The organism is uncultured Tateyamaria sp. (genome assembly GCF_947503045.1).
Classification (GTDB): Bacteria; Pseudomonadota; Alphaproteobacteria; order Rhodobacterales; family Rhodobacteraceae; genus Tateyamaria.
This window is the reverse complement of sequence record NZ_CANNCF010000004.1, coordinates 56,157-169,189: the sequence shown is the minus strand read 5'-3', so window position 1 is coordinate 169,189 and position 113,033 is coordinate 56,157. Positions and strand designations below refer to the sequence as shown.

General features: G+C 61.9%; 109 protein-coding genes and 1 pseudogene (2 of these 110 cut by a window edge). 59 read left to right on the top strand and 51 right to left on the bottom strand.

Going from position 1 to position 113,033, the window contains the following annotated elements; genetic code table 11:
- Positions 1-1,234, top strand: partial view of a 30S ribosomal protein S6--L-glutamate ligase gene (gene rimK, locus Q1A89_RS17060; RefSeq protein ID WP_299731071.1) — the 3' portion only. Its footprint begins 143 nt before the window's first position; only the last 1,234 of its 1,377 coding nucleotides appear in the window; the start codon falls outside the window, past its left edge; its stop codon occupies positions 1,232-1,234.
- Here the strand turns inward: rimK and Q1A89_RS17055 are convergent.
- On the bottom strand, positions 1,231-2,613 hold the full coding sequence (locus Q1A89_RS17055) for a DUF3179 domain-containing (seleno)protein (protein WP_299731068.1): 1,383 nt from the start codon (positions 2,611-2,613) through the stop codon (positions 1,231-1,233). The genes rimK and Q1A89_RS17055 overlap by 4 nt on opposite strands.
- 256 nt (positions 2,614-2,869) lie before the next feature.
- On the opposite strand from Q1A89_RS17055, the gene Q1A89_RS17050 reads away from it, so the two are divergent.
- The gene (locus Q1A89_RS17050; protein ID WP_299731066.1) at positions 2,870-3,232 is read left to right on the top strand and encodes an SUF system Fe-S cluster assembly protein; all 363 of its coding nucleotides are present in this window, start codon (positions 2,870-2,872) and stop codon (positions 3,230-3,232) included.
- A gap of 72 nt (positions 3,233-3,304) precedes the next feature.
- On the opposite strand, the gene Q1A89_RS17045 is transcribed toward Q1A89_RS17050, so the two are convergent.
- A complete protein-coding gene (locus Q1A89_RS17045; RefSeq protein ID WP_299731063.1) occupies positions 3,305-3,499 on the bottom strand; it encodes a hypothetical protein in 195 nt (64 codons plus the stop codon).
- Positions 3,500-3,534: 35 nt separating this feature from the next.
- On the opposite strand from Q1A89_RS17045, the gene Q1A89_RS17040 reads away from it, so the two are divergent.
- The 4 genes from Q1A89_RS17040 (at position 3,535) to tpiA (ending at position 5,996) form a co-directional block, all read left to right on the top strand.
- Positions 3,535-4,404, top strand: coding sequence for a LysR family transcriptional regulator (locus tag Q1A89_RS17040; protein WP_299731060.1), 870 nt, complete (start codon positions 3,535-3,537; stop codon positions 4,402-4,404).
- 16 nt (positions 4,405-4,420) lie between these two features.
- Positions 4,421-4,798: an iron-sulfur cluster assembly accessory protein gene (locus tag Q1A89_RS17035; protein ID WP_299731057.1), complete on the top strand. Its 378-nt coding sequence runs from the start codon at positions 4,421-4,423 to the stop codon at positions 4,796-4,798.
- Position 4,799: 1 nt separating this feature from the next.
- Complete coding sequence (locus tag Q1A89_RS17030) at positions 4,800-5,123, top strand: TfoX/Sxy family protein (RefSeq protein WP_299731054.1); 324 nt, start codon at positions 4,800-4,802, stop codon at positions 5,121-5,123.
- 126 nt (positions 5,124-5,249) lie between these two features.
- Positions 5,250-5,996: a triose-phosphate isomerase gene (tpiA, locus tag Q1A89_RS17025; protein ID WP_299731051.1), complete on the top strand. Its 747-nt coding sequence runs from the start codon at positions 5,250-5,252 to the stop codon at positions 5,994-5,996.
- 93 nt (positions 5,997-6,089) lie between these two features.
- Here the strand turns inward: tpiA and Q1A89_RS17020 are convergent, their stop codons facing one another.
- From Q1A89_RS17020 to Q1A89_RS17000, 5 genes are all read right to left on the bottom strand, one after another.
- A complete protein-coding gene (locus tag Q1A89_RS17020; protein ID WP_299731048.1) occupies positions 6,090-7,466 on the bottom strand; it encodes a TRAP transporter large permease in 1,377 nt (458 codons plus the stop codon).
- A gap of 3 nt (positions 7,467-7,469) precedes the next feature.
- Complete coding sequence (locus Q1A89_RS17015) at positions 7,470-8,150, bottom strand: TRAP transporter small permease (RefSeq protein WP_299731045.1); 681 nt, start codon at positions 8,148-8,150, stop codon at positions 7,470-7,472.
- Between the two features lie 93 nt (positions 8,151-8,243).
- Positions 8,244-9,245 carry a DctP family TRAP transporter solute-binding subunit gene (locus tag Q1A89_RS17010; RefSeq protein WP_299731042.1) on the bottom strand — a complete coding sequence of 334 codons (1,002 nt, stop codon included), beginning with the start codon at positions 9,243-9,245 and terminating at the stop codon, positions 8,244-8,246.
- A gap of 248 nt (positions 9,246-9,493) precedes the next feature.
- Positions 9,494-10,723: a sigma-54 dependent transcriptional regulator gene (locus Q1A89_RS17005; protein ID WP_299731039.1), complete on the bottom strand. Its 1,230-nt coding sequence runs from the start codon at positions 10,721-10,723 to the stop codon at positions 9,494-9,496.
- Positions 10,720-12,453 (bottom strand): ATP-binding protein, encoded by a 1,734-nt coding sequence (locus tag Q1A89_RS17000; RefSeq protein WP_299731036.1) that lies wholly within the window; start codon positions 12,451-12,453, stop codon positions 10,720-10,722. The genes Q1A89_RS17005 and Q1A89_RS17000 overlap by 4 nt, the downstream gene beginning before the upstream one ends.
- 65 nt (positions 12,454-12,518) lie before the next feature.
- On the opposite strand from Q1A89_RS17000, the gene Q1A89_RS16995 reads away from it, so the two are divergent.
- On the top strand, positions 12,519-13,694 hold the full coding sequence (locus Q1A89_RS16995; RefSeq protein ID WP_299731033.1) for a cytochrome P450: 1,176 nt from the start codon (positions 12,519-12,521) through the stop codon (positions 13,692-13,694).
- 223 nt (positions 13,695-13,917) lie between these two features.
- On the opposite strand, the gene Q1A89_RS16990 is transcribed toward Q1A89_RS16995, so the two are convergent.
- Positions 13,918-14,385, bottom strand: a complete 468-nt coding sequence (locus tag Q1A89_RS16990; RefSeq protein WP_299731030.1) for an Lrp/AsnC family transcriptional regulator — start codon at positions 14,383-14,385, stop codon at positions 13,918-13,920.
- A 143-nt stretch (positions 14,386-14,528) separates the two neighbouring features.
- On the opposite strand from Q1A89_RS16990, the gene cysG reads away from it, so the two are divergent.
- The 6 genes from cysG to Q1A89_RS16960 all read left to right on the top strand — a co-directional run bounded on the left by cysG (position 14,529) and on the right by Q1A89_RS16960 (position 20,079).
- Positions 14,529-15,935: a siroheme synthase CysG gene (gene cysG / locus Q1A89_RS16985; RefSeq protein ID WP_299731954.1), complete on the top strand. Its 1,407-nt coding sequence runs from the start codon at positions 14,529-14,531 to the stop codon at positions 15,933-15,935.
- 1 nt (position 15,936) lies between these two features.
- Positions 15,937-16,260 (top strand): DUF2849 domain-containing protein, encoded by a 324-nt coding sequence (locus Q1A89_RS16980; RefSeq protein ID WP_299731027.1) that lies wholly within the window; start codon positions 15,937-15,939, stop codon positions 16,258-16,260.
- Positions 16,260-17,924: a nitrite/sulfite reductase gene (locus tag Q1A89_RS16975; protein WP_299731024.1), complete on the top strand. Its 1,665-nt coding sequence runs from the start codon at positions 16,260-16,262 to the stop codon at positions 17,922-17,924. The genes Q1A89_RS16980 and Q1A89_RS16975 overlap by 1 nt, the downstream gene beginning before the upstream one ends.
- A 65-nt stretch (positions 17,925-17,989) precedes the next feature.
- Positions 17,990-18,688, top strand: coding sequence for a phosphoadenylyl-sulfate reductase (locus Q1A89_RS16970; RefSeq protein WP_299731951.1), 699 nt, complete (start codon positions 17,990-17,992; stop codon positions 18,686-18,688).
- Positions 18,685-19,095, top strand: a complete 411-nt coding sequence (locus tag Q1A89_RS16965; RefSeq protein WP_299731021.1) for a DUF934 domain-containing protein — start codon at positions 18,685-18,687, stop codon at positions 19,093-19,095. The genes Q1A89_RS16970 and Q1A89_RS16965 overlap by 4 nt, the downstream gene beginning before the upstream one ends.
- 132 nt (positions 19,096-19,227) lie before the next feature.
- Entirely contained in the window at positions 19,228-20,079 is an 852-nt protein-coding gene (locus Q1A89_RS16960) for a ferredoxin--NADP reductase (protein ID WP_299731018.1), read from the top strand.
- A gap of 28 nt (positions 20,080-20,107) precedes the next feature.
- On the opposite strand, the gene Q1A89_RS16955 is transcribed toward Q1A89_RS16960, so the two are convergent.
- Complete coding sequence (locus Q1A89_RS16955; protein WP_299731016.1) at positions 20,108-20,959, bottom strand: TauD/TfdA family dioxygenase; 852 nt, start codon at positions 20,957-20,959, stop codon at positions 20,108-20,110.
- Between the two features lie 118 nt (positions 20,960-21,077).
- Positions 21,078-22,091 carry a translation initiation factor 3 gene (locus tag Q1A89_RS16950; protein WP_299731014.1) on the bottom strand — a complete coding sequence of 338 codons (1,014 nt, stop codon included), beginning with the start codon at positions 22,089-22,091 and terminating at the stop codon, positions 21,078-21,080.
- A gap of 206 nt (positions 22,092-22,297) precedes the next feature.
- Between Q1A89_RS16950 and infC the strand changes: the two genes are divergently transcribed.
- Positions 22,298-22,849 (top strand): translation initiation factor IF-3, encoded by a 552-nt coding sequence (gene infC / locus Q1A89_RS16945; RefSeq protein ID WP_366524510.1) that lies wholly within the window; start codon positions 22,298-22,300, stop codon positions 22,847-22,849.
- A gap of 66 nt (positions 22,850-22,915) precedes the next feature.
- On the opposite strand, the gene Q1A89_RS16940 is transcribed toward infC, so the two are convergent.
- From Q1A89_RS16940 to Q1A89_RS16915, 6 genes are all read right to left on the bottom strand, one after another.
- A complete protein-coding gene (locus Q1A89_RS16940; protein ID WP_299731010.1) occupies positions 22,916-24,808 on the bottom strand; it encodes an OmpA family protein in 1,893 nt (630 codons plus the stop codon).
- 134 nt (positions 24,809-24,942) lie between these two features.
- A complete protein-coding gene (locus Q1A89_RS16935) occupies positions 24,943-25,734 on the bottom strand; it encodes a xanthine dehydrogenase family protein subunit M (RefSeq protein WP_299731007.1) in 792 nt (263 codons plus the stop codon).
- A gap of 94 nt (positions 25,735-25,828) precedes the next feature.
- Complete coding sequence (locus tag Q1A89_RS16930; protein WP_299731004.1) at positions 25,829-28,189, bottom strand: xanthine dehydrogenase family protein molybdopterin-binding subunit; 2,361 nt, start codon at positions 28,187-28,189, stop codon at positions 25,829-25,831.
- Positions 28,190-28,276: 87 nt separating this feature from the next.
- Complete coding sequence (locus Q1A89_RS16925) at positions 28,277-28,762, bottom strand: (2Fe-2S)-binding protein (protein ID WP_299731001.1); 486 nt, start codon at positions 28,760-28,762, stop codon at positions 28,277-28,279.
- A gap of 121 nt (positions 28,763-28,883) precedes the next feature.
- On the bottom strand, positions 28,884-29,903 hold the full coding sequence (locus Q1A89_RS16920; RefSeq protein ID WP_299730998.1) for a molybdopterin biosynthesis protein: 1,020 nt from the start codon (positions 29,901-29,903) through the stop codon (positions 28,884-28,886).
- Positions 29,900-30,868, bottom strand: coding sequence for an XdhC family protein (locus Q1A89_RS16915; RefSeq protein WP_299730995.1), 969 nt, complete (start codon positions 30,866-30,868; stop codon positions 29,900-29,902). Before Q1A89_RS16915 ends, Q1A89_RS16920 begins: the two co-directional genes overlap by 4 nt.
- Positions 30,869-31,194: 326 nt before the next feature.
- Here Q1A89_RS16915 and Q1A89_RS16910 point away from each other — a divergent pair, with 326 nt between their 5' ends.
- The 3 genes from Q1A89_RS16910 to grxD are packed head-to-tail and all read left to right on the top strand — an operon-like array spanning position 31,195 to position 32,109.
- Positions 31,195-31,434, top strand: a complete 240-nt coding sequence (locus Q1A89_RS16910; protein ID WP_299730992.1) for a BolA/IbaG family iron-sulfur metabolism protein — start codon at positions 31,195-31,197, stop codon at positions 31,432-31,434.
- A complete protein-coding gene (locus tag Q1A89_RS16905; RefSeq protein ID WP_299730990.1) occupies positions 31,434-31,745 on the top strand; it encodes a hypothetical protein in 312 nt (103 codons plus the stop codon). The genes Q1A89_RS16910 and Q1A89_RS16905 overlap by 1 nt, the downstream gene beginning before the upstream one ends.
- Before the next feature lies 1 nt (position 31,746).
- Positions 31,747-32,109, top strand: a complete 363-nt coding sequence (gene grxD, locus Q1A89_RS16900) for a Grx4 family monothiol glutaredoxin (protein ID WP_299730988.1) — start codon at positions 31,747-31,749, stop codon at positions 32,107-32,109.
- A gap of 67 nt (positions 32,110-32,176) precedes the next feature.
- Here grxD and Q1A89_RS16895 read toward each other — a convergent pair whose 3' ends face one another.
- The 3 genes from Q1A89_RS16895 to Q1A89_RS16885 are packed head-to-tail and all read right to left on the bottom strand — an operon-like array spanning position 32,177 to position 33,480.
- A complete protein-coding gene (locus Q1A89_RS16895; protein WP_299730986.1) occupies positions 32,177-32,602 on the bottom strand; it encodes a GNAT family N-acetyltransferase in 426 nt (141 codons plus the stop codon).
- 1 nt (position 32,603) lies between these two features.
- Positions 32,604-32,996 (bottom strand): cell division protein ZapA, encoded by a 393-nt coding sequence (locus Q1A89_RS16890; protein ID WP_299730984.1) that lies wholly within the window; start codon positions 32,994-32,996, stop codon positions 32,604-32,606.
- On the bottom strand, positions 32,989-33,480 hold the full coding sequence (locus tag Q1A89_RS16885; RefSeq protein ID WP_299730981.1) for a hypothetical protein: 492 nt from the start codon (positions 33,478-33,480) through the stop codon (positions 32,989-32,991). The genes Q1A89_RS16890 and Q1A89_RS16885 overlap by 8 nt, the downstream gene beginning before the upstream one ends.
- Positions 33,481-33,760: 280 nt before the next feature.
- Between Q1A89_RS16885 and tkt the strand changes: the two genes are divergently transcribed.
- On the top strand, positions 33,761-35,776 hold the full coding sequence (tkt, locus tag Q1A89_RS16880; protein WP_299730978.1) for a transketolase: 2,016 nt from the start codon (positions 33,761-33,763) through the stop codon (positions 35,774-35,776).
- Positions 35,777-35,963: 187 nt separating this feature from the next.
- Here tkt and Q1A89_RS16875 read toward each other — a convergent pair whose 3' ends face one another.
- Entirely contained in the window at positions 35,964-36,920 is a 957-nt protein-coding gene (locus tag Q1A89_RS16875) for a DUF808 domain-containing protein (protein WP_299730976.1), read from the bottom strand.
- Positions 36,921-37,125: 205 nt separating this feature from the next.
- On the opposite strand from Q1A89_RS16875, the gene gap (Q1A89_RS16870) reads away from it, so the two are divergent.
- The 4 genes from gap (Q1A89_RS16870) to Q1A89_RS16855 all read left to right on the top strand — a co-directional run bounded on the left by gap (Q1A89_RS16870) (position 37,126) and on the right by Q1A89_RS16855 (position 41,694).
- On the top strand, positions 37,126-38,157 hold the full coding sequence (gap, locus tag Q1A89_RS16870; RefSeq protein WP_299730973.1) for a type I glyceraldehyde-3-phosphate dehydrogenase: 1,032 nt from the start codon (positions 37,126-37,128) through the stop codon (positions 38,155-38,157).
- 64 nt (positions 38,158-38,221) lie between these two features.
- Positions 38,222-38,365, top strand: coding sequence for a hypothetical protein (locus Q1A89_RS16865; RefSeq protein ID WP_299730971.1), 144 nt, complete (start codon positions 38,222-38,224; stop codon positions 38,363-38,365).
- 122 nt (positions 38,366-38,487) lie between these two features.
- The gene (gene gap, locus Q1A89_RS16860) at positions 38,488-39,492 is read left to right on the top strand and encodes a type I glyceraldehyde-3-phosphate dehydrogenase (RefSeq protein ID WP_299730968.1); all 1,005 of its coding nucleotides are present in this window, start codon (positions 38,488-38,490) and stop codon (positions 39,490-39,492) included.
- Positions 39,493-40,674: 1,182 nt separating this feature from the next.
- Complete coding sequence (locus tag Q1A89_RS16855) at positions 40,675-41,694, top strand: GSU2403 family nucleotidyltransferase fold protein (RefSeq protein WP_299730965.1); 1,020 nt, start codon at positions 40,675-40,677, stop codon at positions 41,692-41,694.
- Here the strand turns inward: Q1A89_RS16855 and coaD are convergent.
- The 3 genes from coaD to Q1A89_RS16840 all read right to left on the bottom strand — a co-directional run bounded on the left by coaD (position 41,691) and on the right by Q1A89_RS16840 (position 43,852).
- Positions 41,691-42,191, bottom strand: coding sequence for a pantetheine-phosphate adenylyltransferase (coaD, locus tag Q1A89_RS16850; RefSeq protein WP_299730963.1), 501 nt, complete (start codon positions 42,189-42,191; stop codon positions 41,691-41,693). The two genes, Q1A89_RS16855 and coaD, sit on opposite strands and share 4 nt — an antisense overlap.
- A gap of 94 nt (positions 42,192-42,285) precedes the next feature.
- Positions 42,286-42,720: a CBS domain-containing protein gene (locus Q1A89_RS16845; RefSeq protein ID WP_299730961.1), complete on the bottom strand. Its 435-nt coding sequence runs from the start codon at positions 42,718-42,720 to the stop codon at positions 42,286-42,288.
- Between the two features lie 208 nt (positions 42,721-42,928).
- Positions 42,929-43,852, bottom strand: coding sequence for a LysR family transcriptional regulator (locus Q1A89_RS16840; RefSeq protein ID WP_299730958.1), 924 nt, complete (start codon positions 43,850-43,852; stop codon positions 42,929-42,931).
- Positions 43,853-44,057: 205 nt separating this feature from the next.
- Between Q1A89_RS16840 and Q1A89_RS16835 the strand changes: the two genes are divergently transcribed.
- A complete protein-coding gene (locus Q1A89_RS16835) occupies positions 44,058-45,557 on the top strand; it encodes a CoA-acylating methylmalonate-semialdehyde dehydrogenase (RefSeq protein ID WP_299730955.1) in 1,500 nt (499 codons plus the stop codon).
- Between the two features lie 77 nt (positions 45,558-45,634).
- On the opposite strand, the gene Q1A89_RS16830 is transcribed toward Q1A89_RS16835, so the two are convergent.
- Entirely contained in the window at positions 45,635-46,195 is a 561-nt protein-coding gene (locus Q1A89_RS16830) for a VPLPA-CTERM sorting domain-containing protein (RefSeq protein WP_299730952.1), read from the bottom strand.
- Positions 46,196-46,562: 367 nt separating this feature from the next.
- On the opposite strand from Q1A89_RS16830, the gene Q1A89_RS16825 reads away from it, so the two are divergent.
- The 5 genes and pseudogenes from Q1A89_RS16825 to Q1A89_RS16810 all read left to right on the top strand — a co-directional run bounded on the left by Q1A89_RS16825 (position 46,563) and on the right by Q1A89_RS16810 (position 51,281).
- The gene (locus Q1A89_RS16825) at positions 46,563-47,705 is read left to right on the top strand and encodes an acyl-CoA dehydrogenase family protein (RefSeq protein ID WP_299730949.1); all 1,143 of its coding nucleotides are present in this window, start codon (positions 46,563-46,565) and stop codon (positions 47,703-47,705) included.
- The gene (locus tag Q1A89_RS16820) at positions 47,702-48,052 is read left to right on the top strand and encodes a RidA family protein (RefSeq protein WP_299730945.1); all 351 of its coding nucleotides are present in this window, start codon (positions 47,702-47,704) and stop codon (positions 48,050-48,052) included. The genes Q1A89_RS16825 and Q1A89_RS16820 overlap by 4 nt, the downstream gene beginning before the upstream one ends.
- Positions 48,049-49,047, top strand: a pseudogene (locus Q1A89_RS23530) (enoyl-CoA hydratase/isomerase family protein); the annotation flags it as partial. The gene Q1A89_RS16820 and the pseudogene Q1A89_RS23530, both read left to right, overlap by 4 nt.
- A gap of 42 nt (positions 49,048-49,089) precedes the next feature.
- Entirely contained in the window at positions 49,090-49,962 is an 873-nt protein-coding gene (mmsB, locus tag Q1A89_RS23525) for a 3-hydroxyisobutyrate dehydrogenase (RefSeq protein WP_366524509.1), read from the top strand.
- Between the two features lie 80 nt (positions 49,963-50,042).
- Positions 50,043-51,281, top strand: a complete 1,239-nt coding sequence (locus Q1A89_RS16810; RefSeq protein ID WP_299730939.1) for an EAL domain-containing protein — start codon at positions 50,043-50,045, stop codon at positions 51,279-51,281.
- A gap of 16 nt (positions 51,282-51,297) precedes the next feature.
- On the opposite strand, the gene uvrA is transcribed toward Q1A89_RS16810, so the two are convergent.
- The 7 genes from uvrA to Q1A89_RS16775 form a co-directional block, all read right to left on the bottom strand.
- Complete coding sequence (gene uvrA / locus Q1A89_RS16805) at positions 51,298-54,180, bottom strand: excinuclease ABC subunit UvrA (RefSeq protein WP_299731948.1); 2,883 nt, start codon at positions 54,178-54,180, stop codon at positions 51,298-51,300.
- A 103-nt stretch (positions 54,181-54,283) separates the two neighbouring features.
- Complete coding sequence (locus tag Q1A89_RS16800; RefSeq protein ID WP_299730936.1) at positions 54,284-55,438, bottom strand: MFS transporter; 1,155 nt, start codon at positions 55,436-55,438, stop codon at positions 54,284-54,286.
- A gap of 44 nt (positions 55,439-55,482) precedes the next feature.
- Entirely contained in the window at positions 55,483-56,880 is a 1,398-nt protein-coding gene (gene lpdA / locus Q1A89_RS16795) for a dihydrolipoyl dehydrogenase (RefSeq protein WP_299730933.1), read from the bottom strand.
- Positions 56,881-57,003: 123 nt separating this feature from the next.
- Positions 57,004-57,585, bottom strand: coding sequence for a DUF924 family protein (locus Q1A89_RS16790; RefSeq protein ID WP_299730930.1), 582 nt, complete (start codon positions 57,583-57,585; stop codon positions 57,004-57,006).
- Between the two features lie 81 nt (positions 57,586-57,666).
- On the bottom strand, positions 57,667-58,935 hold the full coding sequence (locus tag Q1A89_RS16785) for an MFS transporter (RefSeq protein ID WP_299730927.1): 1,269 nt from the start codon (positions 58,933-58,935) through the stop codon (positions 57,667-57,669).
- A 74-nt stretch (positions 58,936-59,009) separates the two neighbouring features.
- A complete protein-coding gene (gene queA / locus Q1A89_RS16780) occupies positions 59,010-60,086 on the bottom strand; it encodes a tRNA preQ1(34) S-adenosylmethionine ribosyltransferase-isomerase QueA (protein ID WP_299730924.1) in 1,077 nt (358 codons plus the stop codon).
- A gap of 22 nt (positions 60,087-60,108) precedes the next feature.
- The gene (locus Q1A89_RS16775; protein WP_299730921.1) at positions 60,109-63,519 is read right to left on the bottom strand and encodes a DUF3971 domain-containing protein; all 3,411 of its coding nucleotides are present in this window, start codon (positions 63,517-63,519) and stop codon (positions 60,109-60,111) included.
- A gap of 73 nt (positions 63,520-63,592) precedes the next feature.
- Here Q1A89_RS16775 and Q1A89_RS16770 point away from each other — a divergent pair, with 73 nt between their 5' ends.
- From Q1A89_RS16770 to Q1A89_RS16755, 4 genes are all read left to right on the top strand, one after another.
- Positions 63,593-64,054 (top strand): peroxiredoxin, encoded by a 462-nt coding sequence (locus Q1A89_RS16770; protein WP_299731945.1) that lies wholly within the window; start codon positions 63,593-63,595, stop codon positions 64,052-64,054.
- Positions 64,054-64,863 carry a ferritin-like domain-containing protein gene (locus tag Q1A89_RS16765; protein WP_299730918.1) on the top strand — a complete coding sequence of 270 codons (810 nt, stop codon included), beginning with the start codon at positions 64,054-64,056 and terminating at the stop codon, positions 64,861-64,863. Before Q1A89_RS16770 ends, Q1A89_RS16765 begins: the two co-directional genes overlap by 1 nt.
- A gap of 174 nt (positions 64,864-65,037) precedes the next feature.
- Entirely contained in the window at positions 65,038-66,369 is a 1,332-nt protein-coding gene (locus tag Q1A89_RS16760; protein ID WP_299730916.1) for a M23 family metallopeptidase, read from the top strand.
- Positions 66,359-66,868, top strand: a complete 510-nt coding sequence (locus Q1A89_RS16755) for a polymer-forming cytoskeletal protein (protein ID WP_299730913.1) — start codon at positions 66,359-66,361, stop codon at positions 66,866-66,868. The genes Q1A89_RS16760 and Q1A89_RS16755 overlap by 11 nt, the downstream gene beginning before the upstream one ends.
- A gap of 81 nt (positions 66,869-66,949) precedes the next feature.
- Here the strand turns inward: Q1A89_RS16755 and Q1A89_RS16750 are convergent, their stop codons facing one another.
- Positions 66,950-67,501, bottom strand: coding sequence for a peptidylprolyl isomerase (locus tag Q1A89_RS16750; RefSeq protein ID WP_299731943.1), 552 nt, complete (start codon positions 67,499-67,501; stop codon positions 66,950-66,952).
- Entirely contained in the window at positions 67,494-68,003 is a 510-nt protein-coding gene (locus tag Q1A89_RS16745) for a peptidylprolyl isomerase (protein WP_299730910.1), read from the bottom strand. Before Q1A89_RS16745 ends, Q1A89_RS16750 begins: the two co-directional genes overlap by 8 nt.
- A gap of 128 nt (positions 68,004-68,131) precedes the next feature.
- Between Q1A89_RS16745 and Q1A89_RS16740 the strand changes: the two genes are divergently transcribed.
- The 6 genes from Q1A89_RS16740 to Q1A89_RS16715 all read left to right on the top strand — a co-directional run bounded on the left by Q1A89_RS16740 (position 68,132) and on the right by Q1A89_RS16715 (position 74,392).
- Positions 68,132-69,319 carry a phosphoglycerate kinase gene (locus Q1A89_RS16740; protein ID WP_299730908.1) on the top strand — a complete coding sequence of 396 codons (1,188 nt, stop codon included), beginning with the start codon at positions 68,132-68,134 and terminating at the stop codon, positions 69,317-69,319.
- Between the two features lie 71 nt (positions 69,320-69,390).
- Positions 69,391-70,167, top strand: coding sequence for an SDR family oxidoreductase (locus Q1A89_RS16735; RefSeq protein ID WP_299730906.1), 777 nt, complete (start codon positions 69,391-69,393; stop codon positions 70,165-70,167).
- 89 nt (positions 70,168-70,256) lie between these two features.
- Positions 70,257-70,556, top strand: a complete 300-nt coding sequence (locus tag Q1A89_RS16730; protein WP_299730904.1) for a septum formation initiator family protein — start codon at positions 70,257-70,259, stop codon at positions 70,554-70,556.
- Positions 70,557-70,681: 125 nt separating this feature from the next.
- Positions 70,682-71,710 (top strand): pyruvate dehydrogenase (acetyl-transferring) E1 component subunit alpha, encoded by a 1,029-nt coding sequence (gene pdhA / locus Q1A89_RS16725; protein ID WP_299730901.1) that lies wholly within the window; start codon positions 70,682-70,684, stop codon positions 71,708-71,710.
- Between the two features lie 14 nt (positions 71,711-71,724).
- The gene (locus Q1A89_RS16720; RefSeq protein WP_299730898.1) at positions 71,725-73,092 is read left to right on the top strand and encodes a pyruvate dehydrogenase complex E1 component subunit beta; all 1,368 of its coding nucleotides are present in this window, start codon (positions 71,725-71,727) and stop codon (positions 73,090-73,092) included.
- Positions 73,093-73,102: 10 nt separating this feature from the next.
- Positions 73,103-74,392 (top strand): pyruvate dehydrogenase complex dihydrolipoamide acetyltransferase, encoded by a 1,290-nt coding sequence (locus Q1A89_RS16715; protein ID WP_299730895.1) that lies wholly within the window; start codon positions 73,103-73,105, stop codon positions 74,390-74,392.
- 77 nt (positions 74,393-74,469) lie between these two features.
- Here Q1A89_RS16715 and cysE read toward each other — a convergent pair whose 3' ends face one another.
- The 12 genes from cysE to fabD form a co-directional block, all read right to left on the bottom strand.
- Positions 74,470-75,279: a serine O-acetyltransferase gene (cysE, locus tag Q1A89_RS16710; protein ID WP_299730893.1), complete on the bottom strand. Its 810-nt coding sequence runs from the start codon at positions 75,277-75,279 to the stop codon at positions 74,470-74,472.
- An 85-nt stretch (positions 75,280-75,364) separates the two neighbouring features.
- The gene (locus Q1A89_RS16705) at positions 75,365-75,652 is read right to left on the bottom strand and encodes a hypothetical protein (protein WP_299730891.1); all 288 of its coding nucleotides are present in this window, start codon (positions 75,650-75,652) and stop codon (positions 75,365-75,367) included.
- The gene (locus Q1A89_RS16700) at positions 75,652-77,979 is read right to left on the bottom strand and encodes a glycoside hydrolase TIM-barrel-like domain-containing protein (protein ID WP_299730889.1); all 2,328 of its coding nucleotides are present in this window, start codon (positions 77,977-77,979) and stop codon (positions 75,652-75,654) included. The genes Q1A89_RS16705 and Q1A89_RS16700 overlap by 1 nt, the downstream gene beginning before the upstream one ends.
- Positions 77,980-78,031: 52 nt before the next feature.
- Positions 78,032-78,376, bottom strand: coding sequence for a hypothetical protein (locus tag Q1A89_RS16695; protein ID WP_299730886.1), 345 nt, complete (start codon positions 78,374-78,376; stop codon positions 78,032-78,034).
- 320 nt (positions 78,377-78,696) lie between these two features.
- Positions 78,697-79,863: an endolytic transglycosylase MltG gene (gene mltG / locus Q1A89_RS16690; protein WP_299730883.1), complete on the bottom strand. Its 1,167-nt coding sequence runs from the start codon at positions 79,861-79,863 to the stop codon at positions 78,697-78,699.
- A complete protein-coding gene (gene fabF, locus Q1A89_RS16685; protein ID WP_299730881.1) occupies positions 79,863-81,122 on the bottom strand; it encodes a beta-ketoacyl-ACP synthase II in 1,260 nt (419 codons plus the stop codon). Before fabF ends, mltG begins: the two co-directional genes overlap by 1 nt.
- Positions 81,123-81,448: 326 nt before the next feature.
- Entirely contained in the window at positions 81,449-81,985 is a 537-nt protein-coding gene (locus Q1A89_RS16680) for a GNAT family N-acetyltransferase (protein ID WP_299730880.1), read from the bottom strand.
- Positions 81,986-82,146: 161 nt separating this feature from the next.
- Entirely contained in the window at positions 82,147-82,380 is a 234-nt protein-coding gene (locus tag Q1A89_RS16675; RefSeq protein ID WP_299549352.1) for an acyl carrier protein, read from the bottom strand.
- A 198-nt stretch (positions 82,381-82,578) separates the two neighbouring features.
- Positions 82,579-83,316 (bottom strand): 3-oxoacyl-[acyl-carrier-protein] reductase, encoded by a 738-nt coding sequence (gene fabG, locus Q1A89_RS16670; RefSeq protein ID WP_299730877.1) that lies wholly within the window; start codon positions 83,314-83,316, stop codon positions 82,579-82,581.
- 63 nt (positions 83,317-83,379) lie between these two features.
- Entirely contained in the window at positions 83,380-83,784 is a 405-nt protein-coding gene (locus Q1A89_RS16665) for a hypothetical protein (protein ID WP_299730874.1), read from the bottom strand.
- A gap of 27 nt (positions 83,785-83,811) precedes the next feature.
- Positions 83,812-84,255: a hypothetical protein gene (locus Q1A89_RS16660; protein WP_299730872.1), complete on the bottom strand. Its 444-nt coding sequence runs from the start codon at positions 84,253-84,255 to the stop codon at positions 83,812-83,814.
- On the bottom strand, positions 84,248-85,180 hold the full coding sequence (fabD, locus tag Q1A89_RS16655; protein ID WP_299730869.1) for an ACP S-malonyltransferase: 933 nt from the start codon (positions 85,178-85,180) through the stop codon (positions 84,248-84,250). Before fabD ends, Q1A89_RS16660 begins: the two co-directional genes overlap by 8 nt.
- Before the next feature lie 174 nt (positions 85,181-85,354).
- On the opposite strand from fabD, the gene Q1A89_RS16650 reads away from it, so the two are divergent.
- On the top strand, positions 85,355-86,560 hold the full coding sequence (locus tag Q1A89_RS16650) for a cytochrome b/b6 domain-containing protein (protein ID WP_299730866.1): 1,206 nt from the start codon (positions 85,355-85,357) through the stop codon (positions 86,558-86,560).
- Positions 86,561-86,745: 185 nt separating this feature from the next.
- Here Q1A89_RS16650 and Q1A89_RS16645 read toward each other — a convergent pair whose 3' ends face one another.
- Positions 86,746-87,336 (bottom strand): YceI family protein, encoded by a 591-nt coding sequence (locus tag Q1A89_RS16645; protein WP_299730863.1) that lies wholly within the window; start codon positions 87,334-87,336, stop codon positions 86,746-86,748.
- Positions 87,337-87,474: 138 nt separating this feature from the next.
- Positions 87,475-87,960: a hypothetical protein gene (locus Q1A89_RS16640; protein ID WP_299730860.1), complete on the bottom strand. Its 486-nt coding sequence runs from the start codon at positions 87,958-87,960 to the stop codon at positions 87,475-87,477.
- Between the two features lie 297 nt (positions 87,961-88,257).
- On the opposite strand from Q1A89_RS16640, the gene rpsF reads away from it, so the two are divergent.
- The 3 genes from rpsF to rplI are packed head-to-tail and all read left to right on the top strand — an operon-like array spanning position 88,258 to position 89,522.
- Positions 88,258-88,620: a 30S ribosomal protein S6 gene (gene rpsF / locus Q1A89_RS16635; RefSeq protein ID WP_299730858.1), complete on the top strand. Its 363-nt coding sequence runs from the start codon at positions 88,258-88,260 to the stop codon at positions 88,618-88,620.
- 18 nt (positions 88,621-88,638) lie between these two features.
- Entirely contained in the window at positions 88,639-88,866 is a 228-nt protein-coding gene (gene rpsR / locus Q1A89_RS16630; protein WP_025061827.1) for a 30S ribosomal protein S18, read from the top strand.
- 11 nt (positions 88,867-88,877) lie between these two features.
- Positions 88,878-89,522: a 50S ribosomal protein L9 gene (rplI, locus tag Q1A89_RS16625; protein WP_299730854.1), complete on the top strand. Its 645-nt coding sequence runs from the start codon at positions 88,878-88,880 to the stop codon at positions 89,520-89,522.
- Between the two features lie 119 nt (positions 89,523-89,641).
- Here rplI and Q1A89_RS16620 read toward each other — a convergent pair whose 3' ends face one another.
- Positions 89,642-90,241 (bottom strand): hypothetical protein, encoded by a 600-nt coding sequence (locus Q1A89_RS16620; RefSeq protein ID WP_299730851.1) that lies wholly within the window; start codon positions 90,239-90,241, stop codon positions 89,642-89,644.
- A gap of 282 nt (positions 90,242-90,523) precedes the next feature.
- Here Q1A89_RS16620 and Q1A89_RS16615 point away from each other — a divergent pair, with 282 nt between their 5' ends.
- Complete coding sequence (locus Q1A89_RS16615) at positions 90,524-91,075, top strand: DUF4329 domain-containing protein (RefSeq protein WP_299730848.1); 552 nt, start codon at positions 90,524-90,526, stop codon at positions 91,073-91,075.
- 3 nt (positions 91,076-91,078) lie between these two features.
- On the opposite strand, the gene Q1A89_RS16610 is transcribed toward Q1A89_RS16615, so the two are convergent.
- Positions 91,079-91,954 carry a lysophospholipid acyltransferase family protein gene (locus tag Q1A89_RS16610; protein ID WP_299730845.1) on the bottom strand — a complete coding sequence of 292 codons (876 nt, stop codon included), beginning with the start codon at positions 91,952-91,954 and terminating at the stop codon, positions 91,079-91,081.
- 301 nt (positions 91,955-92,255) lie between these two features.
- On the opposite strand from Q1A89_RS16610, the gene Q1A89_RS16605 reads away from it, so the two are divergent.
- Entirely contained in the window at positions 92,256-93,530 is a 1,275-nt protein-coding gene (locus Q1A89_RS16605) for an NADH:flavin oxidoreductase/NADH oxidase family protein (RefSeq protein WP_299730842.1), read from the top strand.
- Positions 93,531-93,549: 19 nt separating this feature from the next.
- Here the strand turns inward: Q1A89_RS16605 and Q1A89_RS16600 are convergent, their stop codons facing one another.
- On the bottom strand, positions 93,550-94,629 hold the full coding sequence (locus tag Q1A89_RS16600) for an SMP-30/gluconolactonase/LRE family protein (protein ID WP_299730838.1): 1,080 nt from the start codon (positions 94,627-94,629) through the stop codon (positions 93,550-93,552).
- 209 nt (positions 94,630-94,838) lie between these two features.
- On the opposite strand from Q1A89_RS16600, the gene Q1A89_RS16595 reads away from it, so the two are divergent.
- The 10 genes from Q1A89_RS16595 to Q1A89_RS16550 all read left to right on the top strand — a co-directional run bounded on the left by Q1A89_RS16595 (position 94,839) and on the right by Q1A89_RS16550 (position 104,854).
- Entirely contained in the window at positions 94,839-95,954 is a 1,116-nt protein-coding gene (locus Q1A89_RS16595; protein WP_299730834.1) for an MHYT domain-containing protein, read from the top strand.
- Positions 95,955-96,089: 135 nt separating this feature from the next.
- A complete protein-coding gene (locus Q1A89_RS16590) occupies positions 96,090-96,944 on the top strand; it encodes a xanthine dehydrogenase family protein subunit M (protein WP_299730832.1) in 855 nt (284 codons plus the stop codon).
- Between the two features lie 11 nt (positions 96,945-96,955).
- Positions 96,956-97,450, top strand: a complete 495-nt coding sequence (locus Q1A89_RS16585; RefSeq protein WP_299730830.1) for a (2Fe-2S)-binding protein — start codon at positions 96,956-96,958, stop codon at positions 97,448-97,450.
- Entirely contained in the window at positions 97,447-99,876 is a 2,430-nt protein-coding gene (locus Q1A89_RS16580) for an aerobic carbon-monoxide dehydrogenase large subunit (RefSeq protein WP_299730828.1), read from the top strand. Before Q1A89_RS16585 ends, Q1A89_RS16580 begins: the two co-directional genes overlap by 4 nt.
- Positions 99,877-99,929: 53 nt before the next feature.
- Entirely contained in the window at positions 99,930-100,805 is an 876-nt protein-coding gene (locus tag Q1A89_RS16575; protein ID WP_299730825.1) for a MoxR family ATPase, read from the top strand.
- The gene (locus tag Q1A89_RS16570; protein WP_299730822.1) at positions 100,802-101,983 is read left to right on the top strand and encodes a VWA domain-containing protein; all 1,182 of its coding nucleotides are present in this window, start codon (positions 100,802-100,804) and stop codon (positions 101,981-101,983) included. The genes Q1A89_RS16575 and Q1A89_RS16570 overlap by 4 nt, the downstream gene beginning before the upstream one ends.
- Positions 101,980-102,765: an XdhC family protein gene (locus Q1A89_RS16565; RefSeq protein WP_299730819.1), complete on the top strand. Its 786-nt coding sequence runs from the start codon at positions 101,980-101,982 to the stop codon at positions 102,763-102,765. Before Q1A89_RS16570 ends, Q1A89_RS16565 begins: the two co-directional genes overlap by 4 nt.
- Complete coding sequence (locus Q1A89_RS16560) at positions 102,758-103,357, top strand: nucleotidyltransferase family protein (protein WP_299730816.1); 600 nt, start codon at positions 102,758-102,760, stop codon at positions 103,355-103,357. Before Q1A89_RS16565 ends, Q1A89_RS16560 begins: the two co-directional genes overlap by 8 nt.
- Positions 103,358-103,461: 104 nt before the next feature.
- Positions 103,462-103,914: a carbon monoxide dehydrogenase subunit G gene (locus Q1A89_RS16555; RefSeq protein ID WP_299730813.1), complete on the top strand. Its 453-nt coding sequence runs from the start codon at positions 103,462-103,464 to the stop codon at positions 103,912-103,914.
- The gene (locus Q1A89_RS16550; RefSeq protein WP_299730810.1) at positions 103,907-104,854 is read left to right on the top strand and encodes an XdhC family protein; all 948 of its coding nucleotides are present in this window, start codon (positions 103,907-103,909) and stop codon (positions 104,852-104,854) included. The genes Q1A89_RS16555 and Q1A89_RS16550 overlap by 8 nt, the downstream gene beginning before the upstream one ends.
- 230 nt (positions 104,855-105,084) lie before the next feature.
- Here the strand turns inward: Q1A89_RS16550 and tig are convergent, their stop codons facing one another.
- On the bottom strand, positions 105,085-106,419 hold the full coding sequence (gene tig, locus Q1A89_RS16545; RefSeq protein ID WP_299730807.1) for a trigger factor: 1,335 nt from the start codon (positions 106,417-106,419) through the stop codon (positions 105,085-105,087).
- Between the two features lie 313 nt (positions 106,420-106,732).
- On the opposite strand from tig, the gene Q1A89_RS16540 reads away from it, so the two are divergent.
- The 5 genes from Q1A89_RS16540 to Q1A89_RS16520 all read left to right on the top strand — a co-directional run.
- The gene (locus tag Q1A89_RS16540; RefSeq protein WP_299730804.1) at positions 106,733-108,286 is read left to right on the top strand and encodes an ATP-binding protein; all 1,554 of its coding nucleotides are present in this window, start codon (positions 106,733-106,735) and stop codon (positions 108,284-108,286) included.
- A complete protein-coding gene (locus Q1A89_RS16535; RefSeq protein ID WP_299730801.1) occupies positions 108,279-108,668 on the top strand; it encodes a response regulator in 390 nt (129 codons plus the stop codon). Before Q1A89_RS16540 ends, Q1A89_RS16535 begins: the two co-directional genes overlap by 8 nt.
- 125 nt (positions 108,669-108,793) lie before the next feature.
- Positions 108,794-112,018 carry a chemotaxis protein CheB gene (locus Q1A89_RS16530; protein WP_299730798.1) on the top strand — a complete coding sequence of 1,075 codons (3,225 nt, stop codon included), beginning with the start codon at positions 108,794-108,796 and terminating at the stop codon, positions 112,016-112,018.
- 89 nt (positions 112,019-112,107) lie between these two features.
- Complete coding sequence (locus tag Q1A89_RS16525; RefSeq protein WP_299730795.1) at positions 112,108-112,920, top strand: HAMP domain-containing sensor histidine kinase; 813 nt, start codon at positions 112,108-112,110, stop codon at positions 112,918-112,920.
- A gap of 108 nt (positions 112,921-113,028) precedes the next feature.
- Positions 113,029-113,033: the start of a response regulator gene (locus Q1A89_RS16520; RefSeq protein WP_299730792.1), read on the top strand. It continues 382 nt past the right edge of the window; only the first 5 of its 387 coding nucleotides appear in the window; its start codon is at positions 113,029-113,031; its stop codon lies off the right edge, out of view.

Below are 113,033 nucleotides of genomic sequence, written 5' to 3'. Positions count from 1 at the left end.
GCCCAAGGTGCGCTTTAACGTGCATCCCATTGCCGGGAAAAACCATGTGTCGATCACTTGTTCGGCCCCCATTCTGGACCGCCGCGAGGTGACCTCGTCCAACGGCGAATCCGAGTTGCGTTATGTGATTGAAACGCAGTTGGACGTGGCCGGACAGCTATGGCCCATTGAGGTGACGCTGACCAACCGCTCCTCCATGACCTCGCGGATGTTGCTGGGCCGTCAGGCGCTGGCCGATCACATCACCATCACCGCCAGTGAAAAGCGGCTGCAGCCCGAGTTGGGCTATGAGGTCTATCATTCGGCCGCCATGCGCAAGGCCGCCCCCAAGCGCAGTCTGCGCATTGCCGTCCTCAGCCGCGAGGACAACTATTCCACCCGCCGTCTGGTCGAGGTCGGCGAGGCGCGCGGCCACACGGTCGAGGTGATCAACACCACCCGCTGTTACATGGCGATCAACGCCATGGCCCCCGAGGTCCACTATGACGGCAAGCGCCTGCCGCGCTATGACGCGGTGATCCCGCGCATCGGGGCGTCCGTCACCTCTTATGGCACCGCGATCATCCGCCAGTTCGAAACCATCGGCACCTATTGCGTGAACGGCAGCGCAGGCATCACCGCCAGCCGGGACAAGCTGCATGCGCACCAGATATTGGCGGGCAAGAAGATCGGCATGCCCACCACCGCCTTTGCCGCGAGCCCGCATGACACCGCCAACATCCTTGGGCTGGTCGGCTCAGCCCCGGTGATCGTGAAGCTGCTGGAAAGCACGCAAGGCAAGGGTGTGGTGCTGGCCGAGACCAAGAAGGCCGCCGAATCCGTCATCGACGCCTTTCGAGGCCTGCGCGCCAATTTTCTGGTGCAGGATTTTGTCAAAGAGGCCGCGGGCGAGGACATTCGCTGTCTTGTGGTGGATGGCAAGGTGGTCGCTGCGATGAAGCGGACCGGGGCGGAGGGCGATTTCCGCTCGAACCTGCATCGCGGGGGCTCGGCCAAGTCGGTGCGCATCACCAAGGAAGAGCGCGAGACCGCCGTGCGCGCCGCCCGTGCCTTTGGTCTGGGCAAGTCGGGCGTGGATCTGCTGCGCTCGGAAAACGGGCCCAAGGTACTTGAGGTTAACTCCTCGCCCGGGTTTGAGGGGATCGAAAAGGCCACGGGCAAGGACATTGTCGGGCTGGTCTATGACATGGTCGAGGCGCGTGTGCGTCCGCGCCCCGTGCGCAAGCGGACCTAGGGCATCCAGAGCAGCGTGTCGGGGTGGAACTGCGACCACGCGAACCAGAAGGCCTGATGGCTGCCCAGATCGCTGCCGTCCACGCCAACGGCCCGGATGCCGCCTGCGTCGAGTTCCAGTCTGACGTTCTCCACCGCCACTTCGGCCCCGTCGCGCAGGGCGGCCAGTGCCGTGCTGCGCTGAAAGGCGACCGGCGTGCCCGAGGCGGTGATGGCGCCAATGACGTCCTCATGCACGGACAGGCGCGGGTCCACATCGCCCACCGGAAAGATCGGCCCGTTTGCGTCCCGCCCGTTGCGGAAATCAAAATCCCGCCCCAGCGCGTAACGTTCCAGGAGCACGGTGGTTTCAGGGTGCTCTTTTTTCCATGTGCCCCAGTCGGTGGTGATCACGGTGGCCTGTTCCAGCTTGATCCCCTTTTCGGCCAACGGGCCGGTCACGGCGTGACCCAAGAAGGTGTCAAAGACCGAATAGGTCACTTGATCATACATCACCTTGTTGGACCGGATCAGCAGGCCGGAGGTGCGCAAAATGGGGCGTTCGACCCCTTCGGGCAGACCGTCGGTGAAATAGGCCTGCGCCGCCCCGCAAAGCGTGCAGTAGGGAATGCCAAGGTCGCGCCCGCCAAGGGTGTCGTTGACCATCTCGCGCACTTCCATGATCTGGCGGGGATAGGCGCGGTATGCGCCGTTCACCTCGACGCCAAAGACGATGTCGTCATCGTCGAGCCACGTCGCCTCTTCGGCGCTGCTGACCTCGGGGTTGTCGGCAGCCGGGATGCAGTTGCACACGTCGTCCGTCGTGTCATAGGGCCGGTCGTCGATCAGCACGCCGCCCCAGGACACCATGCGCCAGTCGATGTCGCCTTCGACAAAGATACGCTCCCAGCCGGGCACAAAATTGGTGAAAATCGCGCGCTTGGAGGTGAGGTAATCGGGATAGGCCGGGATGTCCCATGCGATCAGGTGGTCGGTGATGATGCCCCAGCGCTGCGGGCCGTCATATTCGATCTGCAACAACTGGGCGGCGGCCGATGCCAGGGCGTCGTCAAAGGAGGTGCGCCAGGTAAAGCGCATCATGTCGCTGATGATCCAACCCAGCCGCGGATCACCGGACTCGGCAATCTCGGTCAGGGCAAGCTGCTGGTCGCGGCCCCAGATCGACTGTTCCAGACTGTCCTCGAACACCACCTGCACCGCATAGCGCAGCGTGTCGGGCAGCGGGCCGTCGGGGACAGAAGGTGGCTGTCCGTATTCTGCCGTTACGTAATCGGGCAAGGTCGTAGCTTGGGCATGGGCCGGGTCGCCCGCAGATATGGGCAGGGACAGGATCGCGGCCCCCATCAGGGTACGGATCAGGGACGGGAACAATCTGGTCATCAAAGCAGCCTTTCAAATAGCGACAGCGCGCAGACCTGCCCCACCTTGGGGGCCATTTGCGCCTGCACGCGCACCGTTGCATTCTGCGCGCCAGCATGTCGCCAAAGCAGGCCGTGCCACAAATCAATTTCCAATGAACCTTTGGTGATCAGCCGGGCATGTCCATTGCCCCTTTCGCAGGCTTTGCGCGCCGCACCCCTTTACGCGCGCGACCCATTTCCCTATCTAAACAGTCAGGAACCGCGCGAGGCCCGAGATGAACCAACCCAATGACCGCCTTGAAGGCACGCCGCTGATTGCGCCGTCTTCGACCGATCACCCGCTGCACGAGGCGATTGTCGAGGCGTGTCGCTCGGTCTATGACCCTGAGATTCCGGTGAATATCTACGAACTTGGCCTCATCTACACCATTGATATCAATGAGGAAAACGAGGTCAAAATCGTGATGTCCCTCACCGCGCCGGGCTGCCCGGTGGCTGGTGAAATGCCCGGATGGGTGGCGGATGCGGTTGAGCCGCTGCCGGGCGTCAAACATGTCGATGTCGACCTGACCTGGGAACCGCCCTGGGGAATGGAGATGATGTCAGACGAGGCGCGCCTCGAACTGGGGTTCATGTAAATTTCGACAGACCGGGCGCGATGCCAACAAAACAGGGCCCCCACATCCGTGGGAGGCCCTTTTTTCATGCCCTCACAGGCGGCGCAAAACCCACATCAACATCCGCCGCCGCCGTTGTTTGCGTTTGCGGATTTGGTCTGCGTCTTGCATTTTTGCAAACAGCATTTGTTCCTGCGCATAGATGCTGTTCATTTCCAGTGATTTATATGGGTGTTTCATAACATTTCCTTTCACGCTGTCCCCAATCTGACAGAGACCGCGCGCCATTGTCAGACCCCAAGACCGCAGCTATGCTTTCATTTATGAAAATCACCGATTGGACAGATTTCGGATTGTTCGCGGCTGTGGCCCGCTCAGGCTCCCTTGCCGGGGCGGCGCGCGAAAGCGGGCTGAGCCAGGCGACCCTGTCGCGGCGCATGACCGCGCTGGAACAACGCACGGGACGGCGGTTGTTTGTGCACGGGTCAAGTGGTTATACCCCGACCGCCGAAGGGCGCGCCCTGCTGGACCGCGCCAAGAAAATGGAAGCCGCCGCCCGTGACATCGCCCACTGGTCCGCCGCACAGTCCGGCCCACCCCGCGTGCGGGTGTCTGCCGGGACATGGACCTCTGAGCGGCTGGCGCGCACGTTGACTGACTACTGGTCGCCCGACGCGCCCTGGATGCCGGAATTTGTCAGCTGTAACCGCGATCTGGATATCGAGCGGCGCGAGGTCGATATCGGCGTGCGCAATCGCCGTCCCACCCATCCCTGGCTGGCCGGTCGGCGCACCGGCACAGTCGAACACGCCGCCTACGCGGTCGCTGACAGCGTCACTGGCTGGATCGGGCCCAGCGATGACACCGCCACCCTGCCGTCCGAGGCCTGGACCGTGGCCCATCACGGGGATGATATGGTCGCGGTATCAAACGAACCCACCATCCGCCTCGCCCTTGCCCGCAGCGGTGTGGGCCGGGTGGTTTTGCCAACCTTTGCAGGGGATTGCGTGCCGGACCTCATCCGGGTCAGCGACGTGATTGATGCCCTTACCTCCGAAGAATGGCTGGTCTGCCATCAGGACACCCGGCACGACCCGGCGATCCGCGCCGCCCTTGATGCCCTCGCCCTTGGCCTGCGTCACCCGCGCCCCTTGCGCGCGACCGACCCAGACCTTACCTTGGGCGCAGGATAACAACAGGCCACATTCCATGTTCTCGATCCCCGGCAAACAGGCCGTCAGCATCACCGACCGCGCCGCCGCGCATATCTTTCGCCTGATGGAGAAAGAGGGCCATTCCGGCCTGCGCATCGGCGTGAAAAAGGGCGGCTGTGCGGGCATGGAATACACGATGGAATATGTCGACGCTCCCGACCCCAATGACGAGGTGGTCGAACAGGACGGCGCGCGCATCCTGATCGCGCCGATGGCGCAGATGTTTCTGTTTGGCACCGAGATCGATTATGAAACCTCGCTGCTGGAATCCGGGTTCAAGTTCAACAACCCCAATGTGTCTGACGCCTGTGGCTGTGGTGAATCCATCAGCTTCAAGGATGTCGAGGCCCTCAGCGCCGAGCGCAACGCCTGACATGGCCCTTTCGGCGGAAGAAATCGCCTTTGCCGTCGATCTGTTTTCCGATGTTGGCCCCGTCACCACCCGCAAGATGTTTGGCGGTCTGGGCCTCTATCTGGACGGCGCCATCTTTGCGGTGATGATGAGCGACGGGCGCATCATGCTTAAAGGTCAGGGCGAGATGCAGGCGCGTTTTGACGCCATGGGGATGGAGCGCTGGACCTATCAGCGCGACGGCAAGCCGCCCGCCTCGATGCCCTACTGGGCGCTGCCCGACAGCGCGCTGGATGATGCAAGCGAGGCGGTTGATCTGGCCCGCGCGGCGATTTCCCATTTGTGAGGTTGGTCGCGGTTGCATGGGTGCCGTCCCTGACCCCATCGACCATCAGCCGCGTAACGCAGCCCTAGCGCAGGTACAGCCGCAATGCTAAGCCGCGCGGGACGTTTGAAAAATGGGAGCGGACAGATGCGGCGATCACTGGCAGCGGGCAACTGGAAAATGAACGGCAATGCCGAACTGATGGAGGAACTCTCCACTCTCGCCGCGGCTCAGCCCGACGCAGGTCCCGACATCCTGATCTGCCCCCCCGCCACGCTGTTGTCCCAGGCGGTGGAGGTCACCCAAAACAGCCCCGTCCGCATCGGCGGTCAGGATTGCCACGCCGCACCCAAGGGCGCGCATACAGGCGACATCTCGGCCCAGATGGTCAAGGACACCGGGGCCAGTGCCGTGATCGTGGGCCACTCGGAACGACGCGCGGACCATCACGAGGCAGACAGCGATATCCGCGCCAAGGTCGAGGCCGCCTGGGCTGCAGACCTGTTGGCGATCCTGTGCATCGGCGAAAGCGAGGATGAGCGCATGGGCCCCGACACACTCGACATCATCGCCGCCCAATTGGACGCCTCCATGCCCGATGGGGCAACAGGCGAGACGCTGGTGATTGCCTATGAACCGATCTGGGCCATCGGCACGGGCCGCGTGCCGACGCTCGAACAGATCATCGAAACCCACGACATGATCCGCGACCGGCTTGTGGCCCGCTTCGGCGCCGAGGGCGACAAGATCCGCATCCTCTATGGCGGTTCGGTCAAACCCACCAATGCCGCCGAAATCTTCACCGCCCAAAACGTAGACGGCGCGCTGGTCGGCGGTGCCTCCCTCAAGGCGGCAGACTTCCAACCCATCATCGACGCCCTGGCCAAAGCCTAGATCACACCTTCACTTGGCCCGAAAAACTCCGGGGGGTGAGGCCGCAAGGCCGAGGGGGGCAGCGCCCCCCTTCCCCGCCCGCCGCAGGCGAAATCACCTCACAATGATCTCCGGCCCCATCATCAGCGTCGGCAACCACGTTGAGATGATCGGGATATAGGTCACCATGATCAGGAAGACGAAGAGCACGGCGGTGAACGGCAGCGCTGCGCGCACCACCGACATCATCGGCATGTTGGCGACCCCCGAGGTCACAAACAGGTTCAGACCCACCGGCGGCGTGATCATCCCAATCTCCATGTTCACCACCATGATGATGCCCAGATGGATCGGATCGATCCCCAACTCGATGGCGATGGGGAACACAAGGGGTGCTACGATGACCAGCAGGCCCGACGGCTCCATGAACTGCCCGCCAATCAGCAGAATGACGTTCACAATGATCAGGAAGGTGATCGGGCCAAAGCCCACATCGGTCATGATGCCCACGATCTTCTGCGGGATCTGCTCATCCGTCAGCACGTGTTTCAGGATCAGCGCGTTGGCGATGATGAACATCAGGGTCACGGTCAGCTTGCCCGCATCAAACAGCGCGTTCTTGGTGTCGCGGTGGAAAAACGCGGTCACCAGCGCCCAGGGTTTGGTAAACAGCGAATGGTTCGCTTCACCGTCCGGCGTCTTGAGCGGACCCATGTCGCGATAGACAAAGACCGAGATCAGGAACGCATAGACCGCCGCCACCGCCGCCGCTTCGGTCGGGGTAAAGATGCCGCCATAGATGCCGCCCAGAATGATTACGATCAGGAACAGACCGCCCGAGGCCGCAAGCCCCGATTTCCAGACTTCGCCCCAGCCAAGCCAGTCGCCCTTGGGCAGATTGCGCACGCGGGCGATGATGTAGATTGTGATCATCAGCATGGTGCCCGCAAGCAGGCCCGGGATCACACCGGCCAGGAACATCCGCCCCACGGACACGTCCGTGGCCGAGGCATAGACCACCATCACAATCGACGGCGGGATCAGGATACCAAGGGTCCCTGCGTTGGCGATGACCCCTGCCGCGAAATCCTTGGTATAGCCGACCTGCCGCATGCCCGCGATCACGATGGAGCCGATGGCCACAACCGTGGCCGGACTGGACCCCGACAGGGCCGCAAACATCATACAGGCCACAACGCCCGCGATGGCGAGCCCACCCGGATAATGCCCGACAAGCGCGATCGAAAAGCGGATGATCCGCCGCGCCACCCCGCCCGTCGACATGAAGGTCGAGGCCAGAATAAAGAACGGGATCGCAAGCAGCGTGTAGTGTCCGGCCATCGCCTGAAACAGGGTCTGTGCGATCGAGGCCAGCGACGTGTCGCTGAGCACCAGCAGGAACAGGATCGACGACATGCCTAGCGAGACGGCAATCGGCACACCGATCAGCATCAGCCCAATGACGAGGGCGAAAAGAATTGCAACTTCCATGGTTTATGCGCCTTCGTTCATGTGTTTGACGGCCTCGACCTCGTCTTCGGCCTCGTGGCTGACGATCATGCTGGTTGCCTCGCCCTTGAAGATGCGGATGGCGGCCTGAATGACCCGGAAGAGCAACAGAGCCATGCCAAATGGCAACGCGGCGTAAGGGATGAAGCGGGGCATTTTCTCGTACGCCTCACCCTCGTTCATGATCGGCTCGATCCAGCGCAACGACTCGAGCATCGGCACTTCAAGCACCTCGTACCAGGCCTGATCACGGGTCGGCGTAAAGCCGGTGGGGAACCAGCGCCCCGAGGTCACATCAAAGCCCGCAAAAGGCGCCCAGTAATCCCAAGCCCCTTTCATCAGAAGCATCGCATAAAAGACAAAGATCGCCGCCGCCACCAACGCAATGATGCGACGCACGGGCGGGGAAAACAGGTTGATGACCGCGTCCACACCCAGATGTGCCGTCACCTTGACCGCATAGGAGGCGCCGAACAGCACGAGCCAGGCAAAGAGAAAGCTCACCGCCTCAAGCCCCCATGTAAGGCCTGTCTTGTAGCCATAACGCAGCACGACATTGATGAAGGTCAGGATCGTCATCGAGGCGAGGATCAGCGCGATGGCCGTTTCCTCGATCTCGTTCACGATGCGGCCAAGGGCCGTTTTGGGCTGATAATGTGATGACATGGGGCTCCCCTCCCATAGTGCCGCGCGGGTTGGCGGCACGCGGACCCGGCCCCCGCAACAGGGGCCGGGCATTGGTTCAGATCACGCCGTGATCTAAAAACCGGCGTTGATCGCCTGGGCTGCGTCGATGTTGTCCTGGCCGACATCGTCCACGAATTGCGACCAGACAGGTTTCATCGCATCGACCCAGATCTGGCGGGTGTCGGCGTCCAGCGCGCGCACTTCGCCGCCTGCTTCGATGATCGAGGCTTTGGCCGCTTCGTTCACGTTGGAGGATTCCGCGTTACGTGCAACGGTGACTTCCTCAAGAATTGTGGCCAGTTGGTCACGCACGGCTGGATCAAGGCTGTCCCACCAGTCAGTGGAGGTCACAACCATATAGTCGATGATGCCGTGGTTGGTCTCTGTGATGCCGTCCTGCACCTCAAAGAACTTTTGGCCCCAGATGTTGGACCATGTGTTTTCCTGACCGTCCACAACGCCGGTTTGCAGCGCGCCGTAAACTTCGGAGAAGGCCATCGGCTGTGGGCTGACGCCGATCGCTTCCATCTGCGCCTTGATCACGTCAGAGGGCTGCACGCGGAACTTGAGGCCAGCGGCATCCGTGGGCAGGTTCAGCGGCTTGTTGGCCGACATCTGCTTCATCCCATTGTGCCAGAATTCGAGGCCCAGCAGACCGCGACGGGTCATCGACGCTTTCATCGCCTCGCCGGATTCCGATTTCTGGAACGCATCGACCGCTGCGATGTTCTTGAACATGAAAGGCAGATCGAAGATGCGGAACACTTTGGTGAACTGCTCGAACTTGGACAGGGACGGTGCGGCCATCTGCACGTCGCCCTGCAGCAGCGCCTCAAGGACCTGGTCATCGTTATAAAGCGTCGACTGCGGGAACACTTCCATGCAGGCGGTGCCGTTCATCTCGTCGTTCACACGCTGTTGCAGCAGTGAGGCGGCGATGCCCTTGGGGTGTTTGTCGGTGTTGGTCACGTGGCTGAACTTGATGACGATTTCGCCATCGTCGCAAGCGGCGGCAACAGCGCCCGCGCTTACAGTCAGGGCCAATGCCGTTGCGGCAGCGGTCATGAGTTTCATTAGGGTCTCCTCCCAGAGATTATGGTTGGCAGTTCCGCGCCGCACATGATCTGCGCGGCGTCACGGTCATTTGATCAAGTTTTGGACGGGATGCAAAACGCGCAATTTTAACCAAGAGTTGTGGATCATGGTATTGTTGTTTTACAGTGCGTTACAGATTATTCTTGATGTGTTTTGGATTAAACTCGACACGGGATGAGCGAAATTTCGCACGGCCTTTCGCACCCATGTGCGGAAATCCGCACAGTTTAGCGCCGATAGTCTTCAGCCCGAATCCCGTGCCGCGCGAGCTTGTCGTAAAACGTCTTGCGCGGCAGTTTGAGCGCCTGTGCCGCCGCACTGGCATGGCCGTTCTGCCGCCCCAGTGCCGCAATCAGGAGCGAGCGTTCCACCCGCGCCATCTGATCCGCCAGCCCCATGTCCGCAGCCTTGGCGCTGTCTTCGGGCATGCCCAGCACAAAGCGCATCGCCGCACTCATCAGCGAACGCGCATTTCCGGGCCAGTCCTGCGCCATCAGGCCCGCCATGTGATCCGGACCGATTTCGGGCGGCTGAAGCCCGGCCTGCTCGGCGGCTTGCGCCACGTAGTGACGAAACAGCACCGGAATATCCTCGGGCCGTTCGCTGAGTGAGGGAATGCGCACCGGCATCACCTCGAGCCGGTAGTAGAGATCGCCGTTCAGCGCGCCCTCTTCCACTGCGGCACGCAGATCGCGCGTGCTGCCCGCCAGCAACCGGGTGGCACGCCCGGTTTCGAGCACTTCCAGCAGGGTCAACTGGCTGGCAGCCGGCAATTGCGAGACCTCGTCGAGGAACAGGCTGCCCCCAGCTGCGGCCTCAAGCGCCTCGCCCAGGCCTTCGGGCCCCAGATCGGCGGCGGCGCGTTTCACAAAGGGTGCCTTGGAGCGCAATGAGCTGAGGTGGATCACCTCGGCCACCTTGGAGATGCCGGTGCCGGGCGCGCCGGTGATCAGCACTTCGGTTTCGAGCGTAGCGACCCGGCGCACGCGCGCGCGCAGGCTCTCGGCCTGTTCGGATTGACCAAAGAGCATCCGCGCCGCCGGATCGCCGCTTTCCACCAGATCGCGCAGGCGGCGGTTTTCCAGCACCAGCGCGCGGGTCTTGAGCGCGCGTTCAAGAACGGCCAGCAAGTCACGGGGCGCGCAGGGTTTTTCCAGAAACCCAAAGGCCCCGTCGCGCATCGCCTGCACGGCCATCGGAATGTCGCCCTCGCCTGTGAGCAGGATCACCGGCAGGTCCTCGTCCACGCGGCGGGCATGGGCGAGCAGGTGAAAGCCGTCGCGCCCGGGCATACGGATGTCGGACAGGATCACGCCGTCAAATTGCGCGGTGATGTGATCCTTGGCCACCACGAACGACCCTGCGGTGACAGGATCGAGGTCGGCCAGCTCCAGCGTCTGCGCCAGTGCTTCGCGCACCGCCGCGTCGTCATCCACGACCAGAACCCGCGCGCTCATGCTGCCGCCTCTTGTGTCCACGGGGTGAGGGCCACGACAAATTCCGCGCCCACATCGCCGTTGCGGCCCTGAATGTCGCCGCCAAAGCTTTGCACGATGCCATACGAGATCGACAGGCCCAGCCCCATCCCTTCGGAAGCGCCGACCTCTTTGGTGGAGTAAAACGGATCAAAGATCTGGTCGGGCGCCGCAATGCCCGGCCCTGTGTCGCTGATCGTAACGACGGGGCCGTCAAACGTAATGGTCAGCACGCGCGCCTCGCCCCCCGCCATGGCGTCGACCGCGTTGCTGATCAGGTTTACAAACACCTGGCCCAGCCGCACTTCACCCCCGGACACCCAGATGGGCGTGTCCGGGGGGGCAAAGTCCAGCGTCACATCCTCGCGCCGCATCCGGGGAGTGGTGAGTTCCACCGCACTTTGCAGCACATCGACCAGATCGACGCGCACCGCTGGTTCGCTTTCCTGTCGGGCAAAGGCACGCAGGTTCTTGATGATGCGCCCCATACGCCGCGCCATGTCCGAAATCCGGCCCAGATTGTCGCGGGCGCGCGCCGGTTTGTCCCGTTCAAGGAAGGAAACGGCGTTTTCGGCAAAGGTCTGGATCGCCATCAGCGGCTGGTTCAACTCGTGCGCCAGCCCGGCACTCATCTGCCCCAGCGCGCTCAGCTTGCCTGCGCGCACCAGATCGGCCTGCGCCTGTTTGAGGGCGGTCTGGGCTTCTTCGCGCTCGATCGCCTCGTGGCGCAATTCGGTGTTGGAGGCCAGCAGCGCCGCGGTGCGTTCGGCCACCCGTGCCTCAAGCTGGGCATTGGCCTCGCTGAGCGTGCGCCGCCGCTCGGTCGCGAGAAACAAGAGCGCCCCGAAGGCAAGGCACAGCCCCGCCACCGCCGCTGCCTGCAAGGTCGCCAAACGGCGCGCCGGGGCCACATCCACAAGTGCTTCGCCAAACATGCCGATCACCGGCAAGGGGCGGACCAGATGCAGCGCGTTTTGCGGCAGATACGGCCCCCAGCCCATTTGCCAGACCTCGTGCCGGCCCAGCATATAGCTGTCAAAGGGCAGCGCAGGCCCGTCGCGCGGCATGAGGCCCGGCGCGTCCTCGGGGCGTTCCCAGAACACGATTTCGGAACGGTTGGTGATGAACACCTGATCTGCCGCGTTGGTGAAAAACACCGCCGGGTTCGAGCCGACCCAATCGAGTTCAATGGCTGCAAGGTCGGCGGTGACGACGACGGCCCCCAACACTTTGGAATTGCTGTCAAACACCGGGGCCGCATAGGCAAAGATGCGATCCCCGTCCGGGGTCTGCCCGTTGCCCCAACCCAGCGCGCCCTGTGCGGCGCGGCGCACCAGCGGGCCAATCTCGATTCCCGCCTGTTCGGGGCTGGCCCGGACCAGCACTGCGCCTGCGGCATCGGTCAGCAGAATATCCTCGGCGGCGGATTTGTCGGCGATCTCAAGCAGCAGCGCCTCGACATCCCCGACGGGCGTGCCCGCCAGCATCGCCCCGACCTGCGGGTGATCGGCCACCAGCACCGCCAATTCGCGGTACCGCTGCAACTGCCCCGTCAGCCGGTCGCTGGCCAGTGCCAGATCCGACCGCCCCTGCCGCGCCAGTTGGTCCAGCGCCTGAAAGTAGCCATAGCGCCAGACGCCTGCCGCTGCGGCCGCGACAATTGCGACAAAACCCAGCACTACGACGGTGCGTCTGAGATAGCCATCCACCATGGATCGCACTCTATGCCTGCGCCTCCCCCCTTGCCAAGCAGATGCGCGCCTGAGACATCTACTCTATGCTGATCCAGTCGCCCCATGACCCCGCCTTCGTTCAGGACCCTTATGGCGTCTATGACCGCGCCCGCCGCGACGGGCCGGTGCTGTTCTGGCAAGAGTACGGGATGCTCGCGGCCTTTGATCACGCCACGGTCCACGCGCTGCTGCGCGACAAGCGGCTGGGCCGGGCGGTGCCAGAGGCACAGCGAAAGCCGGTGCCTGATCACCTGACGGCTTTCAGCGCGGTGGAGCGGCATTCGCTGCTGGAGTTGGAACCACCTGAACACACCCGTCTGCGCCGCCTTGTGCTGCATGCCTTTACTTCGCGCCGGATCGCGGGGCTTGCGCCTGATATCCACGCGATCTGCGCCGATCTGCTGGCTGATCTTTCGACAGGTGAATTCGACCTGATCCCGAGCTTTTGCCAGCTTGTTCCCGTGCGCGTCATCACGCGCCTGCTGGGCGTGCCCGAAGAGATGGGGCCGGACCTCTTGCGCTGGTCCTCGGCGATGGTGGCGATGTATCAAGCTGGTCGCGACCGGGCGGTGGAAGAGGCGGCAAACAGGGCCGCAAGTGAATTCACCGCCTTTCTGCATGGCTATATCGAAGAGCGTCGTTCAGACCCGCGCGATGATCTGATCAGCGAGTTGATCGCCGCGCAGGACGGCGCGCAACGGCTCAGTGCAGACGAGATGATCGGCACCATCATTCTGCTGCTCAATGCCGGGCACGAGGCGACGGTGCACAGCCTTGGCAATGCGGTGAAATGCGTGATCGAAACGGGCACGACAGATGCGCTCGGGCCTGCACAAATCGACGGCACGGTCGAGGAATTGCTGCGCTTTACCCCGCCCCTGCACATGTTCACGCGCTATGCTTATGCGCGGGTCGAGGTCGGCGGCCATGTACTGGAGCCGGGGGACGAGATTGCGCTGATGCTGGGGGCGGCGGGTCGCGACGGGGCGGTGTTTGAAGACCCGCACCAATTTGATCCCAACCGCAAGAAACCCGCGCATCTGGCCTTTGGCGGGGGTTTGCATTTTTGCGTCGGCGCGCCGCTTGCCCGTCTGGAAATGCAGATCGCCCTGCCTGCACTTTTTGCCCGTGCGCCGGGCTTGCGGATCACGAAAACCCCCGCGTTTTCAGACAGCTACCACTTCCACAAACTCGACCAACTGATGGTGTTACAGACGTGAGTCGGGACCGGGTCAAGGATGGCCAAAGGCCACCGCCGCAGGCGGCTTGTCCTTGACGCGGGCGCGACTCGCCTCACCCTTGATCAGGTCTGTCTAAGACGCAAAGCGCCTCAGACGACCTCTCAGCAAAACATCCTCAACACATCATCGCGCGCAACGCCCGCAGCAAAGCGTCGCGGCGCAGATTTCAGACCAAAACAACGCGCGGTAGCGCACAATCAGGTCACGTCTCCAGCGGGAGCATCGTGGTGGATTTGATCTCTTCCATCGACAAAAGGGCAGTCACATTGAACACCCGTACTTCTGAAATCAGAGCCTGATAAAACGCATCATAGGCGCGCGCATTCTTGACCCGCACTTTGAGGATATAATCGATTTCACCGGCCAGCCGGTGCGCCTCCTGCACTTCGGCGCGGTCGCGCAAGGCTTTGAGGAACCTGGCCTGCCAATCGGCCTCGTGCTCCGAGGTGCGGATGAGGACAAAGAAACAGGCTTCGAACCCCAACGCGTCGGCATCCAGAAACACGGTCTGCTGGCCAATGATTCCGGCATCTTTCATCTTGCGAATGCGATTCCACACGGGCGTCTTGGACGACCCCACAGCCTTGGCAATTTCGTCCAGCGACTGGCTGGCATCACGCTGCATCTCGGCCAGAATTTTGCGATCCACCTCATCTATGCGAACGGCCATCCCATTCCCTCCTGTTTTGCTGAACGGGTGTTCCACCTTTGCACAAAGATAGAACAATCATCCTTATCTACCGCGCTCAGTGGCAACAAACCAGAACAATGTTCTATATTGGGAACAAGAAACAGCCACCCGAGGGCAAGGACATGAACCACTTTCCGATCTTTCTGAACACCGCCGGGCGGCGGATTGTGCTGTCGGGTGGCGGCGATGCGGCCCTGGCCAAGCTGCGCCTGTTGCTGAAGACCACCGCCAACCTCACCGTGTTCGCCCCCGCCCCCGCACCTGAAATCGAAAGCTGGGCCGAGGCTGGCAAGCTGACCCTGGTCCGCCGCGCGATGGAGCCGGGGGATGCGATGTGCGCTGCCCTGTTCTATGCCGCCGACGAGGACGACATTGAAGACAAGCGCACCGCCGCCATCGCCCATGCGGACGGCGCGCTGGTCAATATCGTCGACAACCTTGCCGACAGCCAGTTCATCACACCCGCCATCGTGGATCGTGACCCGGTCACCATCGCCATCGGCACCGAAGGGGCCGCGCCCGTTCTGGCCCGCGCCATCAAGGCCGACCTTGAAGAAAAACTCGCACCGTCGCTGGGCACGCTCGCTGCCATCGGCAAAGCCTTCCGTAAGGCCGCAGACGCCCTGCCCTTTGGCCGCGCGCGCCGTGATTTCTGGCGGGATTATTATTTTAACGCTGGCCCCAAGGCGATCACCGAGGGCGTCGAGGCGGTGCAACCCGCATTGGACGCGCTGCTGGCCGATCACCTGATGAAAGACGCCCGCAAGGGCCACGTCGCCTTTGTCGGCGCAGGTCCGGGCGATCCCGAACTGTTGACCCTCAAGGCCCGCAAGGCGCTCGATGAGGCGGATGTGGTGATCTATGACCGGCTGATCTCCCCCGAAATCCTCGAACTGGCCCGCCGCGAGGCCACCATGATCGATGTGGGCAAAGAGGCCTTTGGCCCCTCCACCCCCCAGGAGGTCATCAATGATCTGATTGTGGAGCACGGGGCAAAGGGCGCGCAGGTCGTGCGCCTGAAATCCGGCGATGCCACCGTCTTTGGCCGTCTGGACGAAGAAATCGATGCGGTGACCGAAGCGGCCCTCGACTGGCACATCGTGCCCGGTATCACCTCGGCCTCTGCCGCTGTTGCCTCGATCGGCCAGTCGCTGACCAAACGCGGTCGCAACACATCCGTGCGTTTCCTGACGGGGCACGACATGAAGGGCTTCGCCGCCCATGACTGGGCGAGCCTCGCCAAGGAAGGCGAAGTTGCCGCCATCTACATGGGCAAGAAATCTGCCCGTTTCATTCAAGGGCGTCTGTTGATGCACGGCATTGATCCGGCCACCCCCGTCACCGTGATCGAAAACGCATCCCGCGCCGATCAGCGGGTGCTGTCCACCACCGTGGCCGAGATGGAACCGACAATCACCGATGCAGGCCTCAGCGGCCCGGCCCTCACCTTCATCGGGCTCGCCCCGCGCAATGCGTTTGCCGCCCTTCCCGACCTTTCCATCCCGCAACATGCGCAGGAGGCCCGTTAAAATGCCCAAAGCTTTTACCCCCAAGGTCGTCACCGCCAATCACCTTCTCGCGGGCGACGTGATCTATCAGACCGCCACCGGCTGGACCCGCGAACTGCGCGAGGCCGAAGTGCTGACCGACGAGGCCGATGCTGACCTGCGCCTGATCGAGGCGAGCCAGCAGGTGGACGACGTTGTTGGCGCGTATCTGGCAGATGTCGCCGTCGTAGACGGCCTGCCCACCCCCACCCATTTCCGCGAAACCTTTCGCGCAACCGGACCTTCCAACTATGCCCTTGGCAAGCAAGTGGACCTTGCGACAGGCAACTATGAGGACGCGAACTGATGTACAGCTATTCCGAATTCGACACCGCCTTTCTGGCGTCCCGCAACGCCCAGTTCCGTGCCCAGGTCGAACGCCGCATCTCGGGTGCGCTGACCGAGGACGAGTTCAAGCCCCTGCGCCTGATGAACGGCCTCTATCTGCAGCTGCACGCCTATATGCTGCGGGTTGCGATCCCCTATGGCACGCTGAACTCTGCCAAGATGCGCAAGCTCGCCGATCTGGCCGAGCGCTGGGACAAGGGCTATGGCCACTTCACTACGCGTCAGAACATCCAGTACAACTGGCCTGAGTTGAAAGACGTGCCTGACATGCTGGACGCGCTGGCCGAGGTTAGCATGCACGCCATCCAGACATCTGGCAACACGATCCGCAACGTGACCGCAGACCACTTTGCCGGGGCCGCGGCGGATGAAATCGCCGATCCGCGTCCCGTGGCCGAGCTGCTGCGTCAGTGGTCGACCGACCACCCTGAATTCCAGTTCATGCCGCGCAAGTTCAAGATCGCCATCACCGGCTCGCCCAATGACCGTGCCGTGACCAAGGCCCACGATATCGGGCTGCGGATGCTGGAACGTGACGGGCAGCGTGGCTTTGAGGTCATCGTTGGTGGCGGTCTGGGCCGTACCCCGATGATCGGCAAGGTCATCAACGACTTCCTGCCCGAAGCCGACCTGCTGCCTTACCTTGAGGCCATCGTATCGGTCTGGAACCAGATCGGGCGCCGCGACAACAAGTACAAGGCGCGCATCAAGATCACCGTGCACGAGCATGGTATCGACGAAATCCGTCGTCTGGTCGAAGAGCGGTTCGAGCAGACCCGCAAGACCTTCTCGGGCGTGGATCAGCAGATGCTGCGCGAGATCGAAGCGCATTTTGCCGCCCCCGATTTTCGCGAGGGTGACACCAGCGCCTATGACAATGCACGCCAGCATTACCCTGCCTTCCGCAGTTGGTCTGACACCAACCTGACCAAGCACAAGCACCCCGACCACGCGATTGTCACCATCAGCCTCAAGGCCCATGGTGCGACGCCCGGGGATGCCTCGGCCGCACAAATGCGTCTGATCGCCGGACTGGCCGAACGTTATGGCTATGATGAAATCCGCATCAGCCACGAGCAGAACGTGATCCTGCCCCATGTGCACAAGGCCGACCTGCCCTCGATCTATTCCGCGCTGCAGGCCGAAGGGTTGGGCACCGCCAACGTGGGCCTGATCAGCGATATCATCGCCTGCCCCGGCATGGACTATTGCGCGCTGGCCACGGCCCGTTCGATCCCGATTGCACAGGAAATCGCCACCGCCTTTGACGATCTCAAGCGCGAGCATGATATCGGCCAGCTCAAGATCAAGATCTCGGGCTGCATCAACGCCTGTGGTCACCACCATGTGGGCCATATCGGGATCCTGGGTCTCGACCGGGCTGGTGTGGAGAACTACCAGATCACGCTGGGCGGCGATCACACCGAGACGGCCGCTGTCGGCGACCGGGTTGGCCCCGGCTTCTCCGCGGACGAGATCGTGCCAGCGGTCGAGCGGATCGTGGACACCTACCTTGATCTGCGCATCAGTGCGGACGAGGCGTTCATCGACACCTACAAGCGCACCGGCATGGCGCCGTTCAAAGCCGCGCTCTACCCCGAAGCCAAGGTGGCAGCAGAGTAAGCCCCATGGTTCACTTGGCCAATAAAACTCTGCCCGCTGGGCCCGCCCGCCCCGAGGCCGACGTGATGGTCGGCGCGCTCAACGCGCGTCTGACCCATCACGGCGCCACGGACGTGCTGCGCGCCGCTTTCGAGGCCGTGCCGGACATTGCGCTGGTGTCCAGTTTTGGCGCGGAATCGGTGGTGCTGCTGCACCTTGCGGCGATGGTGAAACGGGATGTCCCCGTGATCTTTATCGACACCGAGATGCTGTTTGCCGAGACGCTGGTCTACCAGCAAGAGGTGGCCGAACGGCTGCGGTTGAGCAATCTGACGATCATCCGCGCTGAGGATCTGGCGCAGCGTGATCCGGGCAATGTCCTGCACAAGTCCGACACGGATGCGTGCTGTGCTTTGCGCAAGACGCGCCCCTTGCAGACCGCCCTTGCCCCCTATTCAGGCTGGATCACCGGGCGCAAACGCTACCAGTCCGGCAGCCGCGCGGCCCTCGAATTCTTCGAGGTCGAGGTCGGCACAGGTCGGATCAAGGTCAACCCGCTGGCCCGCTGGGCGCCAGAGGACATCACTGAATACATGGACGAAAACCGCCTGCCGCGCCATCCGCTGGTGGCACAGGGCTATCCCTCCATCGGTTGCGCGCCCTGCACCTCGCCGGTGGCACCGGGCGAAGACCCCCGCGCCGGGCGCTGGCGTCAACAGGACAAAGACGAATGTGGCATCCATTTTGTGAACGGCAAGATGGTGCGCGTAGGAGCAGAGACATGACAATTATCGTGACAGATCAGGGCTTTGGCCCGGACACTTGGGATCGCGGCTACACCCCTCTGGGCGAAGCGGCCAATGACGCGGTGGCGCTGGATGTGCCCAGCGATGCCGATCCCGACACCATCCCGCTGAATGCGGATATCATCCGTGTGGATTTCCCCAGCTTTGCGGACGGGCGTGGATTCACCATTGCGCGCATGTTGCGTTTGCGTGGATTTCAGGGGCGTCTGCGCGCGCAGGGCCACGTGATCTCTGATCAATATGCGATGGCGCGCCGGTCCGGCTTTGACGAGGTCGAAATCAGCCAGTCCCTCGCCGCCCGCCAGCCCGAGGATCAATGGAAATTCCGCGCCGATTGGCAGGACCATGACTATCAGGCGCGTCTGCGGGGGGCCTCGAACCACTAGGCGCTGCGGCAAACCCACACCGCCATTCTCATGACATGGATCAAGGCACGCGACGATGCGCCGCCTTATCCCTCACCCAAAAATCACCTTCTAAATGGAGCAGTGCAGGTGTAAACCCGCGCTGACACTGACATGACCGAGCAAACACCCGTGAACCAAGCGACCGCCCAAAAGGCCATCCCGACCCTGCCCGACGCCCAGACCGTGACGGAGGTGCAGCACTATACCGACCGTCTGTTCTCCTTCCGTGTGACGCGCCCCGCGTCTTTGCGCTTTCGCTCGGGCGAGTTTGTGATGATCGGACTGATGGGTGATCCGCACCCTGAAACCGGCAAGGTCAAACCGCTGCTGCGCGCCTATTCCATCGCCTCACCGTCCTGGGATGAAGAGCTGGAGTTTTACTCGATCAAGGTGCCCGACGGTCCGCTGACCTCGCGCCTGCAGCATATCAAACCGGGGGATGAGATCATCCTGCGCCCCAAACCCGTGGGCACGCTGGTCCATGACGCCCTTCTGCCCGGAAAACGGCTGTGGTTCTTTGCCACCGGCACCGGCTTTGCCCCCTTTGCGAGCCTTCTGCGCGAGCCGCAGACCTATGAGGATTACGACGAGATCATCATCACCCATACCTGCCGCGAAGTGGGCGAGCTGACCTATGGCCGCGACCTGATCGAGAGCCTCAAGCATGACGAATTGCTGAACGAGGTGATCGGCGAAGGGTTCTGGAAAAAGATCAAATACTACCCCACCACCACCCGTGAAGAGAGCCCCAAGATGGGCCGCATCACCGACCTGATGAAATCGGGCGAGGCCTTTGCCGATCTCGGGGTCGCGCCGCTGAACCCGGAAACGGATCGCGCGATGATCTGCGGCAACCTCGCCTTCAACCTCGAACTGAAAGACATGTTCGAAGAGTATGGGCTGGAAGAAGGCGCCAATTCCAAACCGGCCCATTACGTGGTCGAAAAGGCGTTTCTCGATTAAACCCGGTTGGGCGGAGGACACCTCCGCCTTACTTGCCACCCCGTAGGACGGAGATGTCCTCCGCCCAGGGCGCAAGCGTTGACCCTGCCACCGTGATGCGATGCATCAGACGCGCATGCCCGGCATAGTCGGCGGTGGCATAGTGCTGCACCAACCTGTTGTCCCAGAGCACAACCATGCCCGGCCGCCACGCAACCCGGCAGGTCAGGATCGGTTGCGTACAGACTGCATAGAGATGCGCAAGCAACGGCGCGCTGTCGGCCACGCTCCACCCATCGAAATGCGTGGTGAAATCACCGTTCACATAAAGCGCTGCCGCCCCCGTTACCGGGTGGCGGATGACCACTGGTTGGCGCACGCCCCCATGATAGGCGTCCGGGTCCTGGTTCATCTCAAGCGCGCTGCCCGCAAAGCTGGCATCGGAATGCCACGCCCACATCGCCCCCAGCATCTCGCGCAGACCGGGTGAAAGCACCTGCAGGGCCGCCGACTGCGAGGCGAAATGCGTGTCCCCGCCAAAGGGCGGCAATTCCCGCGCGGACAGGATCGAAATGGCCGCAGGTTCGGCATCATAGGAATGATCGGTGTGCCAGGTGCCCCCGATCACAACGCCCTGATCGGGTTTGGTGCGGACCTCGGCGATGTGGGGATGGTCGGGAACAGGGGTGAAAAACCGGTTGATCACGATGTCACCAAGGGCGCGCGCAAGGTGCGTGTGGGCCTCGGGTGTCAGGTGCTGATCCGGCAGGCAGATCACGCCATGCTCGAACAAAGCGCCCGTGACGACATCCAGCGTCTGCGCATCAAGCTCTTGCAGGCTGCCGCCGCTCAGGCGCGCGCCGCAATGCCCCGCCAATTTGGTGAGCGTCCAGTTCTGCATCCTCTGCCCCCGCGATTGGTGCCTCAAAAACCGTGGCATGGCGCCCATCGTTGCGGCAACAAAAAACCGCGCCCTCACGTGGGGGGCGCGGTCCAAATTGTCAGCAGTGCGATTGGGATCAGAGACCCATCGCCGCTTTCACTTGGTCGAGCAGCTGTGAGAGCAATTCAGGGTTGTCTTTTGCCTGCTCGATGCCGGTTTTCAGCGTCGTCTTGGTCACAACGTCAAGGTCCGAGCCGTCGATCATCTCGGTCACCTTGTCGAGGTCAAAGCCGTCCACGCTCAGCAGATCCTGCACGTTTGCGCCATCTGCTGTGGCCGTCTCGGTGCCCGCTGTGGCCGTGTCTGCGGCCTCATCGACGGCCTCTGCAGTTGCCTCAGTTGCGGTCTCGGTGGTGCTGTCCACGGCGTCCGCAGTGGCGTCAGCCGCTTCGGTTGTCGCCTCGGCCGCTTCGGTTGCAGTCTCGGTTGTTGCTTCAGCCGCTTCGGTTGTGGCTTCGGTTGTCGCTTCGGCGGCTTCGGTTGTGGCTTCGGCGGCGTCCGTTGCCGTTTCTGTGGCGGCCTCAGCGGCGTCAGTGGCTGCTTCGGTTGTCGCATCGACCGCGTCGGTGGCCGCCTCTGTTGTGGCCTCTGCGGCGTCTGTTGCGGTGTCGGTGGCCGCATCAACCGCGTCCGAGGCCGCTTCGGTGGCTGCGTCCGCCGTGTCCGAGGCCGTGTCCGTCACCGCCTCAACCGCGTCGCTTGCTGCATCGGCAGCTTCGCTCGCTGTTTCGGTGGCTGATTCTACCAGCGATTGCGCTGAGTCTGTTGCACTGTCCACGGCATCGCCAACGGCGTCTGTGGCTGCTTCGGCAGCGTCTGTTGCGGCCTCTGCGGTCGCTTCGGCAGCGTCTGTGACAGCTTCCACAGCCTCTTCGGCGACGTCGCTTGCGGCCTCGACGGCTTCACTCACAGCGCCTTCGGTGGCTTCAACGGCCTCGCCGGCTGCTTCACTGGCGCTTTCCAGTGCTTCGGGTGCGTTGACGGCATCTGCCGCTTCGGTGATCGCTTCTTGTGGTGTCTGGCCGGAATAGAGCAGATATGCGCCCCCGGCGACGACGACTGCCACGACAATCCAGATGATATTTTTCATATCTTTTCCTCTTTTTGACGGCTGCACACAAAACGCATGCGCCCGGTCCTTGGTTCCGGGGTTTCAGATGCGCGCCGAAAAGGAAAGGTTCAAGGGGGAAAATGTCGGATATCGGCGCAGGATGGCTTATTTCGTGGGTTGAAGATTGGCCGGTGTGCGGCTACCTTCTGGCCTCGAAATTCTGCAATAATCCAAGGACAACTATCATCGCTCGCAGACCACACAACGCGCCGCCGCAACGCGATACCGGCCCCCGCGTCAACGACAAGATCCGCGCCCACGAAATCCGCCTGATTGGCGCAGACGGCGAAAATGCCGGTGTCGTCAGCCCCGAACGGGCCATGGAAATGGCCGAAGAAGCGGGCCTTGATCTGGTCGAAATCTCTCCGAACGCCACACCGCCCGTGTGCAAAATCATGGATTTCGGCAAATTCAAATACGAGACCCAAAAGCGCGAGGCCGAGGCCCGCAAAAAGCAAAAGATTATCGAGATCAAAGAGGTCAAATTCCGCCCGAACACCGACACCAATGACTATGACGTCAAGATGCGCAACGTGTTCAAGTTTCTGGAAAACGGCGACAAGGTAAAGATCACCCTGCGCTTTCGTGGCCGCGAGATGGCGCACCAGAACCTGGGTCGCGAATTACTGGAACGGGTCGCCGAAGACACCAAGGAACATGGCAAGGTCGAGAACTTTCCCAAGATGGAAGGCCGCCAGATGGTCATGCTGATCGGCCCGCTGCCCAACAAGAGCTGACCCTGCGCGACAGATGTTGCAAAAGAGCGCATTTTCATGCGCTCTTTTTTGTTGTGCGGTGGATGTTTAGCGCAGCAGTGGTGTGATGTTGCGCACCACGGCCCGGCGGTTGGCCTGTTCGGCGGCTTGGGTCTGCACTTTCAGCACAGCCTCGCCATAGCCTTGCGTGATCAGGTTTTCAGGCGGGACATCGAAATACTCGGTCAGCGCCAACGCCACCGTTTCCGCGCGCCGATCCGACAGGGACAGATTGTAGGCGTCCTGCCCGACTGCGTCCGTGTGCCCTTCGATCAGGAACACGGCCTCGGGCGTGTCATCGATCACCCCTGTGATTGCGCGCCCCAGCGCCACCAGTTCCTCGGCCTGGCTGGGGTCGATCGCGGCAGAGCCGCTGGCAAAGGTCACCGCATCCAATTCGATCGCGGGTGCCAGTTCACGCACCGACCGCAAGCCACGGATCTGGGCGAGGGAAAAGTTCCGCCCGATATCCGTCCGCGCCCCTTGTTGCAGGGCGATGCGCAGTGCCAGTTCGTCATCGACATTGACCTGTGGCTGCACCGGCGCGGGGTCAGGCAGCACGGCCAGCTCCACGGGATCAAAGCGTTCGGTGTCGTCGATCAGCACCACTTCGGACCCATCCGGGCGCAACACAAGCCGCTGGATCACACGCCCGTCGGGGGCTGCTATGGTCACCACGCGGTTGCCATTGGGCCGCGTGACGATGGTGCGGGTCGAGCCGTCGTTGAACGTCTCGGTGCGCACATCTGCCCCGGGGCGGCGCATCAATTCGTTGTCGTTCTTGAGCACGCGCAGGCCATCGTCGCCCTGCACCACAACCCGGTCGCCGCTGTTGGACACAACCTTGTCCCCGTTCTTGAGGATTGATCCGACAACCACGGCGCCAATCCCGATGAGCAGGGCCTTTTCGAACTTGCTGAGCCCATCATCTTCGGGCGCCGCTTGAGCCGCAGGGGCTGCAAATTCCTCGTCGCTGGCGCGGCTGGTGTCTTCGGTCACCGCCTCGGTTTCGACCTGGGTCGCCTCGGCTTCGGCATTGACGGCTGCGGATTCGGCAGCCTCGGTCTGCTGTTCCTCGGCCCGCGCGGCCTGCAGTTCTTCGTCGACCGGCGCGGCCTCTTCAGGCGCTTCGCTGACCTCCTGGGAGGGTGCGGTTTCGCCTTGTTCGGCCTCTGCGGTCGCGTCCGCATCGGTCTCAGTGGCTGCGGGCTGCTCGGTCTCTGCAGCGGTTTCGGTTTCCTCTGCAACAGGTTGTTCGGTTTCGGCGGTTGTTTCAGCCTCCTCTGCGGCGGGTTGCTCGGTCTCGGCAGTGGCTTCGGTCTCTTCTGCCGCCGGTTGCTCGGTCTCGGCAGTGGCTTCGGCCTCTTCGACAACAGGTTGTTCGGCTTCCGCCTCCGCTTCCTCCGTCGCAACGGTCTCGGCTTCTGCCGCAGCTTCTGCTTCTGCTTGCTCTTCAGCAACGCGCGCAGCTTCCGCCTCGGCCTGCTCGGCAGCAAGGCGTTCCGCTTCTGCGGCTTCCGCCTCGGCCTGTTCTGCGGCCAGACGTTCCGCTTCAGCAGCCTCAGCCTCCGCTTGCTCAGCCGCCAAACGTTCCGCCTCCGCAGCCTCAGCCGCCAAACGTTCCGCCTCTGCGGCCTCCGCCTCCGCCTGCTCGGCGGCCAGACGCTCAGCCTCTGCTGCTTCCGCCTCGGCCTGCTCAGCGGCAAGGCGCGCCGCCTCTTCCGCCGCCGCGGCCTCTGCCTCTTCGGCGGCCAAGCGTTCTGCTTCCGCTGCCGCAGCCGCCTCTTCTTCCAGCTTCTTCTTCAGCAGCGCCTCTTCGGTTTCGGCGCTCACCTCGGCGTCCTCGGCAGCGGCATCTGCCTGCTGGGCAAACCCGCCCTGGGGCAAGGCCAGCGCCGCACTCAGCGCAAGAATAGCTGTGTTGTTCAAAAAGCGGTTCATGATCAGGGTCCTCCAACCGATGATACGGTGAGCCTCAAACGCGCACCGTCCACGATCGTTCCATGTAAGCACACCATGCAGAAAAAAAGCCCCGCTGATCGGCGGGGCTTTTCCGGAATGGACTTGGATCGGCGCTATCCCGCCGCTGTCACCGCGCGCTTGGTCATCACCGCGCACAGATGGGCGCGATAGGCGCCGGTGCCATGCAGGTCCGAGATCATGTCATCCCCGCTCAAGGACAGCCCATCAAGGGCGCTGGCCGAGAAATTGGTGCTCAGCGCCGCTTCGGCCTCGGCCCAGCGGAACACGCCGTCATTGCTGGCACCCGTGATCGCCACGCGCACACCGCCGCCGTATTTGGCCACAAACACCCCGACCAGCGCGAAACGCGAGGCGGGTTGCACGAATTTCTGGTAATTCGCCGCCTCGGGCACAGGAAAGCGGACCTCGGTGATAATCTCACCCTCATCCAGAGCAGTGGTGAACATGCCCTGGAAATAATCGTCCGCCGCAATCTCGCGCGCGTTGGTCTTGATGATGGCGCCAGAGGCGAGTGCCGCCGCCGGGTAACAGGCCGAAGGGTCGTTGTTGGCCAAAGAGCCCCCAATCGTACCGCGATTCCGGACAGCCGGATCACCAATATGGGCGGCGGTGGCGGCAAGTGCGGGGTAGTCGCCCGCCTCAGCGGCCACCGTGGCATGGGTGGTCGCCCCACCAATACAGACCGATCCGTCCTCGCCCTTGCACACACCTTTCATCTCGTCGATGCCCGCAAGGCTGACCAGCTTTTCCGGACTCGCAAGGCGCTGTTTCAGTGTCGGGATCAGCGTCTGACCACCGCCCAGGGGCTGGCTTTCGCTGCTGTCCGACAATTCCTTGACCGCATCCGCGATACGGGCCGGTTTCACGACGTCAAAATTATACATCTTCTCTTCCTTTCCGGCCGATGTGAAGGCTCTGCTTCACTTGGCCAAATAAACTCCGGGGTCCGGGGCAGCGCCCCGGTCCTTTGATCTCAACCTACTGCATGGCCGCCCAGACGCGGTCGGGTGACAGGGGCATGTCCACATGGGTCACGTCCTTGCCCGCCGATTGCAGTGCATCCACAACGGCATTGACCACGGCAGGTGGCGATCCGATGGCACCTGCCTCGCCGCAGCCCTTCACCCCAAGGGGGTTGTGCGTACAGGGCGTGCCGTCCTCATGATCGACCTGGAACATCGGCAGATCATCGGCGCGGGGCATTGCATAGTCCATGTAGGACGCGCTCAGCAGCTGGCCGTCCGCATCATAGGCACAGTTCTCCAGCAGCGCCTGCCCGATGCCCTGGGCGAGGCCACCATGGACCTGACCTGTCACGATCATCGGGTTGATGATGTTGCCAAAGTCATCCGCCGCACAGAACCGCTCGATGCTGACCTTGCCGGTGTCGGGATCCACCTCAACCTCGCAGGCATAGGCGCCCGAAGGGTAGGTAAAGTTGGCCGGATCATAAAACGCGGTCTCTTCCAGCCCCGGCTCGATATCCTCAAGCGGGTAGTTGTGCGGCACGTAGGCGGCCAGCGTCACATCTCCCCAGGCCACGGACTTGTCCGTGCCCGCGACCGAAAACGCGCCGTCCTTCAGCTCGATATCGGCCTCGGAGGCCTCAAGCAGGTGGGACGCGATTTTCTTGGCCTTGGCGATGATCTTTTCGGTGGCCCGCACCATGGCAGAGCCCCCAACCGCGATCGAGCGCGAGCCATAGGTGCCCATGCCCATCGGCACTTTGGACGTATCACCATGCACGATCTCGACCATGTTGGCGTCGATCCCGATCATTTCGGACACGACCTGAGCAAAGGACGTCTCGTGCCCCTGCCCGTGTGAGTGTGAGCCGGTCATGACAACCAGACCGCCGGTCGCATTGACCCGCACAGTAGCGGATTCATAGAGCCCCGCACGTGCGCCCAACTGACCTACAAGGTTGCTTGGCGCGATGCCGCAGGCCTCGATATAGCAGTTCACACCCAGCCCGCGCAGCTTGCCGTTCTTTTCACTTTCGGCACGGCGCGCGGCGAACCCGGCGAAATCGCCCATCGATTCGAGCTTGTCCATCGTGGCGTGGTAATCCCCGGTGTCATATTCGACCGCCACAGGCGTAGCGTAGGGGAATTCCGTGATGAAATTCTGGCGGCGCAGCGCGATGGGATCGACCCCCAACTCGCGCGCGGCCTTGTCCACGACCCGCTCCAACTGGAACGTTGCCTCGGGCCGGCCTGCCCCGCGATAGGCATCGACCGGCACGGTGTTGGTGAACACCGCCTTCACGTTCACATAGATCAGCGGCGTCTTGTAATTGCCGGCCATCAGCGTGCCGTGCAGCCAAGTGGGCACGGACGGCGCAAAGGTCGACAGATACGCGCCCATATTGGCGTAGGTGTCGGTGCGCAGCGCGGTAAAGTTGTTGTCTGCATCCAGTGCCAGTTCGATCTTGGTCACGTGATCGCGGCCATGGGCGTCCGACATGAACGCCTCGGTCCGGGACGAGGTCCACTTGACGGGCCGGTTGCAGGCCTTGGCGGCAAAGGTGCAAAACGCCTCTTCCTGATAGTGGAAGATCTTGGTGCCGAAGCCGCCGCCCACGTCCGGGGCCACAACCCGCAGCTTGTGCTCCGGAATGCCAAGGACAAAGGCGCCCATCAGCAGGCGGATCACATGTGGGTTTTGCGAAGTGGTATAAAGCGTGTGCTCATCCGTGCCACGGGCGTATTCACCCACAGCCACGCGGGGTTCCATCGGGTTGGCGACAAGGCGGTTGTTGACGAGTTCGAGCGTGGTGACATGCGCGGCCTCTTCAAAGGCCTTGTTCACCGCGTCCTTGTTTTCTTCAACAAAGCCCCAGTCATAGCACAGGTTTGAGGTCAGATCGTCATGGACCTTGGGCGCGCCGTCCTTCACGGCATCTTTCATGTCGATGACGGCGGGCAGTTCAGCGATATCGACCACAATGGCCTCGGCCGCATCACGGGCCTGTTCCAGCGTGTCGGCCACCACGGCAGCAATCGGCTCACCCACATGGCGGACCTTTTGGTGGGCCAGAATCGGGTGACGGGGTTCCTGCATGACCTCGCCGTGCCGGTCGGTGACCTGCCAGCCGCAGGGCATACCGCCCACGGCCTCGAAATCCGCGCCGGTAAAGATGCGCACGACGCCGTCCATGGCCTCGGCCGCAGAGGTGTCCACGCTGTTCAGCGTCCCGTGGGCCACGTCCGAGCGCAGAAAGAACACATGCGCCTGCCCGTGAATGTTGATGTCATCCGTATAGTTGCCGACCCCTGTCAGAAACCGTACGTCCTCGCGCCGTTTTGTGCTGGCGCCGATGCCTCCGTCTTTTGGCATGTCATTCCTCCCTGATATGGTGGCGGATTGAAATCCGCCTTACGGCCTTTTGTGTAAGGCGGATGTCAATCCGCCCGACCCGGCCTCTTATTCTGCGGCAATCGCCCCGACATCCTGACCGGATGCGGCCATGATCGCCTTGACGATGTTGTGATAGCCCGTGCAGCGGCAGATATTGCCCTCAAGATAGTCACGCACCTCGGCCTCGGATGGCTTTGGATTGTCCTTGAGAAGGGCCGCTGCCGACATCACCATGCCGGGCGTACAAAACCCGCATTGCAGCCCGTGATGGTCCTGAAAGGCCTGCTGGATCACATTCAGCGTTCCGTCCGCATTGGCCTGACCTTCGATCGTGGCGACATCGGCCCCGTCGGCTTCGGCGGCCAGCATGGTGCAGGATTTCACCGCCACACCGTCCACATGTACGACGCATGCCCCGCACTGCGACGTGTCGCACCCGACATGGGTTCCGGTCAATTTAAGCTGATCACGCAGAAAAGAGGACAACAGCGTGCGCCCCTCCACTTCGCCAGACGCAGCTTTTCCGTTCACGGTCATCGAGACCTGTGCCATGGCAACCTCCCTTTTGGCATTCTTGTTTGGCGCGAGTTAAGCACGTGGACCGGGCGTTGAGAACCGAAATTTTCGACCCCGCGGTCAAATCGCAAGATCGTGCAAGGTGTTATGGTGCGTCTTAGGTGGCACGTGGCCGGGGCCGGGTCGGGATTTCCTTGAGCAATCCGCCCACCCCCATGGCCGAAATATCGTCCTGTCCCAGCGGCACACCGCAGATCAGCCGTTCAAGCACCCAATCCGCCCCGTTGAGCGCAGGTGAGCGCGCACAGCCCGGCAGGCCGATGACCGGCTTGTCCCCGAGATGGCCGAAAAACAGCAAATTACCCGGATCGACAGGCATGCCAAAGGCGGTGACCTGCCCGCCTGCGGCCCGCAACCCTTCGGGTGCCACATCATGCGAATCCGAAGTGGCCGAAGCGGTCAGAATAAGGATGACCTCGCCCGGCGCCTGCGCAATCGCGGCACTGAGGGCCGCGATATCGTGCCTCACGACCACGCGGTCCGACAGCATCATGCCAAAGCGGTGCAGCCGCCCGAATGTCGCCTCGCGCCCCTTTTTCGAAGGGGTTTCGCGGCTGACCTGCGTTTCGATCAGCGTGGCGGAGGCATAGACTGGCGGGCGGACTTTCAGCGCTTGCGCTGCGCGCGCGCAGGCCTCCGTCAAGACCACCTGTGACACGCCATAAGAGATGATCTTGATCGTCGCGATCATCCCATCCGCATCCGTCCGGTGCCAGCCGGGCACCGTGGCCAGAGTGATCATCGGATCAACCGCGTTGAGGGCGGCAACGGCGGCAGCGTCCACCTCGACCACGCCTGCGCAGGTGGCATGCAGGTTCACACGGCCCGCCCCGGCCCCTGAGATGCGGATGTTCTGCGCCTCTGCATCCGTGACAATTGCCGCCGCCAGCGCCGCTGCTGCCGCGTTTTCCTCGACATCGCCTGCCTCAAGGCGGGCCACCGTCAGCTCGGTTGGCGCATCCCAGGCCACGATGTCCTCGATCATCTCCTGGCTCAGCACTGTTCCTTTGGCGATGCGGTAAGGCAGCTGGTTTTCGTGCGGACGCGCGGCGGCCTGCATCGAATGGGCCAGCACCGCGCCCACCGCCTCTTGCACCGGCACAGGGCCAAAGATCATTGCGGCCTCCGCAAGGCCTGCACCATTTGGGCCAGGATCGACACGGCGATCTCAGGCGGGCTGGCGGCCCCGATGTCCAACCCCACAGGTCCGCGAATGCGCGCGATCTGTTCGGGGGTGAACCCCGCCTCTTCCAACCGCGCGACCCGTTTGGCATGAGTGCGGGGCGAGCCAAGCGCGCCAATATAGAACGCCTCGGAATTCAGCGCGATATGCAGGGCCGGATCGTCCAGTTTCGGGTCATGGGTCAGCAGCACAAGGGCCGTGCGCGCATCAAGGCCAACCTCGGCCAGCGCCTCGTCAGGCCAGTCATCCAATAGGGTCTCGCCCGGAAAGCGCGCCTCGGATCCAAACGCGCCACGCGGGTCGATGATGATCGGATCATAGCCCGCAATCCGCGCCATAGGCACAAGAGCCTGCGCGATATGCACGGCCCCCACGATGGCCAGCCGCAAGGGCGGGTTGTGGACGGCGACAAAGGTGCGCCCGTCCTCCTCAACCCCGGTGCGGTCGCTGGCAAAGCGGGCAGCGTGGCCGATCCGGTCCAGCCGTCGCTCCCAGCTTTGCAGATCGACCACGTAAGCGGCGCGTTGGCGTGCTGCGCGGGCGGCGACCAATTCTTCGAGCAGATCAACCGGCATGGCCGTGCCCACGGGTTCCACGAGCACCTTGATCGTTCCGCCACAGGCGAGCCCGACGGCAAAGGCGTCGCCGTCGCTGACCCCGTATTCCAGCAAGCGGGGCGCGCCATCCTCCAGCGCCTCCATCGCTTCGACCACCACCGCGCCCTCGACACAGCCGCCTGACACCGAGCCCATCATGTCGCCATTGCCCGACACGACCATTTGCGCGCCCGCACGGCGCGGCGCGCTGCCCCATGTCTGAACCACCGTGGCGATGGCCGCGCCCTGCCCGGCGGTGTGCCATTCCAATGCCTGTTCCGGTGCCGTTTCCACAGACGTCATGTGCGTGCCTTTCACTTTGCTGGTTCGGAGCCACCTTCGCTTGCCCACGTCCGGGCAGAACAACACATGGCGGCCAAGAAAAATCGACGAGGGCCCCCGGCAGGGGGATACGGCTATTTTACTTGGGGGCCATGGGGTGGTTTGTCAGTCACGTGGTCAATCTAGGGTGGGTCTGAACCTGCTGGTTTGGTGAGCCTGAAACGTAATCCCAGGACAAAGCAAGGCACAACCCCAGCCTGCGCACAGTCAAGTTGCATCTGCAAACGCTTGCACCCCTGCCCCTGCCGCCCTAAATCTGGATCAACTGACCAGTGAAAGAGACGCCCATGCCGATGCAAGCCCAGGAAATCGAGGATTTGATCCGCGAAAGCTTTCCCAGCGCGCAGATCACGATCACCGACCTTGCAGGGGACGGGAACCACTATTCCGCCGAAGTCATCGACGCCTCGTTCGCGGGCATGAACCGGGTGCAACAGCACCGGGCAGTCACCAAGGCGCTCAAGGGCAAGATGGATGGCAGTCACGGCGAGTTGCACGCGCTGGCCCTGACCACGAAAGCGCCCTGATGAGCCTCCTGTCCCTCCTCTCTGCCCCCTTCCGGCGCGGCCCGCGCCGACCGCTGGCCGCGCGCCAACCGGGACGGGACGAGATGGGACAGATCCGCGATGTGCCCCTGGGCATGGAGGCCACCGACCTTGATCTGGTCGATCAGGTCAACCGCCGCAACGACGCGCTGGAACGCACCAGCACCGTGGCCGGCCAGAAACGTCAGACCGGCAGCTTTGCCGCCGCCGCCAGCACCCGGGTCGCACCAATGCCCGAAGATGAAACCTATGCCGCGCGCTATCACCGCGCCTATATCGAGAAAGACAACTGACATGAGCGACGCCAACGCACGCATTGCCGAGACCATCAAAGCCAATGACGTGGTGCTTTTCATGAAAGGCACCAAATCCATGCCCCAATGTGGCTTTTCCAGCCGCGTGGCCGGTGTGCTGAACTATATGGGCGTCGAATTCGAGGACGTGAATGTGCTGGCGGATGAAGACATCCGGTCCGGGATCAAGGAATTCTCGGACTGGCCCACCATCCCCCAGCTTTACGTCAAGGGCGAGTTCGTGGGCGGCTGTGACATCATCACCGAGATGACCCTGTCGGGCGAGTTGGACACGCTCTTTGCCGAAAATGGTGTGACGTTCGACAAGGACGCCGCCGACAAGATCCGCGAAGCCAACGGCTGAGGCCGGGCACAATCAATCATGTCGCAAGGCGCGCTTTGGCGCGCCTTTCCTTTGGATCAGCGCGTAGTCACGAGCGGCGGATGACCATGCCGTGCTTGTCGCTGTCATCAAAGCCGACCTTGCGATAAAACCCCTGCGCGCCGCGCGCCTGCCCGGTTAGCAGCATGACCTTGTAGGCATCTGCGGCCCAGGCGATATCGATCAGCCACGTCAACACGTCCCGTCCAACCCCCTGCCCCTGAAACCTGCGGGCGGTGACCACGTTTTCGATCAGGCCATAGGGTTGCCCGCCATATGTCATGTTTGGCATGAGGTGCAGCGTGGCCATGCCCGCAAGGGATGGTCCGATGAACGCACCGCACACGGTAGTTCCGGGATGGGACAGCACTTTTGAAAACTGTTCCGGCTGCGCCACCCGACCGCTGCGCGTCAGTTCGAGATAAAGCGCGCAGGCGGCGTCGGCATCGCCCACACCAAGCGGGCGCAGGTCCATCTCAGGCCGTCTTTTCCTCGACATCCGCGGCCAATGCTTCGGCGCGCGCAGCAAGTTCAGCGAGCGTTTCGGTGACGGACTGAGGCACAACGGGCACTTCGATCCGCTCAGGTTCGGGCGCGCCCATGGTACGCAGCCCTTCCAGCTCGGCGTCACGCTCGGCCAATGCCGCCTCGACTTCGCGCATGCGGTCCTCGACGCTGGCGGTCTTGTCGGCCAGCAGCAGACCCGCCATCAGCAGCATCCGCGCTTCGGGCATGCGGCCAGTCTGATCAGCCAGCACTTGGGCTTCGTCATCCAGCATCTTGGCGGCGGCATGCAGATAGCTTTCCTCGCCGTCCTGACAGGCCACGGCAAAGTCGCGCCCGCCGATGGAAATGGTCACCTCAGGCATCCTCGTTCTCCTCGCCCTGCACGTCGATCTGGTCCAGCAAGGGCGCCAGCGCCCCGATGATGCTGGAGGCTTCGGCCACGTCTGCCGCGCGGGCCGCGCGCAGGCCCTCAAGCTCGGCCAGCATCGCCTTGTTGATCAGATGAGGCTCGCCCACCCCTTCTTCGTTGGCGTTGCGCAGGGCTGCATTGGACTGGCGCAACTGGTCATTGGCCTTGCGCAAGCGCTGCAATTCAAGGTCCATCGCCGCCACACGGGTCTGTACGGCCTCCGAGGCCGCCTTGGCCTCGGCCAAAGCCGCATCCTGGCGGTCAGCCATTTTGCGCACGCGTTCCTGCAACTGCGCATTGGCGATCTTTTCGTCGTCAAGTTCGGCCTGCAATGCCGTGGTGTCTGCCCCTTGGGCGCTACCAAGGCTGCCCATGCCCGCGGCAATCCGGTCCATGGCTGCGGTCAGCCGCTGCTGTAATGCGTCAATCTCGCTCATCGCGATGCCTGTCTCCCTTTCGTCCCGGATTTGCGGGTCCGGGCGTCTGCCTTGTCCCGGCGCGGGCGAATCGCTGCACCATCCGGTTGAAGACCAGTTTATCCAATGCTTTTTGGAAATGCGCCCCCCCTTTGTGATCAACCACTTGCAGGTCGGCATTGATGTGTCACATGCACCGGGCCCCCGGATCGCCCACCCCACAAGGTGTCAGAGCGCCTTGATCTTTGCCTCTTGCCTGATATGCAGCGCAAAACCTCATGATCCAAAGGATATCGCACTCGTGGACCTGACTGCCCTTCGCACCGCTCATCCCGACCATTGGTCCAAGGCCACCGCCATCCGTGCCCTCACGCTTGATGCGGTTGCTGCGGCGAATTCCGGCCACTCCGGCATGCCCATGGGGATGGCCGATGTCGCCACAGTGCTGTTCGAAAAGCACCTCAAGTTCGATGCTTCTGCCCCGAACTGGCCGGACCGCGACCGGTTCATCCTGTCTGCGGGTCATGGATCGATGCTGCTTTATTCGCTGCTGCACCTGACGGGCTATGCCGACATGACCCTCGAGCAGGTCAAGAATTTCCGCCAATGGGGTGCGATCACGGCAGGTCATCCGGAATACGGCCACGCCGCCGGGATCGAGACCACCACCGGCCCTCTGGGTCAGGGCATCGCCAATTCGGTTGGCTTTGCGATGGCCGAGGAATCCCTGCGCGCCCATTACGGCAAAAAGCTGGTGGATCACTATACATACGTCATCGCAGGCGACGGTTGCCTGATGGAAGGCGTGAGCCAGGAGGCGATCACGCTGGCGGGCCGCTACCGTCTGGGCAAGCTGATCGTGTTCTGGGACAACAACAACATCACCATCGACGGCCCCGTGACCCTTTCGGACACCACCGACCAGCCCCAGCGCTTCAAATCCGCAGGCTGGGCGGTGATCGAGATCGACGGCCACGACCCCGAGGCCATCGATGCCGCCATCACCAAGGCCAAGAAACAGAACAAGCCCACCATGATCGCCTGCAAGACCCACATCGCGCTGGGTCACGCCGCACAAGACACCTCAAAAGGGCACGGCGCACTGACGGATGCCGACCAGATGGCCGCCGCCAAGGCCGCCTATGGCTGGACCACAGGCCCCTTTGATGTGCCCAATGACGTCAAATCCGCATGGGAAGCCATCGGTGCACGCGGCGGCGATGAGCGGTCTGCATGGGAAGAGCGTTTTGCCTCCGTCTCGGGGCGCAAACAGGCTGAATTCAACCGGATCATGGCCCGCGAAGTGCCCAAGAAACTGTCGGCCACCGTCAAGGCGTTCAAGAAACAGATGGCCGAAAGCGCACCCAAGCTGGCGACCCGCGCGGCATCGGAAAAGGCGCTTGAGGTGCTGAACCCGGTGCTGAGCGAGACCATCGGCGGCTCCGCCGACCTCACAGGGTCCAACAACACCAAGACCGCTGATCTGGGCGTGTTCGACGCGGACAGCCGCGATGGGCGCTATGTCTATTGGGGCGTGCGGGAACACGGGATGGCGGCGGCCATGAACGGCATGGTGCTGCATGGCGGCATCCGCGCCTATGGCGGCACATTCATGTGTTTCACTGACTATGCCCGCCCCGCCATGCGTCTGGCGGCCCTGATGAAAATCCCGACCGTGTTCGTGATGACCCACGACTCCATCGGGCTGGGCGAAGACGGCCCGACCCACCAACCGGTCGAACATCTGGCGATCAGCCGGGCCACCCCCAACACCCATGTGTTCCGCCCCGCCGACGCTGTGGAAACCGCCGAAAGCTGGGAACTGGCGCTGTCCTCGACTGCCACGCCCAGCGTGCTGTCCCTGACCCGTCAGGGCCTGCCGACCGTGCGCACCGAGCACAAGCTGAAGAACATGACCGCCCAAGGCGCCTATGTATTGGCTGAGGCGGAAGGCAAACGGCAGGTGATCCTGATCGCGAGCGGGTCAGAAGTGTCCGTCGCCATGGATGCCCGCGCGGCTTTGCAAGGCGCCGGGATCGGCTGCCGCGTGGTATCGATGCCCTGCATGGAACTGTTCGCCGCCCAGGACGAAGCCTATCGCCGTAAGGTCCTGCCCGCAGGCCCTGTCCGCATCGGGATCGAGGCGGCGGTGCGGCAAGGCTGGGATCAATGGTTGCTGGGCGAGCGTGGTTCGGCGAAGAAGGCGGATTTTGTCGGCATGGACGACTTTGGCGCCTCTGCCCCTGCCGGCGTGCTGTTCGAGAAATACGGGATCACGGCCGCGAACGTGGTCGAAAAGGCCAAAGCGCTGATCTGACGATTGGTAACAACGGTGATTGAGAACAGACCCCTGCACCTTGCGGGGGTCTTTTTTGATTTTGGGCATTGGTTCCGTGGGAAATGATCGGTTTATACGCAAATCGACATTGCTGCGCCGACCCCTCACCAGTCCGTGGGATGACGATCACATGCTGGTTTCCGGGGCGCTTAGTGGATCAAGGGTATCACGCCGCCTTGGGCACAACCGCCCGCCAGATCGGCGTGATCACCTTTTCCCCCACGGGGATCAAAAGGAAACCGACGGCAAGGCCCAGCACCCCGTCGATGCCCGCCTTGACCGCCCATTCGATCAGGCCTGACCCGGCGCCGACGGCCTTGCCAATGCCGTAGATGATATCTTCGGGTGCGTGCCAACCCATCTCGGCCAGACCATGAATGATGATTGACCCGCCAACCCACAGCATCGCGGCGGTGCCCACGATGGTCAGCATCTTCATGAAACCGGGCATCACCTTGACGATGCCCCGCCCCAGCGCGCGGGTGGGGGCCAGACGGCCACCCGAGGCCAGCGCAAGACCCACATCATCCGCCTTCACAATCAGCGCGACCGAACCATAGACCGCCACCGTGATCATCACGGCGACAGCCGCCAAAGTCGCGGCCTCGAACCAAAAGTTGCTTTCGGGAATGGCGGCCAGCGAAATGGTCATGATCTCGGCGGACAGGATAAAGTCGGTCTTGATCGCGCCTGCTGCCTTTTGTTCCTCAAGGTGGGCGGGGTCCTGTTCTTCGGTCTCCTTGCCCGCGTAATCCTCGTGGCCATGGCCCCAGCCCAGCACATGGGCGACCTTTTCCGCGCCCTCAAAACACAAATACGCCCCGCCCAGCATGAGCAGCGGCGGAATGGCCCAGGGTGCGAAATTGGCAAGCAACAGGCCCACAGGCAGCAGGAACACCAGCTTGTTCTTGAGCGAGCCCTTGGTGATGCGCCAGATGATCGGCAACTCGCGCTCAGCTGCAAAACCCTGCACATATTTCGGCGTCACGGCGGCGTCGTCGATCACGGCGCCTGCGGCCTTGGCTCCGGCCTTGGCCGCCTGCCCGATCACATCATCGACGCTGGCTGCCGCCACTTTGGCGATTCCCGCAACGTCATCCAACAGCGCAAGCAAACCACTCATCCAGAACCACTCCTGCGTTAAAGTCTTAAGTTAGCGCATAACATGCACCAATCGTTCCGTACACTGTTAGCGCCAACCGCATACCTGTGCATACGTTTATCGCTAACATACTGTTTTGTGACCCTTTTTATCCTTCTCATGGTCACGCATCGCGGCTAACACAAGCGCGGGTGAGATGAAGTAGTGATGCAAGGGACGCAGTAAAATGACGATCAAGGTTGGTATCAACGGATTTGGCCGGATCGGTCGCTGCACCCTGTCCCACATCGCGACATCGCTGCGCAACGACATCGACGTGGTGGCGATCAACGCCACCGGCCCGCTGGAAACCTCGGCGCACCTCATGCGCTATGACAGCATCCACGGACGCTTTCCCGGCACGATCACGGTGTCCAACGATGCCAATTTCGATGGCAACCGCACCGGGCCCGCAATGGACCTCGGGCGTGGTCCGATCCGCATGATGTCGACCTATGACATGAACGAACTCGACTGGAGCGGCGTCGACGTGGTGCTGGAATGCACGGGCAAGTTCAATGACGGCCACAAGGCCAAAGTCCATATGGAGCGTGGTGCCCGCAAGGTTCTGCTGTCGGCCCCCGGCAAGAATGTCGACAAGACGGTGGTGTTTGGTGTGAACCACAACGAGATGGCCGCCAATGACCGGATGATTTCGAACGGGTCATGCACCACAAACTGTCTGGCCCCGCTGGCCAAGGTGCTGGACGACGCCTTCGGGATCGAGAGCGGCATCATGACCACGATCCACAGCTATACCGGCGATCAGCCGACGCTGGACCGCCGCCACGACGACCTGTACCGCGCGCGCGCGGCGGCCATGGCGATGATCCCGACTTCGACCGGGGCGGCCAAGGCGCTGGGTGAGGTGTTGCCCAATCTTGCAGGCAAGCTGGACGGGACCGCGATGCGGGTCCCCACCCCGAATGTCAGCGCGGTTGATCTGACCTTTACCGCGGGGCGCGATGTGAGTGCCGACGAGGTCAACGCCGCTGTCGCCGAGGCCGCCAATGGCGCGATGGGCCGTGTGCTGGCCTATGACGGCGAACAAAAGGTGTCGGTCGATTTCAACCACACCGAACATTCGTCGATCTTTGCGCCGGACCAGACCAAGGTTGTGGGCAAGCGGCTGGTGCGGGTGCTGGCGTGGTATGACAACGAATGGGCGTTTTCGGCCCGGATGGCCGATGTGGCCGTCGCCATGGGACGGCTTGGCTGATCTCTTGCGTGGGCCGCGCGGGGCTGGCACAAGGCACGCAACACGTTCCAACATCCCGGACCCCATGACCAATCGCGGCGCCGTCATCCTTGCCCTGCTGATCCTCGTCGCCATCGGCGTCGATGTCGTGATCTATGGGTCCGAACACCTGGTGTTTCTGGGCAAGAAGTTCACCGACATGCTCGAATGGATGGCATTCTGGCGCTGATGTGACTGCCCTGCCCGGTTGACAATCCGGGGCATTTGCTTTTGTTAGCGGTAACGACGCTTGCCCCCTTGGGCGCGGGCATTTCAGACTGAACCGACACCAATCAGCAGAATGGAAAGACCATGGCCATCAAAGTTGCAATCAATGGATTTGGCCGCATCGGCCGCAATGTGCTGCGTGCGATCGTGGAAAGCGGGCGCACCGATATCGAAGTGGTCGCGATCAATGACCTCGGGCCCGTCGAGACCAACGCACACCTTCTGCAATACGATTCCGTGCACGGACGCTTTCCCGTGCAGGTCAAAACCGGTGCGGACAGCATTGATGTGGGCAATGGCCCGATCAAGGTAAGCGCCGAGCGTAACCCAGCCGACCTGCCGTGGAGCCATGTGGACATCGTGCTGGAATGCACCGGCATCTTCACCTCGAAAGAGGCCTGCCAGGCGCATCTGGAAAACGGATCGAGCCGCGTGCTGATCTCGGCCCCCGGCAAGGACGCCGACAAAACCATCGTTTACGGCGTGAACCACGACCAGTTGTCGGGGGACGACATCGTTGTCTCCAACGCGTCCTGCACCACCAACTGTCTGGCCCCGGTCGCCCATGTGCTGAACAGCGAAATCGGCATCATCAAAGGCTTCATGACCACGATCCACAGCTATACCGGCGACCAGCCCACGCTGGATACGATGCACAAGGACCTCTACCGCGCCCGTGCGGCGGCCCTGTCGATGATCCCGACCTCGACCGGTGCGGCCAAGGCCGTGGGTCTGGTGCTGCCGGAACTGGCGGGCAAGCTGGACGGTGTGGCCATCCGCGTGCCGACGCCCAACGTCTCTGTGGTTGATCTGACCTTTGAGGCGGCGCGGCCCACAAGCATCGAAGAGATCAACGACGCGATCAAATCGGCCGCCAATGCGGGCCCGCTCAAAGGTGTGCTCGGCTTTACCGACGCGCCGCTGGTCAGCTCGGATTTCAACCATGACCCGCACTCTTCCATCTTTGCCACCGATCAGACCAAGGTGATGGAGGGCACGATGTGCCGCATCCTGACCTGGTATGACAACGAATGGGGCTTTTCCAACCGCATGGGCGATACTGCCGTGGCGATGGGGAAATTCCTGTAAATTTCCGACCTGAAACCGGGTTTCAAGTGCGTCTCAGCGAGGCGCCCTTTTTCACGTGTCCCACGCAAGGGACAGTTTCGCGTTCCAACGATTTCAAGGGCTTGCAGAGGCGCGTTAAGCATTTGTTCAGAAATGCCGTCCGGCGCGTCCCGGCGGAACGATGTGTTTTTGGACCAAGTAAGGCCGCATCCTGACCTGGCGCGGGTTCAGACTGCAAAATTCCTTGCGTGAGGATATTTCCAGCGGCGACCGCTTTGGAACGTCGCGCCGCTTTGTCTCGATGCAGTGGTTTTTACTCATATGATCGTCTGGATATGCAAAACGCAGCCACTCATATCCCGGATCGGCGCGGCACCGGACTCAATTCCACTGAGCCGGACGGAACGGACTTTCGCTGCGGCTGCCCTAGTGGCAGGTTCGGTCGGCATGGTTAACTGTGCTCAACAGCTCAGTTCTACCTGCCATGCTGGGAATGGACGCCTCACATTTGGGCGAAGATTGCTCAACTCGAATGGCTTAAGGTCTCCGAGAAAGGCCCATTCCCCGGGCACTATGTTTGCCGAGCAACCCGTAACTTGCTGCGCTGCCCTTTCCACGTCACTTCCGGTATAGCTTCCCCTCTGAGTTGGGATGCCAACGAGCGCGGATTGACCATCGCCTTCCACTAGAACTCGAAAGGAAAGCCCGTCCACATCAGATATTTGTGGGGTGGCTCGGCTTGTAGTCGTAGCCTCAGCAACCGGCGCAGCACTCGTTTTTTCTGGGGCCGCCGTATCATCGCATGATGCTAATAATAAAAGCGGGAGGGCGACCAAAAACAGTCTTTTCATATAAGTTCCTAAAGTCTCAGTTCAAAAAGTCGCGGTCCACGTCTCATGTGAACCCATCGTGGCGCAATCAAACTATAGCCACAGCGCGCGACTTAGGAAGCGTTCCTTGAGACAATTCGACTTAGTAATCTAGGAAAGTGGACATTCGCTCACACCGCAGCATCAAGAAGTTTGGGCTCAAAGCCGCCCTTTGCCAAAACCTGCAAGAAGATCGGCTAGGCCGGTACTTCTGAATTGAAACCGATTCCGTGGCACTTTTCTCCGGGCGGATGACCAAGTCGCGCGTGATGTGCAGCACCAAATCCTTTGCTGCACACTTGCGTAATGTGCAGCAAACTATTATTTGATGCACATGAGCATCCAATCCCATTCCCGCGCCGCACAAGTCGCCTATCAGGATCTGCTGCGCCTGCATCAGGACGAACGTGCCTCGGCGCTGATCGGCAGCCTTGAGGCGCGCAAGCGAAATGGGCGCACCTATCTCTATGACAAATTCCGCCTCGGCACCGAAATGAAAAGCCGGTATCTGGGCGAAGACACCCCCGAGTTGCGCGACCGCCTTGACCGGGCCGCCGACCTCAAGGCCGACAGCGAGGCGCGGCGCAAGACCATGGGCCGCCTCGCCCGCACCCTGCGCGCCGAAGGGTTCATCGCTGTCGACCGCGACACCGGATCCATGCTGTCCGCCTTTGCGCGCGCGGGCATGTTCCGGCTGGGCGGCACCATGATCGGCACCGCGGCTTACGCCCTTTATCAGGGCGAATTGGGGGTGCGGTTTGACGCGGACGAACTGGCCCGGACCGAGGATATCGACTTTGCCAGTTTCGAACGGCTCGCCGTCGCGCTGGATGACCGGATCGAGGAAGACCCAAATGACATCCTCAGCGCGCTGAAATTCGACCCCGTGCCGGGGGTGTTTGACCGTCAGGTCTGGAAATGGCGGCAAAGTTCCGGCGCCGGCATGGTCGAATTCCTGACACCCGCATTTGGCGATGAAACCGTCAAACCACTGCCCAGCCTTGGGGTCAGCGCGCAGGGGCTCAACTATCTCAACTACCTGATTTCCGAGCCTATTCATGCGGTTGTGCTCTATCGTTCGGGCATATTGGTGCAGGTGCCGCGCCCCGAGAAATACGCCGTTCACAAGCTGATTGTTGCGGATCGGCGGCGCGAGGGGCCCAACCAGGCCAAGGCGCGCAAGGACCGCGCGCAGGCCGCCTTTTTGATCAAAGTGCTGGCCGAGGACCGCCCCGACGATCTGGCCGAAGCCTACGAGACCGCCCGCGCGCAAGGGCCGCGCTGGCGCCATCGGATCGACGCCAGCCTCGCCCGGATGCCCGACACGGCGGCACAGCTGGAAACGCTTGGTTAGGCCTGTTTGGCAAAGCGCTGGCGCATCGCATCATTGACCAGCGGAGTCACGAATTTGCTGACATCGCCGCCAAGACGGGCGATTTCCTTGACCAGTTTGGAGGCTATCGCCTGATGTTCGGCCTCGGCCATCAGAAACACCGTCTCGATGCTGTCATCCAGCTTGCGGTTCATGCCAACCATCTGGAATTCATACTCGAAATCGGCCACGGCCCGCAGGCCGCGCACGATGATCTGGGCACCCACATCGCGGGCACAGTCGATCAGCAGGTTGTCAAAGGGATGGGCGACGATTTCGGTGCCGGTCTGGTCGCTCAGCTTGGCGCATTCGGCCTCGATCATGGCCACGCGCTCTTCCAGCGAAAACAGCGGCCCCTTGTCGCGGTTGATGGCGACACCGATCACCAGACGGTCCACCATGGGGCTTGCGCGTCGGATGATATCCATATGTCCCAGCGTGATGGGGTCGAACGTGCCGGGATAGAGGCCGATGCGCATGGGGCGCTCCTGCGGAAGAGGTATTGCGCTTGAACCCTACAAAGCGGGCCGTGAATTGCAAGCCGGTGAATGACGGTGCCGGAACACGGGCCCGTCAGTGGCCCATGATCATGCCTTCCAGCGCGTTTTTCTCCATGGCCAGTTCGGTCAGCCGCGCCTTGACCACATCGCCAAGGGTGATCAGGCCGACCAGTTGGTTGCCCTCAAGCACCGGCATGTGACGGAAGCGCCCATCGGTCATCATCTGCAGCACCGCGTCGGCCTTGTCCTCGCGGGTGCAGGTCACAAGCTTGGCCGTCATGTACTGTTCCACCGGGTCCTGCAGGATCGCCCCGCCCCGCTGCGCCAGCACACGCACGACGTCGCGTTCGGACAGGATGCCGTCCGCCGTGTGCCCGTCGCCCGAGACGACAACCGTCCCGATCTTGCGCTCCGCCAGGATCTTGACCGCCTCACTGACCTTGGTGCCGGGAGATACCGTGACAACCGCATCATCTGATTTGGATTTGAGAATTTGGTGCACAAGCATGCGGGCCTCCCTGGATTGTGAAGATCGTTTATGCAGCGTCAGGTCGCGAAGGGCACTCTGTCAAGCCATCAGGGCGTTTTGGGGCAACAATCTGTGATTGAATTCCGAGCAGGAATGGGGTTGTGGTTGGGGGGGGTGCATATATTTCTGACCTTAGGTTCGCGCTGTAGACTGCTGATTTTAAATCGCTATTGCCGATTTCACAGAATCAAACGGCACTCTTTTCCAGCCGCGCTACCTCTGCCTTCACGCCTTGCACCAGAAGCTCGGCAAATCGGCTCATCCTTGCCTGTCCCGGCTCGGCTGCGGGGCGGATCAGGAAGAAACTGCGCCTGAGCGAGAAGTGTTCCGTCAGAACGCGGCGCATGTCCGGGGCCGCCTCGAGCGCGAAATCATGCACCACGCCGACCCCGCCACCTTGGCGCAACAGGTTCAGTTGGACCGAGACCGAGTTGGACGCCAACGCCACCCGCGCCACGCCCGCACCGGCCAGATAGTCCAGCTCGCGGTCAAAGATCATGTCGGGGATGTAGCCAACGATCCGGTGCGCGGCGAGATCGGCCAGTGTGTTGATCGGCGCGGCCGATTCGAGATAGCGCGTGCTTGCCGCGAAATGCAGTTTGTAATCGGTGATCCGCTGCACTGTCAGCCGCCCTGCCGTGGGCGCGCTGACGCCAATGGCCAGGTCCGCCTCGCGCCGCGACAGGTTGAAGACGCGGGGCAAGGCGACGATCTGGATGTCGAGGTCGGGATGCGCCTCGGACAGTTGGGCACAGACCTGCGGCAGCAAATAGTTCGCACAGCCATCCGGTGCGCCCACCCGGATCTGGCCGCTGAGCGAGGCCGCACCCGCCCGATGCGCGGCCCCACCCTGCCCGGCCAACGTGTCGGTGGCGGCATGCAGCATCGCGCCCGCAGCCTCGGCCTGTTCCAGTAGCCGCTGACCCGCTTCGGTCAGCGCATAGCCTTGCGGAGACTTGGCGAACAGCGCCACCGCGAGTGTCCGCTCCAATCGCGCAATACGTCGCCCCAAAGTTGCCGCATCCAGTCGCACCACCTTGCTGGCCGCCGTCAGCGTCTCGGCCCGCGCGACGGCCAGAAACAGTCGAATGTCGTCCCAATCTGTATGCATATACAGCCTTTTCAGTCTCTTACCAAAGTTTGCAAATAGACCTGCACGTATTTGCAAACTGCCTCATCATGCAAAAATGCAAAATGATTTTGGCCAGTTGCCCCTTTTACCGCGCATTTTGCAAGACTATCCTGCCCACAATCCGGAGCTTGTGATGCGCTCCACCCACCCCAGATCCGCGTGACCCAGCGCAGAGGAGCAAGCCATGCAAGAACTGACCCACTATATCAACGGCGCCCATATCAAAGGCACATCCGGGCGTTTTGCCGATGTGATGAACCCGGCCACGGGTGAGGTTCAGGCCAAGGTGCCGCTGGCCTCAACGGACGAAGTCGCGCAAGCGGTCGAACTTGCCGCCAAGGCGCAGCCCGCGTGGGCCGCCGTCAACCCGCAGCGCCGCGCGCGGGTGATGATGAAATTCGTGGACTTGTTGAACCGCGACATGGACAAGCTGGCCGAGGCCCTGTCCCGCGAGCACGGCAAGACCCTTCCGGATGCCGCTGGCGACGTGCAGCGCGGGCTGGAAGTGGTCGAATATTGCATCGGCGCGCCGCACCTGTTGAAAGGCGAATATACCGACAGCGCGGGCCCCGGCATCGACATGTATTCCATGCGTCAGGCCCTTGGGGTCACCGCCGGGATCACGCCGTTCAACTTCCCCGCCATGATCCCGATGTGGATGTTTGCCCCGGCCATCGCCTGCGGCAACGCCTTTATCCTCAAACCCTCAGAACGTGATCCATCCGTGCCCCTGATGCTGGCGGAACTGATGGAAGAGGCGGGCCTGCCCAAGGGCATCCTGCAGGTGGTGAACGGCGACAAGGAAGCAGTGGACGCGATCCTGCACAATGACGTTGTGCAATCCATCGGCTTTGTCGGCTCGACCCCGATTGCGGAATACATCTACGCCACGGGCTGTGCGAACGGCAAACGTGTGCAATGCTTTGGCGGTGCCAAGAACCACATGATCGTCATGCCCGACGCGGATATGGATCAAGCCGCGGACGCGCTGATTGGTGCGGGATATGGTGCGGCGGGTGAACGCTGCATGGCGATTTCCGTGGCCGTCCCTGTCGGGGACGAGACTGCAGACCGCCTGATCGAGAAACTGGTGCCCCGCATCGAAAAGCTGAAGGTGGGCCCCTACACCGCTGGCAATGACGTCGACTATGGCCCCGTGGTCACGGCCGCCGCCAAGGCCAATATCGAGCGGCTGGTGCAGTCCGGGATCGATCAGGGCGCGAAACTGGTTGTGGATGGGCGCAACTTTAATCTGCAGGGCTATGAGGACGGTTATTTCATTGGCCCGCACCTTTTTGATCACGCCACCAAGGACATGGATATCTACAAACAGGAAATCTTTGGCCCCGTTCTGACCACCGTGCGTGCGCAAAGCTATGAAGAGGCGACCGGCCTGGCCATGGATCATGAATATGGCAACGGCACCGCGATCTTTACCCGTGACGGTGATGCGGCGCGCGACTTTGCCAACCGCGTCAATGTCGGCATGGTGGGCATCAACGTGCCAATCCCGGTGCCGCTGGCCTATCACACCTTTGGCGGCTGGAAGAAATCGGTGTTTGGCGATCTGAACCAGCATGGGCCGGATGCGTTTAAATTCTACACCCGGACCAAAACCGTGACGGCGCGCTGGCCCTCGGGCATCAAGGAAGGTGGCGAGTTCTCTATTCCGGTCATGGAATAAGGGCGCAGGGCCAGAACACAAAAAGGGGCGCGGTCTGGCTGGACCGCGCCCCTACTGATTGCACAAATCGACCCGGTTCAGGTGGTTTTGGCCTTCCGCCGACGGATAACACTCATCCCGCCAAAGGCGCCAAGCAGCAACCAACCCGCAGCAGGCAACGGCACGGGCGTGGCGTCGAGCACACCAAAATATGACACGTGGCTGATGCCTTTCACCTTGGTTCCGTTCTCGATGATGTTCATGTTTGCAAAGTCGTTGTCATACCACAGGCTCGACACATCGCCATCGACCAACAACACCGCAGTCAACGTATGGCCGGGGCTGACGATATTGCCGCCTGCAGAAACAGGCTCCCCGCCACTGAACGACGCGTTTGTGAAGTTGAAGTCCAATTCGAGCCCGATTCCGGCATCGGACGAGCTCGTGCCGAGTGCGATATTCCCGGCGTCGACGCGACCAAGCGTGATCAGGTTCATCACGCCAAGCGCGGCCATGACCTGCGCCAGTTCGTTGGCTTCGGTCGCGGGGGTCACTTTGGGCAGGTCATGAATGACCGCAGCACGTGCGGTTCCACCGGTCAGGACCATGCTCGCTGCGAGCACGGTGGTAATTGCAAAGGTTTTTATCAACGTCATCATTTGTAAATCCACTCTTTATGCGCAGAACAGGCCGACCCAAAAAAATTGAGCCCCCCGGGAGTCCACTGAAATGCTGTGGCATCGGGCGACAGGCGGCGACGCGACATATTTTTAGCAGACATATCCACAACGAAACACAAAAACCGCACAATCCTGCCGCAATTCCCGCAGGGGTCGAAAATTTTACGGTGATTGCTTCCAATCAAGGCAACTTGGCGAAATTGTTCACTGGTCTTTCTACCAATGGTGGCACGCTGCCGTAGATCCAAGCGAATCGCCTGCGGCCAAACGGGCGCTGGCACCCACAGATATGGGTGTTTCTTTCCGAACCGAACGTGCCATATTCCACCCAAAGTCGGGAGGATGCATGGATTTCGCGCTGACAGAAGAACAGGTGTCGATTTTCGACATGGCCCACGCCTTTGGCGCAGACCAGATCGCCCCCCATGCCCGCGCCTGGGAGGCGGCTGGCACCATCCCCAAAGAGTTGTGGCCCGAGGTTGGTGCGCTTGGCTTTGCCTCTCTTTACGTCTCCGAAGAGGCCGGGGGCGCGGGGTTGACCCGGTTGGATGCGACGCTGGTCTTTGAGGCCCTCAGCATGGCCTGCCCGTCCGTTGCCGCCTTTTTGTCGATCCACAACATGTGCGCCAAGATGATCGACACCTTCGCCAGCGACGATCTCAAGACCCGCGTGATGCCGCGCGTGCTGAGCATGGAGACGGTGCTGAGCTATTGTCTGACCGAACCCGGCTCAGGCTCGGACGCTGCGGCCCTGCGCACCCGCGCCGAGCGCACCAACGAGGGATACGTGCTGAACGGCACAAAGGCGTTCATCTCGGGTGGCGGTTATTCCGATGCCTATGTCTGCATGGTGCGCACGGGCGAGGACGGGCCCAAGGGCGTGTCCACTGTCTATGTCGAGGACGGCACGGAGGGGCTGAGCTTTGGCGCATTGGAAGAAAAGATGGGCTGGCGCAGTCAACCCACGGCGCAGGTCCAATTCGACAATTGCAACATTTCGGCCGCCAATCTGATCGGAGAAGAGGGTCAAGGTTTCAAATATGCGATGATGGGGCTGGATGGAGGACGTCTGAACATTGCCGCCTGTTCGCTTGGGGCTGCACAGACGGCCCTGAAGTCCACCCTCGCTTATATGGGTGAACGAAAGGCGTTCGGCCAACCCATTGACCAGTTCCAGGGGCTGCAATGGCGCCTTGCGGATATGGAGATCGAATTGCAGGCCGCGCGCACCTTTTTGCGCCAGGCGGCGTGGAAGCTGGACCAGGGCAGCCCGGATGCCACCAAGTTCTGCGCAATGGCCAAGAAATTCGTGACCGAGACGGGCAGCAAGGTCGTGGATCAGTGCCTGCAACTGCATGGCGGCTACGGCTACCTCTCCGATTACGGCATCGAAAAACTGGTGCGCGATCTGCGTGTGCATCAGATTCTCGAAGGCACAAACGAGATCATGCGCGTGATCGTGGCGCGTGACATGTTGAAGAACCGATGAGCGACATCACTCGGCTCGACATTGGCACGCGAATGAGCCAGGCCGTGGTCCATGGCAACACCGTCTATCTGGCCGGGCAATGCGGCACTGCCTTTGCCCCCATTGCGGATCAGACCCGCGAGGCGTTGCACCGGATCGAGGATCTGTTGAACCGCGCAGGCTCTGACAAGACACGGCTTTTGACGTTCACAATCTGGCTCGCCGATATTGCGGATTATGACACGGTGAATGCCATCTGGGATGCATGGATATCACCGGGCACCGCCCCTGCCCGCGCCTGTTGCCAAGCGCCATTGGGCGGTGAAGGATACGGCATCGAAATCATTTGCACGGCGGCCCAGTCATGAGCGACATCTCCATCCGCATCACCGGGCGCGCGGGCCGGATCACCTTGCAGCGCCCGCAAGCGCTCAACGCGATGACCTACGAGATGTGCACGGCCATCGAGCGCGCCTTTGATGCGTGGCGCAACGATCCGAATGTCGATGTGGTGGTGTTCGACGCCGAAGGGGATCGCGCCTTTTGCTCCGGCGGGGACATTGCCGAACTTTATGCCACCGGCATGGCGGGCGACTTTGCCTATGGCCAGAAATTCTGGGCCGATGAATATCGCCTGAACCACAAGATTTTCCAGTTCCCCAAGCCTGTGGTCAGTTTCCTGCAAGGCTTCACCATGGGCGGCGGGGTCGGCATCGGCTGTCACGGCTCGCACCGGGTGGTGGGTGACACGTCCCAGATCGCCATGCCCGAATGTGGCATTGGCTTGCTGCCGGATGTGGGCGGCTCGCTGATGCTCGCCCTCGCGCCCGGGCGTATGGGCGAATATCTGGGCACCACAGCGGCGCGGATGAATGCGGGCGATGCGATTTTCGCTGGCTTTGCAGACCTCTACATCCCAGAGGCGCAATGGTCTGCCCTGATCGCGCAACTTGAAGCAACCGGCGACCCCAGCCACCTTGAGGCCGCAGCCACACCCCCGGCCCCCGGCCCGATCTCTGTCCAGATGGGCGATATCGACCGCCACTTTCACGGCGCCTCTTTGGGCGATGTCCTGACCACCTTGCGCGGCGAAGACAGCGATTTCGCCCGCACCACCCTCAAGTTGATGGGCCGCAACAGTCCCCTGTCCATGGCCTGCACCATCGAGGCGCTGACCCGTCTGCGCGGGCCCAGCCTGACGCTGGAAAAGGCGCTTGATCTTGAGTACCGCTTTACCGCGCGGGCGATGGAGCATGGCGATTTCCTCGAAGGCATTCGCGCCGCCATCATCGACAAGGACCGCGCCCCGCAATGGCAGTTCGCCGATGGCAAAGTGCCCGCCACCGCCGTCAGCAAGATGTTGATGCCGCTTGGAAAAATGGCACTGAAATTGGGAGGAACGGGGATGAAGATCGGATTTGTGGGACTGGGCAATATGGGTGCGCCGATGGCGGCCAATCTGGTCAAGGCGGGCCATGAGGTGACGGGGTTCGACATCGCCAACGTCCCGCCCGAAGGGGTGCACACCGCCGCATCGGCGACGCAAGCCGCCGAAGGCGCCGACATCGTGATCACCATGCTGCCCAATGGCGCGATCCTGCGCGCCGTCGCGGACGAAGTCATCCCGGCCATGGGTGCTGGCACAACGCTTATCGACTGCTCAACCGTTGATGTGGACAGCGCGCGTGCCGTCGCCGCCCAGGCCGACGCGGCAGGCATTCTGTGCGTCGACGCGCCCGTTTCGGGTGGCATCGGCGGGGCCGCTGCGGGCACGCTGACCTTCATGGCGGGCGGAAATGCAGCAGCCTTTGCCAAGGCTGAACCACTGTTCGAGATCATGGGCCAAAAGGCGGTACATTGCGGCGATGCGGGCGCCGGGCAGGCCGCCAAGATTTGCAACAACATGATCCTTGGCGCGACGATGATTGCCACCTGCGAGGCCTTTGCGCTGGCCGACAAACTGGGGCTCGAGCGGCAAAAGATGTTCGATGTGGTCAGCACGTCTTCGGGCTTTAGCTGGTCCATGAATACCTACTGCCCAGCCCCCGGGATAGGCCCCGAAAGCCCGGCGGACAATGACTACAAACCGGGCTTTGCGGCCGAATTAATGCTGAAAGACCTAGGACTTAGCCAGCAAGCGGCCGAAACAGTCGATGCCGACACGCCGATGGGCGCGCGCGCGCTTGAACTGTACCGGACCTTTGTCGAAGACGAGGGCGGAAAAGGGCGCGATTTCAGCGCCATGCTGCCCCGCTTTGCGGCGCGGTCGCGCAGCTAAAAGCACTTCTTTAACGCCTCTGGCCGATCCTGCACCCCGCACATATGATTCGGGGAATGCAGATGCCACCATCACGGCCCATGGAAGATGCACATTTGCTGGCTGCCGCGCAAAAGGTTGCGTTGGTTGCGGACGAAACCATTGATGCATCCTTGCGTTTCGTGCGCGAACATCTGGGCATGGAAATCGCCTATCTGTCCGAATTTGTTGAGGATGATCTGGTGTTCCGCGCTGTCGACGCCCCCGGCTTTGAGGCGGTTGTGAGCGCGGGCGACAAGATGCCGCTCGAGGCCGCCTATTGCCGCCACATCCTCGAAGGGCGGCTGCCCGAACTGATCCAGGACACCAGCGCAGAGCCGCTGTGCCAGACCATCGACGTGACCCACGCGATCCCGATCAAAAGCCATGTGAGCATCCCGATCCTGCGCGCAGACGGAACACCCTATGGCATGTTCTGCTGCCTCAGCCGCCAAAGCCGCGCAGATCTGAACCTGCGTGATCTTGATGTGATGCGCGCCTTTGCGGCGATCTCGGGCGAGCAGGTCAATAACCGCCTGACACAGCACCACACCTCAATGACATTGCGCAACCAGACGCTGTCGATGATCGAGGACAAGGACTTCGACATCGTCTACCAGCCGATCATGGATGCGCGCACCCGCAAACCCAAGGGATTTGAATCGCTGTGCCGCTTTCGCTCTGATCCCTACCGCCCACCAAATGTGTGGATCGACGAGGCGCGGCAGGCGGGTCTGCAACAGGAACTCGAAGTCTGCCTGATAGAAGCAGCGCTCAAGGCGCTCGATCACCTGCCGGACAACGTCTATGTCTCGGTCAACTCCTCCCCCGATACGGTGGCGTCCGGCGCGCTTGCCGACGTACTGATGCCCTGGCCTGCCGAACGCATTGTGCTGGAGGTCACCGAACATTCGATGGTCGCCGACTACGACAAGCTGTTGAAAGAACTGGATGTCTTGCGCTTTCGCGGCGTGCGGCTGGCGATTGACGATGCGGGCGCTGGATATGCGGGCCTGCAGCACATCGTGCGCCTGCATCCCGACATTATCAAACTCGATATCTCACTCACCGCGCAGATCGACACCAGCGTGGTGCGCCGTTCGCTGGGCGCCGCACTTGTCAGCTTTGCCCGCGAAATAGGCGCCGACATCGTGGCCGAAGGAATCGAAACCGGCGAGGAACTGGACACATTGACGGGCCTCGGTGTGCCGCTGGCGCAAGGCTATTTCCTTGGCCGTCCCAGCGATCTGGAAACAGCCGTCAATTGGTTTGCGGAAGAAGACGGTCAGGCCAGCGCCTGAAACGCCGGCCCACGCCTTATTCCGCCGCCACTTTTCGCGCTGACAACATCGATTTGAGGTAGTGGCCTGTATGGCTTTCCTCAACTTCGGCGACCGCCTCGGGTGTGCCGGTGGCCACTACACGGCCCCCGCCATCGCCACCCTCGGGACCAATATCGATGATCCAGTCAGCGGTTTTGACCACATCAAGGTTGTGCTCAATGACAATCACCGAATTGCCCTGGTCGACCAGTTCATGCAGCACTTCCAACAGCTTGCGCACATCCTCAAAATGCAGGCCGGTTGTCGGCTCGTCCAGAATATAAAGCGTGCGACCGGTGGAGCGTTTGGAGAGCTCTTTTGACAGCTTGACCCGCTGCGCCTCGCCCCCCGACAGGGTCGTGGCCTGCTGGCCGACCTTGATATAGCCAAGGCCCACCCGCATCAGCGCGTCCATCTTTTCCCGGATCGTCGGCACCGCCTGAAAGAAACCCTGCGCATCCTCGACGGTCATGTTCAGCACATCCGCGATGGACTTGCCCTTGAACTTGATCTCGAGCGTTTCGCGGTTGTAGCGCGCGCCTTTGCAGGTTTCGCATTCCACGTAGACGTCCGGCAGAAAGTGCATCTCGATCTTGATGACACCGTCGCCCTGACACGCCTCGCAGCGCCCGCCCTTGACGTTGAACGAAAAACGCCCGGGTTTGTACCCGCGCGCCTTGGATTCGGGCAGCCCGGCAAACCAGTCGCGGATCGGGGTGAAGGCGCCCGTATATGTCGCAGGGTTGCTGCGTGGCGTGCGCCCGATGGGGCGCTGATCGATGTCGATGACCTTGTCCAGATGTTCGAGCCCCTTGATGGTTTCACAGGGCGCCGGGGTCTGGCGCGCGCCGTTGAGGCGCATCGAGGCGGTCTTGAACAGCGTCTCAATCGTGAGCGTCGATTTGCCCCCGCCCGACACGCCCGTCACGCAGACAAATTTGCCCAGCGGGAAATCCGCCGTGACGTTTTGCAGGTTGTTCCCGGTGGCCTTGACCACCGTCACCTTCTTGTTGCCCTTCTTGCCCTTGCGCCGTGTGGCGGGCACCGGAATTTCGCGCTTGCCGGACAGGTAGTCCCCGGTGATCGAGCCGCTGGCGATGACTTGAGCCGGGGTGCCGTGGGCCACAACTTCGCCGCCATGCACGCCTGCGCCGGGGCCGATGTCGAACACGTAATCTGCTTCTCGGATCGCTTCTTCGTCATGTTCGACGACGATCACAGTATTGCCCTGATCACGCAGGTTCTTGAGTGTGCCGAGCAGCCGATCATTGTCGCGCTGGTGCAAACCGATGGAGGGTTCGTCCAGCACATAGAGAACGCCCGTCAATCCGGAGCCGATTTGCGAAGCCAGACGGATGCGCTGGCTTTCGCCACCACTTAATGTACCACTTGAACGTGACAGCGTAAGATATTCCAATCCAACATTATTCAGAAACCCAAGACGTTCACGAATCTCCTTGAGGATCGCCCGCGCAATCTCGTTTTTCTGCACCGTCAGATGTTCGGGCACAGCCGAGCACCAGTCGAACGCCTCGCGGATCGACATCTGCACCACCTGACCTGCATGCAGCAGATGATCCGGATCACCCGCCGGGCCGATCTTGACCGCGAGCGCCTCGGGGCGCAGGCGATAGCCCTCGCATGCACCGCAGGGACGGTTGTTCTGATAGCGCTCGAATTCTTCGCGGATCCAGTTCGAATCCGTCTCGCGATAGCGGCGTTCCATGTTGGGGATCACACCCTCGAACACGCGGGTCACCTGATAGACGCGGCCGCCCTCGTCATAGCGAAACGGAATTTCTTCCTCACCCGAGCCATAGAGAAACACCTGCTGCACAAAGGCGGGCAGGTCTTTCCACTTGGTCTGCTGGTCGAATTCGTAATGTTTCGCAATGGCTTCGATGGTCTGCAGGAAATAGGGTGACTTGCCCTTGCGCCACGGGGCCAGCGCCCCGTCATAGATTTTGAGGTTCTGATCCGGCACGACAAGGCGCTCGTCAAAGAACAGCTCTTGCCCCAGCCCGTCACAGGTTGGACAGGCCCCGAAGGGCGCGTTGAAGGAGAACAGCCGCGGCTCGATCTCTGGGATTGTGAAGCCACTGACCGGACAGGCGAATTTTTCCGAGAACGTCATCCGCTCGGCGTCACCCTCCGCCGGAGCCGTCTCAAGAACGGCGATCCCGTCGGCAAGGTCCAGAGCGGTGCGCAACGAGTCCGCCAACCGCGTTTCCAGCCCCTCGCGCACCACGATGCGGTCCACCACCACGTCGATGTCATGGCGAAATTTCTTGTCGAGTGTGGGTGGTTCATCGAGTTCGTAGAAGGTGCCGTCGACCTTGACCCGCTGGAAGCCTTGTTTGCGCAGCTCTATGAATTCCTTGCGGTATTCACCCTTGCGGTCGCGGATGATCGGGGCGAGCAGATAGGCGCGTGTGCCCTCTTCCAGCGCCATGATCCGGTCCACCATGTCCTGCACCTGCTGCGCCTCGATGGGCTTGCCCGTCTCGGGGGAGTAAGGCGTGCCGACCCGCGCGAACAGCAGCCGCATGTAGTCGTAGATCTCGGTAACCGTGCCAACGGTCGAGCGGGGGTTTTTCGACGTTGTCTTTTGCTCGATCGAAATGGCGGGTGACAGGCCGGTGATGTGATCCACATCAGGTTTCTGCATCATGTCGAGGAACTGGCGGGCATAGGCCGACAGGGATTCGACATAGCGGCGCTGTCCCTCTGCATAGATCGTATCGAAGGCCAGCGACGACTTGCCCGACCCGGAAAGCCCAGTGATCACAACCAGTTGGTCGCGCGGAATATCCACGTCGATGGATTTGAGGTTATGCTCGCGCGCGCCGCGCACCTCGATGTTCTTTTGCTCGGCCATGATCAGCCCCCCGATTAACACTTTGTACATAGGCCAGCAGCGCGGCAGCGCCAATGGAAAAATGAGAACATGGCGTGAACATGCGCGTTACTGACACGCGATGTCAGTGGCGCCGCCGCGCCGCCATCCACGCATGCACGCCAAAGCCGGTTGAGAGCACCAGAATGGACGTCCAGATCAGCCCGGGATAGCCCGCAACTCCCAGAATCGCGAGCAGCGCGGGCGTGCCCAGCGTGTTGCCCAGATTGCCGGTTTGCGCCAGAGCGCCGTAGGATTGGGATTGAGTAGCGGCGGTCTGATTCAACTGCGGGATTGCGGCAAACGTCGCCCCCTGCACCAGCCCCAGCGCACCCGCCAGCGCAAGGCAGGCCGCCGGAAAGCCCGGCATCGCCAGCAGCCAGAACAGCGATGCGACACAGGCGGCAAAACCGATCTGGACCAGCGCAACCGCGCTGATCAACCGCAGCGCCGCCACCCCCAGCGTCATGGACACCGCGATGGACACAAGCGGCATCGCCCCCATCACCCAGGCCCGCCAGTCCGGCGCAATATAGGGCGGCAGCACGGTCAGGATGGCGAGAAAGCAAAAGGTGTAAAACAGCCAACCTGCCCCCGGAGCCGCAATGGTGGGCGAGCGGTAGATGGTGACGTGATCGCGCAGGATGCCGCGCAGTGACAACCGGCCTTCGGATGGCAGTTCGAGCGGGCGCAGGAACAGTGTCAGCACCACGGCAAAGACGGCCATCCAGATGCCATGCGCGATGAACAGCGCAGGCAGCCCGCCCGCCTCGACCAGGGGCAGGCCAAGGGCGACAAGCACGGTAAAAGCGACGCCGAAAAACGTGCTCCACAAGGTGAGGGTAAAGCCACGGTGCCGGTCCGTGCTGAGTTGCGAGATGAGCGTCGGGGCGGCGACGACGATGGCCAGATGCGACATCCCCTCGATCACGCGGCTGGCCAGCATCAGCGGCAGCGCAGGCAAGAGCGCCTGAAACAGCGACACCCCCGCCCCGGCCCACAGCGCCCAAAGCATCGCGCGCCGATAACGGATGCGCGCGACCACCAGCCCGGCGACAACGCCGAGGATGATGCCGACAAAACCAACAAGCGAGACGATGAACCCAAGGGCCGTGCCCGCGTCCGGGTACACGTCGCCCAATTGGTCAAAGATCACGCTGATCTTGGCATATTGACCGGCCGCGCCAAGGCCCGCGCCCCAGAGGACAAAAACGAGGGGGAAGTTGGTGCGCTCGGACATATGCCCCCGCTACGCCGGAACGGCGGGGGCTGCAAGCGCGGGACCTACATGTGGATGACGCGGTCGTAGGCGTCGAGCACGGATTCGTGCATCATCTCGCTCAGCGTCGGGTGCGGGAAGACGGTGTGCATCAGGTCTTCTTCGGTGGTTTCGAGCGCCTGGCCCACCACATAGCCCTGGATCAATTCGGTGACTTCGGCCCCGATCATGTGGGCGCCCAAAAGCTCGCCGGTTTTGGCGTCGAACACGGTTTTAATCAGTCCCTCGGGCTCGCCCAAAGCGATGGCCTTGCCATTGCCGATAAAGGGGAACTTGCCGACCTTGACGGAATATCCGGCCTCTTTCGCCTTGGCCTCGGACAGGCCAACGGAGGCGACCTGCGGGTGACAATAGGTGCAGCCTGCAATGGAGTTGGGTTTGATCGGGTGGACGTCATTCTTGCCCGCGATCAACTCGGCCACCATGACCCCCTCGTGCGAGGCCTTGTGGGCCAGCCACGGTGCGCCCGCGATATCGCCGATGGCATAGACCCCGTCGACACCGGTGCGGCAATATTCGTCCGTGATCACGTGGGTGCGGTCGATCTTGACGCCAAGCGCCTCCAGCCCCAGCCCCTCGACATTGCCGACGATGCCGACCGCGGAAATCACCGTGTCAAAGTCGTGCTTTTCGACCTTGCCGCCCACTTCGATATGGGCGGTGACCTTGCCCTTGGCGCGGTCAAGCTGCTTGACCATCGCCTTTTGCATGATCTTCATGCCCTGCTTTTCGAATGACTTCTTGGCGAAGGCCGAGATCTCTTCATCCTCGACGGGCAGTACGCGGTCCATGACTTCGACGACGGTGGTGTCAGCCCCCAGCGTGTTGTAAAAGCTGGCAAATTCGATGCCGATGGCGCCAGACCCGATGACCAGCAGCTTTTTCGGCATGCGTTTCGGGGTCAACGCCGCCTTGTAGGTCCAGACCAGATCGCCGTCCGCCTCAAGCCCCGGCAGTTCGCGGGCGCGCGCGCCGGTGGCGAGGATGATGTGCTTGGCTGTAACCTCTTCGGTGCCCTTCTCGGTTTTGACGGACACGCGGCCCTTGGCGGGGATGGTCCCCTCACCCATGATCACCGTCACCTTGTTCTTCTTCAGCAGATGGCCGATGCCGCTCGACAATTGCCCGGCCACCTGACGCGAGCGTTTGACCACGGCGTCGAGATCATAGCCGACATTGTCCGCCTTCAGGCCAAATTCCTTGGCGCGGTGCATGAGGTGAAAGACTTCGGAAGAGCGCAGCATCGCCTTGGTCGGAATACAGCCCCAGTTGAGGCAGATGCCGCCAAGGTGCTCACGTTCCACAACGCAGGTGCTCAGACCCAGCTGGGCTGCACGAATGGCCGCCACATAGCCACCGGGGCCCGATCCAACCACCACCACGTCAAAGGATTTCGCTGCCATATCACTGTCCTCGCCAAGCTCGTGTCAGAATTAGTTTACCGTTAAACCAATTCGGGCGCGACCTCAACGCGACATTGCGCGACACATCGACATGGACGGCTGCGCACGATCGCGCAGCCTTGATCAGGCGGCTGCGGAGGGCTGAAATCGGCGCAGCATCGCGCCGTATCCGCCACTCTCGAGAAAGGCCAGTTCCGCCGATGTGCTCTTGCGCCCGAGCACTTCGTTGCGGAAGGGAAAGCGGCCAAACTGGCGGATGATCTCGCGATGTGCGCGCGCGTGCAGCAAGCCATCGGCATCCGTTCTCATCCGTTCGCTGATCAGCCGCACGGCGCGGTCCTGATCGCTCAGGTTTTCGGAATGCTCAAGCGGCATGTAAAAGAACTGGCGGGCGGGGGCGTCAATACGCATGTCCCATTCCTTGTCGATCGCCATTTTTGCGGCGGCCCGCGCCGCGCAATCGGTCGAAAAGGCCTTGGCATCACCCCGGAACATGTTGCGCGAAAACTGATCCGTCAGAATGACATAGGCCAACACGCCGCTTGGATAGGTCAGCCAAAGCGCATATTGCCCTTCGGTCGCCCCCTGCCATGCCTGTCCAAAACGCTTGCGTATGGTGTCGTCCAACGCATCATCCAGTGCGTACCACTGTTCCGGACCGCACTCATCCAACCAAAATCCCAACACATCGTCCGGACCTACCATGGTATTCACTCCTGTTCCCATGCCCCGTATTTTGAATCGTTACACAATTGTTAAGTACGCACCCAATCACGAAATACAACATTATGCAGTCTTATCGCCGTCATCTCCGGCCTGTTCCGTGCTGATGGCGTATTCTTGGGCAATTTCCATGGAATAGGGTGTCGCATAGCCCTGCCCGATGGCCACGTAAACGCCCGTATCCTCGACCGTCCGCGCACCGCGCCGGATCGAGCGGTATCCGGCATATCCGGCCAGTATGATGAACAGCACAGCCGTGAACATGTAAAAGGCAGACGGCCCCGCACGCTCCATCCACGCGCCCACGATCAGCGGGCCAAAGACCGCACCCAGCCCGTTGATAAAGATCATGCCCCCCGAGGCCGCGGCCATGTCCTCGTGTTCGAGAAAGTCATTGGTATGCGCAATCAGCAGTGAATAAAGCGGATTTGACATGCCCCCGACCACAAAGGCGGTGGCCAGCAGCATGTTGAAATTCGGGCCAAAAAGGTATCCCACCAGCGATCCCACAGCACCGATCGCCGACACGATGATGATCAGCACGCGCCGGTCCATACGGTCCGAAATCCAGCCGATCGGGTATTGCAACAGAACCGAGCCGACAAAGAACGTCGCCACGAAGGTCGAGATTTGCGCCACGCTCAGCCCCACCTGCGCCCCGTAGACCGCCGACATCCCGAACTGCGCCGAAAACACGCCCCCCAGCATGAACATGCCGAAACAGCCCAGCGGCGATGTGATCGCAAGCCGGCGCAAGGTCATCGGTTTGGTGGTGTCAAAGGCCGGTGTGGGGCTGATCGAGAGCAGAATCGGCGTGATCGCAATCGACACCAGCACCGAAGGAATCACGAACAGGACAAAGCCTGAAGGGTCGGCGGTCAGCAGCAAGGCCTGGCTTGCCACGATCCCAAGCGTCTGCACGATCATGTAAAGCGACAGCGCCTTGCCCCGGTTGGAGTTGTCAGCGGCATTGTTGAGCCAGCTTTCGGCGGTGACGTAAACGGCGGAAAACCCGTAGCCAATCACGATCCGACCGATGGCCCAGACCCACGGATTGGTAAATGTCGGATAGAGGATGATGACCGCCGAAATCAGCGAGGCAAGGGCCGCGAACACCCGCACATGCCCCACCCGCTTGATCATAAGAGGCGCCATGCGGCTGCCGCCCAGAAAGCCCGCGAAATAGGCCGACATGACGATGGACATCTCGAAGGTCGAGAACCCTTCGATCTCGCCCCGGATGCCAAGCAATGTGCCCTGCATCCCGTTGCCCACCATCAACAGGCACATGCCCAGCAAGAGCGCCCATGCGCTTTTCAGAACTTGAACCATGTGCGCTCTCCTTGTTGGGCTGCCAGGACGGGGCTGTCATGGACGTTAGCCCCTGTCGGCGTCCTATACGACACTTAGTCGTCGGTTTTGAGGGATGCCGCCCCATTGGGCAGCAAGAGCGACGCATCCCCATAAGAGAAAAACCGATAGCGCCCCTGCACGGCGTGATCATAGATGAGCCGCACCCGGTCCTGCCCCATCAGGGCCGAGACCAGCATCATCAGCGTCGATCTGGGCAGGTGAAAATTTGTCATCAGCCCGTCCGTCACGGCGAATTCGAAGCCGGGGTAGATAAAGATATCCGTCTCCCCCTCCCACGGTGCAATCCCGCCATCGCGCGCCATGGTCTCGATCAGGCGCAGCGCGGTGGTGCCGACAGGAATCACCCGCGCGCCCTGGTCCTTGGCCGCGTGAATGTCGCGCGCGGCCTGCGCGCTCACCTGTCCCCATTCGGCATGCATCTTGTGGGTGGTCACATCATCGACCTTGACCGGCAGGAACGTGCCGGCCCCCACATGCAGGGTCACATAAGTCATCTCGACCCCACGCGCGCGCAGGGCTGCCAGCAACGCATCATCGAAATGCAGAGAGGCGGTGGGCGCCGCGACTGCACCGCTGTTGCGCGCCCAGACGGTCTGATAGTCCACCTTGTCCTGCGCATCCGCCGCCCGCTTGGCCGCGATATAGGGCGGCAATGGCATCGCCCCGGCCTCGGCCAGAGCGGCGTCAAAATCGTCGCCCGAAAGGTTGAACAGCAAATGCCCCTGCCCGTCGCTTGTGCCGGTCAGCGTGGCGGACAGGTCGGGGGAAAAGACCACCTCTTCGCCCGGCTTGACCTTCTTTAGTGGCTTGACCAGTGCGGACCATGTGCCGTCGCTGCGCGGCTCGAGCAGCGTGACCTCGATCCGGGCGGTGGTGTCGCCTTGGGTCGAGGTGCGCGCACGGGTGCCAAACAGGCGTGCGGGGATCACGCGCGTGTCGTTCAGCACCAGCAGATCACCGTGGGCCAGCCAGTCCACAAGGTCGGTCACCCGCTGGTCATGGATCGCATCGCCCTGCGCCACCAGCAGCCGCGCGGAAGAACGCGGCACGGCGGGCCGCGTTGCAATCAGATCGTCGGGCAGATCAAAGTCGAAATCGCTCAGTTTCATGGGCCGCGCTCTATCCTGCGGACTAGCGGCTGTCACGCTCTTCTTGCCGCTCGCGCAGACGGCGTTGCGCATTGGTTTCAACCGGCGCCTCGGGGGCAAAGGCCTCGGGGCTTGCGGCGGGCGCATCCTCGCCGACATCGGGCAGTTTGGGGGCCGGGGCGCGGAAGATTTCGCGGAACATGCCGGGCGTCAGGGCGGACAGCGGATTGACCTGTACCTGCGGCTTGGCGGCCGGACCGCGCAGCGCATAGTTGAACCCGATCAGCCCCTCGCCCTTGCGGGTCAGGATGCTGCCGATTCCGTTGACCAGAAACAGCGGCGAGATCACCCCCTGCATATCGAGGATCGAGCGGGTCACATCATAGGTGCCGAACATCGACAGCCCCATCGACGGGCCTATCGCGCTGGCTTGGGTCAGGGCCATGGTGGACGGGGTCAAGCGAAACGCCGCCTCGACCTCCTGAAAATGAATGCCGCTGCCGCGCATCTGATCAAGCAGGCCCACAACGCTCACTGCGTTGAGCAGTGCGGCGATGGCAGGCGCGTCCTGCACGCGGGTGTCCTCGATCCTGAGGGTGCCGTCAAAGCTTGCCGCGCCCACGGGCAGCAGGGTCAGTGACAGCGACCCGCCCCGCGCCTGTTTCAGGATCCCGGCCGAGGCCGCAACCCCGCCTGCATCCTGCGACGTCACGCGGATGGCGCTGCGCCCGTTTTGTGGCAGCACCTGCCCTTTGATGGGCGTGCCGCCATTGATCCGGGCCTGAAACTCTCCATCCAGTCCGCGTGTCATGTTGAACTGCCCGCGCAGGCCCGTGAGACGGATGCTGTCGGTGATCCGCAACTCATCCAGCGCGAGGCTGAGCGGACCGCCGCCCCGATTGCCGCCGGTGCCCGACCCGGTGCCGCCGAAATCAGCGCGCCGCAGATCCAGTGTCCCGCCGCGCACTTCGACGCCCGGCGCGGCGTTGGCTCCGCGCCCGACCAGATCGACCGGCGCATCCAGCCACTCGCCCACCCGGACCCGTTCAAACCGCGCGCGTTCAAGGCCACCCCCGGCGCGCAACGTGATCGAGCCTACGGCGCGCAGCCCCGGCGCCTCAAGGGACAGGCGATCCACGCGCGGGGTCGTCCCAAGGCGCCCGGCCAGCGACAGCCGCGCCCGCGTGCCTGCGGCCTTGCTCCACCCCAGCGGTGGGGAGGACAAGCGGATACCACGCAAATCGGTCTCAAGCGCGAAAGACGGCGCGCCGCCGCCGACAGGTAAGTTTACGACGATGTTGCCGGTGCCCTGCCCGCGCACCAGACCGGCAGGCAGACCAAGGCGAAAGGCGTCGATCGTGCGCTCGGACAACTCGATTGTGCCGGTCACGGTGCTGGGCTGCGGCCCTTCCCCGATCGGCTGCGCCCATGTGGCATCAAAGGGCACGCCGTCCAGCGTGCCGGGGCCAGACACCTCGACGCCCTGATCCGTGGCGGTGATCCGCAGCGCACTTGCCGCGAGCCGCCGCCCTTCGATCAACGTGGTGCTGAGCACATCGCGCGCGATGGCCGTGGCATTGAACACCACCTCGGACGGCGGCAGCCCCTTGCGCAGGGGCAGCGCAAGCGTGCCGGTGGTCTGCAAGCGCCCATCGGTCAGATTGGGCAGCAGCCCCGCCTTTGACATCACATTTAGCGGCGGCAGGTCCAGCATCGACAGCGCCGCTGTCACCGTGCCACTGCTTTCGACGCGGACAACCGCCGGAGTCCCGTCCTTGGCCGTGACATCGGGAATGATAAAGGACGACCCGCCAACCTCGATGATGCCGCCTTGCGGGGCGGCGACCTGCCCGGAATCCATCGTGACCACAAACCGGTTGTCGAGCAGGCTGGCCGTGCCCCGCGCGCCCGTCACCGGCGGCAGCGTCGGGACATAGCGCACATGTGCGTCGGCATAATCAAAGCTGAGATAGGCGTTGGGCGCGCTACCCGGCGCATCGCGCAGCACCACGTCCACATTGCTCAGTGTCCCGCCAAGCAGGTTTTCCACCAGCCAATTGCGTGTCTTGGGCACGGCCCCTTCGGGCCAGAGCGCCAGCAACCGGTCGGGGGACAGCCCGTCCATCTGCGCATCCACGCCGTAACGCCATCCCTCGGGCGTCGCCTCGAGCGCGCCACGGGCCAGCAGGGTCTGGCCCTGATCCTGAAACAGCGCCTGCCCCACATCCAGACGGAAGGGGTTCAGGCCAAGGCGGAAATCCATCTCTGCGGCTTCGAAACTGACTGGCTGGTCATAGAGGTTGTCGGGATTGGCGGTCAGCGTGCTTGAGCGGAACTGGCCCACCAGATCGTCCAACTGGCCAGCTTCGGTCAGACCCAGCACGGTCTGCCCTTCGATGCGGCCGGTGATCCACGCACTCTCCACGGACAATTCGTCAAAACTCAGCACGCGCAGTGCCGGATCATAGGTGAAATAGCTGCGCGCGGAATTGAAGGGCACGGGCCGGGTGGCATCCGTGGGCTGGATCACCCCGGCGGCGATGGTGAGAGTGGCGTTGAGCGGGGCCAGTTGCCCGTCAGAGGCAACGCCGCCCCGCACCGCCCCCGAAATCGGCGCGCGCAGCACATCGAGCCAGGCAAATGGCGGGGCGAGCGTGGCGATGTCGCCCGCATCCACATCCGTGACCGTCGCCCCGAAACTGGCGGCCACATCGCCGATGCGGCTTTCGTAATTGGCCTCAAGCGTGGCCACCCCCTGCCCACCGCTCAGCAGTGCCAGATCAGAGGTGATGCGCACAACCTCGTCGTTGTGGTTCAGGCGCACGCGGCCGCCGTCTACCGTCCAGGCCCGGTCCGAGCGGACATCCTCGACCCGCAGCGTCAGCGACTGAATGTCGATGCTGCGCAGGGCGCTGAGTGCGGGCAAGGTCAGGATACCGTCGATCTGTTCGATCAGTTCGGGCAAGGTCGCCGCCTGCCGCTCCGGTGCGGACAGATCAAGCCCGCCGGACAGGATCACCGACCCGTCCGCCTGGCGGCGCAGCTTGGCAAAGATACCGCTCACCGAAATTTCGGTCGGGCGCATCTCTCCACCCAGAAGGTCACTCAGGGACAGGCCCGCGCGCAACTCGGCAAAGGCGACAATTTCGGCGCCGTCTTCGGTCAGAAGTTGCACATTCGACATGCGCACCTGCGGGCTGGCCGTCTCTTCGACCACCAGATCGAGTGTGTCAAAGGACAGGCGCGCGGTGCCAAGCGCGTCCGAGGCGCGCATTTCGACCTCATCGCGCAACCATGCAGGGGCCGACACAGGCCGCCCCATCAGCACATAAAGCACGGCCCCCAACAGTGCAGTCACCGTCAGCGTGACCAGCAGACTGCCCACCCGGTGGCGACGCCACAGGCTTTTGCGCCGCTTTTGCGGGGCTGGAAGGACCGGTTCGGTGCTGCTCATGCCTTTATTCTTGTCTGACCTGACCTATCATGCCAGTCACATCTTTCACATGCCCGAGGAAAAGGCCAAGCACATGCTCGATATTGCGACCCCCGCCCCCGATTTCACATTGCCCGATGGCAGCGGCACCGACGTCACATTGTCCGCGCTGCAGGGCGGACCGGTGGTTCTGTATTTCTACCCGCGCGACGACACGCCCGGCTGCACCAAGGAATCCATCGCCTTTTCCGAACATCTGCCCGCCTTTGAGGCCGCAGGCGCCAAGGTCTTTGGCATCTCCAAGGACAGCGTGGCGAGCCATGCCAAATTCGCAACCAAGCGTGAACTGACTGTCCCGCTGTTGTCGGACGAGAATGGCAGCACCTGCGAGGACTACGGGGTGTGGAAAGAAAAGAACATGTACGGCAAGAAATACATGGGGATCGAGCGCACGACCTACCTGATCGACGCCAACGGGCATGTCGCGATGGTCTGGGGCAAGGTCAAGGTGCCGGGCCATGCCGAAGCGGTGCTGGCCGCCGTCGAGGCCCTGTGATGCAGCCCCTTGCGCAGATGGCCGAGGCCGTGCTGCGCACTGCGGATGGTCGGGAAAAGACAGCCCTGTCGCGCCAATTGGCCGCCGAATGGCAGGCCGCACGCCAGAGCGGTGCGCGCCCGGAAATCGGCCATGCCGACCCGCCCATGCACCCGGCGCGACCCGCGCAGCCCGAGCTGCTCAGCCCTCGTGACGTGCCGCGCCGTCGTCCCGGCAGTCCCGAAGGGCGCGTCGCGCTGCTGCATGCGGTGGCCCATATCGAACTCAATGCGGTCGATCTGCATTGGGACATCATCGCGCGTTTCACCGATGTCGAAATGCCGATGGGATTCTACGATGACTGGGTCAAGGCCGCGGACGAAGAATCAAAGCATTTCAATCTGATGTGCGACTGCCTTGAAGCAATGGGCAGCCATTATGGTGCCTTGCCCGCCCATGCGGGCATGTGGCGTGCGGCCGAGGATACGGCCGATGATTTCATGGGACGTCTCGCCGTTGTGCCAATGGTGCTTGAGGCGCGCGGGCTTGATGTGACGCCGGGGATGATCGAGGTGTTCAAGAAGGCCAAGGCCGATCAGGCCGTTGCCGCGCTTGAGACGATCTATGGCGAGGAAGTCGCCCATGTGGCCTATGGTTCCAAGTGGTTTCACTTTCTCTGCGGTCGGCACGAGCAGGACCCGAAGGAGGCGTTTCACACACTGGTGCAGCGCTATTTCCACAGCCCGCTCAAGCCCCCCTTCAACGAGGAAAAACGGGCCGAGGCCGGGCTGCCCCCCGACTTTTACTGGCCACTTGCCGTAGCGGACTGATCCGTATGGATTTTTGTGAGCGGATTTCCGCCGATATGTCACATATTGAAACGATTTTTGCCCATGTAAAAGGATCGCCCTTGCCGCAACTAGTCCACCACTTTATGCACAGGCGGCAAGACACCTTGTTGGGGGACGGGAGTGTCGGGATTGGGACGGGACAAGGAATACGCAGTGCGCACACGCATCGGCATCAAAGTGCACGGGTTGCTGGAACACTACTTTCCTGAACGACGCGTCTTTCTGAAATCTGACAATGACACCCGCTTCATCCGGTTGAAACCTGGCACGCAACTGCTTGCGTTTGCAGGCAGTTCCTTTGTTGTCGCATGGGCGATCGTGGCCACGGCCATCCTGCTGATGGACAGTATCGGGGCTGGCAATTTCCGCGAACAGGCCAAACGGGATCAACGGACCTATCAGGCGCGACTGAACGATCTGTCCGGCCAACGGGACCGCCGCGCCGAAGAGGCGCTGGCCGCCCAGGAACGGTTCAACGCCGCCCTCGCGCAGATTTCCGTGATGCAGACCGAGCTGCTTACCTCCGAAACCCGCCGCCGTGAGCTTGAGACGGGAATCGAAGTGATTCAGGCCACCCTGCGCGGCACCATGCAGGACCGCGAGCAGGCCCGTGAGCAACTTGCCGCTCTGGAAAGCCAGGTTGAAACGGGGGCTGCCGCCGGTGCGCTGGCCGGAAACGGCGCAAATGCGCCGATGGATTTCGTCGCCGAGGCACTGGCCAAGACCGCAGCCGAGCGTGATCAGGTGGTCGAAGACGCACAAGAAGCCCTGCTGGCCGCCGACGCGATGGCCTCTGAAATCGCCCTGATGAAAGAGCAGAACGACCAGATTTTCCGCCAGCTCGAAGAGGCGATGACCGTTTCCGTCGCCCCGCTCGACAAGATGTTCCGCGCCGCGGGCATGCCCACAGAGCGCATTATCGAACAGGTGCGTCAGGGCTATTCCGGTCAGGGCGGCCCCCTTACCCCGCTCAGCTTTTCCACCCGTGGAGAAGAGCCAAGCCCCGACACGTTGCGCGCCAACCGTCTGTTAAATCAGATGGATACTCTGAACCTCTACCGGATCGCCGCGCAAAAGGCGCCCTTTGCAACGCCGGTCAAATCTTCGTTCCGCTTCACCTCGTCCTTCGGGTTCCGTCGCGATCCCAAGACCGGTGGACGGCGCATGCACAACGGCGTGGATTTCGCCGCCTCGCTTGGCACGCCGCTTTATGCGACGGCCGATGGAGTGGTGACCCATTCGGGCTGGCTGTCTGGCTATGGCCGCCTTGTGAAGATCCAGCACGAGTTCGGAATCGAAACCCGCTATGCGCACCTTTCCCGACTTAACGTTAAAGTTGGCCAAAGGGTCTCGCGCGGGGATAGAATTGGTGATATGGGAGCGTCTGGACGGGTGACAGGCGTGCACTTGCACTACGAAGTGCGCGTCGGCGGCAAGGCCGTCAACCCGATGATCTATATCAAGGCAGCGAACGATGTTTTCTAAGAGCAAAATCAACGAACCCGGCCCCAGTGCGGATTCAACCAAGCCAGCAGCCCCGGCCAGCCCTGCCCCCGCAGCGGCGCCCAAGGCCAGCGAATTCAAGGCAAGCGCCCCCAAGGCCAAGCCGCCCGCTTCGATCCTGTCGGCGGACCTTCACATCACCGGCAACATGAAAACCACCGGCGATATCAATGTCGAAGGCACGGTCGAGGGCGACATCCGCGCCCACCTGCTGACCATCGGCGAAACCGCGACGATCAAGGGCGAAGTCATCGCGGATGACGTTGTGGTCAACGGCCGCATCGTGGGCCGTGTACGTGGGCTGAAGGTGCGCCTGACATCGACCGCGCGGGTCGAGGGTGACATCATCCACAAGACCATCGCCATCGAATCCGGTGCCCATTTCGAAGGCTCGGTTCAGCGTCAGGACGACCCGCTGAACTCGGGCAGCAAAGCGGCCCGCCCCGCAGGCCAGCCCGCACCGGTTGCCAAAAGCGAATAAGCCGCACGGACTGAACAGACAAAAGAAAACGGGCGCTGCAAAGGAATTGCAGCGCCCGTTTTTTTACGTTCTGTCAGAACTTTAATCGGTGACGGTGACCTTTTGCATCAGGTCGGGTGCGCCAACAACCGCGCCGTTTGGCCCAGTGCCCAGCTTGACCGCATCCAGCACATCCAGGCCGTTCGTCACGCGCCCGATCACCGTATACTGACCGTCCAGAAACGGGCCCGGCGCGAACATGATAAAGAACTGGCTGTTGGCCGAATTCGGATCACTGCTGCGCGCCATGCCGACCACACCGCGATCAAAGGTGATGTCCGAGAACTCGGCTTGCAGATTGCCAAGGTCCGATCCACCGCGCCCGGCCTGGCGTGCGTCATAGCCGTCGATCTGGCCAAACTGCACATCGCCTGTCTGCGCCATGAAACCGTCGATCACCCGGTGAAAGACGACGCCGTCATAGGCCCCCGCCTCTGCCAGCGCGGTGATGCGCGCCACATGGCCCGGGGCCACGTCTTCGAGCAGGTCGATGGAGATCACGCCGTTGGCCTCGCCAGCCACCGTGATGTCGATGCCGGTGGCAAGCGCAGGGCTTGCCGCAAGCAGGGCCAAAAGCGCGGCGGATTTACGCAACATCGGCAGCCACCTTGACGCTGATCATCCGGTCAGGCTCGGCCGGTGGCTCGCCGCGGGTGATGGCATCCACATGCTCCATCCCTTCAACGACCTGACCGTAAACGGTATACTGACCGTTGAGGAAATCATTGTCCTTGAAGTTGATAAAGAACTGGCTGTTGGCGCTGTCGGGGTTGGACGAGCGGGCAGCACCCAGCGAACCGCGCGCATGGGGGATCTTGGAAAACTCGGCTGGCACATCGGGCTTGTCCGAACTGCCGGTGCCCGCCATGCGGATGTTGAACCCGTCTTCCATGTCGCCGTGCTGCACGTCACCGGTCTGGGCCATAAAGCCGTCGATCACCCGGTGAAAGGCCACGTTGTCATACTCGCCGGCGCGCGCCAGCTCTTTCATCCGCTCCACGTGCTGGGGGGCCACGTCGGGCATCAGCGCGATGGTGACGGTGCCACCCTTGAGTTCCATCAGGATCGTGTTTTCGGGGTCTTTGATCTCGGCCATATGTCTCGTCTTTCCTCAGATTTGCTTGCCCCCTACCTATGCCGGAGACGCGCAAGGGACAAGTCGTGCATTGACCAGCGCAGCATTTGCCGCGATGCAAGACGCGATCACAAAAACAGGAGGCTGACATGGGCTGGAAGACGCTGGATGACATGGACTTGAACGGCAAACGCGTGCTGACGCGGGTGGATATCAACGTCCCCGTCGAGGATGGGCGTGTAACCGATGCCACCCGGATCGAACGGATCGCCCCCACGATTGCCGACATTCGTGCGCGCGGCGGCAGCCCAGTCCTGCTGGCCCATTTCGGACGGCCCAAGGGCAAGCCCGTGCCCGAGATGTCGCTGGAACCGCTGGTCCCGGCGCTCGAGACCGCCTTTGGCTGCCCCGTCTCCTTTGTCGAACGCCCCAGCCGCGACTGGATCGACAGCCAGCCTCAGGATGCGGTGATTTTGGTCGAAAACACCCGCTTTACGCCGATGGAAGAGGCCAATGACCCGCAAATGGCGCAATTCCTCGCCTCGCTTGGCGATGTGTTCTGCAATGACGCCTTTTCTGCCGCCCACCGTGCGCACGCTTCGACAACTGGCGTCGCGCACCTGTTGCCCTCTTGCGCGGGCCGTCTGATGCAGGCCGAGTTGAGCGCGCTTGAGGCCGCCCTGTCCAACCCCGAACGCCCCGTAGGCGCGGTTGTGGGCGGTGCCAAGGTCTCGACCAAGCTCGATCTGCTGCACAACCTTGTCAAAAAGATCGACGTGCTGGTGATTGGCGGCGGCATGGCCAACACATTTCTCGCCGCACAGGGCGCGCGCCTTGGTGCGTCCCTGCAAGAGGCCGATTTGCACGACACCGCGCGCGACATTCTCGCCGAGGCCAAGGCGGCTGGATGCACGGTGATCCTGCCGGTCGATGGGCGGGTTGCGCGCAAGTTCGAGGCCGGGGCCGCGCACGAAATTGTGACCCTCAATGCGGACACGGTTCTGGCGGACGACCAGATGGTGCTGGATGCCGGGGATGCTTCAGCGGCGATGATCACCGCCACCTTCGCGACCCTCAAGACGCTGATCTGGAACGGGCCTCTGGGGGCTTTTGAAATCAGCCCCTTCGATACGGCCACTGTCGCAACGGCACGGGCCGCAGCGAACCTCACCGTATCCGGGCAACTGGTCACCGTCGCGGGTGGCGGTGACACGGTGGCCGCCCTCAATCAGGCGGGGGTTGCTGAAAATTTCACCTATATCTCCACCGCCGGGGGGGCATTTCTGGAGTGGATGGAGGGCAAAGAGTTGCCCGGTGTCGCCGCCTTGATGCAATAATGCACCCTTGGCACCACGCGCGCTGACCTTATCTATCGGCGCAGGCACTGGCACAACACGGGGATCTCGACATGGCAAACTGGACTTTGATCACAGGCGCATCCGAAGGGTTGGGTGTCGAATTCGCCCATATCGCCGCCAAGGAAAAGCGCAACGTGATCCTCGCGGCCCGCTCGGTCGACAAGCTGGAAAAAGTGGCCGATCAGGTCCGTGCCATGGGGGTCGAGGCACTGGTCATCCCCACCGACCTGTCAGACATGGCCGAGGTCGAGCGGCTGTGGGCCGAGGCCACCGACGGGCGCAGCATTGATGTGCTGGTCAACAATGCCGGGCTGGGGGTCAACGCACAGTTTGCCGACCCCGCCAATTGGGAGCGTGAGGCCAGTTCGATCCACGTCAACATGCTTGCCCTCACCCGCCTGATGAAACTGGCGATCCCGCATATGAAAGGCATCGACAAGGGCCGCATCCTGAACGTCGCCTCGATTGCGGGCATGATGCCGGGGCCGAACATGGCCGTCTATCACGCCACCAAGGCCTATGTGCTGTCCCTGTCCGAAGCGGTGGCCGAAGAGTTGCGCGGCTCCAATGTGACCATCACCGCCCTGTGCCCGGGTGCGACAGCCACCAATTTCTTCAACGAAGCGGACATGGATGGCGTACGCCTGCTGAAACTGGCGCGCCCGATGGATTCAGCGGTCGTCGCGCAGGCCGGTTGGCTGGATGCCCGCATCGGCAAGCGCATTGTCGTGCCCGGCCTGATGAACAAGATCTTCGCCTTTTCCCCCCGGATCACCCCGCGCGGCATTCTGACCCGCGTGGCCGCACAAATCATGGGAAAACACTGAAAACAGGGCGAAAAAGGATTCACAAGGCGATTCGCCTGTGCCATAGTGCCGACAGCCGTCCGACAGAGACGGGACAGAAGGCATCAGGCATGACCCGCACAGCACGCCCCGCATTGGGCACCGTCATATTCTTTGCCGTCGCGTTCGCGCTTGGCATCTATTTCACCTTTGCCGCCGTGCAGGGCGATTACGGGCTGTTCCGCCGCGCTGAAATTGACGCCGAGGCGCGCGATCTGGCCGCACAGTTGATGGCCGTGCAATACGAGGTGGCCGAGATGGAAAACCTGACCCGCCGCCTCTCGGATGACTACCTTGACCTTGATCTGCTCGATGAACAGGCCCGATCGATCCTGGGCATGCTACGCAGCGACGAAATCGTCATTCGCTAAAACTCCATCTTCTTCAATACGTTACCGCCCACCTTCCCCTGCGGCACATTCGCACTCGCCCCTCGCGCGCGAATCCTGTAAGGAATAGTTTAACGCTAAACTAGTTTCACTTTGGGAGGATGCCTATGGCCGCGCGCAAAGCCACGACCAAGAAAGCCACATCAAAACCGAATGTGTCTGCCGAAGAGCTGAAAGGCTATTACCGCGACATGCTTTTGATCCGCCGCTTTGAGGAAAAAGCGGGCCAGCTTTATGGCATGGGTCTGATCGGCGGCTTCTGCCACCTCTATATCGGGCAGGAAGCGGTGGTTGTGGGGCTTGAGGCGGCCGCCAAGGAAGGCGACAAGCGCATTACATCCTACCGCGATCACGGCCACATGCTGGCCTGCGGCATGGACCCCAACGGCGTCATGGCCGAATTGACGGGGCGCGAGGGCGGCTATTCCAAGGGCAAAGGCGGGAGCATGCACATGTTCTCGAAGGAAAAGCACTTTTACGGCGGCCACGGCATCGTCGCCGCTCAGGTCCCGTTGGGTGCCGGTCTTGCGTTCTCTGACATGTACAAGGGCAATGACAACGTCACCTTCACCTATTTCGGTGATGGCGCGGCCAACCAGGGTCAGGTTTACGAAGCCTATAACATGGCCGAGCTGTGGATGCTGCCGGTCGTGTTTGTCATTGAAAACAACCAATACGCAATGGGCACCTCGACCAAACGCTCGACCAAATCCCCCAGCTACTGGGAACGTGGTGCGTCCTACGGCATCCCCGGCGAAGAGGTAGACGGCATGGACGTGCTCGCCGTCAAGGCCGCCGGTCAAAAGGCGGTCGAACACTGCCGCGCGGGCAAAGGCCCATACATTCTTGAAATCAAGACCTACCGCTATCGCGGCCACTCCATGTCCGATCCGGCCAAATATCGCACCCGCGAAGAGGTCCAGAAAATGCGCGACGAACGCGACCCGATCGAGGCGGTGCGCTCGATGCTGCTGACCGGCAAGCATGCAACCGAGGACGACCTCAAGGCCATCGACAAAGAGATCAAGGAGGTGGTCAACGCCTCCGCCGAGTTCGCCAAGGACAGTCCCGAACCCGCGCTCGAAGAGCTGTGGACAGATATCTACGCGGACGACGCCGCATCCCAGACTGCGTAAAGGAGAGACAGAACATGGCAACCGAAATTCTCATGCCCGCCCTCTCTCCCACCATGGAAGAAGGCACATTGGCCAAATGGCTCGTCAAGGAAGGCGACACAGTGTCCTCCGGCGACATCATGGCCGAGATCGAAACTGACAAGGCCACGATGGAATTCGAGGCCGTCGATGAAGGGATCATCGGCAAGATTCTGATCGAAGAAGGCACCGAAGGCGTCAAGGTCAACACCGCCATCGCCATCCTGATCGAGGAAGGCGAGAGCGTGGATGATGTGGCCGCCGCCCCGGCCCCTGCGGCTGCAGCCGCCGCTGCTGCTGCTGCGCCAGCCCCTGCTGCCGCATCCGAAGCCCCCGCCGCGCCAAAGGTCGACACCAGCCCCGACTGGCCCGACGGCACGGCGATGAAACAGCAGACCGTGCGCGAGGCCCTGCGCGATGGCATGTCCGAAGAGATGCGGCGCGACGACACCGTATTCCTGATGGGCGAAGAGGTGGCCGAGTACCAGGGCGCCTACAAGATTTCCCAAGGCATGCTGGATGAGTTCGGCCCCAAGCGGGTGATGGACACGCCCATCACCGAACACGGTTTTGCCGGAATCGGGGTTGGCGCGGCCTTTGGCGGCCTGCGCCCCATCGTGGAATTCATGACCTTCAACTTCGCCATGCAGGCGATTGACCACATCATCAACTCCGCAGCCAAGACGCTTTACATGTCGGGTGGTCAGATGGGTGCACCGATGGTGTTCCGCGGCCCCAACGGTGCCGCCGCCCGCGTGGGCGCGCAGCACAGCCAGGACTACGCAGCCTGGTATATGCAAATCCCCGGCCTCAAGGTCGTGATGCCTTATTCGGCCTCGGACTATAAGGGATTGATGAAAACCGCGATCCGCGATCCGAACCCGGTGATCTTCCTTGAGAACGAAATCCTCTACGGGCGCAGCTTTGATGTGCCGGACATGGATGACTACACCGTCCCCTTCGGCAAGGCCCGCATCTGGCGGGAAGGCGATGATTGTACCATCGTCTCCTTCGGGATCGGCATGCAATATGCGCTCGCCGCCGCCGACAAACTGGCCGGGGAAGGCATCAGCTGCGATGTGATCGACCTGCGCACCCTGCGCCCGATGGACACCGGTGCCATCCTCACTTCCGTCATGAAAACAAACCGTTGCGTGACAGTGGAAGAAGGCTGGCCGCAAGGGTCGGTGGGCAACTACATCAGCTCGGTCATCATGCAGGAGGCCTTTGACTACCTCGATGCCCCGGTGATCAACTGCACCGGCAAAGACGTGCCGATGCCCTATGCCGCCAACCTCGAAAAACACGCGCTCTTGACCACGGACGAAGTCATCGCCGCTGTCAAAAACGTCACTTACCGCTAAGGAGCCGGAGATGCCGACAGAAATTCTCATGCCCGCCCTGTCGCCCACGATGGAGGAAGGTACGCTCGCCAAGTGGCTGGTCAAGGAAGGCGATACGGTCGCGTCCGGCGACGTGATGTGCGAGATCGAAACCGACAAGGCCACGATGGAATTCGAGGCCGTGGACGAGGGCACAATTGGCAAGATCCTCGTGGCCGAAGGCAGCGAAGGCGTAAAGGTGAACACCGCCATCGCCGTGCTGCTCGAAGAGGGTGAAAGTGCCGATGACATCGGCAGTGCCCCGGCGCCTACAGCGGCACCTGAAGCTCCAGCAGCCGCAGAGACACCTGCGCCAGCCGCCGCCGAAAAACCCGCGCCCGCCCCGGCCGCTCCGGCCAAGGACGGTCAACGCATCTTTGCCTCCCCCCTCGCCCGCCGGATCGCGGCGCAAAAGGGTCTCGACCTCAATGCCATAAAGGGCTCGGGCCCGCATGGTCGCATCGTCAAGGCGGACGTGGAAAAGGCCGAAGCGGCCCCCGCCAAGGCGGCACCCGCCGCATCCGCCGCCGCCCCTGCCACTGCGCCCTCCGGCCCGTCGGCAGACGCCGTTGCTCGCATGTACGAGGGTCGCGAATACGAGGAAATCAAGCTCGACGGGATGCGCAAAACCATTGCCGCCCGCCTCACCGAGGCCAAGCAGACCGTGCCGCATTTCTATCTGCGCCGCGACATCCAGCTGGATGCCCTGCTCGAATTCCGCGGCACCCTGAACGGGCAGCTCGCGGATCGTGGCGTGAAACTCTCGGTCAACGATTTCATCATCAAGGCCTGCGCGCTTGCGTTGCAACAGGTTCCGGATGCCAACGCCGTCTGGGCCGGGGATCGGATGCTGAAACTGACGCCTTCGGACGTGGCTGTCGCCGTCGCCATCGAAGGCGGCCTGTTCACACCTGTCCTGCAGGACGCCCATCAGAAATCGCTCTCGGCCCTGTCGGCCGAGATGAAAGACCTCGCCGCACGTGCCCGCGACCGCAAACTCGCACCGCACGAATATCAGGGCGGCAGCTTTGCGATCTCAAATCTGGGCATGTTCGGCATCGACAATTTTGATGCGGTGATCAACCCGCCCCACGGCGCCATTCTGGCGGTCGGTGCGGGTGTCAAAAAACCGGTGGTCGGCAAGGATGGCGAGTTGGGCGTGGCCACTGTCATGTCAGTCACCCTCTCGGTGGATCACCGGGTCATCGACGGCGCGCTCGGGGCGCAACTGCTCAACGCGATCAAGGACAATCTGGAAAACCCGCTGGCCATGCTGGCGTAACAGACCCCCAAAAACGCGAAGAAAGGCCGGAGCGCACCCGCTCCGGCCTTTCTCGTTTCAAATCTCAAATGCGGCGACTACTGATCCTTGCCCAGCATGTGGTTCATCGACACCGCCGGCTGATCACAGCCCGCCTCGCCCACGATGCGCGCGGGGATACCGGCCACCGTCTTGCAAGGCGGCACCTCTTCCAGCACCACGGACCCGGCGGCAATGCGGCTGCAATTGCCCACGCGGATATTGCCAAGCACCTTGGCCCCGGCTCCGATCAGAACACCGTCGCCAATCTTGGGATGGCGGTCTTCCTCTTCTTTGCCGGTCCCGCCAAGGGTCACGGAATGCAGCATCGACACGTTGTTGCCGACCACCGCAGTCTCCCCAATCACAATGGAATGGGCATGGTCGATCATGATGCCTTTGCCGATGGAGGCGGCAGGGTGAATATCGACGCCAAATATCTCCGACACCCGCATCTGGAAGAAATAGGCCAGATCATAGTGCCCTTCGGTCCACAGGAAATGGCCGACACGATAGGCCTGAATGGCCTGATAGCCTTTGAAATACAGGATCGGTTGCACCAGGCGATGGCAGGCCGGATCCCGTTCATAGACCGCCACCAGGTCCGCCCGCGCGGCCTCAACCAGCTCCGGCGACTTCTGATAAGCCTCTTCGACAATCTCGCGTACCACCACCATCGACATCTCGTTCGAGGCCAGCTTGGCAGCGATGCGATAGGACAACGCCTTTTCGATGGATTTGTGATGCAGAATACACGCATGCACGAACCCGCCGATCAGCGGTTCATCCACAACAGCCTGACGCGCCTCGTCATTGATCTGGTCCCAAACCGGGTCAATCGCGGCGATATTCGTTTTGAGGTAAGCCATGATGCATCCTTTCGGCTCTTGCTTACCCTAGATAAGGTATTTTTTCCAAATGCAAAGCTGTGATGGCTGTCATCGCCTGCGCTGATCAGTCGTCGCGGGCGTGATAGATCAACGCCATGAGCACCAGAACAAGAGCATGTGCAAAGTCCCGATCACAGATCGTTGGTTCTGCCGCCAGCCCGACACCGCGCGCCGCTGCCGCCAGCGTGCCGTCACCAAAGTCCGGATGTCGCGCGCCTTCGCGCTGGCAAAATATATCAGCGGCGTCCGCGTCCTGCAGCAAGCGTCCGGCCAGTGCGGCACGCGCCTCCGGCGCAGCCGCCAAAACCGCGCGCCCCGCGCACAGCAAGTCAGACGCCAAAACCGGTCGCATCAGGCAGGCACCGCCAGGGATGTAAATGGCCCCGGCCCATAGCGGGCAGAGTTTTGCGCCACGGCGATCTCAAAATCACCCGTCAGCCCATCCGCGGCTTGCGCCGCGGCCTCGTAGGTCCAGCCTTGCGTGGTCACCACGGTCTCCCGCACCACCGCTGCACCTTGCATAACCCGCAACGTATAACTTTCGCTTTCCTCAGCCAGCGGCACATCTGGCAGGTCCCAGTCATCTCCATCCAGCCGCGTGCGCCGGATCCACGAAATGTCCAGATCACCACCGCTCTCCACAGCGCGCAAATGCACCGGGCGATAGGGGCGCAACCCATTACCATCAAAGGCATGCACGAATTCTTCATAAGACGGATCGTCATAGCTGCGCCGCGCAGGCCCCAACCGATAGGTCTGCGCCACACGACGCAGGTTGCGAGACAGGTCGATTTGCGACGGCGCACCGTTCAGCACCACAATCCATGACCCCTCCGGCCACAGCTGCGGGCCCACCGCGTCACTGCCCAGTTGGTTGCGTAAACGATGGCTCAACAGATAGCGACCGGGCGCGATCAGCTCTGCATCGCGAAATTGAAACAGCTCCCAATTGTTGGGCGAGCCATCGCCGATAGCAACAAGGTTGGCCCCGTTCAGCAACGCCGCATCGGACGTCGATTCCAGCGCGCCATGTACCATCTCGACCTCCAACGCATCGCCGCGATCAACCAAACCCGCCCGCGCCCGCGCAAGCGGGGATGCGGTGAACCCGATGCTCGAGCGTGCAGCGACCAGTGAATTGAGGAAGAACCCAGAATCCGTGGTCGACTGGTAAATCGCAACGCTGCCCGGCCAGGTCGTCCCGGTCACGGCCGCATGGGGCGCGTGCTCGACCTCCTCGCCCGTCAGCAAGGGCAGATCGAGGAACACCGAGGTCAGCGGCACAGGTGGCACAAACTCGCGCACGCCTGCCAACTCGTCGGACAATTCGGATGGTGTATAGACCTCGGGCTCGATGCGCACCCCTTCGAGGATCTGCATCTCGCCATGTTCCACGCGGTCCACACGGTAAAGACCCGGACCTTCCGCCTGATCCGGCTCCACCTCGATCACATCCCCCGCGCCGATCCCGATCAGCGAGGGCGGCAGGGCCAGCCGCACGGATTCACGTGATATCCGCGCTTCCGTCAGCCAGCGTTCCGCGATCTGGCGACCTTCGGGCCGGGTCAGCGCCATCGGGAGATCCGTCGTGGATACCGAATGGGTCGCATCATCGGCCAGAATGGCCTCTTCCGACAGGATATCGAAATTGCCGTCCGTCTGGACAAAGCGCAAGCGCACACGGCCCGCCAGATCAGCCTCGGATTCGCGAGACTGCTCAAGGCGGCCCTCAAGGTCCGCATTGATCGCCAGATGACTCGACTCCAGCGGTTTCGCACCAACGCCCGAGCGCATCACGAACTTCAGAACACCATCCCGCTCGATCGCATCAAAGGCGTAGCGCAACATCAGGGGCTGCAAAGCGCTGCGCGCCGCGGACACGTCCTCAACCAGATAGCCCCGCACATAGCCATGCAGCGCCGAGGTGTCATAGGCTGTCAGCCCTGCCCGGTCACAGATTTCACCAACAACCGACGCCAATGTCCGCGCAGAGGTACGTCCATTGATCCAATGGCCGCGGGGATAGTTTTCCCCATCACTCCAGACACTCAAGGCATTGGGAAAAAACGGATAGGGCCGCGCGTCCCAGGCCCAGACAAAGGCGCGGGTCATGTCGACCATTGGGCCCTCATATTCTACGGCTTGCGGGTTGTTTTCCGGATCGGCCCAATAAGAATTCATCGCGCGCAGATACTGCTTCTGAATAAGGTCATCCCGCGCGCCGTTTGAATATTTCGGCACGCTGCTTTCAGAGGATTTTTGGTCAAGAAACTTGTTGGGCTCATTTGTGCCCTTGTCGATTGCAGCACAACCAAGCTCGTCGACCCAGGCGGCATCAAATTGCGGCCCCCTGAGCCCCTCGGGGTCAAAGGCCGTATGCACGCTCGCCACCGCCCCGTTGGGCCAAAGCAGGCGCTTGCGACCGGCCTCCCATTTCGGGCGGCGGTCGGCAGGCGAACAGGCAAGAATACCGCTGTCGCCAAAAATCATCACTTCGCGGACCTGATCAATGGTCTCGCCCACAAGGGCCACGCGCCGGGCACGGCCCTCATCCAGCGGGGTTGGCCCTTCGACCATGGATCGGACCCACTCGGCCCCGGCACGGGTCTTGCCCGCACCGCGCCCTCCCATGATCACCCAGGTGCGCCAATCGCCCTCGGGCGGCAACTGATGAGGCATCGCCCAGAATTCGAACAGAAAAGGGAGGGCGCACAAGGCGCCCTCTCCCAACTCACTTAGAAACTGTTCTTGCACTTGCACAGGTGCGGAGGCGACCAAGCGCGCACCGTACCTCAACTCCGGCAGCATCGAGATCGAGGGCGTAGCCCCCTTGTGCAATGCGGCTTCGCTTTTGTCTGACTTCTGCAAGCGTCAACTCCAGTTTTTGGCAATTCACAAGCGCGGTGCTCAAATCCGATCCTTTGGATTTCAACTCCGCATTCTTGACGTCCTCCCCCGCCACTACCCTTTCTGTGAGGGCTGTGATCTCGCGGCGCAAAGCGCTGAGCGAGTTGTGCACGGACAGCAAAAGCTCGTCCGTGCGGGCTTCTTCAAGCCCCGGGGTGATAAGTGTCATATGTGCATAAACCTCTCATGCGTTGGGGATCCCCCGCACGAGCAAAATGAAAAAGCGACCCCGGATCACTCCGACGTCGCCTACCCACTTTTCCTAGCTTGACACAAGTTATACGTGTGACCGTTCGCAGAGTCAAGCGAAATGATCTCGGCTGCGCCCGACCCAACGCACGCACGGATTAACAAAACCTTTAATTTTCAGCCATCTAGAGGTCACACACTGCGCAACCCCTTGAAACCACTACACAACCCAAACGTGCGCTCACCTTCTAACTAGGATGGGCAATCTGCCCATCACCCGCCGACCGCTACAACCGCGTCCTAGCCGCCATCCGTCTGCGACGCACGTTCCGCCTCGATCTCGCGCCAGCGCGCCACGTTGCGATTGTGCTCTTCCAGCGTCTCGGCAAAGGCATGACCGCCGGTGCCGTCCGCGACAAAGAACACATAAGGCGTATCCGCAGGGTTCGCGGCGGCCATCAGGCTCTGGCGGCCCGGATTGGCGATAGGTGTGGGCGGCAGGCCCTCGATCACATAGGTGTTCCAAGGTGTCGCTGCGCGCAGCTCCGAACGGCGCAGGCCCCGCCCCAGCACACCTTGCCCCTTGGTGATGCCATAGATCACCGTCGGGTCCGTCTGCAGACGCATGCCGCGATTCAGGCGGTTCACAAAGACCGACGCCACCTGCTCGCGCTCCTCGGCAACGCCTGTCTCCTTCTCAATGATCGAGGCAAGGGTCAGCAAATCCTCCGGGCTCTCCAGCGGCAGATCGGGATCGCGCGCCTCCCAGGCCGCCGACACCCACAACTCCTGCTGTTCCGCCATCTTGGCCAGCACGCCAGCGCGGTCATCCCCCTCGCGCACCTCGTAGCTGTCCGGGGCCAGAGCACCCTCCGGTGGGATGCCCTCGACCGCGCCGCGCAAAACATCCATGCCGCGCAAGGCGGTCACAACCTGCCAGCTGGTCACCCCTTCGGCCAACGCAATGCGATAGCGGGTGTCCTGCGCGTCCTTGACCTGCGCATAGATCTCGGGCGTCTCCTCAACACCGGGTTGGAATTCAGCCACTTCGACAAAACGGTTTGTGGCCGGATCCAACTCGCGCACCTGCGCGCTCAACCGGTTGACCCCGATGCGATAGACCACTTCGGTGCCACAGGTACTTGCCCCGCCCCGGGTCACAGCATCGACGATCTCTTCCATCGACGCACCGGGCTCGATCAGGTAGCTGCCCGCCTTCAACTCAGAGGTCTTGCCCGCATAATCCGCTCCCATCCGAAAGATCGAGGCGTTGGTGACAGCGCCCTCGGCTTCCAGATTGCGGCTCACCCGGCGAAAATTCGTGCCCCGCTCGACCTGCACGCAGATCGCGTCCGCAAGCGGTCCCGGGCCCTCATACTGGCCCCGCCCCCACAGGATCACGCCCCCAAGCACAAACAGGGCGACGATCAGAAACGTTATCGCGTTGGACGCGATGGAGCGCCACATCAGCTGACTTTCCCAAAGATCACGCTGGCATTGGTGCCGCCAAAACCAAAGCTGTTGGACAGGGCATAGTTGACCGTGCGCTCGCGCTTGGCGTTCGGGGCCAGGTCGATCGGAGTATCAACGGCTGGATTATCCAGATTGATGGTCGGCGGACAGACCTGATCGCGGATCGCAAGGATGGAAAAGATCGCCTCGATCGCACCCGCAGCGCCCAGCAAATGGCCCGTGGCCGACTTGGTCGAGGACATGGTGACCTTGCTCGCATGATCGCCCAGCATCCGCTGCACCGCACCCAATTCGATGGTGTCAGCCATGGTCGAGGTGCCGTGGGCGTTGATGTAGTCCAGTGCCCCGGGCTCCAGCCCCGCACTGCGCAAGGCGGCTCGCATCGAACGTTCCGCCCCGTCGCCATCCTCTGAAGGAGCGGTGATGTGAAAGGCATCGCCCGACAGGCCATAGCCGCACACTTCGGCATAGATATTCGCACCGCGCGCCACCGCGTGCTCGTATTCCTCCAGCACAACCATGCCCGCACCCTCGCCCATGACAAACCCGTCGCGGTCCGCATCATAGGGACGGCTGGCCTTGGTCGGATCGTCTGCGCGCTTGGTGGACAGGGCCTTGCAGGCGTTAAATCCGGCAATCCCGATCTTGCAGATCGCCGCCTCGGCGCCACCGGCAACCATCACATCCGCATCGCCCAGCATGATCAGACGGGCGGCATCGCCAATGGCGTGCGCGCCGGTCGAGCAGGCGGTGACCACCGAATGGTTCGGGCCCTTGAACTGGTAGCGAATGCTGACCTGCCCGGAAATCAGGTTGATCAACGCGCCGGGCACAAAGAATGGGCTGACGCGGCGGGGGCCTTTTTCTTCCATCATAACGGCGGTGTTGGCGATAGAATTCAATCCACCAATGCCCGATCCGATCAAAACGCCGGTCCGCTCGCGGCTGGCGTCGTCCTCGGGCATCCAGCCCGCATCCTCGACGGCCTGCTGGGCCGCGGCCATGCCGAACATGATAAAGGTGTCGACCTTGCGCTGCTCCTTGGGCTCCATATAGGCGTCGGCGTTGAACGTCCCGTCCGAGCCATCCCCCAAAGGGACCTCGCAGGCATAGGTGGTGGCCAGACCTTCGGGATCAAACCCGGTGATCGGCCCTGCTCCGGACTGCCCGTCCAGAATCCGCGCCCAGGACGCGTCGACCCCATCAGCCAGCGGTGTCACCAGCCCCAATCCCGTCACGACTACTCTGCGCATATGCCCTGCCCTCTCATTCTTCTGGTCGCCTCATACCGCGCGGGCGCTATCCTGTTCAAGCCCCAGACCATGCCCGACCCTTTCACCTCGAAGCCACCTTTGCCGCCGCAAGGGACGGCGCAACGACAGGCGCAGGCCAAGAAAAATCGCAGAGGGACCCCGTAGGGGTGACGGCTATTTTGCTCGGGCTGGGCATGGCGCTACGCCAAACTGCGCGCGGCGCAAAGGGTGCGATATGCGAAAGGTCTTGCGCCTGGGTGAACCTGCAGCGCCAAATCAAACATGCCGTGCGCCGGAAGGCGCGCAATGTGAGAACGTCCGACATCTCACACCTGCGGCGGGCTTTTGCGCATCATCAGCCGCACCGGGCCAGCACCATCCTCGGCATCACGCAAAGGCACATAGCCAAGGCGCTCGGCCAGACGCAACGACGCTGTGTGGTCGGGGTCAATCATGCAGGCCAGCGGGCCGGTGATCACGCGATCAAACCAGTCATGGGCAGCCTGCGCGACTTCCCGACCCAGCCCCTTGCCCTGCACATCCGGGGTCAGCACCCAACCGGCTTCGGGGACAGCATCAAAATCCTCACCAAGCCCGCGCGCACCGTAAAAGAACCCGACCTGGCCGACCATCGCCTTGCTCGCGTGATCCTCCACGGCCCACTGGCCGAATCCGGTGACCTGCCAATGGCCCGCATTGCGCAGAAACGCGTTCCAGGACACGTCCCGGCTGCGCGGCGCGGCGCCGATATAGCGCACCACATCGGGCATCGCCCAGATCTCGGCAAAGCGGTCAAAGTCGCTCGGGCGCATCGCACGCAACGTTGCGCGCGCCGTGTTGATTGTCGGCACATGCCTGCTCATGGATGGTGTCCTGCCCCATCTCTTTTGTCATTGGCCCAAGTCTTGCGGACCTGCCGGGCAAAACGCAAGCCACCACATGCGCGGACACAAAAAAACGGCGCCCTTTCGCAAATGAAAGAGCGCCGTTTTGCTCAACCCCGGTCAGGGGCCGAGAAATCGGATCAGGACGCTTTGGAGATGAAGCCCACGGCGTCGCCGAATGTCTGGATGGTCTCGGCGGCGTCATCGGGGATTTCGATACCGAACTCCTCCTCGAAGGCCATCACCAATTCCACGGTGTCCAGGCTGTCTGCACCCAGGTCGTCGATGAAGCTGGCGTTTTCGGAGACCTTGTCTTCGTCCACACCCAGGTGTTCCACAACGATCTTCTTCACGCGGTCGGCGATGTCGCTCATATGATTGTCCTCGTTCTGCCAGGGCGGCATATCGCGCCCCAAGATGGTGTCCCCCTCGTGGCGGGGGCTCTGGTCTTTGCCCCGTGGGGCGGTGAAAGCCTTGTCTCGTTGTGCAACCCGCACACGAAACATCGACGTCGAATTCTGCGCCCCCTTTAGCACAAACCAAACAGATGGCAAGGCCAGAGAGGTGCTGGCCTACAACATGGCCATACCACCGTTCACGTGCAAGGTGGTACCGTTAACATACCCTGCCTCGTTGCTGGCAAGATACAGCACCGCACTGGCAATTTCCGCTGGTGTGCCCATGCGACCGGTGGGAATTTGGCCCATGATCACGGTCTTCTGGTCGTCCGTCAGCGCGGCGGTCATTGCCGTTTCGATAAATCCGGGGGCCACCGCATTCACGGTGATTCCGCGGCTTGCCACCTCGTAGGCGAGGCTTTTGGACATGCCGATCACCCCGGCCTTTGAGGCGGCATAGTTGGCCTGCCCGGGATTGCCCGTGGCCCCCACAACCGAGCTGATATTGACGATCCGGCCCCAGCGCGCCTTCATCATGCCCCGGATCACGCCCTTGCACAGTTTGAAAGTCGATGTGAGGTTCACGTTCAGCACCGCGGCCCATTCCTCATCCGACATGCGCATGAACAGGTTGTCACGGGTGATGCCTGCATTGTTGACCAGAATATCGACCGATCCCATCGCCTCGGCAGCCTGTTTGGGCAGGGCCGCAACGGCATCTGCATCCGACAGGTTGCAAGGGAGCACATGAGCCCGATCGCCCAACTCGCCTGCCAGCGTCTCCAGCGGGTCCACCCGGGTCCCGCTCAGGCCCACGGTCGCACCCGCGCCATGCAGCGCGCGGGCAATATCGGCCCCGATGCCGCCCGAAGCGCCCGTCACCAGCGCGCATTTCCCTGTCAGATCAAACATGTCAGTCCCTCACGTCCTTCGTTCATTTCCTCAGCCCTGCCACGGCGCGCGCAGCGGCGCAAGTCACGCAGGCAGGATCGTCGGGGTGCGCTCGCCCAACAACCAGCGCGCCACATCCACGATGTCAAAGGCCAGCGACACGCTCAGCACCGCCGCCACCACCAGCGCGATATAGCGCGGCCAGACCCGTGTGCCGGGGCGACGCGCCAATACGACGAGGTACACAACCAGCGGCGTCCAGACCACAATATGCGGCAGGCCCAGCAGCTTTACATACCCCATCGTATTGTAAAGCGCGCCCACCGCCACAACGTTCACCGCATTGCCCAGAATGGAAAACACCCCCGCCAGCCGGGTTTCGCGCCAGATCAGCAAGGCGATCGGCAACACAAAGCCACCGAGCATCAGAACATTCATCCACATCACGACCCATGCGGGCTGGGCTGCCATTGCGTCCGGAAAACTCATGAGACCCTTCCTTTCTGGCCAGAAACGTCAGTGCAACTGATCCGTCACATCCACGCTGACATCCGTCACGTTCAGCTCAGAATCGCGCGCAATGAACCGATAGACCTCGCGCGCCCATGTGCCCCGGGTCAGCCCGCGCGCGTGGATATCATCCGTGAGCGAGCGATAAATGCCCGGCAATCCATCGAGCGGTCCCAGCACGCGCTGACAGAGCGCATTGCCGCCGGGGGCCTCAAACATCTCAAACCCGTCGATAGGCTGGAACAGCGGCACGCCGATGCGTACCTCCATCTCGTCGCCATCAATGCGGTACAGGGCCGTCTGGGGACCCGCATAAAACACGTTGGCCCGATCCAGCGCATCATCGAGCCGCTCGAAAAGCACCGGAATCAGCTGCATCCGTGTGACCATCGGAATGGTGCGCACAATGCCGCCCATCTGCATGGGCGCGATCTGGATCAGATCAGGCATCGCGGGCGGCCACCACGTCATCGGGCGTGCCGACCGCGCGGGTGGCGACCTCGCGGTCGATCCGGCGGATCATGCCGGACAGGGCTTTGCCCGCCCCGATCTCCCACATTTCGGTCACACCCTGGGACGCCATCCAAGCCACGCTTTCGCGCCAGCGGACCGATCCCGTGACCTGTTCCACCAGCAGATCGCGCAATTGCGCTGGTTCATTGCAGCCTTCGGCGCGCACATTGGGCACCACGGTGACTGCAGGGGCCGCCATCTCGACCCCGCCCAGCGCCTCGGCCATAACGGACGCCGCAGGCTCCATCAAGGCGCAATGGAACGGGGCGGACACAGGCAACAACATCGCGCGTTTGGCCCCCTTGGCCTTGGCGATCTCGCAGGCACGTTCGACCGCGGCCTTGTGGCCCGACACAACAACCTGCCCCGGATCGTTGTCATTGGCCGCCTGACAGACCTCGCCCTGTGCCGCTTCCTCCGCCACCGCACTTACGGCCTCGAAATCGAGGCCCAGAACCGCCGCCATGGCGCCAATGCCCACCGGCACAGCCTCTTGCATGGCTTTGCCACGGGTGCGCAACAGGCGGGCGGCATCGGCAATGCTGAGGGTGCCCGCCGCACAGAGCGCGGAGTATTCCCCCAGACTGTGCCCGGCCACAAATGCGGCACGATCCACGCCAATCCCTTCGGCCTCGAGCGCGCGCATCGCCGCCATCGAGGTCGCCATCAACGCAGGCTGCGCATTCTGGGTCAGGGTCAGCGTCTCGATATCGCCCTCCCAGATGAGGTCGCTCAGCGACTCGCCCAGCGCCGCATCCACCTCATCAAAAACGGCGCGCGCCGCCGGATAGGCCTCAGCCAGGGCGCGGCCCATGCCGATGGTCTGTGCCCCCTGCCCCGGAAATACGAATGCGATGCTCATCTGCTGCCCCTTTGACTGCTTTTCTGCGTGCTCCACGGTGTAATCGGCCCGGCATGCCCAGACAAGCGCCCGCTGCACCACATCTGTGCAGCTATCCGCGGTTGCATCGCCCGCCAAGTGCATAACATTAGGGGGCAACGTGTTACCTCTTGGACCAACCAGACCGGAGCCCCCATGCCCCTCACCAACACAGTCGACCGCTTTGGCACAGTGTCCAAGACATTTCACTGGCTGACCGCCCTTGGCATTCTGGTGCTGATGCCGCTGGGCCTGATTGCCAACAGGATGCCTTACGAGACCTCTGAACAGCTCGCCGACAAGGCGTGGATGTTCTCCATGCACAAGACACTCGGAGTCGCGGTGTTCTTTATCGCGCTGGCGCGGATCGTCTGGGCGCTGAGCCAACCCAAGCCGGGCCTGCTGCATCCCGAGCGCCAGATCGAGACGCTGGCCGCCGAAACGGTGCACTGGCTGCTTTATGGCTCTTTGGTGCTGGTGCCGCTGTCAGGCTGGATCCACCACGCCGCCACGGCCGGATTCGCGCCCATCTGGTGGCCCTTTGGGCAAGATCTGCCGCTGGTGGCGAAATCCGAAACCCTTGCCGCGCTCTTTGGCGGTGCACATTGGGTGCTGACCAAGGTGCTGGGTCTGGCGCTGCTGCTCCATATCGCGGGCGCGCTCAAACACCATGTGATCGACAAGGACGCGACCCTGCGGCGGATGTGGTTCACCACCACGGAGGTCACATATACGGCGCGCAGCCACAGCCATGCGCGGCCCGCCACACTGGCGCTGGCCATCTGGGCGGTCGCATTGTCTGTTGGCGCGGCTCTCGGGGCCTACGCCCCACACGACACACCGGGAGAAGCAGCAGCACTCGAACAGGTCCAATCCGAATGGGAGGTTCAGGAAGGTACGCTTTCCATCACCGTCACCCAGCTCGGCTCCGAAGTGACAGGCAGCTTTGCCGACTGGACCGCCGCAATCCGCTTTGACGAAACCACCGAAGTCGGCACCGCAGGCGCGGTCGATGTCACCATCGCCATCGGTTCACTCACGCTGGGCGCGGTTTCGGGCCAGGCTTTGGGCCCGGACTATTTCAACGCGACCGACTTCCCCACGGCCCGCTACGTCGCCGACATCGTATCGGTGGTGGATGGGTTTGAAGCGCAAGGCACCCTGACGATCAAAGACAAATCCATTCCGCTCACCCTGCCCTTTGGACTATCGGTCGATGACAACACCGCATGGATGATCGCCGCCATCACGCTGGACCGGCGCGACTTTGGCATCGGCGACAATATGGCGGACGAGACCAGCCTCAAATTCGCCGTCGCCGTCGACATCGAACTCATGGCCACACGCGCAACCGACGAATAATGCGTCCCCTGCTTCTCTGATTTCAAAAAATCCCCGCCGGAGGCAAATCTGTCAGAGCCGTCTGAAAAGGCGGCTCTGAATAAAATCATGTCGCGCGCCAGCGCGTCCTTTCTGACAGGGCCGATAGAAAAGGCCGCGCAGGTTTCCGCGCGGCCTTGCCAAACTATCACCTTCAGAACGGATGACTATTCCCAGCCGCCCGCGCGCATCTCGGTGTTGATCACGATCTCCAACTCGTCCGAGCCGACCGGAATGAACGCATCGACGCCAAAATCCGACCGCTTGATCGTTGCCGTGGCCGTCATACCCAACCACTCACCCTGATTGTATTCAAGGAACCCGCCCACCGGATGGGCGCCCAGATTGTGTACGACGATGTCAAAGACAACCGGTTTGGTCACACCTTTCATCGTCATCTCGCCAGCGGCTTTCACGGACATCTCGCCCGTCTGCTCGACGGATGTGGACACGAACCGGATTTCAGGATGGCTTTGCGCGTCAAGGAACTGTGGACCGATCAATTCGGCATCAAGGGCCTCGACACCGCTGTCGACACTTGCCGCCACCACGCCAAAGTCAGCCTTTGCTCCGGCAATATCACCCGGCTCAAAGTCCAGCGTGCCCGTCACCTCGTGAAACTGCATCGTCTGCAGGGAAAAGCCCGCGTGGTTCCATGTGACCGACACATTGGTGTGGCTGGGGTCCGGATGCCAGGTCTCGGCAACGGCAAGGCTGGCGGTGCTGGATAGCGCGGCCGCAAGAAGAAAAGGTTTCATCAAGGCATGTCTCCACAGGAATTGCGTCATGTGCAGATATGTCGCCCCCACCCCCCGGTCAGACAAGTAGACAAGGTTCAACAGGACATGCGCGCCTGCGAACAGGTCGCGGCGCGCATAAAATCCAGGGCTGAAGTGTTAGATCTTGCCTGCGTCGCGCAGGGCACCCATCAGGCTGCGGCGCAGATCGGGATCGCTCATCGCGACCTCGGCGACAAGCGAGCCGTCGGTGGTCCACAGCCGCGCCATGTTGCCACGGACCTCGGCGGGGCCAAGATCGGCGATGGATGTACGGCTCACAAGGCTGCGGGCCCGGCCCTTGCCGCGCATAAGGCGGACTTCGCGGCGCACAGTGTCGATTTCGACCTCAACCATGGGACGGGCCCAGCCCGCCTGGATGATGGCCAGCCCCATCAGGATCAGCGTCGCCGACACACCCAGTTTGATCAGGGCGAGATCGGGATCAAAGGCTGCACCGGGGGTAATCCACAACCCGATGGCGGCCAGCACCAGCGCAATGCCGCCGACGCTTTGGGCGCCGCGGGTCATCCAGCTGGCGCCGTCAACCATATGTGGTGCTTCGCCAATGTCGTGCTGTGTCGAAAAGTCTGTGATGGCAGTCATAGCCCTATCTCTCCCAGTAACTTGCAATTCTATTTCTTTGTTAACCTTACAGTCGTCGCGAATCTGGACCAAAATGCGGCGCCGGTTTGGAAATGCTGAGACGGGCAAGGCGACCCTACGTCAACCTGTGAGACACCGGCCAAAGGATCGGTGAGTTCGGCCTTGCCATGTGGTGCGGACCCTCCTATACGAGCCCGTCCCTGCAAATACCTTTTGCCGCGCAGTCTCTCGTGAGCGATCCGCAGGGTCAGATGGATCGCTCTATGAAATGCGCCTTGAAACAAGTGGAGTACGTCCATGCCTCTTTATGAGCATGTGATGATCGCCCGTCAGGACCTGTCCAACACACAGGCCGAAGGGCTCATCGAACATTTTGGAACAGTTTTGGCCGACAATGGTGGCACCCTCGTGGAAAACGAGTACTGGGGCGTCAAGACAATGGCCTACAAGATCAACAAGAACCGCAAGGGGCACTATGCCTTTATGCGCACCGATGCCCCTGCCCCTGCCGTGCAGGAAATGGAGCGTCTGATGCGCCTGCATGACGACGTCATGCGCGTTCTGACAATCAAGGTCGACGAGCACCAGTCCGGTCCGTCCGTCCAGATGCAAAAGCGCGACGAGCGCGAAGGCCGCGGCGAACGCCGTGAGCGTCGCTGAGAGAGAGGGAGTTAAACCATGGCTACCAAACCGTTTTTCCGTCGTCGCAAAGTCTGCCCCTTCTCGGGCGATAACGCACCCGCCATCGACTACAAGGACACACGTCTGCTGCAGCGCTACATTTCCGAGCGTGGCAAGATCGTCCCATCCCGCATCACCGCCGTCTCGGCCAAGAAGCAACGCGAGCTGGCCCGTGCCATCAAACGCGCCCGCTTTCTCGCCCTGCTGCCCTACGCCGTGAAATAAGGAGAAAGCACATGCAAGTTATCCTTCTTCAACGTGTGGCCAAGCTGGGTCAGATGGGCGACGTCGTGGACGTCAAATCCGGCTATGCCCGCAACTATCTGCTGCCCCAGAAAAAAGCGCTGACGGCCTCCAAAGCCAACATCGCGACGTTCGAGGGCCAGAAGGCGCAGCTTGAGGCCAACAACCTCGAGACCAAGAAAGAAGCCGAAGCACTGGGCGACAAGCTGAACGGTCAGCAGTTCATCGTGATTCGTCAGGCCTCGGATGGCGGCAACCTTTATGGCTCCGTCACCACCCGTGACGTGGCCGACGTGGCCACCGCCGAAGGCTTTACCGTGGATCGCAAACAGGTTGTCATCCCCCGTCCCATCAAGGAACTGGGCCTGCATGACGCAACTGTGGTTCTGCACCCCGAAGTCGAAGCGACCGTTCAACTGAACGTCGCCCGCTCGGCCGAAGAGGCTGAACTGCAGGCTTCCGGTAAATCGATCCAGGAACTGGCAGCCGAAGAAGAGGCCGCCGCCGAGTTCGAAATCCAGGAACTGTTCGACGACATCGGTGCTGCCGCGTCCGAAGACGAAGACCTGGCCGAAACCGCTGGCATCGCGACCGACGACGCAGCCGAAGCGGACGCCGAGGAAGAGCCAAAGGCCTGATTGCCTTTCGCTTTTTGAAAAAAAGACCCGCGCCTTTCATCAAGGCGCGGTTTTTTTATGGTTTCAAGACGCTACAAACATGTCTTGAGCATCGCAGCCGGGGAACGGTTCTCCTGCCGTCAGGTGGATTTACGACGCCGCAGGCGCAACAGTCCAAGCCCCCCAAGCCCCAGCACAATGAGCGGCAGCGTCGCCGGAAGCGGGATAGGCGTTGGTGAGGCATCAACTGCAAAATAGAAGAACCCACCGGATTCGCTCGAACTCTCATCGTCGAATTCCAGCCGCGAGACGCCTGAAAACGCGCTGAGATCGGCCATGAAGGAATAGATCCCGTTGGTGTCGGGCGTTGTGCCAAACACGTCCGCCGTGGTGACGCTGATCGAGCCAAGCAATATGTCGAAGATGTCGAAGGCCGATATTGTCACAAGGTCCGTCAGATTGGTTGGTGACGGCGGCTGTATGTCCCCTACCATGATCGAGACGGTGTCGGACGGCTGCGTGAAGTCGATCGTGAAATCGTTGTTGCAGAATTCACCAATGGCGCAAAAAATCTCCTGGCTTTGCCCATCAATAACCGTTTGTGCCACCCCGATATTCGCGCCGCTCGCGGTCGTGGAAATCGTGAGTTCTGGCACGGAAAGCGACGGGGCGAGCATGCCGGACACCGGCGACAGATCGACGACGGCGGCATTTGCGCCCAAAGCGCCGAGCCCAAGCACGGCGACGGAAAACAGGGATGTTCTTGCAATCATGATAACGCGACTCCTGAATTAAACCTGAGGTAGTATGCATCGCCTTCGCTCAAAACGCAGCACAAACCTGCCGTTTGTCTCAAAATCAGCAGAGAAGCGCCGCGTGCCCGCCCGGATTCAAGGCACAGCCTGCACTAACCTGAACGCTCAATGCGCGGATCAAAGTGGCATTTGTCCGATCCGAAGGTCCGTTGCACGTGCGTCTGGTCCGAATTGACTTCGCCGCACCTGCCCTTCAAGACTGCACCCATGCGCATCCTGTTCCTCGCCTTTGCCCTCGCCCTGTCCGCCTGCATGGTCGAAGACCTCGAAACGATGGAGGTCGCCCCGCGCGCGCTGCCGCAGACCCAGAGCGAGATCGCCTTTGTCAGTCGGTTGTTCAACGACATCCAGACCCGCTCGATCGCCGAGGACCGCGAATATTGCGGCCTGCTGGGCGTGGACGAGAACGGCACCTATGTCGCGACCGAACCCAAGCGCGGGCGCACTGCGACCTGCCTGCCCCCCGACCCTGATTTTGCCGATTTCGTGGTGCTGGCCTCCTATCACACGCACGGCTCGTCCAACCTCGAATACTTTACCGAAGTGCCGTCCTTTGACGACATGCGCACCGATATCGAGGACGGCACAGACGGCTATATCGCCACGCCCGGCGGGCGGTTGTGGTATGTGAACGCGCGCGCGCGAATAGCGCGTCAGATTTGCGGGCTGAACTGCCTGATCCCCGATCCCAATCACCGCGATGACCCGGACTATCCCGTGCTGCCATCCTATACGCTGGACGATCTGCGCGAGTTTTAGGGCCTAGGCGCCGTCCCAGCGCCGCAACATCCAATACCATTGGTCGGGATGCGCAAGGATGCGCGCCGACAGGCTGTCGTTGAACGCCCGTGTCATGGTGACGGCGTCGCTGTGTGCGATGGGTGCTTCGAACTCGACCTCGAACGCGTTGCCGTCGCCCGTCCGGATGCCATAGGCCGGGATCAGAGGCAGGTCATATTTCAGCGCCAGTTGTGCTGCCGAGATCGAGGTCAGCGCGTCATGTCCCAGAAAGGGAATGCGCACGCCGCCCTTGTATTTTTCGTCAAGCAGAATGGCCATGATCCCGCCATCGCGCACATGCCGCACCAGCGCCTTGGTCCCGACCCGGCCCGTGGCAAGGATCGGTTTGCCACCCGCTTCGATGCCCGCAAACATGCGCCGCTCGTAATGGCGGTTCTTGTTGGGCCGGTAGACCGCACCGCTCTCCATCCCGTGCATGCGGATCACTGCGCGCACCGCCTCCCACTGGCCAAAATGGCCTGACAGGATGATTGCGCCACGCCCTTCGGCTTGTGCAGCCTTGAGCACATCGAGCCCGGGGCCCGAGACGCGGAACTTGTGATGCTGGGTAAAGAAGTCGGCGGCGTGATACATCTCGAACAGCGTGCGGCCCATGTTGCGACCCATCTGCTGGCCCAGATGCGCCCGCTCTTGTCGTGTCATCTGCGGAAACACCCGCCGCGCCTCGCGATCAAAGCGGGCCCGCGCGGGCGGAAACAACCGCATGACCAGCGCCAGCGTTGTGCCCAGCCCGCGCGAGCGGCGATTAAAGCTGCGCCAGCGCAATACGGTCAGCGCGGACCAGAGTGGCAGATAGCGCAAGTGATGCAGGGCGGATTTCAGAGGGGTCGAGATCATGGGGCGTTATGATCGGTTTTGGACGCAATACCAATGGAAAATGGTCCGCAAAGCGCAGAAATGACCGAGTTGTTATGATGTAAGTGAACGTGATCACGGCACAAGCCACCTGACCGCCCGGTCCGCACAGACCCTGCATCACGGGTCGGACCGGCGAGAGCTTTGGTAACCCCTGTCACCCCGTGCATGGACATAAACGAACCAATGACGCAGTCTCCCGAAATGACGGCCGCACCTGAGACCTTTGCCGCCACTTTGGCCGCACGACAGTGAGGCCCCTTTTGCGCCCGGAGGCCTTAACATGACATCCCCCCTTGCTGCCCCCCTTGATTTGCCGTGCGGGATCCGCATCCGGAACCGGTTTTGCAAAAGTGCGATGACAGAGGCGCTGTCTGATCAGACCGACGCGCCGAACGGGGCGCATCAGGCCCTTTACAAGCGCTGGTCGAAAGGTGGGATGGGCATTCAGGTCACCGGCAACGTGATGGTCGACCGACGCTATCTGGAACGCCCCGGCAATGTGGTGATCGAAGACAGGCGCGATGTGGATCAGCTGCGTCAATGGGCGGCGGCGGGCAAGTCCGGCGGCAGCCAGATCTGGATGCAAATCTCGCATCCCGGCCGCCAATGCCCCATTGTCGTCAACACCCGCCCCCTGTCCCCATCGGCGCAAAAGCTGCGCATTCTGGGCCTGTTCGGCAAGCCAAGGGCGATGAGCGTCGATGACATCAGGGACGCCATCGCGCGCTATGCAAACACCGCTGCCATCGCCAAAGAGGCCGGGTTTGACGGTGTGCAAATCCACGCAGCACACGGCTATCTGATCAGCCAGTTCCTGTCCCCCATCACCAACCAGCGCAGTGATGACTGGGGCGGAGCGCTTGAAAACCGCGTGCGGTTCCTGCGCGAGGTGTACCGCGCTGTGCGCGACAAGGTGGGTCCGGGTTTTCCGGTGGCGGTCAAACTGAATTCCTCTGACTTCCAAAAGGGTGGCTTTACCATTGCCGACAGTTGCTCGGTGGCGCGTCTGCTCGAACAGGATGGTATTGATCTGATCGAGCTGTCCGGCGGCACCTATGAGCAGATGAGTTTTGTCACCGGGGCCGAGGACACGCGGCGCGAAAGCACCAAGAACCGCGAGGTCTATTTCATGGAATACGCCCGCGAGGTGCGCAAGGCCGTGCGCGTGCCGCTGGTTGTGACCGGGGGCTTTCGCACCTTGGCCGCGATGGAACATGCCGTGTCAGAAGAGGGCATTGATGTCATTGGCCTTGCCCGCCCGCTGTGCACCCACCCGGATGCGGCGGATGATCTGCTGTCAGGTCACGTGGATCACATCGGCATCGAAGAGGATGGGCTGGTCATGGGGCGCGGCAAGTTTGGCGTGAACGCCACGAACTGGCTGGTGAACCTGATCAACACCGTCTCACGGGTCGAATATCACGCCTGGCAGATGACCCGCATGTCCCGCGGGATGGCGCCGCAAACGACCCACAAGAACAACGCCCTTGGCTACTTCTTCTGGTATCTGAACCGCACGACCCTGAAGGGGTTGCAGCGCAAGTTCGTGCGCTAGCGCTCAGGCCCGCGCACCTTCACGGCAGCGCGTCGAGCGGCAGGCGCACCGCAATCGGCCCCTCGAGCATGCTCACATAGAGATGATCCCCGATCATACGGGCCCCGGTGGTGATGCCCAATGCGCCCTCGGCATCCTGCAGCACGCGCAGGACAGTCCCGTCGCTGTCATATTGCGCCACCATGCCGTGCTCGATCGGCCCGGGCCGCACCAGCGGGCCCAGCCGCCAGATGATCTTGCGCAGGAACGGGTAGGGCATCACCGCCTCCACCGGCACCCGGGGCGAGGCAAAGGCGACCCAGATCGTCCCGTCCGCACCCGGTTCCAGATTGTCGGGATATCCGGGCAATCCGGTGAGGAAGGGTTCAAGCTGGCCTTCCTTCTCTCCGTTCAGCCACAGTTTGTGGATCGACGCCCGCCCGCTGTCCGCGATCAGCAGGTGGCTTTCGTCCGGGGCCAGAACAACGCCATTGGTATAGACAAAGCCTTCGGCGATCTTTTCGACGGTGCCATCCGGCAGGCGCCGCGCAACATAGCCCGTGCGCGACTGTTCAAAGATCGCCATGACCGAGGTCGGCTTGGTCCCGCCCATGGTTTCGGGGTCAAACCTGTTGGTCGAGTTCGAGAAATAGATGGTGCCGTCACGCGCCACGTCCAATTGGTTGGCATAGATCACCGGATCGCCGTTGATGTCGGTGACAAGCGGGGTCAGTCCCTCGTCCTCGCTCCAACGCATCACGCCGCGATAGCTGTCCGCAATATAAAGCGCTCCGTCCGGCCCCTCGTCCAACCCGAGGGGACGCCCGCCAAGGTCGGCAACCTTGGTGAACTGATCCCCGTCCAGCCGGAACAGTCCGCCGTTTACGTCCGACGTGTAGATACCGTCACCCAGCACCGCGAAATCCTCGGGGCCATCCGCACCTTCGGGCAATTGCAGATGCGCGGCATCGCCCAGCAGGGTGTTGGGCGCAAATGCGCCTGTTAGGCCGGGATTCGGGCTTGGCTCCCACTTTTCAGGTTCAAGCGGAACGGGCCAGAACAGCAGATAGGCCGCACCCAGAACGACCAGAAGGAGAAGACCGCGACGCACGAGTTTCATTATTTATCTCCCAAACCGCCGGATACGCGCGGATTGCGATCACGTTACGCCGTGGAACATGCAGCGGCAATCACATCACAGGCACCGTGCCGTCCGTACCCGCAAACCAAATCCCGGCGCGGCCCCTCACCGTCACAATTGCGTGGAAACCGACATCTGCACGCGCACCGCGTTTGCTAACATTCAGCCGATGAGTCATTCTGCACGCCATGGAATTGCTCGACCCGAACCACGATACATTTCTCGTCTTCATGTCCTGCGTCGTGGCGCTGGTCGCAGGCTTTACCGGCTTGTCCCTGACGCGCGATCTGTCGAAAAAGCCCGTGCTGCAACGCCAGATTTCCATCGCACTGGCCTCTATCGCATTGGGGGGTGGCATCTGGTCGATGCATTTCGTGGCGATGCTGGGCCTCGAACTGCCAATCCTGTTTTACTATGACGCCGCGATCACGCTGGTGTCGGCACTGACGGCGATTCTGATCGTGGGGGCGGCGCTGGTCCTGCTGCATTTTGTCGAACGCACGCCGCTGGTGATCAATGCCGCCGGAGGGATTGTGGGCATCGGCATCCTTGGGATGCACTATATCGGCATGGCCGGACTGCAACTGTGCCGCGCGATCTATACGCCGTTCGGGATTGCCTTTTCCTCTGTCGTGGCGGTGTGCCTGTGCATCGTGGCGTTCCGGGTGGCCTATGGGCGGCGCGAAAACCGCAACATCGTGTTCGGCACGATCTGCTTTGCGGGTGCGGTCTGTTCCGTCCACTTCCTGGCCATGGCGGGCACAAACTTTGTCGAAGTGCCCAGCCTGCTGGAATTCGGCCCCACGATGAGCAACGAGGTGCTGGCCCTTGGTGTGATCACCTCAAGCTTTATCCTGTTTGGTACGTTCCTGTGGGTCAGCGTGACCTATCTGGTGGCCAGTCCGCAGGCGACAGACACCCCCGAGGCCGAAGCACCTGAACCTGCAAACGCGCCCGACCCAAAGCCGCAACAGGGCTTGCAAATTCCTTGTGAACGCGACGGGGCCCGCGTCTTTGTCTCGCCTGCCGATGTGGCGCTGGTGCGGGCGGATGGGCATTACACCCAGGTCTATACCGAGCGGGATCGCCTGTTCTGTGTCTGGCCGATCACCGAGGCAACCAAGCGGCTGGTGACGACCGGATTTCTGCAGACCCATCGCAGCTATCTGGTCAATCCAAACAAGGTCTCGCGCTTTGAACGGCAGAAAGACAAGGGGCGCTGCATCTTTGCGATGCACGATTTGCCACCTGCCCCTGTGAGTCGCTCCAAGCTCAAGATTATTCAGGATGCACTCAGCGCATAAGCACGCGCATTTCGTGCAAGCTGCGGCGCATTTCGTGCAAAACCTCTGTATTTGATGACTTTTTGCGGGGGTCGCATGCGACCGTATGCAAGCCTTCCCTTCAGCAAGAATAATCGCTTTTAGGGAGGAGAGCCGATGATTCCAGCGGCATTTGAGTATCACAGACCTCAGGATATGGCCGGGGTTCTGGCAGTTCTTGAGGAACATGGGGACGACGCGCGCGTCATGGCGGGCGGGCACAGCCTGATCCCGATGATGAAGCTGCGCATGGCCGATGTCCCGCACCTGATCGACCTGCAGGATGTGGGTGGATTGTCGGATATCGCGGTTGATGGCGCCTCGATCCGCATTGGTGCGCTGGTCACACAGGCCGACATCATTGATCATCAGGCACTGGCCGCAGCCGCCCCGATCCTGCGCGAGGCAGCCCTGCAGATCGCTGATCCGCAGGTGCGCTACATGGGCACCGTGGGCGGCAATGTCGCCAATGGCGATCCGGGCAACGATATGCCGGGGCTCATGCAATGCCTTGATGCGACCTTTACGCTTGTGGGCACGGGCGGCGAACGCGACGTCCCAGCGCGCGACTTTTACGAGGCGGCCTATATGACTGCGCGCGAGGATGACGAGGTGCTGACGGCTGTCACCATCCCCCTCCCTTCGGGCGGGTACGCCTATGAAAAGCAAAAGCGCAAGATCGGCGACTATGCGACCGCCGCCGCTGCGGTGCAGATCACCAAAAGCGGGGGCACCTGCGCCTCTGCTGCGATTGCGATGACCAACCTCAGCGACACGCCGATCTATTCGGATGCCGCCGGTGCAGCCCTCGTCGGCACAACGCTTGATGACGCGGCGCTAAAGGCCGCCGTTGCGGCGATGCTCAATGACATCGACCCGACCGAGGACAATCGCGGCCCCATCGCCTTCAAGAAACACGTGGCCGGCGTCATCCTGCGTCGCGCCATCGAACGCGCCTGGTCGCGGGCATAGGAGAACACAGCATGTCCAACAAAATGCACATCAAGCTGAACGTGAACGGCAAGGACGAGGAATTCCTCGCCGAGCCGCGCGAATTGCTGATCTACACCCTGCGCGAGCGGCTCAACATCACGGGTCCGCATATCGGGTGCGAGACCTCTCATTGCGGGGCCTGCACCGTCACCATCGATGGCAAGTCGGTGAAATCCTGCACCATGTTCGTAGCGCAAGCCAGCGGCAAAGCCGTCACCACCATCGAAGGCATCGGCGGCCCCGACGCCCTGCACCCACTGCAAGAGGCGTTCAAGGAACACCACGGGCTGCAATGCGGCTACTGCACGCCGGGCATGATCACCCGGGCCACCAAGCTGCTCGAAGAGATCCCCAACCCGACCGAAGAGGAAATCCGCTTTGGTATGGCGGGCAATATCTGTCGCTGCACGGGTTATCAGAACATCGTGAAATCCATTCAGGCCGCGGCCACCGAGATGAATGCAGCCAAGGAGGCCGCAGAATGAAAGACGAAGTAGACACACGCGAAGATCGCGTCGCCAACCTCAAGGGCATGGGCTGCTCGCGCAAGCGGGTCGAGGATGCCCGGTTCACCCAAGGCAAGGGCAACTATGTCGATGACATCAAGCTCGATGGCATGCTGTTTGGCGACTTTGTCCGCTCACCCTATGCCCATGCGCGCATTACCAGCATCAACACCGAGGCCGCACTGAAGGTCCCCGGCGTGCTGGCCGTGCTGACGGCCGCCGATCTCGAACCGCTGGGCCTGCACTGGATGCCGACCCTTGCAGGCGACAAGCAGATGGTGCTGGCCGATGGCAAGGTGTTGTTTCAGGGACAGGAGGTCGCATTTGTCGTGGCCGAAGACCGCTATGCCGCCGCTGACGGGATCGAGCTGGTTGAGGTCGAATACGAAGAACTGCCCGTGATCGTGGACCCATTCGAGGCGCTGCAATCGGATGTGGTGCTGCGCGAGGATCTGGTCGGCGAAGACGGTTCTATCCCCGCAGGGGCGCATGGCCCCCGCAAGCACCACAACCACATCTTTACGTGGGAGGCTGGAGACAAGGCACCCACCGAAGAGGTCATCGCCAATGCCGAGGTCGTGGCCGAAGAGAGCATGTACTATCACCGCACCCACCCCTGCCCGCTGGAGACCTGCGGCTGTGTGGCGTCGATGGACAAGGTCAACGGCAAGCTGACGCTTTGGGGCACCTTTCAGGCCCCGCACGCGATCCGCACTGTTGTGTCGCTGATTTCGGGCATTGAAGAACACAATATCCGCGTGATCTCTCCGGACATTGGCGGCGGCTTTGGCAACAAGGTCGGTGCCTATCCGGGCTATGTCTGCTCGGTTGTGGCCTCCATCGTGACGGGCAAGCCGGTCAAATGGATCGAAGACCGGATGGACAACCTGATGACCACCGCCTTTGCCCGCGACTATCACATGACCGGCAAGATCAGCGCCACCAAAGAAGGCAAGATCACCGGGCTGCACTGCCATGTGACAGCCGATCACGGCGGCTTTGACGCCTGTGCGGACCCGACCAAGTTCCCGGCAGGTTTCATGAACATCTGCACCGGGTCTTACGACATCCCCACTGCATTCCTTGAGGTCGATGGAGTCTATACCAACAAGGCACCGGGCGGGGTCAGCTATCGCTGTTCGTTCCGGGTGACCGAGGCTGTGTACTTCATCGAACGCATGATCGAAGTCCTTGCGATCAAGCTGAACATGGATGCCGCCGAGTTGCGCCGCATCAACTTCATCAAGAAAGAACAGTTCCCCTACACCGCCGCCCTCGGCTGGGAATATGACAGCGGCGATTATCACACTGCATGGGAGAAGGCGCTCACAACCGTCGACTACGAGGGGCTGCGCGCCGAACAGGCGCAGCGGGTCGAGGATTTCAAGGCTGGCAAGACCCGCAAACTGATGGGGATCGGTCTCAGCTTCTTTACCGAAATTGTCGGTGCGGGGCCGGTCAAGAATTGCGACATTCTGGGCCTCGGTATGTTTGACAGCTGCGAAATCCGCATCCACCCGACAGGGTCGGCGATTGCGCGGCTTGGCACGATCTCTCAGGGACAGGGGCACGCGACGACCTTTGCGCAGATCCTGGCCTCCGAGATTGGCCTCTCTGCCGACAGCATCACCATCGAAGAGGGGGATACGGATACGGCACCGTACGGGCTTGGCACCTATGGCTCACGCTCGACCCCGGTTGCCGGGGCGGCCACAGCCATGGCCGGGCGCAAGATCCGGGCCAAAGCGCAGATGATTGCCGCCTACCTGCTCGAAGTGCACGACAATGACGTGGAATTCGACGTGGACCGGTTCGTGGTCAAAGGCGCGCCTGAAAAGTTCAAGACGATGAAGGAAATCGCCTTTGCCGCCTACAATCAGGCCATTCCGGGGCTGGAGCCGGGTCTGGAGGCGGTCAGCTATTACGATCCGCCCAATATGACCTATCCGTTCGGGGCCTATGTCTGCGTGATGGACATCGACGTGGACACCGGCGTGCCGGAAATCCGTCGCTTTTATGCGCTGGATGATTGCGGCACGCGGATCAACCCGATGATCATCGAAGGACAGGTGCATGGTGGTCTGACCGAAGCGCTTGCCGTCGCGCTAGGTCAGGAGATTGCCTATGACGACATGGGCAACGTGAAGACCGGGACGCTCATGGACTTCTTCCTGCCCACCGCATGGGAGGTGCCGAATTACGAGACCGACTTTACCGTCACACCCAGTCCGCATCACCCCATCGGGGCCAAGGGAGTGGGCGAAAGCCCGCATGTCGGCGGAGTGCCGTGTTTCTCGAATGCGGTGCAGGATGCGTTCCGCCCCTTTGGCAATACGCACACCAACATGCCCCACGACCACTGGCGGATCTGGCGCACCGCCAATGAGCTTGGCCTGCACGACTGAGAGGCATCGGGGCACTCGGCATGACCGGGTGCCCCGGCCCAAGGGAAATAGACATGACCTGGACTGACCTTCAAACGGCTCTGGCCGCGGACGGATATGTGGCCTCGGACGATCTGAGCGTGGCGCTGCATCTGTCGCTGACCCTTGGGCGGCCTCTGCTGCTGGAAGGCGCGGCAGGCGTGGGCAAGACCCAACTGGCCGCCAGTCTGGCCGCACAGCGCGACACCAGGCTGATCCGCCTGCAATGCTACGAGGGCCTTGATGCCGCACAGGCCATTTATGAGTGGAACTATCAGCGCCAGTTGCTGACCATCCGCGCCGCTGCCGAAGATGGTGAAACCGGCAAAGCCGTCGAAGAGCGCATTTTTTCGCGCGATTTCCTGCTCGAACGCCCCCTGCTCGCGGCCCTTACGCAGGCCGAACCACCGGTTCTGCTGATCGACGAGATTGACCGCGCGGATGAGGAATTCGAGGCCTACTTGCTCGAAATCCTGTCCGAGTTCCAGATCACCATCCCAGAACTGGGCACGATATCGGCCAAGGCCAAACCCATCGTGATCCTCACCTCGAATGGCACCCGTGATCTGTCGGACGCGCTGCGCCGCAGGTGCCTATATTCATATGTGGACTATCCCGACCGGACCACCGAACTGGCGATCCTGAATGCCCGCTGTCCGGGGCTTGAGGCGCGGTTGGGTGCGCAAATCGTCGGCTTTGTGCAAAAACTGCGCGAGGAAGAGCTGGAGAAGGTGCCCGGCATCGCCGAAACACTGGATTTTGCCGCCGCGCTGATGGGGCTTGGCATTGCCGATCTCACCTCCGATCCCGCAGCGCTGCAACATACGCTGAGCACATTGCTGAAAACCCAAAGCGACCGCGCCCATATCACGCCAGAGGTGGCAGGCCGCATCGCCGGGCGCGCCGCATGAGCCGTGTGACGAAATTCGCCGCCCGCGATCCCGGCCCGGCCGCGCGTGTGGCCGGGTTCATGGCGCATCTGCGCGAAAACGGCCTGCGCCTTGGAGTGTCCGAAACCGATCTGGCCCTTGCTGCCCTGTGCGAAGTGGACGCAAGCCAGCCTGCGCACAGCCGTCAGGCCCTCAAGGCCGTCTGCACCGGCTGCAAGGAAGAGGTCGACCGCTTTGACGCCCTCTTTGACAGTTACTGGATGGATATGGGGCGGGTCCGGCAAAAGATCGTGCAAAGCCCGCCCGCCAAGGGCAATGACGCTGTACATTCCTCGCGCGATGGCATGGGCGAAGATGCAAGTGGCGCAGGTTCGGCCAATGCGCCCGATGGCGGTGATGGTGCGGCAGAAAGCGATGGCGAAGGCCGCCTCATCGCCACGCAGGTGCGCAACCTTATGCGCAAGGACCTGCGCGATCTCGTCCGCCCCGAGGACATCGCCGAAGCCGAAGCCGTCGCGCGCCGTCTGGGGGCCGCCTTGCGCGACCGACGCTCACGCCGCCGCACCGCTGCGCGCAAAGGGGATCGCCTGCATTTCCGCAAGACGATCCGCGCGAGCCTCGCCACCGGGGGCGAACCTGTACGGCTGATGCGCAAGCATCGTCCCGACCGCCCGCGCAAGATCGTCGCCCTGTGCGATGTGTCCGGGTCGATGACCGTCTATGCGCAGATATTCCTCGCCTTTCTGGCCGGGCTCATGCGAAGCGACGCAACGGCGGATGCCTACCTGTTTCACACGCGGCTTGTGCGCATCACTGAGGCGCTGCGCGACAAGGATACGATGCGCGCCATCGGGCGGATGTCGCTGATGGCCGATGGCTTCGGCGGTGGGTCGGCGATCGGGCCATCCCTGCACCGCTTTGCCAAGAGCTATGCCAAACGCTTTGTGGAGGGGCGCAGCGTCGTGCTGATCCTGTCGGATGGCTATGACACCGCGCCGCCTGCGGTGATGGACGCCGCCCTTGCTGATCTGAAAAAGCGGGGGTGCAAGATCATCTGGCTGAACCCGCTCAAGGGCTGGCGCGATTACGCCCCGGTGGCCGATGGCATGGCCGCCGCCCTGCCCCATCTCGATCTGTTTCGCGCCGCCAATACGCTGGCTGATCTGGCAAACCTCGAGCGCGAGGTGACCCACCTATGACCCCGGCCGAGTTCCTGTCCGAAGACCTCGCAGACGCCGCACATGACCTGCGGACCAAGGAAGAACCCTTTGCCTTTGCCACCATCGTGCGCACCGCCGGGGCCACCGCGGCCAAGCCGGGTGCCAAGGCGCTGCTGGGCGCGGATGGCACGATCCTGCATGGCTGGCTGGGCGGCGGATGCACGCGCGGGGCTGTGAAAAAGGCGGCTCTCGCCGCGTTCAAGAGCGGTCAGCCGCAACTGGTTTCGGTCGCCCCCGAAGAGTTGCTGGCCGAAAAAGGGGTCACGCCGGGCGATGAGGTCGAAGGCACCCGCTTTGCCCGCAACGGTTGTCCTTCGAAGGGCAGCGTCGACATCTTTATCGAGCCCTGCCTGCCGATGCCGCAGCTTGTGGTTCTGGGCCAATCACCGGTCGCGCAGGCCCTTGCGGCCCTCGCCCCGCAGTTTCACTGGGCGGTCGCGACCGCCTGCCCTACAACCGACCCGGTGCCCCATCAAAAACAGGTCATCGTCATCGCAACCCAAGGTCAGGGCGATGTTGAGGCCCTGCAACAGGCCCTCGCCCAGCCCGCGCAGCACGTGGCCTTTGTCGGCAGCGCACGCAAATTCGAGACTCTGGCCAAGAAACTGATCGCCAATGGCACGGATGCCGCGCGGCTGGATGCCGTCAAGGCGCCTGCGGGGCTGAAACTTGGCGCGGTCACACCCGAGGAAATCGCCCTCTCCATCCTTGCCGATCTCATCCAGATCCGCCGCGCGCAGGTGGGTGTTGCCGATGCCTAGCATCGGCGCGCTCATATTGGCCGCCGGGCAGTCACAGCGCATGGGCCCGCCCAACAAGCTGCTGCTGCGCATTGGGGATCATCCGATGATCCGCCACGTGGTGCAGACCTATCGCGCCGCGCTTGATGGTCCCATCACTGTTGTGACCGGGCACGAGGCGCAGCAGGTCGAGGCAGCGCTGACGGGTCTCGATGTCCGCTGTGTGTTCAACCCCGATTACGCCAAGGGCCAGCAAGGCTCGGTCGCGGTGGGATTGCGCCATGCGCCTGAGGTTGATCTGCTGCTGATTGGTCTGGGGGATCAGCCGTTGCTCGCTCCATCAGATATTCGCGCCCTTGTTGACGCCCATACCCACGGCGATCCGGCCAAAATCTCGATCCCCGCCATCGGCGAGGTCAGAGGCAATCCCATTGCCATTCCAACGACCCTGCGCCCCCGGCTGACAGCAGACCCGCAGCGGCCGGGCTGCATGCGCTTTACCCGCGACAATCCCGATCTGGTGCAGCGCCATTCCCTGCTCGCGCCGGGATTCTACGCGGATGTCGACACCCCGAAAGACTACGCAGCCCTGGCCCAGACGGAGACCTCATGAAAAAGCTCATCACCGCCCTGCGCAAGACCTGCAAGAAACTGGCCCTCACACCCGAGCAGGCCGACCAGATCAGATTTCCCTGTTGCTAAGAAAAGGACACCGCAATGGAGCTCTCGGACGAGATCATCATCAACGCCCCCAAGGACCGCGTCTATGCCGCCCTGAACGACCCGGAGGTTCTGCAACGCTGCATTCCGGGATGTGAAGAGCTGATCAAGCATTCCGACACCGACCTTGAGGCCAAGGTTGTGCTGAAGGTCGGCCCCGTCAAGGCACGGTTCAGCGGCGAAGTGCAACTGGACACCGCCGGTGCGCCGGATGCGTTTTCGCTGACCGGTCAGGGCAATGGCGGAGCTGCGGGCCATGCCAAGGGCGGTGCTGACGTCACGCTCACTGCCAATGGCGACACGACCATCCTGCGCTACGAGGCCAAGGCCAGCATCGGCGGCAAACTGGCGCAATTGGGCAGCCGCCTGATCCAGAGCACGGCGAAAAAGCTGGCGGCCAAATTCTTCAAATCCTTTGCCGAAGTGGTGAACGAGGAAACACTTGCCTGAACCCATCACTTACGCGGACGATCCAAGCAGCATCATCGCGCATGCCGTTGATCTGGCAGGGCAATCCAGACGGATTGCCCTTGTCACATCCGTCGGGATCGAAGGCGGTGCAGCGCGTGCATTGGGCGCGCTTGCGGTTGTCGATGAGACCGGCGCGATGACTGGCTACCTGTCGAACGGATGTATCGATCGGGACATCCAGTTGCATGCGCTGGAGGCGCTGCACTCCGGCACCAAAAAGCTGTTGCGCTATGGGGACGGGTCGCAATTTGCCGATCTGACCCTGCCCTGCGGTGGTTCATTGTCCGTCCTGATTGATCCCACGCGGGACCAAACTGAGCTGATCGCGTTGCACCAGGCGCTGCAGGCCCGCAAGGCCGGGACGTTGCGTTTTCAACTGCCACAGGCGGATGGGCACGCACCTGACGCGATTGTCTTTGAATACAAGCCGAAGGTCCGGTTGGTCTTGGCCGGGCGCGGTGCCATCTTTCGCGCCATGGCACAGATCGGGCACGCCACCAGGTTCGAGGTGTTTGGCCTGTCGCCGGAGGTCGAGGATCTGGCGGCCATCACCGGGTTAACCACGTCCCCGCCCGTTCATCTGACCACTCCCCAGCATCCCGTTGACTTGCCGGAGCTTGATGCGCATGCCGCCTTTCTGACCCTGTTTCACGATCACGAATGGGAGCCGGCGCTGTTGCAGGCCGCCTTGGCCAGCGACGCGCATTACATCGGCAGCCTGGGCAGCACGCGCACCCATATGGTGCGAAAAGAGACGCTTGCCGGCCTTGGCGTTGCGCAACAGGACACTGACCGCCTGCATGGCCCTATCGGTCTTGTGCCATCGCTGCGGGATGCGCCACTGATCGCGGTGTCCGCCCTGGCCGAGATCGTGGCCAGCCTGCCCCAGCGCGTGCGTCGGATTTCACCAGCGATCTGAGCGAACAGGTCGTTTGAGCGCCGAGTCGGAAGCACCAGCCCATTGTCCAAAATCCGCAATTCACGGCATGGATGGGTGAATTTTGCATACGGCATTTAACTAAAATGCGAGGCACTTCGAGCAGATCGCGCGACTTGCTCAGCCATAGGTTGCGCGCGCCAAGGCGGCCGCCAGAAACGAAAAAGGCCGCGCTTTGACGGCGCGGCCCTTTGTAGTTCGACTTGGGAACCTTATTCGTCGTTTTCCAGCGCCTCAACGGCGGCTTTCAGGTCGTCCGAAGAGACTTCCTTGTCCACGACCGTGGCGTTTTCGACGATGTAGTCGACAACCTTGTCCTCGAACAACGGCGCGCGCAGTTGCTGTTGCATCTGCTGGTTTTGCTGCACGAATTCAAAGAACTGGCGTTCCTGACCGGGATACTGACGCGCTTGCTGCATGATGGCCTGGCTCATCTCGGCATCGCTGACCTCGACCTTGGCGATCTGGCCCAGTTCGGCCAGCAACAGGCCCAGACGGACGCGGCGCTCGGCCAGTTCCTTGTGCTCGTCGGTGGCTTCGATATCGGGGTGATCGTGCCCTTCGACGTCGGGATTGTCCTCGTGCCAAAGCTGGTGCGCGATCTGCTTGGATTCGGCGTCCACAAGGCTTGGCGGCAGATCAAAGCTGACAAGGTTGTCGAGCTGGTCCAGCAGGCCACGTTTCATCACCGCGCGGGCTGCACCGGCATATTCACCTTCGAGCTGTTCGGTGATGCGGGCCTTGAGACCGGCAAGGTCCTCGGCGCCGTATTTCTTGGCCAGCTCGTCGTCGATGGCGGCGGCAACGGGTTCCTTGACCTCTTTGATTGAACAGTCGAACACGGCCTCTTTGCCAGCCAGGTGCGCGGCCTGATAATCCTCAGGGAAAGAAACGGTTACAGCCTTTTCTTCATCCGCTTTGACGCCCACGAGCTGCTCTTCGAAGCCGGGGATGAACTGACCGGAGCCCAGCACAAGCGCGTGGCCTTCGGCTGATCCGCCCTCGAACACTTCGCCGTCTACTTTGCCGACAAAATCGAACACGACCTGATCGCCGTCCTTGGCCTTGGAGCCTTTCTTGCGGGCTTTGAAGTCCTGTGCGTTTTCCGCCAATGAGGTCAGCGTTTCATCGACCGACGCATCGTCAGCCTTGACCACCAGACGTTCCAGCTTGAGCTTGCCCAGATCGACCTCGGGAATGGCAGGCAGCGCCTCGTAGGACATCTCGACATTGACGTCGTCGCCCTCTTTCCAGTCCTCGTTGGTCATCTTGACTTCGGGCTGCATGGCAGGACGGTCGCCGGAGGCTTCGAAATGCTCGGACATGGCGCCATCGATGCTTTCCTGCATCGCTTCGCCCATCAGGCGCTGGCCAAACTGCTTTTTCAGCAGCGCCATCGGGACCTTGCCCTTGCGAAAGCCCTTCATTTCGACGTCGGGCTGCGCCTCTGTCAGCTTTTCATTGACCTTGGCGTCCAGTTCGGCGGCGGTCACGGTGATCGCGTAACCACGTTTCAGACCTTCGTTCAGCGTCTCGGTGACCTGCATGTGTGCTCCCATAGCATAGTGGCCCCGGTTTTAGGGGCGCATCGGAAATTCGCGCCCTTCTATGCAGCGCGCGTCCGGGGTGCAAGGGGATAGGAGGATCAGGGCAAAAAAGGCGCCTTCGTTCACGTAACCCGGCCTCTGTTGCTCGCTGTGGTTGCATCTGCGCCTGTGCGTTCCTAGCATGCGTTAACGCGAATTTAAGTTCGCCATACTCAAGGTCCCTTATGACTCAAACCTTAACCCCTACAGTTGCACCACGCGACGTGCCGGGACTGCGTGGCGCCACTGGCCCGCGCGGGACAGGCGCTGTGACATGCGCGTGCACAGCCTGGACAGGACCACGCGACGTCCCAGTCACCTTTGGTGCCATCGCGTGTCCTGTTCCAATATGATGGGCGGGTTGTGGCGCAACAGCCTGGGCGCGCGGCTGGTTGTCTATTCTCTTTTGATCGGTTCGGTTCTGTCAGTGTTTTCGACGGGTGTTCAGTTGCTCCTCAGTTATCAAAGCCAGAGAGATGATGCGACGGCCGTGCTGGATCAGATTGATCAGGCGCTGCGGCAGACGCTGGAATTCGCCCTCTGGACGCTGGATTTCGACCAGATCGACGTCATCCTGGACGGTGTCGCCGCCAACGAGGCTGTCAGCTATCTTGAACTGACCAGTGTGACCGGGGACCGCTGGGAGCGTGGGGCCGCGCGCGAAGAGTCGCCCTCGCAAATCTACGCGTTGACCCACAGACACCTGAGCGAACCACCCGAGTTATTGGGCAAATTGAAAGTGCATGTGTCGCTGGACGCCGTCATCGCCCGCATTTGGGAACAATTCTGGATCACACTGCTGACGAACCTGGCCAAGGCTTATATCGCGGCCCTTGCCCTGTTTTACGTCGCGCATGTCCTGATCACGCGGCACCTGCGCAACATTGCGGCACATGTGGATGATACCAATGTCCAGAATGGCGTCCTCAACTTGAGGCTGGATCGCAAACAGCGCCCCATGCCCGACGATCTGGACAGTATCGTCTCTGCGATCCGCAACTTTGAACAACGTGCCCGCGATGCGCTGAGCGATCTGCAACGCGAGGTGCAGGAACGCATCAAGAGCGAGGCAGAGGCGCGCGAGGCCCTGTCGGTCCGCTCAAGCTTTATCGGGACGATGAGCCACGAAGTGCGCACGCCGCTGAACGCCATCCTCGGTTTCCTGCATCTGATCGAGATGGCCGAGGAAGTGCCGGAAAAACAGCGCCATTATGCCCATGTGGCCACCAAGGCCGCGCAGGCGCTGCACAACCAGTTGACCAACGTGCTTGAAGTGTCGCGACTGGACTCCAAAGCCGTGACAATTGTGCGCAATCCGACGAACCTGCGCCGCCTTTCCGAACAGTGGCGCGACACGGCCGTCGCGTCGGTTCATTTCCACCAGAAATCGATCGAAGTTTCGATGGATGTCGACCCGGATCTGGATGATGCCTACAACCTCGACGGCGCTCGGCTGACACAGATTGTGACAAATCTGACCGACAATGCGGCCAAATTCACGACGTCCGGCAAAATCCACATTGGTGTCCATCGCGTCGCGATGCGCGTTGAAGGCAAGGACACGCACGGTTTGGAAATCAGCGTGGCCGACACCGGAGAGGGAATCAGTACCGTGCAGCGCAAGAGTGTCTTTAAACGCTTTACCCAAAGTGACGCTGGTTTGCGTCGGGCGCATGGCGGAAGCGGACTGGGTCTGACGATCAGCCGCGAAATATCTGAGTTGATGGATGCAGAACTGAAGCTCGACACCGAGGAAAGGGATGGTTTCTCGACCCGTTTCTTGATAACCCTTGGTTGCAATGTGAGGTTGGATACGCACAATGGCTGATCGAAAGAAAGTACTTCTGGTCGAGGATGACGAATTCACCCGCTTCATGATGAAAGAGATCATCGGAACTCTGGGGGTGGTGGTGACACTGGCCAAAGACGGCAAGGAAGGGTGCGAAACCCTGGCCGATGATCCGGACGGATATGGGCTGATTCTGATGGATCTGCACATGCCGGGCATGTCTGGTATCGATGCGACGGATCACATCCGCTCGCTCGAGATGGACCCGCCCCGCGAGGTCCCGATCATCGCCGTGACAGCGGACGTGAATTATCACGACGATGCCCGTGTCGAAAAACTGGGGATGAATGGCTATGCCAGCAAACCCGTGTCTCCCGGCAATCTTTTGAAACTGATCGATCGCTATTGCGTCGCCGCCTGATCTGACATCAAAGACCACCTACGCGTGTATCTTTGTCCCTCAGGCCGAGAAGGAAGATTGCTCTGGACGATTCCCCGATCACCGAAACCCCTGTCGAGCAGGATGCCGACGCCAGCAATGATGAGTTGCCCCGCGTTATCGGCATCGCCGCGTCGGCAGGCGGTCTGGAGGCGCTGTCGCTGCTGGCCCAGAACCTGCCCAAGTTCGCAAATGCGATCTACGTGGTGGCCCAGCATATGTCCCCCACCCACAAAAGCGTGCTGTCGACCCTGATCGCGCGGGAGACGCAGTTGCAGGTGCGCGAGCTTGAGCCCGAAACGGTGCCCGAGGTCGACACCATCTACATCACCCCGCCCAACACGGACGTCACGCTGGAAAACGGCCTGTTGCGCCTGCGCAATCCGGCGGGGCATTCAGCCTCGCCCAAACCATCCGCCGACCGCCTGTTCAAAAGCATTGCCGCCGAATGCGGAGAGCGCTGCATGGGGATTGTGCTGTCAGGCACCGGGTCGGACGGCAGCTATGGCATTCAGGCCATCCGCGAGGCCGGTGGCATCACCATTGCCCAGGATCCGGCCACCGCCAAATATGACGGCATGCCCACCTCGGCGACGGAAACCGGCTGTGTCGACCTGACCATGTCTCCCGAGCAGATCGGCACCCATCTGGAAAAAATCCTTGCCCGTCCGCGGGATTTCGACGGGCTGCGCACGCTTGAAGACAGCCCCAATCCGCTCAGCGAGTTGTTTGGCATTCTGCTGGCCCGCACCCAGGTCGATTTTGCCGATTACAAGGAAAACACCGTCAACCGGCGCATCGCGCGGCGCATGACCGCGCTCGATATCGACGACTATGACGGCTATGTCGACTATTGCCGCACCAATGTCAGCGAAGTGGATGCGCTGCACCGTTATCTGCTGATCTCGGTCACCCGGTTTTTCCGCGACCCGGACCAATTTGAATCGCTGGAATCCGAGCTGCGCATCAGCCTTGAAAACCGCGGCGACGGCCCGATCCGCGTCTGGGTTGTGGGCTGTGCCACGGGCGAAGAGGCCTATTCGATTGCCATCACGCTGGCGGAAATTCTGGGCGGCATACACGAATTGGCCAAACAGAACGTGCAGGTCTTTGCCACGGATATCGACCAGAACGCGGTCGAGATTGCGCGCCGCGGCGTCTACCCGATCTCTGCCGCGCAGGACATCCCGCCCGAACTTCTTGAGGGCTATTTCGTGGTGGGCGACACCGAGTTGAAAGTGCGCCCGGAGCTGCGCAACGTCACGCTGTTCTCCCATCACAACGTTTTCCAGGACCCGCCCTTTATCAATGTCGATCTGGTCAGCATCCGTAACCTGTTGATCTACTTCAACCTTTCCCTGCAGGAACGCGTCCTCAGCCGCCTGCACTATGCGATGAGCAAGGGCGCGCTGCTGTTCCTCGGCACCTCCGAAACGGTTGGCGAAATGGGCGTCTTTTTCGAAAGCCGTCAGGGTGCGGACAAAGTCTTTGCCAAGCGGCGGGGCATGTCGGGCGAGTTGTCCATCGATCCGTCCAACCGCATCTACCAGCGAAAATTGCGCGGCTCGGACCGGTCGGCCACGACCTCAAAGGGCGACGAGGTGTCGGAAAAGTCCGAAAAGTCGCTGGCCCGCGTCGTTGCACCCAACGGGATGATCTGCACCCGCAATGGCAACATCATCGAAGTGCTGGGCGATCTCAGTCCGTTCATGGAAATCCGCGCCGGGGCGTCGACCGCGCTGAACCTCAAGATGCTGATCGAACCGCTGCGTGTCGAGGCGGGCAGCCTGATCGCCGTTGCCCTGCGCAGTGGCACCCGTCGCGCCGGACGCTGGCACAGCGTGTCGCTGAGTGTGGGCAACCGGGTGCAGATGCAGGTGTTCCCCTATTCCGGCCTCAAAGGCGGCGAGATGCAGTGCCTTGTGTCCATCGACGCCAAGTTCGAGGACGAAAGCACGGTGAAGGCCGCCGATATCTCGGATGATGAACACCGCGCCTATGTCACCCGGATGGAGCATGAGATCCGCGCCACCCAGGAGGCCCTGCAGCAAACCATCGAAGAGTTGCAGACCGCCAACGAAGAACTGCAATCGGCCAATGAGGAACTGCAATCCACCAACGAGGAATTCCAGGCCACCAACGAGGAACTGGAAACCTCGAACGAGGAACTGCAATCCAGCAATGAAGAGTTGATGACCGTCAACGAAGAGTTGCAGATCAGCTCGGCCGAACGACAGGCCCTCGCCTCTGAACTTGAGGCGACAATGACGTCTGCGCCATATGCGGTCGCCCTGGCCGATCAGGCCCTGATGGTGCGCCGTCTGTCGCGCGTCGCGATGGATCTGTTTGGGCTGAGCAACATTCCCCCGACCGGCATTCACCTCAGCCAGTGTAACCTGCCCATCGGCTTTCCCGCCCTCGCCCCGATTGCCAACACCGTGTTGCGCGTTCAGGAAGTCCGGCGGATGCCGGTGCTGTCCCGGGGCAAGTATTTCGCGCTTGTTATGTCCCCGGTCCATGACCATCACAACAAGCTGATTGGCCTGTCGATCACTGTCACCCAGCATGACAGCGAGCCCCTGTCACGGGTTGTCCAGATGATGAGCGACATCAGTCATGTCGCCCACTGGTCCTACAACCTCGACACCAAGGAGCTGTTCTGGTCGCCCGAAATGTTCGCCATCTATGGCCGACCGTCGTCGGGTGCCGCGCCCACATGGGATGACACCATCGACATGGTCCACCCCAAGGATCGCGAGCGGGTGATCAAGGCCACCGAAAAACTGATCGAAGATGGCGGCAGCATTCAGATCGAACAGCGCGTATTTGACTCCTCGGGCCATATCGTGTCGGTCAGCGGCAAGACCACCTTGATCCGCAATTCTGACGGGACCGCGATCCAGTTGATCGGTGTCATCTGGGACACCGCCAACGAAAACGAGCGCAACGTGCATCTGGACAGCCTGCAATCGGTGCAGGACGATCTGGGCATCGGCTTCTTCTCCTTCGATGTCGAGAACAACGCGCCGCGCTGGAACAAGCCGATGTATGCCCTGCTGGATTACGACTCCGAGACCCATATGCCCTCGGTCGAAAGTCTGCTGCAAAAGGTGCACGGCGAGATGCGTGACCATGTCAGCGCCCATTTCCGTGACGCGCTTGAGCATGGTGAGGCGTTCGATATGCGGTTCTCGGTGCTGGGCGCGGATGGGCAGCCGATCGAATGCGAATGCAAGGCCCATGTCCGCCGGCGCGCTGACAAGAAAGTGTCCCATATCTATGGCAGCCTGCGCCAAGTCAGTGCCCATCAGGATGCCGTTTCGGTCGCCTGATCCGCGCGAGTGTTAAGAGGCCATTAACCTTACTGACGCATCTTCGAAATGCGGCGCACGAGTGCCCGCCGGCGCATCACGGAGGCAGCATGAGCAAACCAGCAGAGGCCCAGGTTTTTGGCGCTGACACCGCGCGCGCGGCATCCATGTCTGCCCTGCCCCACACGACCTGGTCGGAAGAGGATGCGGTCCAAACGACCGTGACGGCGCGTGACACCATCCTCGCGCTACACGAGGCGCTGATCCGGCAAAGCACCGTTGCCCATGTCACAGCCCATGATCTGCGCACACCGCTCAATACCATGTCGGGCCTTGTGCATCTGTTGCAGGCCAAGTTCGCGGCTGACATGCCCGACAAGATGTTGGAATACCTGGAGTATATGGCCCGCTCCATCCAGCAGATGGACGATTTGACAGCCTCGTTTCTGACCCAGACGCGCAACGCCTCTGCCACTGTCAATCTTCGCCGTGTCGACCTGCGCCAGTGTCTTGAGGCGGTTTTGGATGCGGATGTCAGCCCGTCAGACCAGCACCGGATCGGGCTTGATGTGCCTGCATGTACAGTGATGGCGGACCCCGATTTGCTGCACCTGATGCTGTCACATCTGTTGCGCAACGCGTTACAACATGCCCATCCTGACCGGCCGCTGACGCTGACCTTCGATCTGTCGTCGGACCCGCTGGAGGATCACATCCTGCGGCTGCGCGACACAGGGAACGGCTTTGATCCCAACGCCCGGCACGCCATCTTTCTACCGGCGCAGCCCGAGGGAGACATGCCCGGTCGCCTTGGGCTGGCGATCTGCAATGAAATCTGCCGCCGCCACGGCTGGGAGATCAGCGCGCAATCGGACGGGCAAAGTGGCGCGACGTTCGAGGTCGCGTTTTCCGATCCGATCTGACGCCTTTATTTCACATTTGAACGTCATCGCCATGCTTTTGCCCGGCTTTTAAGGCCTTCTTCAGCGTGGGGTGTTACTGGATTGCACAACGATGCGACGGAGTGTGCGATGGC

Coding starts and splice junctions, on each gene's coding strand:
- Q1A89_RS17055 (WP_299731068.1), bottom strand. CDS start 2,613: ATGACCAGATTGTTCCCGTCCCTGATCCGTACCCTGATGGGGGCCGCG.
- Q1A89_RS17050 (WP_299731066.1), top strand. CDS start 2,870: ATGAACCAACCCAATGACCGCCTTGAAGGCACGCCGCTGATTGCGCCG.
- Q1A89_RS17045 (WP_299731063.1), bottom strand. CDS start 3,499: ATGGCGCGCGGTCTCTGTCAGATTGGGGACAGCGTGAAAGGAAATGTT.
- Q1A89_RS17040 (WP_299731060.1), top strand. CDS start 3,535: ATGAAAATCACCGATTGGACAGATTTCGGATTGTTCGCGGCTGTGGCC.
- Q1A89_RS17035 (WP_299731057.1), top strand. CDS start 4,421: ATGTTCTCGATCCCCGGCAAACAGGCCGTCAGCATCACCGACCGCGCC.
- Q1A89_RS17030 (WP_299731054.1), top strand. CDS start 4,800: ATGGCCCTTTCGGCGGAAGAAATCGCCTTTGCCGTCGATCTGTTTTCC.
- tpiA (WP_299731051.1), top strand. CDS start 5,250: ATGCGGCGATCACTGGCAGCGGGCAACTGGAAAATGAACGGCAATGCC.
- Q1A89_RS17020 (WP_299731048.1), bottom strand. CDS start 7,466: ATGGAAGTTGCAATTCTTTTCGCCCTCGTCATTGGGCTGATGCTGATC.
- Q1A89_RS17015 (WP_299731045.1), bottom strand. CDS start 8,150: ATGTCATCACATTATCAGCCCAAAACGGCCCTTGGCCGCATCGTGAAC.
- Q1A89_RS17010 (WP_299731042.1), bottom strand. CDS start 9,245: ATGAAACTCATGACCGCTGCCGCAACGGCATTGGCCCTGACTGTAAGC.
- Q1A89_RS17005 (WP_299731039.1), bottom strand. CDS start 10,723: ATGAGCGCGCGGGTTCTGGTCGTGGATGACGACGCGGCGGTGCGCGAA.
- Q1A89_RS17000 (WP_299731036.1), bottom strand. CDS start 12,453: ATGGTGGATGGCTATCTCAGACGCACCGTCGTAGTGCTGGGTTTTGTC.
- Q1A89_RS16995 (WP_299731033.1), top strand. CDS start 12,519: ATGCTGATCCAGTCGCCCCATGACCCCGCCTTCGTTCAGGACCCTTAT.
- Q1A89_RS16990 (WP_299731030.1), bottom strand. CDS start 14,385: ATGGCCGTTCGCATAGATGAGGTGGATCGCAAAATTCTGGCCGAGATG.
- cysG (WP_299731954.1), top strand. CDS start 14,529: ATGAACCACTTTCCGATCTTTCTGAACACCGCCGGGCGGCGGATTGTG.
- Q1A89_RS16980 (WP_299731027.1), top strand. CDS start 15,937: ATGCCCAAAGCTTTTACCCCCAAGGTCGTCACCGCCAATCACCTTCTC.
- Q1A89_RS16975 (WP_299731024.1), top strand. CDS start 16,260: ATGTACAGCTATTCCGAATTCGACACCGCCTTTCTGGCGTCCCGCAAC.
- Q1A89_RS16970 (WP_299731951.1), top strand. CDS start 17,990: ATGGTCGGCGCGCTCAACGCGCGTCTGACCCATCACGGCGCCACGGAC.
- Q1A89_RS16965 (WP_299731021.1), top strand. CDS start 18,685: ATGACAATTATCGTGACAGATCAGGGCTTTGGCCCGGACACTTGGGAT.
- Q1A89_RS16960 (WP_299731018.1), top strand. CDS start 19,228: ATGACCGAGCAAACACCCGTGAACCAAGCGACCGCCCAAAAGGCCATC.
- Q1A89_RS16955 (WP_299731016.1), bottom strand. CDS start 20,959: ATGCAGAACTGGACGCTCACCAAATTGGCGGGGCATTGCGGCGCGCGC.
- Q1A89_RS16950 (WP_299731014.1), bottom strand. CDS start 22,091: ATGAAAAATATCATCTGGATTGTCGTGGCAGTCGTCGTCGCCGGGGGC.
- Q1A89_RS16940 (WP_299731010.1), bottom strand. CDS start 24,808: ATGAACCGCTTTTTGAACAACACAGCTATTCTTGCGCTGAGTGCGGCG.
- Q1A89_RS16935 (WP_299731007.1), bottom strand. CDS start 25,734: ATGTATAATTTTGACGTCGTGAAACCGGCCCGTATCGCGGATGCGGTC.
- Q1A89_RS16930 (WP_299731004.1), bottom strand. CDS start 28,189: ATGCCAAAAGACGGAGGCATCGGCGCCAGCACAAAACGGCGCGAGGAC.
- Q1A89_RS16925 (WP_299731001.1), bottom strand. CDS start 28,762: ATGGCACAGGTCTCGATGACCGTGAACGGAAAAGCTGCGTCTGGCGAA.
- Q1A89_RS16920 (WP_299730998.1), bottom strand. CDS start 29,903: ATGATCTTTGGCCCTGTGCCGGTGCAAGAGGCGGTGGGCGCGGTGCTG.
- Q1A89_RS16915 (WP_299730995.1), bottom strand. CDS start 30,868: ATGACGTCTGTGGAAACGGCACCGGAACAGGCATTGGAATGGCACACC.
- Q1A89_RS16910 (WP_299730992.1), top strand. CDS start 31,195: ATGCCGATGCAAGCCCAGGAAATCGAGGATTTGATCCGCGAAAGCTTT.
- Q1A89_RS16905 (WP_299730990.1), top strand. CDS start 31,434: ATGAGCCTCCTGTCCCTCCTCTCTGCCCCCTTCCGGCGCGGCCCGCGC.
- grxD (WP_299730988.1), top strand. CDS start 31,747: ATGAGCGACGCCAACGCACGCATTGCCGAGACCATCAAAGCCAATGAC.
- Q1A89_RS16895 (WP_299730986.1), bottom strand. CDS start 32,602: ATGGACCTGCGCCCGCTTGGTGTGGGCGATGCCGACGCCGCCTGCGCG.
- Q1A89_RS16890 (WP_299730984.1), bottom strand. CDS start 32,996: ATGCCTGAGGTGACCATTTCCATCGGCGGGCGCGACTTTGCCGTGGCC.
- Q1A89_RS16885 (WP_299730981.1), bottom strand. CDS start 33,480: ATGAGCGAGATTGACGCATTACAGCAGCGGCTGACCGCAGCCATGGAC.
- Q1A89_RS16875 (WP_299730976.1), bottom strand. CDS start 36,920: ATGAGTGGTTTGCTTGCGCTGTTGGATGACGTTGCGGGAATCGCCAAA.
- gap (WP_299730973.1), top strand. CDS start 37,126: ATGACGATCAAGGTTGGTATCAACGGATTTGGCCGGATCGGTCGCTGC.
- Q1A89_RS16865 (WP_299730971.1), top strand. CDS start 38,222: ATGACCAATCGCGGCGCCGTCATCCTTGCCCTGCTGATCCTCGTCGCC.
- gap (WP_299730968.1), top strand. CDS start 38,488: ATGGCCATCAAAGTTGCAATCAATGGATTTGGCCGCATCGGCCGCAAT.
- Q1A89_RS16855 (WP_299730965.1), top strand. CDS start 40,675: ATGAGCATCCAATCCCATTCCCGCGCCGCACAAGTCGCCTATCAGGAT.
- coaD (WP_299730963.1), bottom strand. CDS start 42,191: ATGCGCATCGGCCTCTATCCCGGCACGTTCGACCCCATCACGCTGGGA.
- Q1A89_RS16845 (WP_299730961.1), bottom strand. CDS start 42,720: ATGCTTGTGCACCAAATTCTCAAATCCAAATCAGATGATGCGGTTGTC.
- Q1A89_RS16840 (WP_299730958.1), bottom strand. CDS start 43,852: ATGCATACAGATTGGGACGACATTCGACTGTTTCTGGCCGTCGCGCGG.
- Q1A89_RS16835 (WP_299730955.1), top strand. CDS start 44,058: ATGCAAGAACTGACCCACTATATCAACGGCGCCCATATCAAAGGCACA.
- Q1A89_RS16830 (WP_299730952.1), bottom strand. CDS start 46,195: ATGATGACGTTGATAAAAACCTTTGCAATTACCACCGTGCTCGCAGCG.
- Q1A89_RS16825 (WP_299730949.1), top strand. CDS start 46,563: ATGGATTTCGCGCTGACAGAAGAACAGGTGTCGATTTTCGACATGGCC.
- Q1A89_RS16820 (WP_299730945.1), top strand. CDS start 47,702: ATGAGCGACATCACTCGGCTCGACATTGGCACGCGAATGAGCCAGGCC.
- mmsB (WP_366524509.1), top strand. CDS start 49,090: ATGAAGATCGGATTTGTGGGACTGGGCAATATGGGTGCGCCGATGGCG.
- Q1A89_RS16810 (WP_299730939.1), top strand. CDS start 50,043: ATGGAAGATGCACATTTGCTGGCTGCCGCGCAAAAGGTTGCGTTGGTT.
- uvrA (WP_299731948.1), bottom strand. CDS start 54,180: ATGGCCGAGCAAAAGAACATCGAGGTGCGCGGCGCGCGCGAGCATAAC.
- Q1A89_RS16800 (WP_299730936.1), bottom strand. CDS start 55,438: ATGTCCGAGCGCACCAACTTCCCCCTCGTTTTTGTCCTCTGGGGCGCG.
- lpdA (WP_299730933.1), bottom strand. CDS start 56,880: ATGGCAGCGAAATCCTTTGACGTGGTGGTGGTTGGATCGGGCCCCGGT.
- Q1A89_RS16790 (WP_299730930.1), bottom strand. CDS start 57,585: ATGGTAGGTCCGGACGATGTGTTGGGATTTTGGTTGGATGAGTGCGGT.
- Q1A89_RS16785 (WP_299730927.1), bottom strand. CDS start 58,935: ATGGTTCAAGTTCTGAAAAGCGCATGGGCGCTCTTGCTGGGCATGTGC.
- queA (WP_299730924.1), bottom strand. CDS start 60,086: ATGAAACTGAGCGATTTCGACTTTGATCTGCCCGACGATCTGATTGCA.
- Q1A89_RS16775 (WP_299730921.1), bottom strand. CDS start 63,519: ATGAGCAGCACCGAACCGGTCCTTCCAGCCCCGCAAAAGCGGCGCAAA.
- Q1A89_RS16770 (WP_299731945.1), top strand. CDS start 63,593: ATGCTCGATATTGCGACCCCCGCCCCCGATTTCACATTGCCCGATGGC.
- Q1A89_RS16765 (WP_299730918.1), top strand. CDS start 64,054: ATGCAGCCCCTTGCGCAGATGGCCGAGGCCGTGCTGCGCACTGCGGAT.
- Q1A89_RS16755 (WP_299730913.1), top strand. CDS start 66,359: ATGTTTTCTAAGAGCAAAATCAACGAACCCGGCCCCAGTGCGGATTCA.
- Q1A89_RS16745 (WP_299730910.1), bottom strand. CDS start 68,003: ATGGCCGAGATCAAAGACCCCGAAAACACGATCCTGATGGAACTCAAG.
- Q1A89_RS16740 (WP_299730908.1), top strand. CDS start 68,132: ATGGGCTGGAAGACGCTGGATGACATGGACTTGAACGGCAAACGCGTG.
- Q1A89_RS16735 (WP_299730906.1), top strand. CDS start 69,391: ATGGCAAACTGGACTTTGATCACAGGCGCATCCGAAGGGTTGGGTGTC.
- Q1A89_RS16730 (WP_299730904.1), top strand. CDS start 70,257: ATGACCCGCACAGCACGCCCCGCATTGGGCACCGTCATATTCTTTGCC.
- pdhA (WP_299730901.1), top strand. CDS start 70,682: ATGGCCGCGCGCAAAGCCACGACCAAGAAAGCCACATCAAAACCGAAT.
- Q1A89_RS16720 (WP_299730898.1), top strand. CDS start 71,725: ATGGCAACCGAAATTCTCATGCCCGCCCTCTCTCCCACCATGGAAGAA.
- Q1A89_RS16715 (WP_299730895.1), top strand. CDS start 73,103: ATGCCGACAGAAATTCTCATGCCCGCCCTGTCGCCCACGATGGAGGAA.
- cysE (WP_299730893.1), bottom strand. CDS start 75,279: ATGGCTTACCTCAAAACGAATATCGCCGCGATTGACCCGGTTTGGGAC.
- Q1A89_RS16705 (WP_299730891.1), bottom strand. CDS start 75,652: ATGCGACCGGTTTTGGCGTCTGACTTGCTGTGCGCGGGGCGCGCGGTT.
- Q1A89_RS16700 (WP_299730889.1), bottom strand. CDS start 77,979: ATGCCTCATCAGTTGCCGCCCGAGGGCGATTGGCGCACCTGGGTGATC.
- Q1A89_RS16695 (WP_299730886.1), bottom strand. CDS start 78,376: ATGACACTTATCACCCCGGGGCTTGAAGAAGCCCGCACGGACGAGCTT.
- mltG (WP_299730883.1), bottom strand. CDS start 79,863: ATGTGGCGCTCCATCGCGTCCAACGCGATAACGTTTCTGATCGTCGCC.
- fabF (WP_299730881.1), bottom strand. CDS start 81,122: ATGCGCAGAGTAGTCGTGACGGGATTGGGGCTGGTGACACCGCTGGCT.
- Q1A89_RS16680 (WP_299730880.1), bottom strand. CDS start 81,985: ATGAGCAGGCATGTGCCGACAATCAACACGGCGCGCGCAACGTTGCGT.
- Q1A89_RS16675 (WP_299549352.1), bottom strand. CDS start 82,380: ATGAGCGACATCGCCGACCGCGTGAAGAAGATCGTTGTGGAACACCTG.
- fabG (WP_299730877.1), bottom strand. CDS start 83,316: ATGTTTGATCTGACAGGGAAATGCGCGCTGGTGACGGGCGCTTCGGGC.
- Q1A89_RS16665 (WP_299730874.1), bottom strand. CDS start 83,784: ATGAGTTTTCCGGACGCAATGGCAGCCCAGCCCGCATGGGTCGTGATG.
- Q1A89_RS16660 (WP_299730872.1), bottom strand. CDS start 84,255: ATGCCTGATCTGATCCAGATCGCGCCCATGCAGATGGGCGGCATTGTG.
- fabD (WP_299730869.1), bottom strand. CDS start 85,180: ATGAGCATCGCATTCGTATTTCCGGGGCAGGGGGCACAGACCATCGGC.
- Q1A89_RS16650 (WP_299730866.1), top strand. CDS start 85,355: ATGCCCCTCACCAACACAGTCGACCGCTTTGGCACAGTGTCCAAGACA.
- Q1A89_RS16645 (WP_299730863.1), bottom strand. CDS start 87,336: ATGAAACCTTTTCTTCTTGCGGCCGCGCTATCCAGCACCGCCAGCCTT.
- Q1A89_RS16640 (WP_299730860.1), bottom strand. CDS start 87,960: ATGACTGCCATCACAGACTTTTCGACACAGCACGACATTGGCGAAGCA.
- rpsF (WP_299730858.1), top strand. CDS start 88,258: ATGCCTCTTTATGAGCATGTGATGATCGCCCGTCAGGACCTGTCCAAC.
- rpsR (WP_025061827.1), top strand. CDS start 88,639: ATGGCTACCAAACCGTTTTTCCGTCGTCGCAAAGTCTGCCCCTTCTCG.
- rplI (WP_299730854.1), top strand. CDS start 88,878: ATGCAAGTTATCCTTCTTCAACGTGTGGCCAAGCTGGGTCAGATGGGC.
- Q1A89_RS16615 (WP_299730848.1), top strand. CDS start 90,524: ATGCGCATCCTGTTCCTCGCCTTTGCCCTCGCCCTGTCCGCCTGCATG.
- Q1A89_RS16610 (WP_299730845.1), bottom strand. CDS start 91,954: ATGATCTCGACCCCTCTGAAATCCGCCCTGCATCACTTGCGCTATCTG.
- Q1A89_RS16605 (WP_299730842.1), top strand. CDS start 92,256: ATGACATCCCCCCTTGCTGCCCCCCTTGATTTGCCGTGCGGGATCCGC.
- Q1A89_RS16600 (WP_299730838.1), bottom strand. CDS start 94,629: ATGAAACTCGTGCGTCGCGGTCTTCTCCTTCTGGTCGTTCTGGGTGCG.
- Q1A89_RS16595 (WP_299730834.1), top strand. CDS start 94,839: ATGGAATTGCTCGACCCGAACCACGATACATTTCTCGTCTTCATGTCC.
- Q1A89_RS16590 (WP_299730832.1), top strand. CDS start 96,090: ATGATTCCAGCGGCATTTGAGTATCACAGACCTCAGGATATGGCCGGG.
- Q1A89_RS16585 (WP_299730830.1), top strand. CDS start 96,956: ATGTCCAACAAAATGCACATCAAGCTGAACGTGAACGGCAAGGACGAG.
- Q1A89_RS16580 (WP_299730828.1), top strand. CDS start 97,447: ATGAAAGACGAAGTAGACACACGCGAAGATCGCGTCGCCAACCTCAAG.
- Q1A89_RS16575 (WP_299730825.1), top strand. CDS start 99,930: ATGACCTGGACTGACCTTCAAACGGCTCTGGCCGCGGACGGATATGTG.
- Q1A89_RS16570 (WP_299730822.1), top strand. CDS start 100,802: ATGAGCCGTGTGACGAAATTCGCCGCCCGCGATCCCGGCCCGGCCGCG.
- Q1A89_RS16565 (WP_299730819.1), top strand. CDS start 101,980: ATGACCCCGGCCGAGTTCCTGTCCGAAGACCTCGCAGACGCCGCACAT.
- Q1A89_RS16560 (WP_299730816.1), top strand. CDS start 102,758: ATGCCTAGCATCGGCGCGCTCATATTGGCCGCCGGGCAGTCACAGCGC.
- Q1A89_RS16555 (WP_299730813.1), top strand. CDS start 103,462: ATGGAGCTCTCGGACGAGATCATCATCAACGCCCCCAAGGACCGCGTC.
- tig (WP_299730807.1), bottom strand. CDS start 106,419: ATGCAGGTCACCGAGACGCTGAACGAAGGTCTGAAACGTGGTTACGCG.
- Q1A89_RS16540 (WP_299730804.1), top strand. CDS start 106,733: ATGCGCGTGCACAGCCTGGACAGGACCACGCGACGTCCCAGTCACCTT.
- Q1A89_RS16535 (WP_299730801.1), top strand. CDS start 108,279: ATGGCTGATCGAAAGAAAGTACTTCTGGTCGAGGATGACGAATTCACC.
- Q1A89_RS16525 (WP_299730795.1), top strand. CDS start 112,108: ATGAGCAAACCAGCAGAGGCCCAGGTTTTTGGCGCTGACACCGCGCGC.